116 protein-coding genes and 1 other annotated feature (2 of these 117 running past the window's edge) are annotated in these 115343 nt (G+C 45.1%); of the genes, 93 read left to right on the forward strand and 23 right to left on the reverse strand.

Annotated elements, in window-relative coordinates; all coding sequences use genetic code 11:
- The 9 genes from frlD to J2Z34_RS00895 all read left to right on the forward strand — a co-directional run.
- Window positions 1–649: the 3' portion of a fructoselysine 6-kinase gene (gene frlD, locus J2Z34_RS00855; protein ID WP_209457946.1), read on the forward strand. 146 nt of this gene lie to the left of the window's left edge; only the last 649 of its 795 coding nucleotides appear in the window; its start codon lies beyond the left edge, outside the window; its stop codon occupies window positions 647–649.
- 13 nt (window positions 650–662) lie between these two features.
- A complete protein-coding gene (gene frlC / locus J2Z34_RS00860; protein ID WP_209457947.1) occupies window positions 663–1487 on the forward strand; it encodes a fructoselysine 3-epimerase in 825 nt (274 codons plus the stop codon).
- A gap of 2 nt (window positions 1488–1489) precedes the next feature.
- On the forward strand, window positions 1490–2353 hold the full coding sequence (locus tag J2Z34_RS00865; protein WP_209457948.1) for an amidohydrolase family protein: 864 nt from the start codon (window positions 1490–1492) through the stop codon (window positions 2351–2353).
- On the forward strand, window positions 2347–2775 hold the full coding sequence (locus J2Z34_RS00870) for a secondary thiamine-phosphate synthase enzyme YjbQ (protein WP_209457949.1): 429 nt from the start codon (window positions 2347–2349) through the stop codon (window positions 2773–2775). Before J2Z34_RS00865 ends, J2Z34_RS00870 begins: the two co-directional genes overlap by 7 nt.
- 159 nt (window positions 2776–2934) lie before the next feature.
- On the forward strand, window positions 2935–3762 hold the full coding sequence (locus J2Z34_RS00875; RefSeq protein ID WP_209457950.1) for a sugar phosphate isomerase/epimerase family protein: 828 nt from the start codon (window positions 2935–2937) through the stop codon (window positions 3760–3762).
- An 800-nt stretch (window positions 3763–4562) separates the two neighbouring features.
- Window positions 4563–5606 (forward strand): Wadjet anti-phage system protein JetD domain-containing protein, encoded by a 1044-nt coding sequence (locus J2Z34_RS00880; protein ID WP_209457951.1) that lies wholly within the window; start codon window positions 4563–4565, stop codon window positions 5604–5606.
- Window positions 5599–7218 carry a hypothetical protein gene (locus J2Z34_RS00885; protein ID WP_209457952.1) on the forward strand — a complete coding sequence of 540 codons (1620 nt, stop codon included), beginning with the start codon at window positions 5599–5601 and terminating at the stop codon, window positions 7216–7218. Before J2Z34_RS00880 ends, J2Z34_RS00885 begins: the two co-directional genes overlap by 8 nt.
- Entirely contained in the window at window positions 7205–7915 is a 711-nt protein-coding gene (locus tag J2Z34_RS00890; RefSeq protein WP_209457953.1) for a DUF6063 family protein, read from the forward strand. The genes J2Z34_RS00885 and J2Z34_RS00890 overlap by 14 nt, the downstream gene beginning before the upstream one ends.
- Complete coding sequence (locus J2Z34_RS00895) at window positions 7902–12317, forward strand: coiled-coil domain-containing protein (RefSeq protein WP_209457954.1); 4416 nt, start codon at window positions 7902–7904, stop codon at window positions 12315–12317. Before J2Z34_RS00890 ends, J2Z34_RS00895 begins: the two co-directional genes overlap by 14 nt.
- Window positions 12318–12446: 129 nt before the next feature.
- On the opposite strand, the gene J2Z34_RS00900 is transcribed toward J2Z34_RS00895, so the two are convergent.
- Entirely contained in the window at window positions 12447–12848 is a 402-nt protein-coding gene (locus J2Z34_RS00900) for a 23S rRNA (pseudouridine(1915)-N(3))-methyltransferase RlmH (protein ID WP_209457955.1), read from the reverse strand.
- Window positions 12849–13000: 152 nt separating this feature from the next.
- Between J2Z34_RS00900 and J2Z34_RS00905 the strand changes: the two genes are divergently transcribed.
- Window positions 13001–13465 carry a MarR family winged helix-turn-helix transcriptional regulator gene (locus J2Z34_RS00905; RefSeq protein ID WP_209457956.1) on the forward strand — a complete coding sequence of 155 codons (465 nt, stop codon included), beginning with the start codon at window positions 13001–13003 and terminating at the stop codon, window positions 13463–13465.
- Window positions 13452–14465, forward strand: a complete 1014-nt coding sequence (locus J2Z34_RS00910; protein ID WP_209457957.1) for an aromatic acid exporter family protein — start codon at window positions 13452–13454, stop codon at window positions 14463–14465. The genes J2Z34_RS00905 and J2Z34_RS00910 overlap by 14 nt, the downstream gene beginning before the upstream one ends.
- A 55-nt stretch (window positions 14466–14520) precedes the next feature.
- Here J2Z34_RS00910 and J2Z34_RS00915 read toward each other — a convergent pair whose 3' ends face one another.
- Window positions 14521–14871: a helix-turn-helix domain-containing protein gene (locus tag J2Z34_RS00915; protein ID WP_209457958.1), complete on the reverse strand. Its 351-nt coding sequence runs from the start codon at window positions 14869–14871 to the stop codon at window positions 14521–14523.
- A 154-nt stretch (window positions 14872–15025) separates the two neighbouring features.
- Here J2Z34_RS00915 and J2Z34_RS00920 point away from each other — a divergent pair, with 154 nt between their 5' ends.
- From J2Z34_RS00920 to J2Z34_RS00930, 3 genes are all read left to right on the forward strand, one after another.
- On the forward strand, window positions 15026–15229 hold the full coding sequence (locus J2Z34_RS00920) for a helix-turn-helix domain-containing protein (RefSeq protein WP_209457959.1): 204 nt from the start codon (window positions 15026–15028) through the stop codon (window positions 15227–15229).
- Between the two features lie 117 nt (window positions 15230–15346).
- On the forward strand, window positions 15347–16645 hold the full coding sequence (locus J2Z34_RS00925; protein ID WP_209457960.1) for a metallophosphoesterase family protein: 1299 nt from the start codon (window positions 15347–15349) through the stop codon (window positions 16643–16645).
- Between the two features lie 307 nt (window positions 16646–16952).
- The gene (locus tag J2Z34_RS00930) at window positions 16953–18350 is read left to right on the forward strand and encodes an NCS2 family permease (RefSeq protein WP_209457961.1); all 1398 of its coding nucleotides are present in this window, start codon (window positions 16953–16955) and stop codon (window positions 18348–18350) included.
- A gap of 132 nt (window positions 18351–18482) precedes the next feature.
- On the opposite strand, the gene J2Z34_RS00935 is transcribed toward J2Z34_RS00930, so the two are convergent.
- Window positions 18483–19490: a lactonase family protein gene (locus J2Z34_RS00935; RefSeq protein ID WP_209457962.1), complete on the reverse strand. Its 1008-nt coding sequence runs from the start codon at window positions 19488–19490 to the stop codon at window positions 18483–18485.
- Between the two features lie 95 nt (window positions 19491–19585).
- On the opposite strand from J2Z34_RS00935, the gene J2Z34_RS00940 reads away from it, so the two are divergent.
- From J2Z34_RS00940 to J2Z34_RS00965, 6 genes are all read left to right on the forward strand, one after another.
- Window positions 19586–21019 carry a DEAD/DEAH box helicase gene (locus tag J2Z34_RS00940; RefSeq protein ID WP_209457963.1) on the forward strand — a complete coding sequence of 478 codons (1434 nt, stop codon included), beginning with the start codon at window positions 19586–19588 and terminating at the stop codon, window positions 21017–21019.
- Between the two features lie 267 nt (window positions 21020–21286).
- Window positions 21287–22855 carry a DEAD/DEAH box helicase gene (locus J2Z34_RS00945; RefSeq protein WP_209457964.1) on the forward strand — a complete coding sequence of 523 codons (1569 nt, stop codon included), beginning with the start codon at window positions 21287–21289 and terminating at the stop codon, window positions 22853–22855.
- A 175-nt stretch (window positions 22856–23030) separates the two neighbouring features.
- Window positions 23031–23978 carry a D-2-hydroxyacid dehydrogenase gene (locus tag J2Z34_RS00950; protein ID WP_209457965.1) on the forward strand — a complete coding sequence of 316 codons (948 nt, stop codon included), beginning with the start codon at window positions 23031–23033 and terminating at the stop codon, window positions 23976–23978.
- 13 nt (window positions 23979–23991) lie between these two features.
- Window positions 23992–24708 carry a hypothetical protein gene (locus tag J2Z34_RS00955; protein WP_209457966.1) on the forward strand — a complete coding sequence of 239 codons (717 nt, stop codon included), beginning with the start codon at window positions 23992–23994 and terminating at the stop codon, window positions 24706–24708.
- A 30-nt stretch (window positions 24709–24738) separates the two neighbouring features.
- Window positions 24739–25209 (forward strand): acyl-CoA thioesterase, encoded by a 471-nt coding sequence (locus tag J2Z34_RS00960; RefSeq protein WP_209457967.1) that lies wholly within the window; start codon window positions 24739–24741, stop codon window positions 25207–25209.
- 1 nt (window position 25210) lies between these two features.
- Window positions 25211–25630, forward strand: a complete 420-nt coding sequence (locus J2Z34_RS00965) for a PH domain-containing protein (protein WP_209457968.1) — start codon at window positions 25211–25213, stop codon at window positions 25628–25630.
- Between the two features lie 95 nt (window positions 25631–25725).
- Here J2Z34_RS00965 and J2Z34_RS00970 read toward each other — a convergent pair whose 3' ends face one another.
- Complete coding sequence (locus J2Z34_RS00970) at window positions 25726–26046, reverse strand: heavy metal-binding domain-containing protein (RefSeq protein WP_209458084.1); 321 nt, start codon at window positions 26044–26046, stop codon at window positions 25726–25728.
- 226 nt (window positions 26047–26272) lie between these two features.
- On the opposite strand from J2Z34_RS00970, the gene J2Z34_RS00975 reads away from it, so the two are divergent.
- The 5 genes from J2Z34_RS00975 (at window position 26273) to J2Z34_RS00995 (ending at window position 31450) form a co-directional block, all read left to right on the forward strand.
- Window positions 26273–27115, forward strand: coding sequence for a tRNA 2-thiocytidine biosynthesis TtcA family protein (locus tag J2Z34_RS00975; RefSeq protein ID WP_209458085.1), 843 nt, complete (start codon window positions 26273–26275; stop codon window positions 27113–27115).
- A gap of 121 nt (window positions 27116–27236) precedes the next feature.
- Complete coding sequence (locus J2Z34_RS00980) at window positions 27237–27623, forward strand: arsenate-mycothiol transferase ArsC (protein WP_209457969.1); 387 nt, start codon at window positions 27237–27239, stop codon at window positions 27621–27623.
- Between the two features lie 121 nt (window positions 27624–27744).
- Complete coding sequence (locus J2Z34_RS00985; RefSeq protein ID WP_209457970.1) at window positions 27745–29250, forward strand: DUF1846 domain-containing protein; 1506 nt, start codon at window positions 27745–27747, stop codon at window positions 29248–29250.
- Window positions 29251–29269: 19 nt separating this feature from the next.
- Window positions 29270–29644, forward strand: coding sequence for a methylglyoxal synthase (gene mgsA, locus J2Z34_RS00990; protein ID WP_209457971.1), 375 nt, complete (start codon window positions 29270–29272; stop codon window positions 29642–29644).
- A gap of 150 nt (window positions 29645–29794) precedes the next feature.
- Window positions 29795–31450, forward strand: a complete 1656-nt coding sequence (locus J2Z34_RS00995) for a cobalamin B12-binding domain-containing protein (protein ID WP_209457972.1) — start codon at window positions 29795–29797, stop codon at window positions 31448–31450.
- A 42-nt stretch (window positions 31451–31492) separates the two neighbouring features.
- Here the strand turns inward: J2Z34_RS00995 and J2Z34_RS01000 are convergent, their stop codons facing one another.
- Window positions 31493–31696 (reverse strand): PspC domain-containing protein, encoded by a 204-nt coding sequence (locus J2Z34_RS01000; RefSeq protein ID WP_209457973.1) that lies wholly within the window; start codon window positions 31694–31696, stop codon window positions 31493–31495.
- 316 nt (window positions 31697–32012) lie between these two features.
- On the opposite strand from J2Z34_RS01000, the gene J2Z34_RS01005 reads away from it, so the two are divergent.
- On the forward strand, window positions 32013–33758 hold the full coding sequence (locus J2Z34_RS01005; RefSeq protein ID WP_209457974.1) for a phosphoenolpyruvate carboxykinase (ATP): 1746 nt from the start codon (window positions 32013–32015) through the stop codon (window positions 33756–33758).
- A gap of 97 nt (window positions 33759–33855) precedes the next feature.
- Here J2Z34_RS01005 and J2Z34_RS01010 read toward each other — a convergent pair whose 3' ends face one another.
- Window positions 33856–34374: a hypothetical protein gene (locus J2Z34_RS01010; RefSeq protein ID WP_209457975.1), complete on the reverse strand. Its 519-nt coding sequence runs from the start codon at window positions 34372–34374 to the stop codon at window positions 33856–33858.
- Between the two features lie 372 nt (window positions 34375–34746).
- On the opposite strand from J2Z34_RS01010, the gene J2Z34_RS01015 reads away from it, so the two are divergent.
- Window positions 34747–35649, forward strand: coding sequence for an aldo/keto reductase (locus J2Z34_RS01015; protein ID WP_209457976.1), 903 nt, complete (start codon window positions 34747–34749; stop codon window positions 35647–35649).
- A 33-nt stretch (window positions 35650–35682) separates the two neighbouring features.
- Window positions 35683–36516 carry a hypothetical protein gene (locus J2Z34_RS01020; protein ID WP_209457977.1) on the forward strand — a complete coding sequence of 278 codons (834 nt, stop codon included), beginning with the start codon at window positions 35683–35685 and terminating at the stop codon, window positions 36514–36516.
- Window positions 36517–36601: 85 nt separating this feature from the next.
- Here J2Z34_RS01020 and murI read toward each other — a convergent pair whose 3' ends face one another.
- The gene (murI, locus tag J2Z34_RS01025) at window positions 36602–37375 is read right to left on the reverse strand and encodes a glutamate racemase (RefSeq protein WP_209457978.1); all 774 of its coding nucleotides are present in this window, start codon (window positions 37373–37375) and stop codon (window positions 36602–36604) included.
- Between the two features lie 178 nt (window positions 37376–37553).
- Between murI and J2Z34_RS01030 the strand changes: the two genes are divergently transcribed.
- Window positions 37554–39449: a type I glutamate--ammonia ligase gene (locus tag J2Z34_RS01030; RefSeq protein ID WP_209457979.1), complete on the forward strand. Its 1896-nt coding sequence runs from the start codon at window positions 37554–37556 to the stop codon at window positions 39447–39449.
- Window positions 39450–39613: 164 nt separating this feature from the next.
- Window positions 39614–40078 carry a DUF1801 domain-containing protein gene (locus J2Z34_RS01035; RefSeq protein WP_209457980.1) on the forward strand — a complete coding sequence of 155 codons (465 nt, stop codon included), beginning with the start codon at window positions 39614–39616 and terminating at the stop codon, window positions 40076–40078.
- Between the two features lie 82 nt (window positions 40079–40160).
- Here the strand turns inward: J2Z34_RS01035 and J2Z34_RS01040 are convergent, their stop codons facing one another.
- Together J2Z34_RS01040 and J2Z34_RS01045 are read right to left on the reverse strand one after the other, a co-directional pair.
- On the reverse strand, window positions 40161–40586 hold the full coding sequence (locus J2Z34_RS01040; protein ID WP_209457981.1) for a hypothetical protein: 426 nt from the start codon (window positions 40584–40586) through the stop codon (window positions 40161–40163).
- A gap of 157 nt (window positions 40587–40743) precedes the next feature.
- The gene (locus J2Z34_RS01045) at window positions 40744–41019 is read right to left on the reverse strand and encodes a hypothetical protein (protein ID WP_209457982.1); all 276 of its coding nucleotides are present in this window, start codon (window positions 41017–41019) and stop codon (window positions 40744–40746) included.
- Window positions 41020–41233: 214 nt separating this feature from the next.
- On the opposite strand from J2Z34_RS01045, the gene J2Z34_RS01050 reads away from it, so the two are divergent.
- The 7 genes from J2Z34_RS01050 to J2Z34_RS01080 all read left to right on the forward strand — a co-directional run bounded on the left by J2Z34_RS01050 (window position 41234) and on the right by J2Z34_RS01080 (window position 46937).
- Window positions 41234–41746, forward strand: coding sequence for a peptidylprolyl isomerase (locus J2Z34_RS01050; RefSeq protein ID WP_209457983.1), 513 nt, complete (start codon window positions 41234–41236; stop codon window positions 41744–41746).
- A 12-nt stretch (window positions 41747–41758) separates the two neighbouring features.
- Complete coding sequence (locus J2Z34_RS01055) at window positions 41759–42154, forward strand: DUF3783 domain-containing protein (RefSeq protein WP_209457984.1); 396 nt, start codon at window positions 41759–41761, stop codon at window positions 42152–42154.
- A gap of 15 nt (window positions 42155–42169) precedes the next feature.
- The gene (locus J2Z34_RS01060; protein ID WP_209457985.1) at window positions 42170–42862 is read left to right on the forward strand and encodes a helix-turn-helix domain-containing protein; all 693 of its coding nucleotides are present in this window, start codon (window positions 42170–42172) and stop codon (window positions 42860–42862) included.
- A 321-nt stretch (window positions 42863–43183) separates the two neighbouring features.
- Window positions 43184–44131, forward strand: coding sequence for a glycine betaine ABC transporter substrate-binding protein (locus J2Z34_RS01065; protein WP_209457986.1), 948 nt, complete (start codon window positions 43184–43186; stop codon window positions 44129–44131).
- 12 nt (window positions 44132–44143) lie between these two features.
- Window positions 44144–45298, forward strand: a complete 1155-nt coding sequence (locus J2Z34_RS01070; RefSeq protein WP_209457987.1) for an ABC transporter permease — start codon at window positions 44144–44146, stop codon at window positions 45296–45298.
- Window positions 45295–46215 (forward strand): ABC transporter ATP-binding protein, encoded by a 921-nt coding sequence (locus J2Z34_RS01075; protein WP_209457988.1) that lies wholly within the window; start codon window positions 45295–45297, stop codon window positions 46213–46215. The genes J2Z34_RS01070 and J2Z34_RS01075 overlap by 4 nt, the downstream gene beginning before the upstream one ends.
- On the forward strand, window positions 46212–46937 hold the full coding sequence (locus tag J2Z34_RS01080) for an ABC transporter permease (protein WP_209457989.1): 726 nt from the start codon (window positions 46212–46214) through the stop codon (window positions 46935–46937). Before J2Z34_RS01075 ends, J2Z34_RS01080 begins: the two co-directional genes overlap by 4 nt.
- Before the next feature lie 90 nt (window positions 46938–47027).
- Here J2Z34_RS01080 and J2Z34_RS01085 read toward each other — a convergent pair whose 3' ends face one another.
- Entirely contained in the window at window positions 47028–47900 is an 873-nt protein-coding gene (locus tag J2Z34_RS01085; protein WP_209457990.1) for an HAD family hydrolase, read from the reverse strand.
- Between the two features lie 207 nt (window positions 47901–48107).
- Here J2Z34_RS01085 and J2Z34_RS01090 point away from each other — a divergent pair, with 207 nt between their 5' ends.
- The 10 genes from J2Z34_RS01090 to J2Z34_RS01135 all read left to right on the forward strand — a co-directional run bounded on the left by J2Z34_RS01090 (window position 48108) and on the right by J2Z34_RS01135 (window position 56275).
- The gene (locus J2Z34_RS01090) at window positions 48108–49490 is read left to right on the forward strand and encodes a tryptophanase (protein WP_209457991.1); all 1383 of its coding nucleotides are present in this window, start codon (window positions 48108–48110) and stop codon (window positions 49488–49490) included.
- A 119-nt stretch (window positions 49491–49609) separates the two neighbouring features.
- A complete protein-coding gene (locus J2Z34_RS01095; RefSeq protein ID WP_209457992.1) occupies window positions 49610–50173 on the forward strand; it encodes a chromate transporter in 564 nt (187 codons plus the stop codon).
- Window positions 50160–50687 (forward strand): chromate transporter, encoded by a 528-nt coding sequence (locus J2Z34_RS01100; RefSeq protein WP_209457993.1) that lies wholly within the window; start codon window positions 50160–50162, stop codon window positions 50685–50687. Before J2Z34_RS01095 ends, J2Z34_RS01100 begins: the two co-directional genes overlap by 14 nt.
- Before the next feature lie 163 nt (window positions 50688–50850).
- Window positions 50851–51807 (forward strand): TAXI family TRAP transporter solute-binding subunit, encoded by a 957-nt coding sequence (locus J2Z34_RS01105; protein WP_209457994.1) that lies wholly within the window; start codon window positions 50851–50853, stop codon window positions 51805–51807.
- A 1-nt stretch (window position 51808) separates the two neighbouring features.
- On the forward strand, window positions 51809–52282 hold the full coding sequence (locus tag J2Z34_RS01110) for a DUF1850 domain-containing protein (RefSeq protein ID WP_209457995.1): 474 nt from the start codon (window positions 51809–51811) through the stop codon (window positions 52280–52282).
- A gap of 36 nt (window positions 52283–52318) precedes the next feature.
- A complete protein-coding gene (locus tag J2Z34_RS01115) occupies window positions 52319–54259 on the forward strand; it encodes a TRAP transporter permease (RefSeq protein WP_342453064.1) in 1941 nt (646 codons plus the stop codon).
- Window positions 54260–54420: 161 nt separating this feature from the next.
- The gene (locus J2Z34_RS01120) at window positions 54421–54696 is read left to right on the forward strand and encodes an ATP cone domain-containing protein (RefSeq protein ID WP_209457996.1); all 276 of its coding nucleotides are present in this window, start codon (window positions 54421–54423) and stop codon (window positions 54694–54696) included.
- A 36-nt stretch (window positions 54697–54732) separates the two neighbouring features.
- Window positions 54733–55608, forward strand: coding sequence for an RNase adapter RapZ (gene rapZ / locus J2Z34_RS01125; RefSeq protein ID WP_209457997.1), 876 nt, complete (start codon window positions 54733–54735; stop codon window positions 55606–55608).
- Window positions 55609–55617: 9 nt separating this feature from the next.
- Complete coding sequence (locus J2Z34_RS01130) at window positions 55618–55923, forward strand: hypothetical protein (protein WP_209457998.1); 306 nt, start codon at window positions 55618–55620, stop codon at window positions 55921–55923.
- Between the two features lie 13 nt (window positions 55924–55936).
- Window positions 55937–56275 carry a hypothetical protein gene (locus J2Z34_RS01135; RefSeq protein ID WP_209457999.1) on the forward strand — a complete coding sequence of 113 codons (339 nt, stop codon included), beginning with the start codon at window positions 55937–55939 and terminating at the stop codon, window positions 56273–56275.
- A gap of 30 nt (window positions 56276–56305) precedes the next feature.
- Here the strand turns inward: J2Z34_RS01135 and J2Z34_RS01140 are convergent, their stop codons facing one another.
- A complete protein-coding gene (locus J2Z34_RS01140; protein WP_209458000.1) occupies window positions 56306–57190 on the reverse strand; it encodes a radical SAM protein in 885 nt (294 codons plus the stop codon).
- Between the two features lie 126 nt (window positions 57191–57316).
- Between J2Z34_RS01140 and mnmL the strand changes: the two genes are divergently transcribed.
- Both mnmL and J2Z34_RS01150 read left to right on the forward strand, forming a co-directional pair.
- Window positions 57317–58249 carry a tRNA modification radical SAM protein MnmL/YtqA gene (gene mnmL, locus J2Z34_RS01145; protein WP_209458001.1) on the forward strand — a complete coding sequence of 311 codons (933 nt, stop codon included), beginning with the start codon at window positions 57317–57319 and terminating at the stop codon, window positions 58247–58249.
- A gap of 25 nt (window positions 58250–58274) precedes the next feature.
- Window positions 58275–59003 carry a 2-phosphosulfolactate phosphatase gene (locus J2Z34_RS01150; RefSeq protein WP_209458002.1) on the forward strand — a complete coding sequence of 243 codons (729 nt, stop codon included), beginning with the start codon at window positions 58275–58277 and terminating at the stop codon, window positions 59001–59003.
- A gap of 156 nt (window positions 59004–59159) precedes the next feature.
- Here the strand turns inward: J2Z34_RS01150 and J2Z34_RS01155 are convergent, their stop codons facing one another.
- The gene (locus tag J2Z34_RS01155; protein ID WP_209458003.1) at window positions 59160–59789 is read right to left on the reverse strand and encodes a bifunctional 2-keto-4-hydroxyglutarate aldolase/2-keto-3-deoxy-6-phosphogluconate aldolase; all 630 of its coding nucleotides are present in this window, start codon (window positions 59787–59789) and stop codon (window positions 59160–59162) included.
- A 273-nt stretch (window positions 59790–60062) separates the two neighbouring features.
- Between J2Z34_RS01155 and J2Z34_RS01160 the strand changes: the two genes are divergently transcribed.
- The 10 genes from J2Z34_RS01160 to J2Z34_RS01205 all read left to right on the forward strand — a co-directional run bounded on the left by J2Z34_RS01160 (window position 60063) and on the right by J2Z34_RS01205 (window position 71390).
- Complete coding sequence (locus tag J2Z34_RS01160; protein ID WP_209458004.1) at window positions 60063–61052, forward strand: D-isomer specific 2-hydroxyacid dehydrogenase family protein; 990 nt, start codon at window positions 60063–60065, stop codon at window positions 61050–61052.
- 18 nt (window positions 61053–61070) lie between these two features.
- Window positions 61071–62471 (forward strand): NADP-dependent phosphogluconate dehydrogenase, encoded by a 1401-nt coding sequence (gene gndA, locus J2Z34_RS01165; protein ID WP_209458005.1) that lies wholly within the window; start codon window positions 61071–61073, stop codon window positions 62469–62471.
- 615 nt (window positions 62472–63086) lie between these two features.
- Window positions 63087–63854: a PTS mannose/fructose/sorbose/N-acetylgalactosamine transporter subunit IIC gene (locus tag J2Z34_RS01170; protein ID WP_209458006.1), complete on the forward strand. Its 768-nt coding sequence runs from the start codon at window positions 63087–63089 to the stop codon at window positions 63852–63854.
- 17 nt (window positions 63855–63871) lie between these two features.
- Window positions 63872–64738 carry a PTS system mannose/fructose/sorbose family transporter subunit IID gene (locus J2Z34_RS01175; RefSeq protein WP_209458007.1) on the forward strand — a complete coding sequence of 289 codons (867 nt, stop codon included), beginning with the start codon at window positions 63872–63874 and terminating at the stop codon, window positions 64736–64738.
- A 175-nt stretch (window positions 64739–64913) separates the two neighbouring features.
- Window positions 64914–65306 carry a PTS sugar transporter subunit IIA gene (locus J2Z34_RS01180; protein WP_209458008.1) on the forward strand — a complete coding sequence of 131 codons (393 nt, stop codon included), beginning with the start codon at window positions 64914–64916 and terminating at the stop codon, window positions 65304–65306.
- Window positions 65307–65357: 51 nt separating this feature from the next.
- Entirely contained in the window at window positions 65358–65846 is a 489-nt protein-coding gene (locus J2Z34_RS01185; RefSeq protein WP_209458009.1) for a PTS sugar transporter subunit IIB, read from the forward strand.
- A gap of 94 nt (window positions 65847–65940) precedes the next feature.
- Window positions 65941–66894 (forward strand): phosphoglycerate dehydrogenase, encoded by a 954-nt coding sequence (locus tag J2Z34_RS01190; RefSeq protein ID WP_209458010.1) that lies wholly within the window; start codon window positions 65941–65943, stop codon window positions 66892–66894.
- Between the two features lie 26 nt (window positions 66895–66920).
- The gene (locus tag J2Z34_RS01195) at window positions 66921–67724 is read left to right on the forward strand and encodes an HAD family hydrolase (protein ID WP_209458011.1); all 804 of its coding nucleotides are present in this window, start codon (window positions 66921–66923) and stop codon (window positions 67722–67724) included.
- Window positions 67725–67828: 104 nt separating this feature from the next.
- Entirely contained in the window at window positions 67829–69559 is a 1731-nt protein-coding gene (locus tag J2Z34_RS01200; protein WP_209458012.1) for an ABC transporter ATP-binding protein, read from the forward strand.
- Entirely contained in the window at window positions 69546–71390 is a 1845-nt protein-coding gene (locus J2Z34_RS01205) for an ABC transporter ATP-binding protein (protein WP_245250449.1), read from the forward strand. Before J2Z34_RS01200 ends, J2Z34_RS01205 begins: the two co-directional genes overlap by 14 nt.
- A gap of 32 nt (window positions 71391–71422) precedes the next feature.
- Here the strand turns inward: J2Z34_RS01205 and J2Z34_RS01210 are convergent, their stop codons facing one another.
- The 3 genes from J2Z34_RS01210 to J2Z34_RS01220 all read right to left on the reverse strand — a co-directional run bounded on the left by J2Z34_RS01210 (window position 71423) and on the right by J2Z34_RS01220 (window position 72794).
- Window positions 71423–71776: an SH3 domain-containing protein gene (locus J2Z34_RS01210; RefSeq protein WP_209458013.1), complete on the reverse strand. Its 354-nt coding sequence runs from the start codon at window positions 71774–71776 to the stop codon at window positions 71423–71425.
- A 1-nt stretch (window position 71777) separates the two neighbouring features.
- Entirely contained in the window at window positions 71778–72254 is a 477-nt protein-coding gene (locus J2Z34_RS01215; protein ID WP_209458014.1) for a hypothetical protein, read from the reverse strand.
- 135 nt (window positions 72255–72389) lie between these two features.
- A complete protein-coding gene (locus J2Z34_RS01220) occupies window positions 72390–72794 on the reverse strand; it encodes a VOC family protein (RefSeq protein WP_209458015.1) in 405 nt (134 codons plus the stop codon).
- 162 nt (window positions 72795–72956) lie between these two features.
- Here J2Z34_RS01220 and J2Z34_RS01225 point away from each other — a divergent pair, with 162 nt between their 5' ends.
- The 10 genes from J2Z34_RS01225 (at window position 72957) to J2Z34_RS01270 (ending at window position 81220) form a co-directional block, all read left to right on the forward strand.
- Window positions 72957–73181: a (2Fe-2S)-binding protein gene (locus J2Z34_RS01225; RefSeq protein WP_209458016.1), complete on the forward strand. Its 225-nt coding sequence runs from the start codon at window positions 72957–72959 to the stop codon at window positions 73179–73181.
- A gap of 1 nt (window position 73182) precedes the next feature.
- Complete coding sequence (locus J2Z34_RS01230) at window positions 73183–73701, forward strand: nitroreductase family protein (protein ID WP_209458017.1); 519 nt, start codon at window positions 73183–73185, stop codon at window positions 73699–73701.
- Window positions 73702–73711: 10 nt separating this feature from the next.
- Window positions 73712–74218, forward strand: coding sequence for a ribonuclease domain-containing protein (locus J2Z34_RS01235; protein WP_245250450.1), 507 nt, complete (start codon window positions 73712–73714; stop codon window positions 74216–74218).
- Window positions 74219–74232: 14 nt separating this feature from the next.
- The gene (locus tag J2Z34_RS01240) at window positions 74233–74505 is read left to right on the forward strand and encodes a barstar family protein (RefSeq protein WP_209458018.1); all 273 of its coding nucleotides are present in this window, start codon (window positions 74233–74235) and stop codon (window positions 74503–74505) included.
- Window positions 74506–74539: 34 nt separating this feature from the next.
- Window positions 74540–74745: a binding site (T-box leader), on the forward strand.
- A gap of 38 nt (window positions 74746–74783) precedes the next feature.
- On the forward strand, window positions 74784–77900 hold the full coding sequence (gene ileS, locus J2Z34_RS01245; RefSeq protein WP_209458019.1) for an isoleucine--tRNA ligase: 3117 nt from the start codon (window positions 74784–74786) through the stop codon (window positions 77898–77900).
- A gap of 319 nt (window positions 77901–78219) precedes the next feature.
- A complete protein-coding gene (locus tag J2Z34_RS01250; RefSeq protein ID WP_209458020.1) occupies window positions 78220–79215 on the forward strand; it encodes a LacI family DNA-binding transcriptional regulator in 996 nt (331 codons plus the stop codon).
- 124 nt (window positions 79216–79339) lie between these two features.
- Window positions 79340–79723 carry an ACT domain-containing protein gene (locus J2Z34_RS01255; protein WP_342453065.1) on the forward strand — a complete coding sequence of 128 codons (384 nt, stop codon included), beginning with the start codon at window positions 79340–79342 and terminating at the stop codon, window positions 79721–79723.
- 65 nt (window positions 79724–79788) lie between these two features.
- Window positions 79789–80280, forward strand: coding sequence for a GNAT family N-acetyltransferase (locus tag J2Z34_RS01260; protein WP_209458021.1), 492 nt, complete (start codon window positions 79789–79791; stop codon window positions 80278–80280).
- Between the two features lie 11 nt (window positions 80281–80291).
- Window positions 80292–80789 carry a phosphatidylglycerophosphatase A family protein gene (locus tag J2Z34_RS01265; protein ID WP_245250451.1) on the forward strand — a complete coding sequence of 166 codons (498 nt, stop codon included), beginning with the start codon at window positions 80292–80294 and terminating at the stop codon, window positions 80787–80789.
- Between the two features lie 11 nt (window positions 80790–80800).
- Window positions 80801–81220 (forward strand): hypothetical protein, encoded by a 420-nt coding sequence (locus J2Z34_RS01270; RefSeq protein ID WP_209458022.1) that lies wholly within the window; start codon window positions 80801–80803, stop codon window positions 81218–81220.
- Window positions 81221–81379: 159 nt separating this feature from the next.
- Here J2Z34_RS01270 and J2Z34_RS01275 read toward each other — a convergent pair whose 3' ends face one another.
- Window positions 81380–82960 (reverse strand): PucR family transcriptional regulator, encoded by a 1581-nt coding sequence (locus tag J2Z34_RS01275; protein WP_209458023.1) that lies wholly within the window; start codon window positions 82958–82960, stop codon window positions 81380–81382.
- A 648-nt stretch (window positions 82961–83608) separates the two neighbouring features.
- Between J2Z34_RS01275 and J2Z34_RS01280 the strand changes: the two genes are divergently transcribed.
- From J2Z34_RS01280 to J2Z34_RS01305, 6 genes are all read left to right on the forward strand, one after another.
- The gene (locus J2Z34_RS01280; RefSeq protein ID WP_209458024.1) at window positions 83609–84964 is read left to right on the forward strand and encodes an MFS transporter; all 1356 of its coding nucleotides are present in this window, start codon (window positions 83609–83611) and stop codon (window positions 84962–84964) included.
- A 130-nt stretch (window positions 84965–85094) separates the two neighbouring features.
- The gene (locus J2Z34_RS01285; RefSeq protein WP_209458025.1) at window positions 85095–86945 is read left to right on the forward strand and encodes an aldehyde ferredoxin oxidoreductase family protein; all 1851 of its coding nucleotides are present in this window, start codon (window positions 85095–85097) and stop codon (window positions 86943–86945) included.
- A gap of 19 nt (window positions 86946–86964) precedes the next feature.
- Window positions 86965–87213, forward strand: coding sequence for a hypothetical protein (locus tag J2Z34_RS01290; RefSeq protein WP_209458026.1), 249 nt, complete (start codon window positions 86965–86967; stop codon window positions 87211–87213).
- Window positions 87214–87297: 84 nt separating this feature from the next.
- Window positions 87298–88407: a zinc-binding dehydrogenase gene (locus tag J2Z34_RS01295; RefSeq protein ID WP_209458027.1), complete on the forward strand. Its 1110-nt coding sequence runs from the start codon at window positions 87298–87300 to the stop codon at window positions 88405–88407.
- A gap of 60 nt (window positions 88408–88467) precedes the next feature.
- On the forward strand, window positions 88468–89931 hold the full coding sequence (locus J2Z34_RS01300) for an MFS transporter (protein WP_209458028.1): 1464 nt from the start codon (window positions 88468–88470) through the stop codon (window positions 89929–89931).
- 348 nt (window positions 89932–90279) lie between these two features.
- On the forward strand, window positions 90280–91716 hold the full coding sequence (locus J2Z34_RS01305; protein ID WP_209458029.1) for an MATE family efflux transporter: 1437 nt from the start codon (window positions 90280–90282) through the stop codon (window positions 91714–91716).
- Window positions 91717–91775: 59 nt separating this feature from the next.
- On the opposite strand, the gene J2Z34_RS01310 is transcribed toward J2Z34_RS01305, so the two are convergent.
- The gene (locus tag J2Z34_RS01310) at window positions 91776–91973 is read right to left on the reverse strand and encodes a hypothetical protein (protein ID WP_209458030.1); all 198 of its coding nucleotides are present in this window, start codon (window positions 91971–91973) and stop codon (window positions 91776–91778) included.
- Between the two features lie 136 nt (window positions 91974–92109).
- On the opposite strand from J2Z34_RS01310, the gene J2Z34_RS01315 reads away from it, so the two are divergent.
- Both J2Z34_RS01315 and J2Z34_RS01320 read left to right on the forward strand, forming a co-directional pair.
- Entirely contained in the window at window positions 92110–92805 is a 696-nt protein-coding gene (locus tag J2Z34_RS01315; protein WP_209458031.1) for a response regulator transcription factor, read from the forward strand.
- A complete protein-coding gene (locus J2Z34_RS01320) occupies window positions 92786–94039 on the forward strand; it encodes a sensor histidine kinase (protein ID WP_209458032.1) in 1254 nt (417 codons plus the stop codon). Before J2Z34_RS01315 ends, J2Z34_RS01320 begins: the two co-directional genes overlap by 20 nt.
- Window positions 94040–94090: 51 nt before the next feature.
- Here J2Z34_RS01320 and J2Z34_RS01325 read toward each other — a convergent pair whose 3' ends face one another.
- From J2Z34_RS01325 to J2Z34_RS01335, 3 genes are read right to left on the reverse strand one after another with little or no spacing between them, the layout of a single operon-like run.
- The gene (locus J2Z34_RS01325) at window positions 94091–94795 is read right to left on the reverse strand and encodes a Crp/Fnr family transcriptional regulator (protein WP_209458033.1); all 705 of its coding nucleotides are present in this window, start codon (window positions 94793–94795) and stop codon (window positions 94091–94093) included.
- Window positions 94796–94850: 55 nt separating this feature from the next.
- Window positions 94851–95033, reverse strand: coding sequence for a hypothetical protein (locus J2Z34_RS01330; protein WP_209458034.1), 183 nt, complete (start codon window positions 95031–95033; stop codon window positions 94851–94853).
- 9 nt (window positions 95034–95042) lie between these two features.
- Window positions 95043–95291, reverse strand: coding sequence for a metal-binding protein (locus J2Z34_RS01335; protein ID WP_209458035.1), 249 nt, complete (start codon window positions 95289–95291; stop codon window positions 95043–95045).
- 190 nt (window positions 95292–95481) lie between these two features.
- Between J2Z34_RS01335 and J2Z34_RS01340 the strand changes: the two genes are divergently transcribed.
- The 13 genes from J2Z34_RS01340 (at window position 95482) to J2Z34_RS01400 (ending at window position 106884) form a co-directional block, all read left to right on the forward strand.
- A complete protein-coding gene (locus tag J2Z34_RS01340) occupies window positions 95482–96216 on the forward strand; it encodes an HNH endonuclease (RefSeq protein ID WP_209458036.1) in 735 nt (244 codons plus the stop codon).
- Between the two features lie 314 nt (window positions 96217–96530).
- A complete protein-coding gene (locus tag J2Z34_RS01345) occupies window positions 96531–97322 on the forward strand; it encodes a caspase family protein (protein WP_209458037.1) in 792 nt (263 codons plus the stop codon).
- Window positions 97319–98467 (forward strand): CHAT domain-containing protein, encoded by a 1149-nt coding sequence (locus J2Z34_RS01350; protein ID WP_209458038.1) that lies wholly within the window; start codon window positions 97319–97321, stop codon window positions 98465–98467. Before J2Z34_RS01345 ends, J2Z34_RS01350 begins: the two co-directional genes overlap by 4 nt.
- Window positions 98464–99822: an amidohydrolase family protein gene (locus J2Z34_RS01355; protein ID WP_209458039.1), complete on the forward strand. Its 1359-nt coding sequence runs from the start codon at window positions 98464–98466 to the stop codon at window positions 99820–99822. The genes J2Z34_RS01350 and J2Z34_RS01355 overlap by 4 nt, the downstream gene beginning before the upstream one ends.
- A gap of 27 nt (window positions 99823–99849) precedes the next feature.
- Window positions 99850–101421, forward strand: coding sequence for a hypothetical protein (locus J2Z34_RS01360; RefSeq protein WP_209458040.1), 1572 nt, complete (start codon window positions 99850–99852; stop codon window positions 101419–101421).
- On the forward strand, window positions 101418–101690 hold the full coding sequence (locus J2Z34_RS01365; RefSeq protein WP_209458041.1) for a hypothetical protein: 273 nt from the start codon (window positions 101418–101420) through the stop codon (window positions 101688–101690). The genes J2Z34_RS01360 and J2Z34_RS01365 overlap by 4 nt, the downstream gene beginning before the upstream one ends.
- A gap of 29 nt (window positions 101691–101719) precedes the next feature.
- Window positions 101720–102793: a DUF4332 domain-containing protein gene (locus J2Z34_RS01370; protein ID WP_209458042.1), complete on the forward strand. Its 1074-nt coding sequence runs from the start codon at window positions 101720–101722 to the stop codon at window positions 102791–102793.
- Window positions 102794–102810: 17 nt separating this feature from the next.
- Window positions 102811–103764: a coiled-coil domain-containing protein gene (locus J2Z34_RS01375; RefSeq protein ID WP_209458043.1), complete on the forward strand. Its 954-nt coding sequence runs from the start codon at window positions 102811–102813 to the stop codon at window positions 103762–103764.
- 26 nt (window positions 103765–103790) lie between these two features.
- A complete protein-coding gene (locus J2Z34_RS01380; RefSeq protein WP_209458044.1) occupies window positions 103791–104396 on the forward strand; it encodes a hypothetical protein in 606 nt (201 codons plus the stop codon).
- A 23-nt stretch (window positions 104397–104419) separates the two neighbouring features.
- Window positions 104420–105031 carry a hypothetical protein gene (locus J2Z34_RS01385; protein ID WP_209458045.1) on the forward strand — a complete coding sequence of 204 codons (612 nt, stop codon included), beginning with the start codon at window positions 104420–104422 and terminating at the stop codon, window positions 105029–105031.
- A 42-nt stretch (window positions 105032–105073) separates the two neighbouring features.
- Complete coding sequence (locus J2Z34_RS01390) at window positions 105074–105826, forward strand: hypothetical protein (protein WP_209458046.1); 753 nt, start codon at window positions 105074–105076, stop codon at window positions 105824–105826.
- 4 nt (window positions 105827–105830) lie between these two features.
- A complete protein-coding gene (locus tag J2Z34_RS01395; protein ID WP_209458047.1) occupies window positions 105831–106286 on the forward strand; it encodes a hypothetical protein in 456 nt (151 codons plus the stop codon).
- Window positions 106279–106884, forward strand: a complete 606-nt coding sequence (locus tag J2Z34_RS01400; RefSeq protein ID WP_209458048.1) for a hypothetical protein — start codon at window positions 106279–106281, stop codon at window positions 106882–106884. The genes J2Z34_RS01395 and J2Z34_RS01400 overlap by 8 nt, the downstream gene beginning before the upstream one ends.
- A 34-nt stretch (window positions 106885–106918) precedes the next feature.
- Here J2Z34_RS01400 and J2Z34_RS01405 read toward each other — a convergent pair whose 3' ends face one another.
- Genes J2Z34_RS01405 through J2Z34_RS01415 form a run of 3 tightly spaced genes read right to left on the reverse strand, consistent with a single transcriptional unit; the run spans window position 106919 to window position 112749 of the window.
- Window positions 106919–108268 carry an MATE family efflux transporter gene (locus J2Z34_RS01405; RefSeq protein ID WP_209458049.1) on the reverse strand — a complete coding sequence of 450 codons (1350 nt, stop codon included), beginning with the start codon at window positions 108266–108268 and terminating at the stop codon, window positions 106919–106921.
- 1 nt (window position 108269) lies between these two features.
- The gene (locus tag J2Z34_RS01410) at window positions 108270–109445 is read right to left on the reverse strand and encodes a class I SAM-dependent rRNA methyltransferase (RefSeq protein ID WP_209458050.1); all 1176 of its coding nucleotides are present in this window, start codon (window positions 109443–109445) and stop codon (window positions 108270–108272) included.
- Window positions 109446–109491: 46 nt separating this feature from the next.
- Window positions 109492–112749 (reverse strand): SNF2 helicase associated domain-containing protein, encoded by a 3258-nt coding sequence (locus J2Z34_RS01415; RefSeq protein ID WP_209458051.1) that lies wholly within the window; start codon window positions 112747–112749, stop codon window positions 109492–109494.
- Between the two features lie 327 nt (window positions 112750–113076).
- On the opposite strand from J2Z34_RS01415, the gene J2Z34_RS01420 reads away from it, so the two are divergent.
- The 3 genes in view from J2Z34_RS01420 to J2Z34_RS01430 are tightly spaced (at most 35 nt apart) and all read left to right on the forward strand, a layout consistent with a single transcriptional unit that may run on beyond the window.
- Entirely contained in the window at window positions 113077–114267 is a 1191-nt protein-coding gene (locus J2Z34_RS01420) for a glycine C-acetyltransferase (protein WP_209458052.1), read from the forward strand.
- 15 nt (window positions 114268–114282) lie between these two features.
- The gene (locus tag J2Z34_RS01425; protein WP_209458053.1) at window positions 114283–115239 is read left to right on the forward strand and encodes an L-threonine 3-dehydrogenase; all 957 of its coding nucleotides are present in this window, start codon (window positions 114283–114285) and stop codon (window positions 115237–115239) included.
- A 35-nt stretch (window positions 115240–115274) separates the two neighbouring features.
- Window positions 115275–115343, forward strand: the 5' portion of a protein-coding gene (locus J2Z34_RS01430; RefSeq protein ID WP_209458054.1) for an ACT domain-containing protein. It continues 369 nt past the right edge of the window; the window shows 69 of its 438 coding nt (coding positions 1–69); it begins with the start codon at window positions 115275–115277; its stop codon lies beyond the right edge, outside the window.

Consider the following 115343-nt stretch of genomic DNA (forward strand, 5'->3'; position numbering starts at 1 on the left):
CGAGCATGGGAAGCTGGTGGTTCGTACATTGAACGAACTGGGTCTTGACCTGTCACACCTTACCATAAAAGAAGGGAAGACAGCAGTAACCTATATGGATTTGGTAGATGGTGAGAGAATTCATGGGGAGTATATGGAAGGTGTACTGGAGAATATGGAGTTCAGTGAGGAGGACATCCGTTTTGCAGCTAAGCACGAGCTGATCCATAGTGCCTTATGGGGGAAGGCTGAAAATATTCTTGGGGAAATTCGAAAGAAAAGCCAGGGAATCTTTAGCTTTGACTATGCTGACAGAATGGAAGATCCCATTATCCGTATAACAGAACCCTACGTAGATTATGGATTCTTCTCCTATCATTCCGGGCGGGATCCGTTCATAGAGGGTTTTCTGAGAGAAAGAGTTTCAAATGGTATGAAACAGGCCATTGCCACTCTAGGAGAGAAAGGAAGCCTTGTATATGATGGAAAAGAATTTTACGAGTATGGGGTATTTCCCTGTGAAGTAGTCAATACCATAGGCGCAGGCGACAGTTTTATTGCTGGATACTTATATGGTGTTCTGAATGGAATGTCTATAGAAAAGTGTCAGGAAACTGGAACACGACTAGCTTCTGAAGTAATTGGTGTTTTTGGTCCATGGACAGAGTAGAGGAGTGGATGATATGAAAATCGGATTATTTACAAGTGGTTATCAGAGAAATCCATTGGAGCATGCATTTATTGATGCGAAGAGATTTGGTTATGACTATATTGAGCTTTGGGGTGGAAGACCTCATGCATTTGCGCCGGACCTTAAGAATGGAGACATCAACCTCATCAAATCTTTGATTGAGAAATATGATGTTCGAATTCTTGGCTATACTCCGGAACACAATGCGTATCCCTACAACTTTATGAGTGGCACTGAAGCCATGAGAAGAGACTGTGTTGAATACCTGAAGCTGTGTATGGATATGGGAAAGGAAATGGGGGCTGAGTTCACTATGATCAGTCCAGCCCATGCAGGCTATGGTACAAGATATGATGAAATGTGGCATAGGCTTACGACTACGGTAAGGGAATTGGCGGACTATGCGGAGAAAATTCAGCATACGATCGTTGTGGAGGCATTAACTCCTTATGAGACGAATGTGGTGAAAAGTGCTAATGATCTGGCTCGATTGTTCGATCAGGTGGATTCACCCTATGTTGTGGGAATGTGTGATATCGTACCTCCTTTTGTCCAGGGAGAAAGCATCATGGCCTATTTTGATCTGTTAAAGGACAAGATGAGACATATGCATATCATTGATGGGAAAAATGGAGAGGATACACATTACCTGCCTGGAGAAGGGGATATACCACTTGCTGAGCTTCTGTCTGAGATAGAAGCCTATGGGTATGAGGGGGCTGCAACGATTGAGCTTGTGACTAGCTATATCAATGAACCAAGACTATATGCGAAAAGAGCCATTGATCAATTAAGAGCATTGATGGAGAGGAGGTAATCATGTTTATTGACATGCACGTCCATCCGGATTTTTATCAGCCGATTAGTGAGGATGAGACAACCCTTGAATTCAGACATGAGTCGTTAAATATCCATCTTAATGGAATAGCACCTTTAGAACATATCTACAACCAGATGAACTGTGCCGGACTTGACCAGTTGTGCCTCCTTGGCAGTGACTACAGCTCATCACAGGGACGTCCTGTGGTGAGCAATGAGGAAGTTGCCTTACTTGTGGAGCAGTCCCAAGGAAAGTTCATTGGATTTGCAGGCGTGGATCCTTATAGAGAAGACGCAAGTGAGGCGCTTATTAATGCATTCGAAACGCTTAAATTACGTGGCCTTAAGCTTAATTTGAGCAAGCTTAAGCTTTTTCCGATGGATGAAAGGCTTGTTCCGCTATATGAGATCTGTCTGAAATATAATAAACCGATTATCTTCCACAGCGGAATATCTCTGGAGCATGATACGGAAATGAAGTTTTCCAAACCACTGGAATTTGAACCGGTAGCTCAGAAGTATCCGGATTTAAGGATCTGCCTCGCTCACTTTGGATGGCCATGGGTCCAGGATACTGCAGCTATGATGCTGAAGTACAGGAATGTCTATACAGATACTGCGCTGCTTTATTTTGATAGTGCCATGGAGTTTTATAGGCGAGTCTTTACTCATGATTTGGCTCTTACTTGGATTGATCGGAGCTTAAGGCACCAGATCATGTTTGGCAGCAACAATCCAAGATTTGAACAGATCAGAATGGCAAAAGCCATAGGAGAACTGGGATTGCGAGCGTCCACACTTGAACTTATCATGTCTCAGAATGCACTTGTTTTCCTGGGCGAGAAGGAGGCGTTAGCATGGTAGAGCACCACTTCATTAAACTTCTAACAAAACAATACAACGAATGGATTCTTATCACGGACGAGCTTAAGAAGATTTGCAAAGAATCCAAGGTTCGAAATGGTATCATGTATGTGATTTCAAGACATACAACAACAGGTGTGACTGTGAATGAATCTCTGGAGTGTCTTGAGAGCGACTTAAGTGATATGTTGGACAGACTTATTCCTGAGGATTTTCCCTATGCTCATGCAAGAATATTGTCTTCTTATGGGTCCACTGCAGGAAACCCTACCGGTCATCTGAAAAGCCATCTGACAGGAAATCATTGTGTGTTACCGATAATAGATGGAACTATCTCTAAGGGAGATGCCCAGGACATCTACTTTTGCGAGTTCGACGGACCAGCGTCCAGGACCATCACAGTGACCATAATTGGAGAATAGGAAATTTTGTTTATAGGATTCCTTTTATTGGATTTTCTGCTCTTAAAGAAAGGATAAGAAATTCTGTTGATTCCGATATTTCTGGGATAAGGCAATTAACTTCTGCTTTACCTGGAAAGTCTGCGGTAATTTTGAGTCATTCATACAAGGAGATTTTATATGGAGAATATTGCAGTCTTAAGTGTTCAGTATGTTCAATACAGTTTTGAGTATTTTCTGGAGTCCATGGAAAAGTGTGGTGTGAAGAATATTGAGTTCTGGGGAGCGATACCCCATTACTGCAGCTTAGACTACAGCAGGGAGGAAGCTAACAGGGTTCTTAAGAAGATTAGAGAGAAGATTGAAGATAAAGGGATGAAGGTGATTTTATATACACCTGAAACCCTGGCCTATCCTTACAGTTTTTCACATCCAGGTGAAAGTGTTCGAAATCGTACGATCAAGTATTTTGAAGATGCGTTTCAGGATGCTACTTCATTGGGCACGAAAAGGGTATTCATAAACTCCGGTTGTGGGTTAAGAGATTTGGATAGAGAAGTATCCTGGAAGTACGCGGTAGATACAATAAGAAAAATCTGTATTGCTGCCCAGCAATATGATGTGGAACTTGTGCTGGAGCAGCTGCAGCCTTACGAAAGCAATCTGGTATGTTCACTTGCGGATATTGAACGGATGATTGAAGATGTGGGTTGTGAGAATTTGAAAGTCTGCTTGGATGTGGTTGCCATGGAAGTGTCTGGTGATACCGTAGATGAATTCTTCCATGCTTTAGGTGATCGTATTGTGCATATACATCTGGCTGACAGCAATCATCAGATTTTGGGAGAAGGAGAGTATCCTGTAAAAGATTATCTTAGCGATATTGAAAAGAATAAATTTCGAGGATATATGTCACTGGAAATCAATGATTCAATCTACTGGATGGATCCTCATGACTCAATCAGGAAGTCCATTAAGTATTTAGAAGAATATGAACGGAATATATAGTGGATGACACCGGGAAGAATATTGTGCTCCCCCCTGCATGAGTTTAACTCTTACAGAAAATCAGGTGTTTATATCATATGTATAATGAGAATCGGAAGGTTCTCTTTTTTTGAAGGTATGCATATCTATCTTATTAACTCATATTTTTGATGTAGCGGTTAAGTATAGAACTTTACTAGTGCTTTTTCATTGAGAGAATTGGTACCATCATAAACTTAGGGAACGGTTCATCCTGCTTTTTTATATAAGCCCTTATTTTCAACTTTATCTATACCTTGTGCTAGCATACTCATAGGTTAATTCCATGCGCTCAAAGTTGTTGGTTGGATGGATGCCTCCTAATATAATTTAAGATTTCAGTTTAGATAAGCAAATGAAAGAGTTATAAATTATACAAGGCTAATGATGTTACCATATACAGAACCAAGAAAATGGTAAGAACAGATTTGAGACTACTGCAATCTGAAGAAGCATCCTTGATATGTGACTTGTTAATTATAAGCCATTTCTGGTTAAGCAGCAGGGTAAGGGGTCGGCTACATGCATGGAACCAACATGCTGAGAATCTATGCAATTACAGACATCAAAGCATTTAGCCGAATAACTGAAAGAAGAGGCATCCAAGTAACAAATAACACTAAACAAGAATGCAGGATCAAACTATCGCCACATTAGCTTTTATAAACGGGAGTTGAGGTGGCGGTTGTTCTTTCAGTCATTTATTAATAACAGCTGATATTAATGTTACGCATCAATATTCTGGTACAATAAGGGTATAGAAAAGATTGCGGAGTGGTTGTATGAAAAGCAGGACATATATCGAAAAGTATCAGAAGAAGACAATAGAGCTCTCTGACATTATCCTTAATTCCTCAGAGAGTTATGAAGAGGTAGCAGACACATTGAGAATACTGGTTGCAGAGAATTCTTTGGCTCCGGTAAAGGCCTCTGGCCTCAACGGTAGAAGACCAGCGCTCTTTAATCGCTATAAGATGATTGTAAAGAAGAAGGACTATGCAGAAGCTCTTGTAAGTATCAAGATGCTTCACCCAAAATTTGACCACCAGTATTATCTTGACCATCCAGACCTGTATCTCGCTCTTGAAGAGGAGATCGAAGCTCTCAGCAGTTTTCTTTGGAAGAGACCTGAAGAGCTTCTACATCCCATGTCAGTCAATGAACGCTCCTTCTCCATATTCGGTAAGGAGAAACTTTTGAGGTCCATAGAGCGTCAGTTTGCAACTTATTTCAAGCTGCAGAATTTCAGTTTTATGGACCTCAACACCTATCCTACTCCTGAACCATTCTTTGAGTACATACATCCAAAGACCGAAAACGGAGAAATACTCATCATAGAGAACAAGGACACCTGGTATACTTTGCGGAAAATCATGAAAGAGGATAACTTGTCAGTTCTTTTTGGCATTCCCTTCAAAGTGCTCCTCTACGGGGAAGGGAAGAAAATTACCAGACAGTCTGGAAGACTTATGGAGTACCAGGAAGAAGTCCTGAAAGAGAAGAGACACACCTTCTACTACTTCGGAGACCTGGACTATGAAGGGATATTCATATACCAGGATGCAAAGGATAAGAATCCGGAAGTGGATATAAGGCTCTTCACAGATGCATATGAGACCATGATGACAGAAGTCCTTCATCGGGAGTATCCAGAAACCAGAGACCATAGAAATCCAAGAGCAGATTTGGAGACATTCTTAAGTAACTTTAGTGAGGCCAGTCAGGAGAAAATAATAGGTATTTTGGAGAAGGGGCTGTATATCCCACAGGAAGTATTAAATTACAAGATCCTGAAGTCCAAAATGAAAGGAATTGAGCATGTTTGAGTTCTTAGAAGGTTTCCACCAGAGAATGCAGCTCATTGGCGTGGTGGATGCCTTAATCAATAGAAGAAACAAGAAAGCGGAACTTGAGAACCCCATTGGGGACAAGGAATTTGAAAACCTCATCTTCTCCGTTTTGGTCTTTATCATGGAGAAAACCCTCACAGAGGAAGAGGAATGCACCATAAAGACCATATCAGGTTTTGTGGAGAAGATTATTACAGAGAACTACATTTACCCAGGGGCAAGAGACCAGGCTCTTCCTATCACAGAATACATCATCAAGACCATCCTGCAGTTTGATGGAAAGAACACATATTACCCGGTGATGAACTATGAGACTGCTGAATGGTCTCAACTACGCATTAAGCTTCTAAATGAGAAAGTGGAGGACCGTCCTCAAGGCTATGTGAGTATATATTCCCTGACAGACCAGGGGTATGATTTTCTTTTCCGTACCAAGGAAGTGGATAGTGAGCTCAGCTTCTCTGTGGAAGAGTTCAAGCTCCGTGAACTTATTAAGAGAAAGAACTACAAGAAAGCACTTCAGCAGAGCAGCAGCCTGGTCCAGATGGTACGCCAGAAGAAAAGAGATCTGGAGCAGTTTATTCAATCTGCAAGAGGCAACATACAGGATCTGGATCTAACAAAGTTTGATGAACTCATATCAAGCACATATAAGCTCCTTCTGGAGGAGTACAAAGCATTAGGAGATATTGAGAACCTTGTCCGCAAATCAGAAGAGAGGATCCGGACGGACTATGGCCTCCATGGCGAACTGACACCAGATCTTAAGAAAGCACAAATGGAACTTAAAAAAATCCAACAGAACCTCTCCTCTGCAAGAAAAGAACAGATGAACCTTATTAATGAGCGGGAAGGATCCTATAAGATACTAAAATCCACATTGGAGGAAAGCTTCCAGTTCACCACGCAAAAAAGGTTCGACTTTGAACAGGAGATTTTGATGCCAATGGAAAAGCTAAGCGAGGACGGTGCCAAAGGACTATGGCGACTGTTTACCCCGCTATTTCATGTGGAACCCTGCAGACATCTCCCCATAAGCCTGTTATATAAACCACAGGGGAAACTAACTGATGAGGAATCCACAGAAGAAGTGGGAATCCTTGTGGAGGAAATTAAAGATGATGTGGAAAAAGAACACAATGAGAAAATCAATAGGATCTATCTCAAAATCCTTCTAAACATTGTGGAAGAAGCAGGGAAAAGGGATGGCTCCATTGAATTTAAGATCCTATGCGAAGAGCTGAAGAAAGATGAGGAGACCTTCAGAGCCTTGACCCATGAGAATCTCCTATTTATTACCATCCTGAAACTCTATGAGATGGAGACCTTGGATGTATGTGCATGGCGTGAATCAGAAAAGGCATTTCTCGGAAACATCACAGGGGAATTCAATGTGGACACACTTCTTTATCAGCTTCTTAATACGGGAACAATCTTTGACCAGGTGGACAAGATCATCTTCACTAAAATTGCAAATGACAGTTTTGAAGTGGTTCTGGAGGAGAAGAAGGAATCAATTCTCTACAGGACCAAGGTTGAGCTCGACAATATCAGCATAAAGGTGGTGAACCGCAATGGAAAATATTAGAACAGCCTCGGCAATATTAAAGATACTAATGGAAGATGGAAAACTCACGAGAGCAGCACATAAGGATCTCTTCCTCACCTATATCAGTGAGGTGGAGATAGAAGAGATATTAAATACCATGACAGAAGAACTGGACGCTGAGGTGTTAAGGGTAAACAACAACCTCTACCTAGTACCCTCTCAGGAGAATGAGCTTCTTGGATTTCGCCACAGGGATGCAAGGGAATGGTTCGGTGGAGGGGCAAGGCAAGCTGACGCCTTTCTTGCCTACTATATCTCGGCGGTTATCCTGCATCTCTTTTACGGCGGAAAGAACCGGGATCCTAAGCAAAGAGAGTTCCTCTCACTTGTGCATGTGGTGGAGGAAATCGATCGAAGAGTCTCTGATGTGTTGAATAACAAGGAAAGGGCAGCAGAAGTTGACAAGGAGTACAGCACTAACTTTGAGAACTGCGCACAGGTATGGGACATCAAGAAAGGCCATGAGGAAAACAGCAGGCTCACAACGAAAATGGGCTTTCTGTTAAGAGTGATGAGGCTTCTCAATAATGAGGGGCTAATCCTTATATCAGAAAATGAGAAGGAAATCAGGACTACAGAAAAGCTTGATGACCTGATGCTCCACTATTATCTTAATGAAGACCGGGTCCAGGAAATTGAGAGGATATTCAGGGAGGTAGACAATGCCGAAAATTAACAGAATCCGCATCATCAACTTTTCATATAATGGGGACAAACGTCTGATTTTAGACGAGCTCTTCAATCTTCATCAGGGGGAAGATGCCCTCATAAGCCTGAAGAACGGCGGAGGAAAAAGTGTTCTGGTTCAGGCACTGATGCAGCCTATACTACCTAATGTCAGGCTTCAGAACAGGAAGATGAGTGATTTCTTTGCAAGGAAAAAGCAACCTGCCTATATACTTATTGAGTGGAAGCTGGATGACAATGGCGGTAATTTGCTCACCGGCATTGCCATGATGAACAAAGAAAGCGGCTTCCAGGAGCAAGAGGATGGCACCAACGCTGTAAAATACTTCACGTTCACCAGCCACTACAAACTTACCGATGCAATGGACATCAGACATATTGAACTCACTGTAAAAGATAAGAATAGAATCGTTGTTAAAAATTATGGTGAGTCTCAGAAGTATATCCAGGAAGCCAGGAAAAGACATAGCGCAAGTATCGCTCATTTCTCTGAGAATGATAAGACCGCATATAAGAAACACCTGGAGAGCTTCAATATACATCCGGATGAATGGAAGACTGTGCTTCTTCCTGTAAATTCTGAAGAGGGGGGGCTTATCAAGATATTTGAGAAGTGCAGAACCCCTAGGATGCTTCTTCGGGACTGGATCCTAAATACCGTGAACAAGGTTATTTTTGATGACCAGAATGAAGCCCAGAGCCTTACTGAGATGATGGGAACCCTTGCCCAGTCCATGATCGAAAATGAATCCTATATCCTTGAGAGAGACCTTCTAAAAGGCTTCTCAGACAGACTGAAAATATTGAGCAAAGATGTATGCAATGCTGCCTCAACTCATTCAGAGATGATTGAGAAAGAGCAGGAGCTAAGATCTCTTGAGCAGTTTCTCCTTACAGAGCTGGCTCGACTTGAAAAAGAGAAGGTAGAAGCGGAAGAGGATCTTGAGGAGAAGAAAAAAGAGCTTACCCGAATAGAACAGGAGAAGCTATCCGAAGACTATCATAAGGCAGAAGAGGAACTGGAGCAGCACAAAGCTCTGGCACAGGAGAAGAAGAACGAGTATGACCTTGTGGATGAAGAACATAGCAGAGTTCTCCACAATATAGAGGTCATGGATGCAAGAATGACCTATGATGAAATGGCCGTTCTTCTGGAAAGAAAAGCTGAGATTGAAACGGAACTTAATAGACTTAAGGAGCCTTCTGAAGATCAGGAGAAGATGGAAAGGTTGGCCTATTCTATTAAGGTTGCCTATGAAGATAAGCACAGGGAGCTTGCAGCGAAGCTTAACAACTTGAGAACCCAGCTCATGGAGCACAATGAAAGGAAAGAAGCGAATAGTAGAGAAGAAGAGGAAATCCGAGAATCTGAAAAGAAGGCCATCATGGGAAAAGCCACGCTATGCAGTAGCCTCGAAGCCTTTGAAAAAGAGGAAAAAGGTCTCTTTGATAGTTACAATATAACAGTCCAGAGAAATCTCATGAAGGGCCTCGATGAGAAAGCAATGGAGATACTGACAAGAAACCTTGTGGAGCAGGTAGCTCTTAATCAGAAATCCATGCAGAAGACAGATGAACAGAAAATAAAAGCACAATATGAAGAGGAAACTGTTCTAAAAGAAATTCCCAAGACCGAAAACGAGAAAAATCAGAAAGAGGATCTGCTTAAAAAGCTACAGGAGGATATCAAAGACTTTGAGATAAAAAAAGAAAAACTTCTGGGTATTCTTCACCGATATGGACTCAGTCAGTCGAAGAGATTCCAGAAGGACTATCTACTGCTCATGATGAAGGAGCTTCTTGAGACAGGCCATGAAAGACTCGATGATGTCAAAGAGGAAATAAGGAGCATTGAAAAGAGAATGGCTGCTCTGGAAAGCGGTATTCTGCATGTCTCCAAAGAATTCCACGACCACCTGGTAAATAATGGGATTGAGTTTGATACAGGAGAACATTATCTTCAGAACCACACGGTAGAAATAAGAAGCAGGCTTCTGAAAGAGAACTCACTTCTCCCATACTCTTTCATTATGACAGAAGAGGAGCTTGAAAAGCTCAAAGAAGTGAAACTGGAACATCCTCTTCTGCAGCCAGTGCCCATTTTAACCTATGGAAGTCTGGGGGAACATGACAAGGAAGGATCGGTTCTAACCCTTGGTAATGGCAGGGTAATTATAGTAGAGCCAGATCTCAAGCTTTTTGAGAGTGGAGGGATTGAAAACTACAGAAGCGAGCTTGAGAAGATACTTCAGGTGGAGAAGGAGAGCCGAAAACACTATGAAGAGTATCTGGAGGAGCTAAGGGTAAGTGAAAGATTAGTAGAGGATTTTAGCTACACTGAAACTTTCTACAAGGAGTCAAAGGAAGAGGAAGGCAGGATCCTTAATTCGATAACCTCGCTCCTTGAGAAGGGAAAATCTCTTGAAAAAAGAAGAACGGAGCTTCGCCAGTTATTTATTGACCTGGAAAAGCTTAAGGAAGAGCAGAGGAAGAACCTGGAGGAATCGGAAAAGAAGATCAGGAAATTGGAAGTTCACCTTGCGAAAAACAGGGACTATGAAAGGAACTACCAAAGAGAACAGGAACTTAAAAAAGAACTGGAGCAGTATGGAAAGAAGCTTCAGCAATTGAAAATAGAGCGGGATAAATTTTTTGAGGAGGAGAAGGAGGCTGACAAAGACCTCTCACGCCTTGAAGAGGAGGATCGCATCATTCAGATAGATAAGATGGAGTTTCAAAACGCTTCTGAAAAGATACTGGAGGAAGGAAGCATAGAAGTGCTTCTGGCGATGTACAGGAAATATCAGGAAGAGATCAATGGGAACATTGGAAACCTTGAGAAGGATCTTTCCTTGAGATCATCAGAGCTGAACGGGAAAAAGAAGAAACTCGAAAGACTGGGTATTCCGGCGGAGGAGTATCTAAGGATAAGGTATCTGGAGTCTGAATATGACAGTCTAAGAGCTAATGGGAAAAGACTTAGTTTAGAAAAAGAGGAGAAAGCAAAACGGCAAAATAACGCAGATTTAAAAGTGGCTAAACTCTCGGGTAACTGTGAAACAAAGAGAGAAGACATGAGGAATAAGGGCGTTATGCTTCTTGATCGGGAAGATATTCATGGAAACTACAAGGAGAGGGAAGATAAGTGCAGAACCTCCATGAGAAAGCTGGCAGAGCTGGGAAAAATTCTGGAAAATACCACGAGAAACTATAGGGAAGTCCGGGATAAGATTGAGGATAAGCTCCGTGAGAGTAAAATCAAGGACAACATTAAAATCTGGGATAAGGACAGAGATGTGGAGAAAGGATTCAGGGAAGTTTCAGTGAATCTGCTGTCGCTTCAGAAGAGGCTTACAGATGAGAAGATTGAGATCCAGCAGAATTTAAGAAACTTAAAAGATGACTATAAAGAGAAACATCAGCATCTGACCAGCATACTTTATCACACAGAGAAGACGCATGACAGCGCAGAGAAAAATTCGGAGAAATACTACTATCTGTATGAATACCTGGAAAATCAGCTCGACAATCTTTCGAAGCTAATCAAGATTCAGGAGACGCAGCTTGAGAATATGGAAAGAAGCTTCCACGATGCGGTAATGCAGAGCTATAACCTTGCCAAGGAAATCTATGACCATGTGAATAGGGTGGCTGATGACTCAAGTATTCAGCTGGAAGGCAGAAACCGGAAAGTAAAGATGATTGAGATTCTCCTTAGGGAGCTGGAACCGGAAGAAAAAGGGTTTGAAGCCATGAGGCTCTATATAAGAGAACGGGCAAATGACGTCAAGGAGCAGCTGAAGAGTGGCAAGACCAGGAAAGATGTGAAGGATATGATTTCCAGATTCATGTCCAGCGAAGAGCTGCTAAATGTCATTTCAGATCTTTCGGATCTTCGGATTAAAGCCTATAAGGTAGACATCAATGCCCAGAACAGCAAAGCTAAGGACTGGGAGAAGGTCATGCGGGAAAACTCTGGCGGTGAGCGTTTTGTATCCTTCTTTGCGGTAATGGTTGCCCTAATGTCGTATGCAAGAAATGCAAAAAGAACCACCGAGGATTATAACAAGAAGAATATGGACAGCAAGGTACTCCTCATGGACAATCCGTTTGGTCCCATATCCTCAGACCATCTTCTAAAGCCGTTGTTTGATATTGCCAAGAAATACAATACGCAGCTCATCTGCCTGACAGACCTCAAGCAGAACTCTATTATGAATCAGTTCAAGGTGATATTCATGATGAAGATTGTGCCAAATGTAGCTGGTACCATGGAGTATCTGAAGGTTGAGGAGAGCGCTTATAATGGAGAAGAGGATTTCACCGAAGAGAACTTAGAGATGCTGAACTACTACCAGGAGATTGAGCAAATCAGCATGCTGGATAGCTAAATGGAACACTCTTAAAGATATCCAAGATTGACTTATCAATTGAAGGAGCAAGGAGAGGTACAAGATTTAATTTGTACCCTCCTCTCAACCAAAAGAAAGGTTGGTCATACCTATAGGCATAATTCGATTTTACTTATGGTACGGTTCACCGTGCATTATCCTATAAGCCCTGTAAATCTGCTCATAAAGGCAGACGGTGTTTAAACTTGGAGACAGCTCCATTGAAGTAAGTGAGATCGCATCATCAGCTTTTCCGTACTTCATTCCTATTATGAACGCGATACTGGAGATGCCGGAGGTTGCAAGGTTTGAGAGCTCTCTTGAGAATTCTTCCGAAGACACGCTCCTGCCTTTAGGTCTAATCTGAATAACATGGGTCTTGTCATTAAGGGCAGCTTCTAAAGTGGAGCTGTCCTTTAACTTTGTAAGCTTAATCTTGCAGTATCTTCCAAGACGCTTTGCGTATTCATTTATGGCATCGATATAGTATTCCTCAAAAAAGGTATCCATCACAAAAATCTCAAAATTCAAGTTCTTCATCCTCCTGAAATGGTTTAGTTAGAGTATACATCATCAGATTTATGATATACAGGGAGCAGGGAGGTTGAAAATAAGTTTGAGTAATGAATTGTTTGCAATTGAATTGTCTTTAATATTTATACTAATTAGTGTATATTAGTGCCATGGAAAATAAAAAAAGCTATGGAACACAAAACGATTTGAATCTGAAGCTTGTCATTGCGCTGAGCAGAGCGACAACTGGGCTGCACAGGGGAGCTTCAAGGAACATGAAGGAAAATGGTCTCACACCGTCCCAATTCGAAGTACTGGAGGTGCTTTATCACAAGGGGGCAATGAAGGTGAATGAGATCAAGGAAAAGATCCTTGCATCCAGCGGAAACATGACAGTAATTCTGGCAAATCTGGAAAAAGACGGATATATTGGAAGGATCATGTGCAAGACAGATCGCAGGGCATTTATCCTGGAGATAACAGAAAAAGGGAAAGAAGTCATGGACAGGACATTCCCGCTTCACATAGACTATCTTGATGATGCACTTAAGAACCTGGATGAGTCGGAAAAAAGGGACATTATAAGGCTTCTTAAGAAAATGCAGGGGCTTGGTGGCATAGATGAGGATAAGTAGGTTCTTCGGGTGGAGGACTGTAAAAACTTCAATAGGTGCAGCTGTATCAATGATTGTCGCATCAGCAATCGGACTAGATTACAGTGTAGCTGCCGGTGTCATCACAATCCTAAGCGTTCAGAATACAAAGAAGAAGTCCCTTGACCTTGCGGTCATGAGAATTGGATCAATGCTGCTTGCACTCTTAATTGGAGCCGCTGCATTCACTCTTTTAGGTTATTCCGCAGTCGCATATGGAGTATATCTGCTGTTCTTCATCCCAAGCGCAGCAGCCTTAGGCTTCAATGACGGAATCGTTCCAAGCTCGGTGCTTGTGACGCACCTTCTGCTTGAGAGGTCGGTATCATTGCCTCTTCTGGGAAATGAAGTCATGCTCATGGTAATCGGGGCAGGAGTCGGGATAATCCTCAACATATACATGCCTAAACTGGAAAAGCAGCTGAACAATGATGTGGTGGAAATAGAGAGACTAATGAAGAGGGTGCTTTCCAGCATGTCAGTAAGCCTGTCTACCCAGACAGTGCCGCTTGATGAGGAGAAGCTCTACAAGGAGCTTGATGGAAAGCTGAAAGCAGGATATGAGAGAGCCTTGAAGGATGCCGGAAATCATCTTGTCAAAGATGTCAGGTATTACCTGAAATATATGGAGATGAGAAGTGTCCAGTTCGGGATAATGAGGAACATGAGGAAGCTTTTCGAGAGACTCGGCGAGTCCTATGAGCAGACTAAGCTTGTGGCAGCACTTACAGACCTGGTAGCTGACCAGTTCCACGAATCAAATACTGCCAGAGAGCTTCTTGAAGACCTGCACGGCTACAAGGAGATATTCAGGAACATGGAGCTTCCAAAGTCCAGGGATGAATTCGAGGTCAGAGCAGCACTATTCCAGTATATCAATGAGCTGGAGCAGCTGCTTGACGTGAAGAGAGAATTTGTGGCAAGTCTTGACGATGAAGATACAGAGAGATTCAGGACTACTCTATCTGAGAGCAGAAACTAAGATCAGAAAATATGAATGGATGCAGTCGCTTAAGGGTATGAGCTTCTGCATCCATTTATGGTTTATTCTTGCTTTTATTCAGAGAGGACCTCTTGTACTCCAGGAATTTTATGACATCCTGCTTGTCCTCATCAGGCCAGAGGTTGAAGTCATTCAGGTAGGGATCTAAAATTTCGTAGGTGGATTTCTTCTCGAATATCTTGTCTGCTTCATTCGGATCCATAACTTCACCTATAGGTAAGTTCAGGGCTTTACCGAGCTTCAGGGTATTCTCAAGTGAAGGATTGCTCCTTCCACGCTCTATGTCGCTAAGGAAGCTGACAGAGATCCCTGCAAGATTTGCAACCTGACGCTGTGTCATATTAAGTTCGATTCTTCTGTGGCGAATCCTATCCCCGATGTTCATCCAAATCTCCTTAATTCCGTATATTACGGATTATTGACATATAAAGTATACAACAAAGGAAGTATATTTTGAAGCTGTAATCTATACGTTGTAAACGTAATATAACCTTGAAATTATACGTCAGTAACGTATAATTTCATTAGGGGGTGTTGTTTTGGCAAGCATCGGAGACAACATTAGGATGGCAAGGAAGCAAAAGGGTATAACACAGAAAGTGCTTGGGGAGATGATAGGAGTATCCAACACGTACCTTTCGGACATCGAAATCGGAAGGACAAATCCATCTATAAAGACACTCAAGAAGATAGCCAGCGGATTGGAAATAAGCTATATCGAGCTTCTTAAGGATACTGAATGATTTAGTTGCGGGCATCCCTCATGGGATGCTCTTTTCCTTGTTGCAGTTGTCGTTAGCCTATCCTCCATGTATTATGTAGATAACTGCAATACTGGAGGAATCAGAATGCCCTTTATAATGGACAAAAGAAAGTTATCATTACTAGTTTCAGCAATCATGACATTAATCATATTTACCGGCTGTACAATGGAAGCAAAGGGTCAGGAGCCTTTACCTAAGGGAGAGGACCTCAGGATAGTCGTAGCCACAGACATACACTACCTTTCACCAAAGCTCAGGGATGGGGGAGAAATTGAAAAATATGTGTATGAAAATGGGGATGGCAAGGAAATAGGGAATATGGACCTGATACTTGATGCATTCACGGAGGACCTGAGAAAAGATCCGCCTGATGTGCTTGTAGTCACAGGTGACCTTACACTGAATGGTGAAAAGAAGAGCCATGAAGACCTTGCAAAGATATTCAGGAAAATTGAATCGTATGGAGTACAGGTCATAGTAACACCCGGGAACCACGATATCAGCAACTCATATGCGAGAGGATTCAAGAGTGGCAAGGTTGAATATGCTGATACGGTAAGCCCTGAAGAATTCGAGAGCATATACTCAGATTTCGGATTCAAGGATGCAGTCAGGAGGGCAGAAGGGAACCTCAGCTACCTTTACAAGGTAAGCGAAGACCTTTATATCGCCATGGTAGACTCGGCAGTCTACAAGAACAATATCGAGAATGGGTATCCTGCAACAGAAGGGATAGTATCTCAAAGCTCCAAGGTCTTCCTCGAAGAGTCGGGAGCTTTGGCAAGAGAGAATGAAGCAGATGTCATAGTGGCCATGCACCACAACATGATGAACCATACCACATTCATGAATTCAGGATTTACACTCGAGAATGCCGATGAGATGAGACTCCTATTCAGGACTCAGGGCTTCAAGGTGAACCTTTCAGGACATATACACATACAGGATATACATTTTATTGAAGAGGTTACAGATATTGTAACAGGAGCTATGTCTGTCTATCCCAACAAATATGGAATCATAGATTACACTGAAGGTAAGATCGAATATTCAACCAAATGGGTGGATGTCGAAGGATATGCCAGGGACAAAGGTATTAGAGAGCATTTAAACTTCGTGACAGATGCCAGGGAGAGATTCAAGGCCTTTTCAACAGTAAGGCTGAAGGCAAGGCTTCAAGGGCTTGTTGATGAAGCTTCAGCATCAAAGCTGACTGAGCTGCTAGGTGAGATTAACGCATACTATTTCGCAGGCGAGAAGGTTCCTGACTCCGTATTCGACGATTCATTAATTGAAATTCTTCCTGAGGATGACAGGACCAGATTCTATATCGAGGACAGAAAATCAGGCGACCTGTACGAAAACAATAGCCTTATGCTTGACCTCAGAAATTGAGAAAATAAGGGTCAATTGAAGATGGAAGGCAGAGATTAAGTAAAGAATATACGAACGATATGATAGACGGGATATTCAAAAAGGGGTCCGAGGGACCCTTTTTTGTTTTGCACATAAAACAGCAGGATTATCCAAGTGAAAATGATTATCAGTTTGGCAGTAAAACATGAGCAATAATAGAACAATTCTCAGCTTAATATGTTAATAATCATGATATTTGTAAAAATCAAATGAGCGAATGAAAGTCCTTGAATGTAATCCAACATACGCATAAAATTACAATGTAATAATTTCAAAGAGGTGGAAAATGGAGAAACTATTCAAGCTGAAAGAGAACAACACCACTGTAAGAACGGAGGTTCTCGCGGGAACTACCACTTTCTTGACTATGGCATACATCATACTTGTCAATCCGCAGATACTCGGACTTGCAGGAATGGATACAGGAGCTGTTTTCGTTGCTACCATACTCGCTGCTGCAATCGGTACCTTCATAATGGGATTTGTTGCAAATGTTCCGTTTGCACAGGCACCTGGAATGGGCCTGAACGCATTCTTCACGTTCACTGTCGTTTTCGGGCTTGGCTATACATGGCAGCAGGCTCTTGGAATGGTATTTGTCTGCGGACTCATCAACATACTTATTACTGTAACTAAAGTAAGAAAGATGATCATACATGCTATACCCCATTCACTTCAGTACGCTATAAGCGGAGGTATTGGACTTTTCATCGCATACATAGGGGTTAAGCAGGCACATTTCCTTACCTTCACTGGTGAAGCCTTCAACCTTCTTGTAGACACAGGAGATGGCGGCGGCATATATGCAGATGTCATACCTGCACTGTCGAACTTCAAGGATCCTGTTGCACAGGTTGCCCTCATTGGACTTATCATAACAGTAGTCCTTATGCTTCTCAGGGTCAAAAGTGCAATACTCTTCGGAATCGTAGCTTCCACTGTTCTGGGTGTTTTCTTCAAGATAACAACGGTACCGGACCTTTCAACAATAAGCTTTGCAATACCGAGCCTCAAGCCAACATTCCTTGCGCTTGACATAGCGGGACTCTTCAACTCCCCTCAAAGGATATTCATATCGCTAACAACGATTTTCGCATTCTCACTGACAGATACCTTCGACACAATCGGAACCTTCCTTGGAACTGGAAGAAAGTCAGGAATATTCGATGAAGCTGACGAAAAGTCAGTTGAGACTGGTTCAGGAATGTCATCAAAGCTTGAAAAGGCACTTTTTGCAGATGCAACTGCAACTTCGATAGGAGCGCTTCTTGGAACCTCCAACACCACTACCTACGTAGAGAGTGCTGCAGGAATATCCCAGGGTGCAAGGACCGGACTTGCTTCAGTCACCACAGGAATTCTGTTCCTCCTGGCACTGTTCCTTTCACCGCTTGCGCTTATGGTACCGGGAGCTGCAACAGCACCAGCACTTATAGTAGTCGGAGTGCTGATGGCAGACGGACTTAAGAACATCGAATGGGATGACCTTGCAATAGCGATACCGGCATTCCTTATAATAGCGCTGATGCCTTTCACCTATTCTATTTCAACAGGCATTGCATTCGGATTCCTCTTCTACTGCCTCTCAATGTTCGTAGTCAAGAGAAGCAAGGAAGTCCATCCCGTGCTTTATGTTGTTACACTTCTGTTCTTTGCATCGTATGTGCTGAACGCGCTGATATAGAAACAAAAGTTAATGCTCTTACCAGGAGAAGGTCCCGAAGTAGACCGGTCCTGGTAAGAGCATATTTTTTCCCTGAATTCAGGTTCCATAATATTTATTGATCATCATTCTTTGTATAGTCAAATATTCCGGTTATTCCTCAAAGATGACAGAAACACACTCTGGGCTGTAGATGTCAGACCTGACTATCTCCAGGCCACCTGTCTCTGGATCAATGCTGTAAAGGGCAAGATTATCTGTCTCCATATTTGCAAGCAGCAGGTATTTGCCGTCCGGAGAGATGTTGAAATCCCTTGGATGATTGCCGTGTGAAGGAACTATATCCACAACTGAAGTTGTGAATGATTCGGTAACCTTGAATATGGTTATGCTGTCATGACCGCGGTTTGAAGTGTAGATGAATTTGTTGTCCTTGGAGATCCTTATTGCAGCTGCAATGCTCTCACCAGAAAAATCTCCCGGAAGTGCTCTGGAGCTGTGGATTATCCTATAGCTCCCATCCCTGAAATCAATAGTGAAGACTTCAGAAGTAAGCTCAGACAGAACGTAGGCTATTTTTTCGGACTTATGGAATACCAGGTGCCTCGGGCCGCTGCCGGCAGGGAAGTTTATTGAATCCTTTTTCCTTAGCTCGCCATTGAAAGAGTAAATCCAGATTCTGTCAGTACCAAGGTCGCAGACAAGGATATCCTCGTTATAAGGATTCTTGAGCGCAAAATGGATATGGGAGCTGTCCTGTCTTCCTGTCACAGGGCCTGATCCGTCGTGAGATATCGACTGAAGTCGTCCTGCAACATGACCATACTCAATCGCATACAAATCCAGATTGCCTGCATGGTAGTTGCATGCCAGGAGCCCTTCGGGAATAAGGCTCAGGTAGCAGGGCGGCGCTTCTCCTTCAGCAGTTGATATTGCTGTTATCTTCTTCTCATTAATATCTATGGAGGCAGCTCCTGAATCGTCGCCATTCTTGACTACCGAGAAAAGTGTCTTTCCGTCACTGCTCAGTGCAAGATATGCAGGATTGCCGATTTGAATGAAATCTTCAGTTCTGAACTCTCTGCCGTCAAAAGCAAACCTTCTTATGCCGGTGCTCTTTCTTCTGGTATACGAGCCTAGGAATCCAGTATATATTGTCATATCATCACCATCTTTCGAAATTCCGGGTTCAAAGCCATGGCCTTGTTAACCCTATGAGGTTATGATAACATTAGTGGACTTTAAAGGAGAGAAATATGGGAAAAGATTTTAAAAATATTAACATCAGCAGCGACCTCCTGAGGTCTGTTGAGAACCAGGGATTCACAGAGATGACTGCAATCCAGGAGAAGGTCATAATTCCAGCTATGGAGGGCAGAAACATATTAGGGTCGTCATCGACAGGAAGCGGAAAGACACTTGCCTTCCTTATGCCGATACTTGAAAGGACATCCTGGGAGGACATGAAGGCTTCCTTCATGGTACTTGCGCCCTCAAGGGAGCTTGCACTTCAGATAAGGGATGATTACGATACCTTAGGGCGATACAAGAAGCTGAAGGCTGTGGCATTGTATGGCAAGCATCCGTTCAAGGAAGAGGAGGCATCGCTCAAAAACAGGCACCATGCGATATGCGGTACTCCTGGCAGAGTTCTGGACCATATCAAGAGAGGCACGCTGGATACTTCAGCAATAAGGTTCCTCGTCATAGATGAGGTTGATGAGCTTATAAGCAGAGGCTTCAGGGACGATGTGCTCGCAATCGCCAAAAGCCTTAAATCTGTACAGCAGACCATGATGTTTTCAGCGACAATAGGATCTGAAGTCCAGGGAATAGCATCAGAGCTGCTCGATGACTACATTGTCATAGAGTCCGAGGATGAGGGAAAGCTCAACATTGAAGTTGAGCATTTCAAGGTTGATAACAAGGACAAGTTCAAGGCCCTCCTTTCATTGATATATGGAAGAAAGCCAAGGAGCATGATCATATTCGTAAATACCAAGGATGAGTGCGGAAGGCTAAAGGATGACCTTGAGAAAAAGAACATAGACTGCCTCAAGATACATGGAGGAATGCTCCAGGAGGACAGGCTCAAGGCAATGGAAGCATTCAAGGAAAGACAGGTTCCATACCTTGTCGCGACAGATGTTGCAGCAAGAGGAATCGATGTGCGTGACCTTGACATATCCCTCAGCTATGATTTCCCGGTTGAGAAGGAAAGCTATGTCCACAGGATGGGAAGGACAGGCAGAAACTACAGGGAAGGCAGCGCCATATACTTCATAGCAGAACATGACGGAAAGAACGTCAGGGATGTGGAGAACTTTATCGGCAGGAGCCTCGGTGAGATAGGTGAAATGAACTATGGACCGCTGAGAACCGGTAAGGACGGATTCAGGGAATTCCAGAAGGAGCTCAGAAAGAACAGGCCCCAAAAGACATCAGTCCATAAGGACATCACAAAGATCTATATCAATGGCGGCAAGAAAAAGAAGATAAGGCCGCTTGATATTGCAGGTACTCTTCACTCAATACCTGGTATAGAGCCTGAAGATATTGGGATCATCGATGTCCAGGAAAATGGATCCTATATAGACATCCTGAACGGCAAAGGAGACATCGCTATACAGGGGCTGTCAGAGAGAACGATCAAGGGTAAGGAGCTCAGGGTGGAGAAGGCCAGGAAATAGCTGGTTTCTTCATCTCACCCAATTGAAACCTATAGCGGCAATTCCTGTTAATCTGTGACTATTTGTCAAATTAGATTTATTTCATAAATAAATTTGCATATCGTTAATTTGTGTGATACAATCATTCAGTGATTTAGAATTATCATAATATTATTAGCTTAGGATTAATAGTTTTTGTACGATCACCTTGCAGCTATCTGCGAGGTTTTTTTATGGAGTCGCGCTTGTGCGTACACTGAAACTTGTCTTAAGCGGAAGAGGTAAAGAATGGAAAAGAAATTTGCGGAACTCGGCTTAAGAGAAGACGTCCTCAGAGGAATCAGCGATATGGGATACGAGGAGCCATCAGCCATACAGGCTGAGGTAATACCTGTACTCCTTAGCGGCAAGGATGCGATCGGACAGGCACAGACAGGAACAGGAAAGACACTTGCATTCGCAGCGCCTATACTCAGCAGGCTCACACCGAAGGGAAAGGTCTCAGCGATAGTCCTTACACCTACAAGAGAGCTCGCCATACAGGTTAACGAAGAGATCAACACAATTGCGAAGCATGTCAGGGTCAAGCTTCTGCCAGTATACGGCGGACAGCCGATAGACAGGCAGATAAGGGCTTTAAGGAGCGGAATCGACATAGTAGTCGGAACTCCTGGAAGAGTAATTGACCTCATGGACAGAGGAATACTTCATCTTGAAGAGGTTGACTTCCTCGTACTTGATGAGGCAGACGAGATGCTCAACATGGGATTCATCGAGGATATCGAGAGAATCATGAGAGACATGAACGAGGATAAGCAGACAATGCTGTTCTCGGCAACGATGCCCAAGGAGATAAAGACCCTTTCAAAGAGATACATGAAGGAAGACAGAGAGCATATAACAGTCGTGAACAACACCATGACCGTATCCACTGTTGACCAGTTCTACTTTGAAGTAAAGCACTCGGACAGGTTCGAGTCACTCTGCAGGATCATGGATGCTGAGGAAATGGATTCAGTAATCATATTCTGCAAGACAAAGAGAGGCGTTGACGAGCTTGTTGATTCTCTTACAGCAAGAGGCTACAATGCAGCCGGAATGCATGGCGACATGAACCAGAACCAGAGAATATCAACACTTGCCAAGTTCAAGGAAAAGAACCTTGAGTTCCTTGTTGCAACAGATGTAGCGGCAAGAGGAATAGATGTTGAGAACATCTCCCATGTCATAAACTATGACCTTCCGCAGGACACAGAATCCTATGTCCACAGGATAGGAAGGACAGGAAGAGCCAGGAAGGAAGGCATAGCCTACACACTGGTAACTCCAAGGGAATATCTCCAGCTCAAGGACATCGAGAGGATGACAAAGAGCAAGATAAAGAGGAAGGACATTCCTACAATAGACGATATATTCAGCTCAAAGTACAAGAATATCCTCAGCAGGATAACTAAAGAGCTTGAGGATGAGAAGTACAAGAGGTTCGTTCCGCTTGTTGCAGAGCTCGATGAGAACTACAATATGATCGATGTTTCAGCAGCCCTCATGAACCTGATCTACAAGGATGAGCTAAGCTTTGAGTACACTCAGAACAGCCTGACAAAGCCTAAGACACAGGTAAGGCTCTTCATAAACGTGGGATCAATGGACAAGCTTTCCCCGAAGAAGCTGCTTGAGTTCCTGACAGAGCATGCCGGAACAAACAGCGATGACATCGGTACGATCGACATACTTCCTAAGTTCACATTCGTGAATGTTAAGGACGGAGTCGAGGAGAGGGTAGTCAAGTACTGCAGCGGAAAGAAGCTTTCAGGAAGAAGAGCGAACATAGAAGTAGCAGCAAACAGAAAGAATTAGTGACCAATATGAGACGGAACCACAGGACCTTCGGGACCTAAGGTTCCGCCTTTTTTTTGCATTATATTGGTAAACACCAGGTTGAATGATACACTGTATGTATGGAAAAGAAACACGTATTCTCCAGGGAAACGGGCAATACGTGTACAACGATGTATTTCAAGGGAGGACAACAATGATTGCAAATATCGTAGAAAGACATTTCCTCAGCGAGGAGGCTGCTGACTTCATAAGGAAGGAAACTGGTGAAGAGATCATTGATATCATGGATATCGAAGTAGATAAAGAGAAGCTTGTGAAGGCTGAGATAATAATCTCGCAGCGAAGGCTTACAGAAGAACTGGTCAGGGAATGTAAGGACCTTAAATGGATCCAGTCATTCAGCGCCGGAGTGAACCTCCTGCCGCTTCAGACCTTAAAGGAACTTGGCGTAGTAGTCACAAATACTTCAGGAATCCACGCTCCGCAGATGACAGACCTTGCAATGGGAATGATACTTGCATTCTCAAGGTCACTTGTCGAGCATATAAGGTATCAGAAGACCCTTAGATGGACTCAGGGGTTCAGCTATGGTGAGCTTCTGGACTCTGAGCTGCTTATCATAGGTTCGGGGAAAATCGGAGAGATGCTAGCTTTGAAGGCGAAGGCATTTGGCATGAGGACCGTCGGAATAAAGAGGACAGTTAAACCCCTCGATAATTTTGATGAAGTAAGACCAGTATCCGAGCTTAAGGATGCCATGAAGACTGCTGACTATATAGTCATACTTCTGCCATTAACTCCTGAAACCAGGAATCTCGTAGATGCAGAGGCTCTAAGCTGCATGAAGGAAAGCGCTGTCTTTGTGAACCTTGGAAGAGGGCCTATAGTAGATGAGAATGCCCTCATTGAGATACTCAAGAACAAGAAGATCAGAGGCGCTGCGCTTGATGTATACAAGAGAGAACCACTGCCTGACGACAGCCCGCTCTGGGAGCTCGACAATGTTATAATGACGCCGCATGTAGGCGGATGGGGACCGGGCAACGAGATGCGCGGGGCAAGGCTTGTGGTTGATAACATAAGAAGGTTCAGAAAGGGAGAAAAGCTGATAAACGTTGTAGATCCTGATATGGGCTACTAAGGAGGGTATCAAGATGAAGAATTTTCTAAGAGCGATTGCAGTGCTGCTGGTAGTGGTTCTCGTTGCGTTCGGAATCTTCTGGTTCACTGATACAAGGTACTCGCTTGCTGCGAAAAGCTATCTGAAGATAAACTCAGCAGATGCCGCCTCTGTAGAATTCGATGCATCAGGTGGAAGGCTCATGGGTGTTTCGGGAACCATGCAGGTGGACAACAAGGGCGACAAGTCCATGACTGACGTCACTTTGTCCACATCGCTGTTTGCCCTGGCAGTATCCATATACACTGAAGGTGAGGACGCCTGGGTAAAGACAAGCTTCTCACAGGACTGGATCAAGGCAGAAAAGGGTGAGTCAACCGGTGGAATCGAGATACCTGCCGAAAAGCTGAAGGAAATAAAGGTAACGGATATCCTTAAGGTGCTGTCACAGTTTGACAGGACTGAATCCGGTGACGACATTATCCTAAGCACAACAGATGCCTTTACCACCGACCAGCTTAAGGAAGCACTTTCGACAGTGATACCCAACCAGTATTTCGCGACTGAAAGCTGGAACATAAAGTCATATGAGATGAAGATAGTATTCTCTAAAGGAACCAAACTAATAAAGAGTGTGGGACTTGCGACGGTACAGGAGATGATGGGCATGGACATCGAGCTGAAGGCATCGGCTGCTCTTAAGGCTCTGGGTGCCGACGTTGTTGTCACAAGGCCATCAGATTTACCATAATCGGTATAAACATCAAGGAAAGGTGAAAAAATGCAGAACAAGATAATGGACAACATAAACTTTCCCATGGCAGAGACCAGCCTGTTCATGGAGCCTATTCATTCAAACTATATGGGTAATGTACATGGCGGAGAACTGATGAAGCTCATGGACAGCACCGCCGGTATTGCAGCATCCAAACATGCAAAAGGGCAGGTTGTGACAGCAAGAGTAGATGAGATAGTGTTCCACAAGGCTATACATATAGGAGACCTTGTAAGATGCATAGCTCAGGTGGCATACGTAGGAAACACCTCGATGCAGGTGCTTGTGAATGTCATGGTGTACAGGCTTGGAGACTATTCAGATTCAACTACAGCCCTTACGGCTTTCTTCACAATGGTCCATATGGATTACGACGGAAAACCAAAGGAAGTAGCCAAGCTGAATCCTGTAACAAAAGAGGAAAAGTTCCTTTACTCCCTTGGAGAGTATAAATACACTGCCATAAGAGGGAAATAGAATGGAGTACGAGAGGTTCAAAACAAAAAGGGACTTCTGGTATGGGCTGCTCATACTGTTTGCGCTTTCTTCAGCGTCAGCAGCGGCCTTCATGGTCCCGGATGATGAAAGGCTTGTTGTCATCCTTTTGCTTCTCCCCGTCTGGGCATTCCTGGTTTCCTTATGGTTCTTCACCTGGTATGAGCTGAGGGAGGACCATCTTTATGCAAGAAGCGGTCCCTTCGTCGAGAGGATATCCTATGACAGGATTAAGAGCATAAAGGAATCAAGGAACCTATGGTCATCCATGGCAATGTCCCGTGACAGGATCGAGATAAGGCAGCATGACAAGGGTTTTGTGACCGGAACCACATATATCTCGCCAAATGACAAGCAGCGTTTCATGGATATGCTTAAAGCAAGGTGCAATAACCTTCAGTAATAGATAATGGGGCAGGTAAATACCTGCCCCATTATCTATTGAAATTAATCAAAAAGCTGACAAACTGATTAACGGTTAAAGCTTGAAATCAGCGATTACTCTACGTAGACTGCTGTTCCGGATGCTGTAACCATAAGCATGTTTCCGCCCTGTCCCAGTGTCTCGTAATCGATCTTTACTCCGACTACGGCATTGGCGCCAAGTGCTGCAGCTCTGTCTTCAAGCTCCCTGAGCGAGGTGATCCTTGCTTCGATTAGCTCGTTCTCATATGAGCCCGACCTTCCTCCAAATATGTTGGATAGTCCTGCTGCAAAGTCCTTTACGAAGTTGACTCCCGCGACAACCTCCCCGAATACAATGCCCTTGTAGCTTATGATTCTTCTTCCTTCAACGCCTGATGTTGTAGTTACTATCATCTCATTCACTCCGCCTTTCTTCTTATTGGTCATTGGCAACATTATAAACCTATGGCTGATATTGGTGAGTCTTTTAATTGAAATTTAACCAGGTTTGAGGCGAGGATTTTTTGCTTATCTGCAAAGAGCATATTTGTTTTTCATAATAAGGCTTTTATGGTATAATTGTTCCTCGTAAAAGGAAGTGATTGAATTGAACATAGCCGGAGACGGGTGCGAGATCCTGATGCCAATAAGCGATAGAAAGACGCTTGAGGAAATCGAGAGAAGCATCACCACGACCTACAAGAGGAACCTCTTTGGGAAGTTCGTGAAGGGCATTAAGACATATAACCTTATTGAGCCGGGAGACAGGATAGCCGTCGCGATTTCTGGTGGAAAAGACAGTCTGCTGCTGGCAAAGCTTTTTCAGGAGCTCAAGAAGCATGGAATAGACAACTTTGAACTTGAATTCATAGCAATGGACCCCGGGTACCATCCTGATGTCAGGAAGCTTCTCGAGGAAAACTGCGAATACCTAGGAATACCTGTAACAATATATGAGTCGGGAATATTCGGGGTAATTGACAAGATTGCGCAGGATTACCCTTGCTACATGTGTGCAAGGATGAGAAGGGGTTCGCTCTATGAGAAGGCAAAGGCACTTGGCTGCAACAAGCTTGCCCTCGGACACCACTTCAATGATGTCATTGAGACTGCCCTTCTGAATGTCATCTACGGGGGAACCTTCAAGGCCATGCTTCCGAAGCTCAAGGCACAGAACTTTGAGGGTATGGAGCTTATAAGGCCCCTGTACTTCGTAGAAGAGGATAACATAAGGAAATGGATACAGTATGCAGGCATCTGGCCTCTTAACTGCGCATGCATGGTAGCTGCCAAAAAAATCGGAAGCAAGAGGTATGAAATCAGGGAGCTCATAAAGAACCTCAAGAAGGACTACAAGGATGTCGACAAGTCCATCTTCAGAGCTACAGAAAACATACAGATGGATTCTGTTCTTGGATGGATGGATGAGAGCGGCAGGCACTCATATCTTGACGACTATGATGAACACTCCTACACGGAGTAGATTGATCGTAAGCCCTGGAATTCATGTGTAACACACATGATTCATGTGTAACACACATGATTCATGTGTTACAATCGAAGTAACCGATATGGAATGAAATTGTGAAATGGAGGAATAATATATGAATATGGCTTTTGTGTGCAATGGAAGCAGCGTGCGAGCACAGCTTGCTGCCGGAATAGCTGCAGATTTCTTCAAGGATGTGGAGATAATCGCGGCGGGAACCCTTGATGAGGCTGTGGACCCCAATGTACTTAAGGTGCTCGAGGATAACGGCATGAACGGTTCAGGCATAAAGCCCGTGACCCTTTGGGACCTTCCTGAACAGCTTGATTATGCAGTGGTCGTCGGTTGCGATGAAGGAGGATGTCCTCTGGTATTTGCTGACAAGGTCATCGAATGGGATATAACAAACCCTAAGGAGCTTGGTGAAGCCGGCTACAGTACGGCTGCATCTGAACTCAAGGAAGAGCTCAAGAAGCTCTGGACAGAGTTCAATCCTAAATAACATAGAAAAAATAGAGCGGCCTTGGGATAACCTTAGGCCGCAAGTTTTGTTTGAAGAGCCAAATGGAGAAAAAACAAATGTGCCGCCCGTTTTGGTATGGGATATGCACCAGGAGGAAATAATGAAAAAAGGGTTCGATCCGCAGAAATACATTGAAGAACAGTCAAAGTTCATACTTGAGAGGGTGCACAACTATGACAAGCTGTACCTTGAATTCGGAGGAAAGCTCATAGGCGACAAGCATGCCAAGAGAGTGCTTCCCGGATTCGATGAGGATGCCAAGATAAAGCTGCTTGCAAAGCTCAAGGATGATGCTGAGATCATAATATGCGTGCATGCAGGCGACATAGAGAGAAACAAGATACGTGGAGACTACGGCATAACGTATGACATGGATGTCCTGAGGCAGATAGATGAGCTCAGAGGTTACGGACTCATAGTCAACAGTGTGGTAATAACAAGGTACAATGGCCAGCCGTCAACGAAGCTTTTCATAAACAAGCTTGAGAGAAGGGACATCAGGGTATACAAGCATTCTGCGATAGAGGGTTACCCTTCGAACATAGATAAGATCGTAAGTGAAGAAGGATATGGTAAGAACGAGTACATCACGACCACTAAGCCTATTGTGGTAGTGACAGCTCCGGGACCGGGAAGCGGAAAGCTTGCCACCTGCCTGAACCAGCTGTACCATGAGTACCGCCATGGAAGAGCAGCCGGATACTCCAAGTTTGAGACATTCCCGGTTTGGAACGTTCCGCTCAAGCATCCGCTCAACATAGCATACGAGGCAGCCACTGTGGACCTGAAGGATGTCAACATGATGGATTATTTCCATTTTGAAAAATACGGCCAGGTAGCAGTCAACTACAACAGGGACCTTGAGATGTTCCCGGTAATAAGAAGGATAATCGAGAAGATTACAGGAAAAGAGTCTGTTTACCAGTCACCTACTGACATGGGAGTAAACCGCGTAGGCTACGGCATAACAGATGATGAGGTGATCAGGGAAGCATCAAAGCAGGAGATAATCAGGAGATGCTTTGCGACAGAATGTGATTTCAAGAAGGGCATCATAGATGAGGAGATACTCAGCAGGATGATGCTGATAATGGAAGAGCTTGAGCTGAAGAAGGAAGACAGGAAAACTGTCGGACCTGCAAGAAAATATTCGGATAGGCTCAGAGAGCATGCCGGCAGCAATGATGTTCCCGCAGTCATAGCATTCGAGCTTCCGGATGGCAAGATAATAACAGGCAGGTCATCATGCCTCATGGATTCATGTTCGGCTGCAATACTCAACTCGATTAAGAAGCTTGCAAATATCGGAGACGAGATATATCTACTGTCACCGGTCATAATCGAGACTATCCAGAACCTGAAGAAAAGGGACCTTCACAGCAGGATAACAGCCCTTAACGCCAATGAGATACTTATAGCACTCAGCATAGGGGCTGTTACCAATCCGACGGCACAGCTTGCCGTTGAGAAGCTTTCTGAGCTCAAGGGAGTACAGGCCCATTCTACAGTGATGCTTAACAAGGACGACGAGCAGATACTGAGGAAGCTCGGCATCGATGTTACCTCTGACCCGGTATATCCATCTGAAAATCTCTACTATGTCTGATTTTTAAGGAGGTTTTTTCATGATTCATGAAGGTGCGCTGATAGCACACGACCAGCTGAAGGATGAAATGGTCGAGTTCACACTTAAGCATAAGGAGCTTCTGAAAAGGTTCAGGCTCCATGCCACAGGCACAACTGGAAAGAGGATAATCGAAGCTACTGGACTGGAAGTTAACAGGCTTCTGTCGGGACCTTTAGGAGGAGACCAGCAGATTGGAGCCCTGATAGCTGAAGACAGGATCAAATTCGTGGTATTTTTGAGGGACCCGCTTACCGCTCAGCCTCATGAGCCGGATGTGCAGGCGCTGCTTCGGCTCTGTGATGTGCATAAGGTGCCGATTGCCACCAACATAACCACTGCTGAGATACTCGTAAGATACATAGAAGAACTGTAGGACCGTGCCGGAAGTAATTCCGGCCGGTCCATTTTGTTAACATTGTATATATTATTGTAATGTTCTGTGAAAAAAGGGCCCATCCCGACTAATCTTAAGTCAGTATAGGTATAATAAGGAATAAAAGCAGTAAAGATTAGGAGGTACGGGATGAAGGACAGGAGAATACTTATAGCTGCCATAGGGAACTGTGTTCATGCAGCAGGGATATACAATTTCAGCGAGATTGCAAGGAAGGAAGGCTGGACCATGGAATACATGGGTTCTGCTATTCCGGTTGAGAAGCTTGTCGGAGGAATAATGGAATTCAAGCCTGACCTTGTGGCAGTCGGATACAGGCTATCAGGTGAGGGCTGCAGATACCTACTTCAGGAGCTGCAGGGACTGATTGCTGAAAACGGACTTGAGGGAATCAGGTACGTATTCGGAGGGACCATAGAAACTGCTGAGGTTGCAAGGGAATTCGGGTACATAGAGAAGGTGTTCGACGGTACCGAGGATGCAAGCGAAGCTGCAATGTATCTTAGAGACGTAGAACAGGGCGTTAAAGAGAGGAAGATGCCTCCACAGACCCTCAGGGAGAGGATAGAGTACAAGAAGCCATTCCCTGTCATAAGGCACCACATAGGCCTTCAGACGATCGAGGATACCTATGAGCATATCAGGATACTTGCTGAAAGCGGACTTCTTGATGTTATATCACTGGCCCCTGACCAGAACTGCCAGGAATTCTACTTCCATCCTGAAAGGATGAAGAAGGGCGAAGACGGAGCCGGCGGAGTGCCTATAAGGAATGAAGAACACTTAAGGATGATGTACGAGGCGACAAGGCGGGGAAACTATCCTCTGATGAGATGCTATTCAGGTACTGAAGACCTGTCAGAGTTTTCCCCAATACTGAAGGAGACCATCAACAACGCCTGGGCTGCGATTCCTCTTACCTGGTATTCCCAGCTGGACAGAAGGTCCAACAGGGAGCTTCTGAGAGCTATTACCGAAAACATAGCAGCTGTTAAGCTCAATGCAGAAATGGGAGTGCCGGTTGAGATGAACGAATCCCATCAGTGGGCATTGAGGTACTGCTCAGATGTCACAGAGGTCGCTGTCAGCTACATAACTGCAGAGGTTGCCAAGAGTGCTGGAGTAAGGGATATGGTCATGCAGCTGATGCTGGCGAATCCTCCATCCATATCTCCCAAGATGGACCTGGCTAAAATGACAGCGAAGCTTGAACTCATGGGGGAGCTGGAGGATGATAGCTTCAGGATCTTCAGGATGGTAAGGACCGGCCTCCTTGCATACCCTGCAGACATGGATGCTGCAAAGGGGCTCATAGCAGCCACCATGTTCTACGGATCCTTTTTAAAGCCTGACATAGTGCATGCGGTATCATACTCTGAAGCAGTCATGAGGGCGACCAGCAAGGAGATAATAGAGAGTGTCAAGATAGTGAAGAAGGCCATGGAGATTGCCGGCAAAGGAATGTTCGAGGGTCTGGAGAATGACAGGGAGTTCAGGGACAGAGTTGATTACCTGAAGGATGAAACCAGATACCTGCTTGATGAGATCAGGAAGCTTAAGGATGTAGAAAATCCGCTGACTGACCCGGAGGTCATATATCTTGCCATTAAGGAAGGGCTCCTTGATGCGCCGGGACTAAAAGGGTTCTCTGTAGCTAATGGCAACTTCCACACTGAAATCCACAACGGATACCATGTTACTGTAGATGATTCCGGAAACATTCTGGATGAAAGAAGCAGGATAGACCTGCTGCATAAGATGGCGGACAGTCTTAAGACAGGCTGATTGAATTTGAAAAGCTCCGGAAAGTCATTCCGGAGCTTTTTGCTATGCCCTGTATGCCCTGTCTGAAGGCATAAGTACTGCGAATATGATATAGAATATGATCGATGGACCAGGAAGCAGCGAGAAGAGCACAAACAGTATCCTGAGAAGAGACGAGCTCACGTTCAAATATTCAGCAAGTCCGCCAAGTACACCGAACAGCATCTTGTCTGTGGACGACCTTCTAAGTTCTTTCTTTTCATACATTTTAAATCACCTCATGACACAATTATGCCAATGCCGGATTAACAAATGGTGAAAGCGGAATTAAAACCAAATTAAAAAAAGAAGTGTTTATAAGTTTGGCAATCAAAGCAATTTGCAGGAAATGCGATTTTGGAATTTCATGAGCGTTTCTTCATGTAAACCTTTTAAGTGGTGATTTTCAATGCTTTTCATGAAATTAGCCTGAAATGGACAATGAGTTTCGATAAAAAAATAGCAGAAATCTGCAAGATTTCTCTTTATTAGTTGCAGGATTTAGGATAATATAATCATTAGACATTTATGTGAGGTGTGTGTTATGAGAAAAGAGTTCTCCCTAAGCGGAGGAAAAGTAATGATAAACTTCTCCGCGAAGTACTGCGACAATATAGATAAGGTTCTGGAAGCTGAATCATTCAGAAGGGTAGTCGTGTCCTATCTTGAGATGATCAAGAGAAGAAATACCAAGCACTACAAATATCTGAACGAGTCATTCATCCATGATGACATAGATGACATAAGCGACCAGATTGTGAACCTGTTCAAGTTGCTCATGGTATTCAAGGCGCATGAGGTAATAAGGATACAGAACGACTGCAGGATTGCCCTTGAGAACAAGGATGAATTCATTGGATTCATCGAGGACTTCTACAGCTACTGGAGAAGGCTTGAGAGGTATACCATAGTCCATGGAAAGAGAAATACCGAAGGACTTGCTTCGACAAGCTTCATTGAAGCGAACAACAAGTTTACAGGACTCGTCCTTGAGATATACAGAAAGATCGAGAGGAACGTACTTCTTATTGAGCCAAACGTGTACAGGCAGGTGCCTGCTGGTGCCAATGCCGGTCTGATTCTTACAGACAGCATGTGGCCTATTCCATATGAATATGAGCTGCTGCATGACATACCGTTCGTAAGCTCTATAGTCATGGACTCTCCATTCATAACCTATCCCAAGAGCAATACGAGGGATGGTCTCTTTGCCGAGACCATGAAGAACCCTCTCAATACAGCCTATATCAACAGAGACCATTTCTTCTGCTATCCTGCGAAGGTAGGCAAGCTTCTGGCATACGTATACTTCCACAGGGACCTGATGGCCCATGGAGTATCCCTTTCCAACCTCTTCGAGCTTGCAAGAGAAGACGAGTATACAGGCAAGAAGCCTGACATAGTTTATGTATTCGGGGCAAAGGACTGGGACAACAGCAGCAGGCAGGTATTCTACGATGACGTGAAGAACGGCATAATGCTGGGATATGTATCCTACAGCGAAGACGTCGATTATTTCGGCTACATGAAGAAGATGATACTTACCCTCCACAACCTGATCATGATCAAGAGGGGAATGCTTCCGATCCATGGTGCGATGGTCAACATAATCATGAAGAACGGCAAGTCAGCTAATGTTGTCATTGTCGGGGACTCCGGAGCCGGCAAGTCTGAATCGCTTGAGGCGTTCAGAGGATTGTCCGAAGACCATATCAGCGACATGACCATAGTATTCGATGACATGGGATCAATTGACATTGAGAACGGGAAGGCCATAGGCTACGGAACAGAAATTGGTGCTTTCGTAAGGCTTGATGACCTTGACCAGGGATATGCATTCAAGGAAATTGACAGGTCCATATTCATGAATCCTGACAAGACGAATGCCAGGCTGGTAATGCCGGTATCGACGTACAAGGATATAGTAAGGGGCTATCCTGTAGACATCCTCCTTTATGCCAATAACTATACGGTAATGGAGGAAGGCGGAAAGTCCATCAGCTATTTCAGCACACCTGAGGATGCTGTCAAGGTATTCAGGTCAGGTGCGAGGATGGCTAAGGGTACCACATCAGAGTCAGGGCTTGTCGAATCCTATTTCGCCAATCCTTTCGGACCTGCGCAGAAGATCGAGGAAACGGATGTGCTTCTCAAGAGGTACTTCGATGCGTTCTTTGCTTCAGGAGTGAAGGTGGGAGAAATAAACACTCAGCTGGGCGTCAAGGGCATGGAGAAATCAGGACCAAGAAACGCTGCTATAGAACTGTTCAACATAATCAGCTCACTATAAAAATAAAGGCTGCCGGATTCGGCAGCCTTTTCATATTACGTTAAAATCAATTTGTTGCTTTAAGTTCAATACTTCGTCTTAACTTCAGTATTGTATTCTAGAATCTGTAGTTCCTTATATCCATAACGGCACCTGTTTCCGGATCCACATACTCAGTCTCATGATAGGTTATCATGTTGTTCTTCTGCCTGAGGTTCAGACTGTCGTACTTCATGAGATTGTCAGCTTCAAAGCCTGATGCTGCGTTGTCGTGGTACATGCTGAATGAATCAACTGGCTGAATAACCTTATCTGTGAATATTTTGCGGAAATGCTCGCTTACAGGGGCGACTTCTGACTTTGCAGTCTGCCTGCTGTTCATGGCATCCAGGAATTTCTCATATGTTACGATGAAGCCCTCGACTGAATCATTGGACTTGCTATTTCCGCGGATGTCCTTGATCTTGTTTCCGTCGAAGGGGTCCACGTATTCATATTCTCTTCCCGTTGTCTCCAGGTTCTTCCTCATCAGGTCAAGCTTAATATACTTTGAGAGATTATCGGCCTCAAAGTCTGCAGAGGTATGCATCCCGGGATAGCAGTATGATTCGAACAGGTTTTCCTTCTTCATTTCCATGATCAATTTCTCCTTTGTAACCTAAAATGGTATTAACCCTATTTTATCCGTTTAGCAAAAATAATCAAGAAAAATATCAATATAATCATATAAATTCAAGAATATTTATAAAATAGTTGAATAAACTTGAATATTGTTGATAATAAGATAAAATGCTGTGGGATATGCGGTGGTTTGGTGAGAATTTTACATCAGCAAAAAATCGATTACATGATAATCGGGATTGCAAGGCCTGTGATTAGCTGTAGATTTGGCGTTCAAATCTTGAATATTGCGTTAACAAAGGAATAGCAGGAGGAAACCTCCGTTAAAGATGATATTATTGATAGTAGGGACATTCCGCACTGTTAAATGTGCGAAGGAGGAAGGAATTTGAAAAAGCTTGAGATTACAGACACTTTGAAGATGGACAGGGTGGTACATGGACACTGGAGGCTGCTTGACTGGAAGCTTGGAAAGGAAGGACTGTACAAGTTCACCAGGCAGATACTTGAGCTTGGCCTGTCAACAATCGATACTGCAGACATATACGGAGGCTTTGCCTGCGAGGAAGCCTTTGGTGAAGTGCTGAAGGCTAACAAGGGACTCAGGGAAGAACTCACGATAGTCACTAAGTGCGGTATAGTGTTTCCGTGCGAAAAGAGACCGCAGTACAAGTCCCATCACTATGACAATACCAGGGCCCACATAATAGCGTCTGCAGAGAAATCACTCGAGAATTTCGGTACGGACTACCTGGACCTGCTCCTGATACACAGACCTTCGCCATTCATGGATCCTGCTGAGGTTGCCGAGGCATTCCGTGTCCTTCATGATTCAGGCAAGGTAAGGAATTTCGGAGTATCGAATTTTCCAGTATCAAAGTTTGAGATGCTCAGCACATTCTGCGAGCTTCCTCTAGTGACAAACCAGGTTGAAATATCCGCCACGCATCTCGATGCGTTCAAGGATGGTACCTTGGACAACATGATGATGCGGTCGGTGTATCCGATGGCCTGGTCACCTCTTGGAGGAGGGGACCTTCTTACCGGAGACAATGACAAGGATAGGGCTGTAAGGGCTGCCCTTCTTGCTGTAGGTGAAAAGCATGGTGAAACAAGACTCGACACCCTTGCCTACGCGTTCCTGATGAGTCATCCATCCGGAATCATGCCAATCGTAGGTTCGGGTAAGATTGAAAGGATAAAGAATGCCGTAGACGCCATAGACCTGAAGTTTGATTCTGAAGAATGGCTTACAGTACTTAAGGCATCAATAGGAAGGAATTTGCCATAGAGCGAGCACATAATTTTGACGGGAGGTGCAAATGTGACTGAGAAAGATGTAAAAAATGGGAGAAATGAGCCTGCCAAGGGTGAACGGGTAGTCCTTGGAGAGGATGTCTTCGAGAAATCTGAGGATAAAAAGATGCTTGAAGGTGAGCCTGAAATAAATGACGAAAGCGAAGCCAGCAGGGATTATGTCGAGGTAGACAAGGTCATAACGGAGCCTAAAGGAAAGGTAAAGCCTAAACGCAGCCTTATGGACAATCTGAAGACTTATTTGATATTCTTTGTAGCTGTTGCGGCTGCGGCACTGCTTGCGAACTTAATCCAGGCATTGGTGTTCAAATCACCGGACTCGCTTATATTCCTTGGAAACACAGGGTTTCTTACTCCACCTATTGGAGCGGTGCTCGCAGGCTTCGGTGTCCTCACTCTCATATTTGGAGTGATTTCTGCGGTACACAAGAACTCGAGACTTACCGGCAACATGAAGGCCTTTGCGGTTGCGGGAGGACTTTTCCTGATATTCATTGGCTACACCACATTCGTGAAGTATGTGGATTTCAGGGAGAATACGATTCTTGACAGCAGCCTTTTCAGCTCTAAGGGCTTCGCCTATCTTGACGTGACTGAGGTAAGGGCTTCATACGACTCTGCGAAAACTGAAGGCAGGAGGCTCCTGTATACCTTCACTCTTCCGGGAGGAAGGTCCTATGAGGTGGACGTTACGAAGTCAACTATGGACAATCTGAAGCTGATAGACACGAAGGTGGGTGTGACTGCGAAAAGGGTAATTGACAACTATGCCCTGCAGGAAATCGTCAGACTCGGAATGTATACCGAGGAGGAAGCGCTAAAGATATTCATGATGAAATAAATTGAATAAATATGCAATAAAAATGGAAAAACATGCAGAATCCCGAAACAGATGAATTCGGGCCCTGCATGTTCCTTGTTCGTATTCAGTTATCCTTTGCGAGGAGATATCTTGAGAGCTCCAGTATCTCCGGAGTCCCCAGGGAATTGATGATTTCGATCGACCCGTTTCCAGGACCGGGATTAAGAAGCTCCCTGTCCGCGAGGATCCTTGCAAGCCTTCTCGCTGTACCGTCGCTTCCATCATAAACACTGACTTCATCGCCGAGGATCTTAAGAATTGACTGCTTCACAAAGGGGTAATGGGTGCAGCCCAGGACTACGGCCCGGACGTTTTTGTCGACATCGGCAAGGGCTTCCTGTAGATACTCGAAGGACTTCTCTTCGTCGAAATCACCCTTCTCGATTATCTCAACAAGTCCCGGAAGCGGCATCCTGATTATCTCACGGGTTCGGGCCACGCTTTCCATGAGGGCGTGGAACTTTCGTTCCGTCAGTGTCCTGGGTGTCGCGAGCACCAATATCTTTCCGTCCTCGGTGCTTTCAACTGCAGGCTTCAGAGCCGGTTCGATGCCTATTACCGGAATGGTGCTGTACCTGTCCCTGATATAGTCGATGGCAGCGCTGGTAGCCGTGTTGCAGGCGACAACGACAGCCTTGCAGCCTCTGGCAACGAGCAAGTCGATTCCTTCAGATGTGAGCCGCTTGATTGTCTCAACGTCCTTTGTGCCATATGGAGCATTCTTTGAATCTCCATAATATATGTAATTTTCCATTGGCAGTATCTCAACGGATCTCTTGAGTACGCTTATTCCGCCTACTCCTGAATCGAAGAAGCCTATGGGTCTGGTATTGTCCATATTTGCGCCTCCAACAGCTTTATATAAGCAGTTTATCAAATTGGCACATTTTTTACAAATAGACGAATGATTCACAAATATTTGGATGTAATCGTATTTCTCTTAACATAGTCGTTGACGTGTATTTATGTACGGTGTATCATTTACATTATTCTTTTATGGAAAGGACAGAGATATCATGAGGAAAGACCTGATTTATACCATACCAAAGGAACTTCATTCTGTACCTGAAATTACAAAGCTTCTTGACGACCACGAGGAGATAAAGTTCGTTTCCATCGCAGGCGTCGACCTTGCCGGACATGAGACAGACACCAAGATACCTGTAAGGCTCTTCAGAAAGGACATGGAGACGTTTCTCACAGGAATGGCTGCCCAGACTGACGGATCATCCGTTGTACTGCCAAGGATAGCATCACTTAACGACGCGAAGGTGGACATGAAGGGCGATATCAACGCGAACTGGCATGTTGACTATAACTTCAGCTTCACTGCATCTGATGAAGAGAAACCGGTAGGAACCATCAAGATTCCATGCTTCCTTTTCCATAAGGGCATCGAAGTTGATTCGAGGTCGATCCTTAAGAATGCCGCAAAGGATTTTGAGGATAATCTCATGGAGAAATTCAGGACAAATGAGAGACTGCAGAAGGAATTTGGATTCACTGCGGATGATATTGAGAAGATTGACATAACCACGGCAACAGAGCTTGAGTTCTGGGTAAAGACACCAAGCATTTCTGGCAACGTGGATGAGCTCTCTGCATCTCAGGAGCTTAAGGAGCAGTATTGGGGCAGGACCAGGGGCAATGTAAGAAGCGCCCTTGAGGAATCTCTCATGCTTATGGAGCTTTATGGATTCAGTCCTGAAATGGGCCACAAGGAAGTTGGCGGTGTAAAGGCGAAGCTTGCTGATACTGGAAGATTCGCATCCGTAATGGAGCAGCTTGAAATTGACTGGAGATTCAGCGACCCAATGGGAACAGGAGACTCCGAGATATTCATAAAGGAGCTTGTGAGGGATGTTTTCGCAAGGCATGGCCTTGAGGTCACTTACCTTGCAAAGCCGATTGACGGCGTAGCAGGAAGCGGCGAGCATACCCATGTAGGTGCTGCTGTAAAGCTCAAGAGCGGTAAAAGGGTCAATCTTTTCGCGCCGACTGAGGACAACTTCCTCTCATCATTAGGCTTCGGTTCACTTATGGGAATACTCAAGAACTATGAGGTCATTAATCCTATAGTCACCGCTTCTAATGCTGCTTTCAGAAGACTCAAGAAGGGCTATGAAGCACCGATATGCATAGTTACGTCGCTTGGTGTATCCACAAAGGTACCATCGAGAAACAGGACGATTCTTATCGGCCTGATAAGGGATGATAATAATCCGATGGCGACAAGGTTCGAGCTCAGGGCTCCGAATCCGCATACGAACACTTTCCTTGCAACAGCTGCAATGCTTATGACAATGACAGACGGAATAAACTATGCAGTTGAAAAGACTCCAACAGAGCTTCTCGAAGAGATATCGAAGGCTCCTGAGGACAAGGCAGAGTATCTTGAGGAAGGCAGAGCCTACAGGACTGAGAAGGATGTATTTGAGGACTTTACAGACGAGGAAAGGGAGAAGTTCTTCGGGAATGCTCCTTCAACCGTATACGAGAACATAATTGCATTCAGCAAGTATCCTGAGAAGCTTGAGGCATTGAAGAGAAATGGCGTATTCTCAGCTAAGATACTTGAAAGCTTTGAGGTATTCTCCATAGACAAGTGGCTCAAGGAGCTTGAACACAGGATAATACCAGGCTTCGTAAACGAGCTTCGCAATTGCAGGAAGCTTCATGACTCGGAATATGGCAACTCCTATGATGACAAGAAATTCAGGAAGGTATCCGATGCTAGGGACGCCCTCATGAAAGACAAGGAAGGCGAGCTTTGCTTGTTCTCCACAATCAGCAAGGCGATACATGACGAGGATTATGAACTGGTATCCAATCTCCAGAAGGAAGTCTACGAGATGATGAATGGAGTAAGGAAAGACTATTCGGCATATAAGGCAAACCTTATACACATCTGATAAATAAGCTGACAAATAGTGGCCCGGTGTTTGCAAAATGTGAACACCGGGCCATTAGAGTTAAGAATCGGTGAATTTCCTGTTTCGGGCAAATTTTCTGCATTTCCATATGTTATATTGGTCGTATACAATATGATTTAATCGAGCAATATAGGAGGAAAATCATGACCAGCGATGCGAGAACACCGGAAGAATATATGAATGAGTTGCCTGAGGACAGGAAAGAGCCAATGGAGCGACTAAGGAAAATCATCAAGGAAAACCTGCCTGAAGGATTTGTAGAAACCATGTGGTACGGGATGATCTGCTACGTAGTTCCTCTGTCAAGATATCCGTTGGGGTATCTTGAAGACAAAAAGACACCGCTGCCATTCATGGCTCTGGCATCACAGAAGCAGCACATCTCACTCTACCATATGGGTGCGTATGGAGAAGATTCACTTGCAAAGTGGTTCAAGGAACAGTATGAAGAAAAAGTAGGCAATAAGCTCGACATGGGCAAAAGCTGCTTCAGGTTCAGGAACATGAAGAAGGTACCCTACGAACTTATAGGGGAATTCAGCTCCAAGATGACAGTAGATGAATGGATAGAGCTCGTTGATAAATCAGGTAGGAACAGGAGCAGATGAGCAAAAAGAGCTTTGAGAAATTTGGTGTATATTAAAAGACAGGCGCTGCCTGTCTTTTAATATACCAATAGTAATATACCGATCAGAACATCCTGTCTGACTTCTTGAATGATGATGATATGAAGTATCCGGAGAGGGTCAAAAACAGTGCGGGGAAGCCCTTTCCCTTGAGTACGAACTGGAATACTCCGTTTGGAGAGAAGTTGTTACCAGGTTCGAACAGTCCCATGAATCCAATGGTAGCGAACACTATCAGTGTAGCTATGCCTAGTGACAGCCTGGGTACGTCTATTTCCAGCTTGCTCCTGGTCCTGAGACTGGCTGCAATCACGTCGGATCCAAGTACAAGTCCGAACATAAGATATGCTGCGGCAGTGCCAAGGAAAAGCGGAATATTGTAGAATTCATCAGGGCTGCCTGCTGAGAGGCTGCGAATCAGGAACTCTCCCAGGATGGCAATTATTATCAGAACTAAATATTTCAAGAACGATGGAACTATAGATTTCAAGAAGCTATCCCTCCCAGATGTTGTTATTTCAATTATAACCCATCATATCGGAAAAGGAACAAGATAAAGATTACAGATATAAAAAAAGGCCCCTTTCGGGGCAACGGTATATATATAGGGTGCCGGAGCAGCCTGCACTGGAAGCTCCGGTAGTATTTCAGGCATTTGCGGCTATACTGTCAGCACTGTAGATTGAAAACCTGTAGTTGGTGTTCTTGATGAAGGGATTGTTATTGACGATATATTCTGCGTCATTGAACGTTTTTGCGTTAAATATCATAGTAGCTTCATTTTTCATGTAGGATCCTCCGCAGAGCATGAATCTGCCTTCGCTGCTCTGCTGGTCCCTGAGCATTGACTTACTATGTGACGACGGGCTGTTCCTATCCATATCGTACTGTATCTTAACGAATAAACCATTCTTTTTCTGCATCCTGATCACTCCTTACTTGAACTTATGTTCTGGTTTCAGTATATAAGAACAGACGTTCTAAGTCAATAGCATTTAGAAAAAATATAGACCATACGTTCACTTTTTTCAAATAGAGCTTTAAACTGATTTCTGCGTGCTCAAAGCATGATGTATTTGTTATTGGGCGACTGTAGGGTATAATGGTATGAGAATAACATGCAAGGAGATTGATTAAATGAATCCAATAGTAACAATAGAACTAAACAGCGGCAAGGTAATCAAGGCAGAGCTTTATCCTGAGATAGCTCCAAATACTGTGAAGAGCTTCGTATCCCTGATAAAGAAGGGATACTACGACGGACTGAAGTTTCACAGGGTGATTCCGGGCTTCATGATCCAGGGAGGATGCCCGACCGGTACAGGTACAGGCGGACCTGGATACAGGATCAAGGGTGAATTCACAGCCAACGGGTTCAAGAACGACCTGAAGCATTCGACTGGAGTCCTTTCAATGGCAAGAGCACAGATGATGGATTCAGCAGGAAGCCAGTTCTTCATAATGGTTGCTGATTCACCGCATCTTGACGGCCAGTATGCTTCCTTCGGAAAGGTAATTGAAGGTGTGGAGCATGCGATTGCAATGTCAAATTTAAAGACTGATTTCAGGGACAAGCCGATGGAAGACCAGATTATGGTAAAAGTAACTGTAGAGAACGCTGATGAGATCGGTGAACCTGCGATACTGTAAAAGGAGATAGACATGAGAGAAGGAAGAGTGCTGCTTGTCCACGGACTGAGCGAGCTTGAAAGGAATGAGCTTCTTGGTGCAGGCTTCAGCCTGGATATCGTAGATGACAGCAACGCAGGAGGCACGCTTGAGGACATACTGGAAGGCAGAAGTGTAAGGTATGAAGGAAAGCCGCATCAGGCAGTCAAGATAATCATATTCTATGGGTATGAGACTAACGACGAACTGAAGGAAGCTGTGGTCATGATCAGAAAAAACCACGTATATGGAGCCATAATGGCTGTAGTCACCGAAAACTCCTACAGGTGGAAGTTTTCCTATCTCATCGAGCACCTCATAGAGGAACGTGAGGAGAACAGGAAAATCGAACAGGAGAGACGGGCCAGAGAAGAATCAGCAAGGCAATAGATTGGAGTGTATTGATTGAGCAGAGTAGGAGAACAGCTTAAGAAAGCCAGGGAAGAGTCCGGGATGAGCATGAAGCAGCTCGGAAAGAAGCTTGGAGTTTCAGATAGCTTTGTCAACGAGGTTGAACAGGGCAGAAGGGTTGTCAATGAAGCCCTTCTCGAAAGGTTCACAAAGGTCTTCGGTAAGGATGTAACCAAAATGGGACTCGGATCCCTTGAAGCTTCAGTGACTAATGAAGAACCAGAAGCAAGAAGGGTTCAGGTAAAGCCCAAAGAGGAATACAAGGCTCCTGCAACACCTGTGAGCGAACTCTGGAACCAGGCGTTTGGTGATAACATCAAGAACATACCTGTATATGACTATATGATGAAGGATCCTATCGAGAACAGGACCTATGCCGTTACAGGCAAGAAGATAGAAGGACACCATGCCGACAAGGTAGTAGCCATCAAAGTGATGGATGACGACCTTATAGGCTTCAGGATAGCAAAGGGAGACCTGGTGCTTTGCACAGAAGTGAAGGAAATTCAGGGTACCTCGGTGCTGCTTGTGGAGTACAAGGGTAAAAGGATGCTGAGGAAAGCGATTAATCTAAATAACGGCAACATCATGCTGCTCTCAAACAAGAATGGAGAGAAGTCTGAAACCATGTCGGTTAAAGATGTAAAGCCGCTTATGAAGGTTTTCAAGGTTGAGTTTTTCATATGAATTCAAAGGGGACGGCAATGCCGTCTCTTTTTCATATCAGGATTTGCCGTCCGGAACTTCTGACAATCTGCAAATCTATGTCAGTATTCTGAACAATCCACAAGTGGATTGTGGGCAATGTGGATAAGTGTGAAAAACCTGTGGATTGTTGATAAGTGCTGATATTGAAGGTATATTGGGATGTTTGTCAAAATGTTATCCACAGGCCTGTGATTGTTTACTGTTTATTCTTTGTTTTGACATGGAATGGTTTCATTTTGAATTGCCTGACAGAATATAATAAATGAAAGATGCCTTTTTGGGCTTTGAGGAGGACAAATGATGAGATTGAATAAGCTTATAATAAGCGGAATTGCGGGAGTCTCGATATTGGCATTATCTGCGTGCGGAAGCAAGGCTGAGGAGCCTGTAGTGAAGAACCAGGGTGATCCGATAACTGTCGGGTCTTTCGTTGACACTGAAGGCGGGATCCTTGGGAATATCATACTTCTGGCACTTGAGGATAAGGGATATGTCATAGAAGACAAGGTTCAGTTCGGAACACCGGATGTGCACAGGAACGCACTTCTCCAGGGAGAGCTCGATATCGGAGTGGACTACACGGGAAACGGACAGTATTATGTGGAAGGCTTTGCTGAGTCAGTCTGGGTAAAAGCGGATTCTGCATATGAGTCAATAAGGACTGCAGATGAAAAGAACGGACTGCTCTGGATGACACCGGCAAAAGCCAACAACACCGAGGCTATTGCTGTAACCAAGGACTTTTCTGAGAAAAACAGCGTGAAAAGCCTTGCTGACCTTGCAGCATACATAAACAAGGGCGGAGAGATAAAATTCATAACAAGTCAGCTGTTCGCTGAAAAGGAAGCAGGACTTCTGGGGATTGAAAAAGCATATGGCTTCAAGTTCCAGCCTTCCCAGCTGGTGCTTCTGCCACATGGAAATACGGCAGAGACGCTGAAGGCGCTGTCCGAAGGACGCGACGGGATAAATGCTGCTCTTGCATATGCTACAGACGGATCTCTTGTGGACCTTGGACTTGTAGTTCTTGAAGACCCAATGTCGATTCCGCCGGTATATGAGCCGGCACCGATAATAAGGAAGGAGACTGCAGACAAGTATCCTGAGGTCAAGGAGATACTGGGAACGCTTTTCGCAGGATTAAGCAAGGAAAAGCTGCAGGAGATGAACAAGAAGGTAATTGTCGACGGCGCATCACCAAAGGATATTGCTGAAGCATACCTTAAGGAAGCAGGCATTCTCGATTAGGCGGTGGTACATTTGAACAGGAAACCTGAAGGCACGCTGCTGCTTTTTGCAGCAGCAGGCATCATATCAACCTTTTTTCTTGACTTTGCAGAGGCGAAGCCAAACAGGATACTAAGCGGATTGAAACTTGGATCCTTCAAGTTCCTTGGCATCTATGCCGGAATACTTGTTCTGGTCTTCGCGGTCGTAATTGTCTCATCAGTTCTCAGGGATGGAAAAATAAGACACATGATATCCGGAATGGCAGCTTCCGCAGGAATTGCGGTGCTGCTTCTTTCTGTTGGTCCGATGGCAGGTCTTGCCATACCTGCAGGGACATCCCCGAGGATAACCATATCCAGCGGCATATACATTACACTTCTCTGCCTGTATATTATTCTTGGTACATCCATGAGAAGGCTTAAGGGACACAGAACACTTAAGCTTGTCCTGGCAGCTGTTGCAGCACTACCAGCACTTTTCGCAGTTGCATCAGGCAGCTACTCTGACCTCTCAATCATGAAGGAGTACCAGGTAAAGAAATCCCAGTTTGCCGGAAATCTCGAGACACACCTCTTCCTCTCCTTTGGATCCACCCTGGCTGCTGCAGTAATTGCCATGCCATTTGGATACCTTGCCTACAAGAAGCCGACGCTTGAGGGAAAGATAATGACTCCCATGGCGTTCTTCGAGACTATACCAACACTGTCTCTGTTCGGAATACTGATGGTCCCCCTGGGTTATCTGGGAACCATAGGCATTTTCAAGGCGATTGGTGTGAGCGGCATAGGTTGGGCACCTGCATTCATAGCGCTTACCCTTTATGGACTTTTGCCGATCGCCAGGAACACTCTTGCAGGTTTCAAGAATGTTGACGCGGGAGTGGTTGAGGCTGCTGAGGGCATGGGCATGGGAAAAGGTAGGGTGCTTTGGAGAATTGAACTACCTCTGGCATTTCCTGTCATCTTTGCAGGAATAAGGGTTGCACTGGTTCAGGCAATAGGTGGAGCGGTTCTTGCGGGTCTTGTCGGAGGCGGAGGCCTTGGCAGCTTTGTTTTCCTGGGCCTTGCTGAAGCTTCAAGTGACCTTGTGCTGCTGGGAGTAATACCAATAGTCCTGATGACACTTACAGGAGACTCTCTTATGAAGGCGGCAGTCAAAAGGCTTGAGATTGGAGGTGCGGTATGATAAGGCTGGAGCATGTTACGAAGGAATATGATGGATTCAGGGCCTGCGATGACGTTACCTTCACCGTTCAAAAAGGTGAGATACTGGTAATACTCGGACCCTCGGGATGCGGTAAGTCAACGACATTAAGGCTCATAAACAGGATGGTTGAAAGGACTTCAGGTACCATTGAGGTAAAGGGCAGGAATGTAGACACGGTAAAGGGTGAAGAGCTCAGAAGGGGAATAGGCTACGTCATACAGAATACCGGACTTTTTCCTCATATGAGGGTGGACAGGAATATTGCCACAGTACCATCAATACTTGGCTGGGAACAGAAAAGGATAGATGACCGTGTAAGGGAGATGCTTGACCTTGTAGGACTTGACCATGACAGGTATTCGAAAAAGTACCCAAGGGAGCTTTCCGGAGGCGAGGCCCAAAGGGTTGGAGTCGCAAGGGCACTTGCCTCTGATCCTGACATAGTGCTTATGGATGAACCCTTTGGGGCGGTAGATCCAATAAACCGTCTGAGACTTCAGAAGGAATTTTCCCAGATACAAAGGAAGTTACACAAGACAGTGGTTTTTGTGACCCACGATGTTGAGGAGGCCATGCTTCTTGGAGACAGGATATGCATCATGAGGCAGGGAAAGGTAGTGCAGATAGGAACGCCGGAGAAAATAGTCCTGAAGCCATGCGATGACTTCGTTGAGAGCTTCTTCGGTGCAGAAGGTGCGCTTAAACTTTTGTCAAGGTACAGGGCAGCTGATTATGCTGATGACGTGCATTCGGAAGGGTCACCGCTTGAGGCTGATTCAAGCCTTAAGGAAGCCCTTGCTTCGATGATTCTTGAAGGAAGGGAAAGGGTTCCTGTCGGAGCTGGAAGCATTGCGCTTTCATCCATACTGGATGCCCTGAGGAGACAGGAATCATGAAGCTTAAGAGCATAATCCCGGTTGCAGCCCTTACGGCAGTCCTTGTACTAATGCTTATATTTTCACGGGAATTTGAGATATTCATGTACGGGATATTTAACACAAAGACCCAGACCGGCTCGAGGACACCACTAATAGTGCTTTTTATTGAACACCTTAACATGGTGGTTGTCTCAGGAATCATAGCAGTCATCCTGGGACTTGCCCTCGGAATATTCATAAGCTCAAAGCCAGGCAGGGAATACAGGGATGCATTCGAGGAAATCATCAGCCTCGGACAGGCCTTTCCATCTGCGGCACTATTAGCTCTCGTTGTCCCCATAGTAGGGTATGGTTCTGAAGGTGCCTTGATTGCACTCGTAATATATGCACTTATGCCTATCGTCTACAATACCTATGCCGGCCTCACAGGGGTGGATCCTGATTGTATCGAGGCTGCTAAAGGAATGGGCATGGAAGACAAGAGGATATTCACAAGGATAAAGCTTCCTCTGGCAGCGAATGTGATCCTGGCCGGTATACGCACTTCGCTGGTCATAAACATAAGCGCAGCGACCCTTGCTGCAGCAGTTGGAGCCGGAGGACTAGGAGTCCTTGTGGTAAACGGGGTCAAGGCCTTCGACCCTGTTCTGATACTGGAGGGTGCGATACCTGTATCACTCATGGCAGTCATCGCGGACCTTGTGATGAAGGAAGTCGAAAAGAAGCTGAGCTATAGCTAAAAGGACCCGGAAATCCGGGTCCTTCAATATTATGTTAAATTTTTCGGGAAATAGGTTTCCAGTATAGGTTTTACAGTCATGAATATTCCATCAGACTTTTCTGGTGACTATTCCTTCCATCACAGCAATGAGGAATTTCGCAGCACCCTCATGGTCATTGTCATCACTTATATAATCTGCAATCTTCAGAAGCTGGTCCACTGAATTGGACATGGCTCCCTTGATTCCTGCAATCCTGATCATGGATGTGTCATTGTAATTGTCTCCGATTGCGGCCACATCATCAAGGCTTATATCCTTAAGCTCGCAAAGGCGCCTGAGTGCCGCTCCCTTGGAAGCTTTGCTGGAGGTAACTTCGAAATTGTACTTCCAGGATGAGAAGGTGAGAAGGTTCTTGTTCATGGAGAAGTAGTCCATGCCGCTTCTTATCTTGTGCTTATATGCGCTGATGCTTGATATTGTATTTGCGTGGTCTATGCTTGAAAGTATGTCATCGAGAGTTGGTACAATCTTCAGGTTGCCCTGCGAAAGCACAAGACCGAGAACATCCTTGTAGAGCTGCTCCCTCTTTTCTGAATCCTTACCAAGGTCTTCGAGCTCCTGTTTGAGCAAATCTATGCTTCCCTGGGTTACATAAGTGTATTCATCAGTGGACGCTTCAAATTCAAGGCTGTGGTCCTCCAGGTATTTCATGGCTGCAGCTGCCTCATCAATCGGAATGGATGTGGTCATAAGCTTTTTTCCATCCTTGTCGTGAAGGCTGGCTCCGTTGCTGGATATGATATACGGGGAGATCCCATATCCGCTGATTTTTCCAATGATGTCAGCATATGACCTTCCTGATGCGATACAGATTTCAATACCTGCATCAATGGCCTTCCTGAGTGTCTCCATCCCGAATTCTGTTGATCTGTGTTCCGAGTCCAGTAATGTTCCGTCAAGATCTGTAACAAATAATCTCATAAACTTCCTCCTGAACTTTGTTGTCATCAGTATAACACTTGAATAGGTTTTCAAAGAAGGAAATTTCTGAAAATCATTACGGGAGCTGGAGTATAGCGGATTTATGAGCCTAAGTCACGTGTAAACGTTTTGACAGAAGCTGTGAGTTGGTGATAACCTGAATATTGGATAGATAAACCGCATTTTTGGCGGTCAAGGAGGAATCAGATGGGCGCTGGATACTTTGCAGAACCATTCAGGATCAAGATGGTGGAACCGATAAGGGTCCTTTCCGATGAAGAAAGGCTTGCCAGAATTGAGGAGGCAGGCTTCAATGTTTTCAATCTCAGGGCAGAGGATGTATATATTGACCTCCTCACGGACAGCGGTACCGGAGCCATGAGTTCAAGGCAATGGGCAGGGATAATGATGGGTGATGAATCCTATTCGGGAGCGAGGAGCTACTATAACCTTTTAGATTCCTGCTCTGAAATATTCGGCTACAGGTATTTCCAGCCGGTACACCAGGGAAGGGCTGCGGAGAAGGTGGTCATGCCCATACTGCTTGGCAAAGGCAAGGTTTCAATAGCCAACATGCACTTTGATACGACAAGGGCACATGTGGAGATAGCCGGAGCAAGGGCAATCGACTGCGTTGTTCCTGAAGCTGAGGATACTGCAAGTGAAGCGCCGTTCAAGGGCAATATGGACATAGAAGGCCTCAGGCTTCTTGTGGAAGAGCACGGCTGTGAAAAGGTGGGGGTGGTCATAATGACCATAACCAACAATAGCGCCGGAGGTCAGCCTGTCTCAATGGAGAACATCAGGGAAACGTCGAAAATCTGCAAGGAATATGGGATACCCTTCATGATCGATGCGGCGAGATTTGCGGAAAATGCCTTCTTTATAAAGGAAAGGGAGCCGAAGTACAAGGATGTCACAATTGAAGAGATAGTCATGGAGTGCTTTTCCTATGCCGACCTTTTCACCATGTCGGCCAAGAAGGATGCAATTGTAAACATAGGAGGCCTTATAGGAGTCAGGGAGGATGCAGGCCTTTTCGAGAAGGTCAAGGCGGCAACGATACCCTTAGAAGGATTCATTTCCTATGGCGGACTTGCGGGAAGGGACCTGGAGGCTATGGCAATAGGCCTTAAGGAAGGGATAGACCTTGAATACCTCAGGTACAGGATAGGACAATCAAGGTACCTTGGCGAAAGGCTAAAGGAATCCGGTATACCATTCCAGTCACCAGCAGGAGGCCATGCCATATTCGTGGATGCTGGGAAGCTTTTGCCGCATATTCCCTACAATGAATTTCCGGCACAGGCGCTGGCAATCGAGCTTTACAAAGAAGCTGGAATCAGGGCCTGCGATATAGGTTCCTTCATGATGGGAAGGGATCCTGATACAAGGGAGCAGCTGAAATCGCAATTCGAGTTCACAAGGCTTGCAATTCCCAGAAGGGTATATACTCAGTCACATCTTGATGTTGTAGCTGATGCTCTGGCGGAAATAAAGAAAAGGGCAGAGAACCTCAGGGGCTACAGGATAACCTGGGAGCCTGAGGTGCTGAGGCACTTTACTGCAAGGCTTGAACCCATAAAGTAGCAAATCATGCCGGCAGAAAATATTCTGCCGGCATTTCCATGTTTATTTTCGTCCTATGTTCACAAAAAATACATGGCTTTTGCTACAATGATATAAACAAGAGTGAAGGAAGGTTAGTAATGGAAGAAAAAAGCAATTTGAGAAAGGCAGTGATGATATTCCTGTTCTTTGTTAGGATCGGAGCCTTCACCTTCGGTGGAGGATGGTCGATACTTGCCCAGATGCAGAAGGAATTCGTGGAAAAAAGGCAGTGGCTGACAAACGAGGAGCTTATGGACATAGCCTCGGTGGGCAGGTCACTTCCTGGAATAATGATAACCAATATAAGCGTCATATTCGGATACAGGATGGGGGGTGCGGTGTGCGGAGCCGCAGCGGCAATCGGAGTCAGTCTTCCTTCAATAGTGATTCTGTCTGTTGTGACTCTTTTCTATGATAAGCTGAGGGATACTCCCTACATGGCAAAGGCTTTCGTAGGGATCAGAGCTGCCGTTGTTCCGATTATAGGTTCAGCTGCACTGGCACTCCGGAAGGCATCCCTGAAGGATACCGCCGGATGGATCATTGCGGGCTTTGCCCTGATTCTAGGCCTTTTCACTGGAATCAGCAGCATCTGGGTGGTTGTGGCAGGAGCAGCTGCGGGACTGGCTATCAAGGGAGGTGGCGCAAATGGTGCTTCTTGACCTTTTCACAGCTTTCGTAAAGATAGGGTTCACAAGCTTCGGCGGTTTGTCCATGATACCTCTCATAAGCTCTGAAATGACACTGAACGGATGGATGACCTCCACTGAGGTCCTTGATATAGTGGCTATAGCTGAAATGACGCCGGGACCTCTCGGCATCAATGCAGCCACCTTTGCCGGAATGCGTGTGGCGGGTATTCCAGGAGCACTCAGTGCAACGCTCGGAGTGCTTGTTCCAAGCCTTACCCTTACCATGGCTGCAGCAATATTCCTATCAGCCTTCAGGGACAACATTATCCTTAAAAGGATAATGAACGGAGTACGTCCGGTATGTATGGGTCTGATACTTGCCACGATGGTTTCATTGGGCCGTGAAAGCTATTTTGCAGGAAGTGAGCCTTTATGGACCGGAATAGCCATCGGACTTGCGGAATCATTCATCATTTTCAGATGGAAACCAGGGGTGCCTGTTATAATAGCATCTGCAGCCGTTATGGGACTGATTCTCGCATAATATGAAATAAATGTCACATTATAAAATGATGCAGGATTACATTTTAAATCTTTCATTTTTACCACCCTGAATGCCTGTCAGTATTGACATGCGAGTGTGCATAATATACAATTCACTTAATATTTATCCAAAATCATCATCTATCTTAGGGAGGCTATGTATAATGAAAAGAAAGTCAATTATGACTCTTGCAATCGCCATGTCAGCGGTAATGCTGCTGTCGGCCTGCGGAAAGAAAGAGACCTCGATCAGACTTGCAACAGGCGGAAATACTGGAACCTACTATGCATTCGGTACTGCGGCAGGGCAGATACTCGGTGACAAGGCAGGCGTATCCTTCAATATTCAGTCCACTGGTGCCTCAAAGGCCAACATACAGCTTATAGCTGCAAAGGAAGTTGAAATGGCCATAGTCCAGAATGACGTCATGGATTATGCATATAACGGAACTGACCTTTTCGAAAAGGACGGAGCTGTAAAGGGATTCTCGGCAATGGCTGCAATATATGCTGAGGTCGTGCAGATAGTTGCAGACCCTTCAGCTGGAATAACAAGCATAGCTGACCTCAAGGGAAAGAGTGTATCTGTAGGCGATGCAGGAAGCGGAGTCGAGTTCAATGCGAAGCAGATACTTGAAGCATATGGCATAACCTTCGACGATATCAGCAAGCAGAACCTGAGCTTCTCGGCATCAGCTGATGCGTTCAAGGATGACAAGATAGATGCGTTCTTCTGCACTGCAGGAGCACCTACCACAGCCATAATGGACCTTGTTACCACCAAGGAGATCACCATTCTGAACGTTGAGGCTGACAAGGCTGCAGCGCTTATGGCAGCACATCCGTTCTATACCGTATTTGAGATACCAGCAGGAACCTACAAGGGTGTTGATGTTGCGACAAAAACACTTGCTGTAAAGGCTACATTGATTGTAAGCGACAGCCTGGATGAAACGACTGTCTACAACCTGACAAAGGCTCTCTTCGAGAACAAGGATGCAATAGCAGCCGCTCATGCGAAGGGAAAGGAACTTAACACTACATATGCTGTTGAAGGCATATCGATACCTTTCCATAAGGGTGCTGAAAAGTACTTCCGTGAAATCGGGATAATGAAGTAATATGAGAAGGCGGAGACTCCTTGCCGTATCTGTTGCGGCCGTCTTAGTGGCAGTCTCCGCCTTTTGCTTTTTGGCGTTTCGGCAGAAGAAGCTGGTGGTGTACGATGCTGACACTAAAGAGGTGTACGGATCATGGCCTGTAGCAGACGGGACAAGATTCACAGTGGAATTCATCCACTCGGTCAACAAAAGTCCTGTTAAGGATGAGTTTGAAACAAGAGGCAGAGATATCCTTGCAGTAAGCACCACCTATAGCTCCTTCGGTGCCGGGGTGCAGACAGAGCTCAAGGATGGAGAAAAGCTGGAGTATGATGAGAACGGGAACATGGTGGTGTCTGGATTCGACCTGAAGTTTGAAAGGCTTAACTTCATAGTCGGTACAGTATACGACCATGTGCTTGCGATTGGCGATGATGTGGTAAGCCTTACTGAGCTATGCGGGAAGAATTCTGCAGTGGTTTTTGAAGTCAGATGAAATTTTGTATAATATTTTAGAAAGAAGTGATTGGTTTTGAAAGACAATGAAATCAGGCCGAAGAGCCTAATGGAGGAAGCTGAGATAGACGCCAAAGAAATAGGCGACCTCATGGCCGAATTCGACAGGGAGTCGAATACGAGGCATTTTACTGGAACACCTCAGCTTATAGTCAAGGGCATGCTGATTGCCTTTACGCTTTATGTATTCTGGATGACGCTCATAGCGACACCACCGGAGCAGGTCAGAAGGTCATCATTCATAGGACTTTTGATATTCCTTGGATTCATCAACTATCCAATAAAGAGGAGCCACGCCAAGAGGGTAAATCAGGTGCCATGGTATGACTGGATTTTTGCTTTTGCGGGAGGCGGAGCGTTCTTCTACTATGTAGTGAATTTTGAATCCATAGTTGGCAAGGCGGTAAACATCGGAACCGTTGAAATAGCGGTAGGAGTAATCGGGATATTGCTTCTTGTGGAACTCTGCAGACGAGTGGTCGGACTTCCGATACTTGTAGTTGCAGGCATTTTCGTAGGATATGCGTTCTATTCGGGATATTCGCTTAAAAGAGTCATTCACCAGCTCTTCTACACTACTGATGGCATAATAGGAACTCCGCTTGGAGTCTGCGCTACGTTCATAGTGCTTTTCATAATACTCGGGGCATTCCTTGAGAAGACTGGTATCGGAACGTTCTTCATAGACATTGCGAATTCCCTTGCAGGTTACGCATCAGGCGGACCAGCCAAGGTAGCTGTCATATCAAGTGCGCTTGAGGGAATGTATTCGGGAAGCTCAGTAGCCAATACCGTCGGAAGCGGAAGCGTAACAATTCCGGTCATGAAGAAGACAGGGTATACTCCTGAATTCGCGGCTGCTGTTGAAGCGGCAGCATCAACAGGAGGACAGATAATGCCTCCAATAATGGGAGCAGCGGCTTTCCTCATGGCTGAAATGACCGAGACACCATATGCTACGATAGCACTTTCAGCGGTGCTTCCTGCACTTCTGTACTTCTCAGGCATCTTCATGATGATTCATTTTGAAGCCAAGAAGCTTGGCCTTAAGGGACTTCCGAAGGAAAGCATTCCGAAGTTCGGAAAGCTGATGCTTAAGAAGGGATATCTCTTCCTACCCATAGTTGTTCTCTCAACACTCATGAGCATGGGAAGGACGCCTGCTTATTCAGCGGTATACGCCATAGTAACCGCAGTTGTCGTCAGCATGTTCAGCAAAGAGACAAGGCTTACTCCGAAGACCTTCGGTGAGGCTCTGGAAAACGGTACAAGAAATACTGTAGGCGTTGCCATAGCATGCGCCATAGCAGGAATAATAGTTGGTATAGTTACACTTACAGGACTTGGACAGGACCTTCTGAATGTCCTTATGTCTGTTGCAGGAACAAGCAAGTTCCTGGCACTCTTCCTTACAATGATAAGCTGCATAATCCTTGGAATGGGTGTTCCGACGACTGCAAACTATGTAATCATGGCAACCATAACCGCTCCCATAGTAATGCAGATGGGTGTTCCAATGCTTGCAGCGCACATGTTCGTTTTCTATTTCGGAATAGTCGCGGATATTACCCCACCTGTTGCCCTGGCTGCCTATGCAGGCTCGGCGATTGCGAAGTCGGATCCGTTCAAGACAGGAGTGACTGCAACAAGGCTTGCCATAACAGCCTTTATAGTACCTTATATATTTGCCTTTAATCCGGCAATGCTGCTTATAGACACGAATGCATTTGAAGTTATTAGAATAGCCATAACATCATTCATAGGCATATTCGGAGTAGCGGCAGGTATGGAGGGCTATATGTTCACAAACCTCAAGGTCTGGGAGAGGGCTGTGGTTATTATCGGAGGACTCATGCTTATAGACCCGAACATAATAACAGATGTTGCGGGAGTCGCGATAATAGGCCTGATGGTACTGTCACAGATAGCAAAATCGAAGAAGCTTAAGCTTGCCTAAAGAGCAGGTATCAGGGCCCGGTGGATTCACCGGGCTCTAGTAATTTACATATATAATGAATATGAAGTAAATTTGAACTCAAGGTTAATTCTATCCCATCTCATAGCATTCGGGGGAACATGTTGTATAATTAAGTAAAGAAGAACTTGGGAGGGCTGAAAATGCTTAAAGTAGTGAAGAGACGAGGCAATATTGTCGAATTCAATCCGGACAAGATACAGACGAGCGTAGCTAACAGCGCTGAGGATGCCAATGTTTATCTTAATGAGCATGAGCTTGAGCTTATAGCCAAGGAAGTCGAAAATATCATAACAGATGTAAGGGGGCCTGACGGCACTACATCATCCTATGAGATAAGGGGAGTTGTGGTAAGGGTTCTGAAGAACATGGGCTACAAGGACATAGCAAGACTTTTTTACGAAGGAAAACAAGCCTGACGGAATTATTTGCAGCAGGCAGAAGGAGGCTGGAATATGGATCTTATAATCGTAACGGGAATGTCGGGATCAGGAAAGTCAGTAGCAGTAAATGCACTTGAGGACATAGGCTTCTATTGTGTAGACAATCTGCCACCTGAATTCATTCTTCCATTCGCCAAATTCCAGTCAAAATCTGAAGTTGCTGACAACAAGCTGGCACTTGTCGTAGACTCCAGGAGCAAGGACCTTTTTCCGAAGTTTTCAGACGAGCTGAAAAAGCTCGACGGCGAACACATTGAGTACAACATACTGTTCCTGGATTGCTCAGACCAGACACTCCTAAAAAGGTACAAGGAGACAAGGAGAAAGCATCCGCTTATGGACAGCGAGATGTCTTCCCTTGAGATGGCTATAAGCAAGGAGAGGCAGAATTTCGAGGTGATAAGGGGCAGGGCGGATTTTGTCATCGACACTACCTTCCTTTCCGCAGCAAAGCTGAAGAAGCTTGTGACTGAGAGCTTTACGCATAGGAAGGGCGAATACATGCAGGTCAAGACAGTATCCTTCGGATACAAGTTCGGTATACCTTCAGATGCAGACCTCGTGTTTGACCTCAGATATCTGCCGAATCCGTTCTATATCTCAGAGCTCAGGGACCATACTGGACTCAATGATGATGTTTATGAATATGTCATGTCGAACCCCCTTGCTGAAGAACTGTTCAAGAAGCTTCAGGACCTGGTCGAATACCTTATCCCGCTTTATGTTGAAGAAGGAAAAAGCCAGCTGGTAATCGCTTATGGATGTACGGGTGGTAAGCACAGGTCAGTTTCATTCGCGCGAAAGACCGCGGAGTATTTCCGGAACAAGGGCCTTAACGTAGTTGAATACCACAGGGACATAGACAGGAAAAATGACGGGACCCATTAGGAGGACATTATGGAAATTCTATTGCTGATTCCTCTTTTCATTATCGGATCGATATTCACGATAATTCTCATCGCCGTACTGTTCTCAAAATCGGTCTTGAAGGCTTCAAAACCCAATCAGCGTATGAGTAGTCAGACCCGAGGCTGGGATTCAGGCAGCGCAAGAAAGACCGGAGAACTCATGTACAAGGAGAATGCGACGGATGAGATCCGAAATTCTGCTGGAAACAAGGGATATTTGGCAGATCTTGAGGATAAGTTCAGGGAAGCCAACATCGAATATTCCGATAGGAGTACGAAGACCAGGCGAAAATGATTAGGAGAGAATGATGGATTTTGAAGAAAGGTATTATGATTTGAAAAGAAGGCATGCCGATGTCTTCGGAGTTCAGCCAGGTGCTGAAGAAACCGAGGATGAATTCCTTAAAAGGCTTCCACTCAGGGAAAAGCTGGCTGACGATGTGTTCGAGCTTGCTTCTGAATATGTGAAGTCAGAACTGGAAAATTCAGGCAAACCACTGGATATCGTGCTATATCCAGCTTACATACTGGATACTTTCGAGGAATCGGAAACATCGGAATACCTGTTCACTTATCTGAGGGATATAATAAAATATGAGGACATCATTGAAGGAAGCTTAGTTGAAAGGGTAAACAGGATGAGATAATCACCTGTCTACCCTTTTTTTTAGTTCCTTTTACTTGACTCCATACAGGTCGAAATCAGGCGTGTAAGACTCGCTCTGTGATTCACTGCCCTGGATCAGGCAATTCTTTATTCCGAGTGCAGCAGCATATGAGACTACTGACTTGTACTGTGATGCCGGAAGCCGTACGCCAAGCTTTTCATGCCCGATTGCCCTGTGCATCGGCACATACTGGTTCATTATGCTTATGAATATGTTGTCCCTGTAGGTATCATACAGATGCTTCAGTATCATCTTCGAGTCCAGTGCAAGGCTCGGCAGACACAGGTGCCTTACTATCATACCCTTCACCATCATGCCTCTTTCATCAAGGATGAAAGGACCTGTCTGCCTGTACATTTCAGCTATTGCAGCCTTTGCGGTATTGAAATAATTGGTTACTCCCGAATACTCAAGTGCATTCTCATCCCTGAAGTATTTCAGGTCCGGCAGATAAATATCGATAAGCCCTTCGAGTCCCTTTAGTGCCTCCACGCTCTCGTAGCCTGATGAGTTGTAGACTATCGGGATTCCGAGTCCTCTGGCCTTTGCTTCCCTAAGTACATCCGGAAGGAATGATGCATAGTGGGTAGGTGTAACCAGGTTTATATTTTCTGCTCCCTTTTCCTTCAGTTCGAAAAAGATCTCAAGGAGTCTCTCGTCAGAAACATAGGAGCCTTCAAGGCCTTCTGATATCTCATGGTTCTGGCAGAATATGCATCTCAGGCTGCAGCCTGAGAAGAAAACAGTACCTGAGCCTCTGCTTCCGGATATCATAGGCTCTTCAAACGGATGAAGATACGCCTTTGCAAGCTTGAATTCCCTGGTTGTTCCGCAAAAGCCTCGCACCAGGCTCCTGTCTATCCCGCAGTTCCTCGGACAGCTGCTGCATCCCATATACTCAAATCCTTTCACTTATCATGGTGTATAGTATACCAGAAGCATTAGCTATGGAAAAGCGAGGTCTATCGCAGGTGTTTGCAACGTGGTATTATGAGAATAATAAAATGAAGTGGTGAAAAAATGGCAGGAACAGAAGGAAAAGCATACAGGAGCCTTAACAGCTTCCTGAGGGAGAAATTTGGCGAGAAAGTATACAAGATAAGCCTTGACGGTGGATTTTCGTGTCCGAACAGGGATGGAACTCTAAGCAGGACAGGATGCCTATTTTGCAGTGAGAGGGGTTCCGGTGATTTTGCCGGTGACAGGGATTTTTCAATTAGCAGGCAGTTTGACGACATCAGGGAGATGATGGAGAAGAAGTGGAAGAACGGAAAGTACATCGCGTACTTTCAGGCTTATACCAACACCTACGCTGAACCTGATGTTCTCCGCAGGAAGTACAGGGAGGCTGTCGGGAAGGAAGGAGTTGTCGCTCTTTCAATTGCTACAAGGCCGGATTGCCTGGGAGATGATGTCCTTGATGTCATTGATGAATTCAGCGGTGAGGTCTATACATTCGTTGAGCTTGGACTCCAGACCGTGAGTGATGAGTCAGCTGCAAGGATAAACAGGGGCTACAGCCTTGATGTGTTTGAGAAGGCCCTTAGCGACCTTCGCTCAAGGGGGATTGATGTGGTAGTCCACGTGATTTTTGGGCTTCCCGGGGAAACAAGGGAAGATATGCTAAGGACCGTGGAATATCTTTCAAATAAGGATATACAGGGAGTGAAATTTCATCTTCTTCATGTTATGAAAAACACTCCAATGGAGAAGCTTCTGCAGAACGGAAACCTGAGACTCATGGAAATGGACGAATATGTTGCGACAGTATGTACTGCCGTTTCAATGCTCCCTCCTGATGTGGTCATTCACAGGCTGACAGGTGATGCACCGAGAGAACTTCTTCTGGGACCCATGTGGTCACTCAGGAAGTGGGAAGTGCTGAATGCGATCGACAAATATTTCAAGGACAACGGACTGTATCAGGGAAAGAGCTGCGGGATAATACGATGACCGCATTGAACTTAGGAGGAACAGCATGAGAATAGACATAGCAATATCGGGGGACCATGTCAGTCCGGATCTTGTAAGAGGCAAGACTGTAATCGTGATTGACACCCTGAGAGCAACTACAGTGATAATAACTTCCTTGGTAAACGGGGCCAAGAGCGTAGTGCCTGTTACTACTGTTGAGGAAGGCCTTGGTATAATGAAGCGCATGGAAAACGTGGTGCTGGGAGGGGAACGAAAGTCGATGAAGATAGATGGCTTCGATTTTTCTAATTCGCCCAGAGAGTATACAAGAGAGGTTATATCCGGGAAAAATCTTATACTAACAACAACCAATGGCACCAAAGCCATTTCGAAATCGAAGGATGGCACAAGGATACTGATAGGTGCTCTTGTAAATGCAAAGGCGGTTGCAAGGAAGGCTTGCGGCTACACTGAGGATATCATCATTGTTAATGCAGGAACAGATGGAAGATTCTCTATGGATGATTTCATAACCGGAGGTGCTCTGATAGAGGAAATTCTTGCAATGAGGAACGCGGATCTGACTGACATTTCCAAGACAGCACTCATGACATACCGGAATCACAAGGACATAAGGAGCTATGTGAAGGAGGCTGCTCACTTCAGGATCCTTGAAGACCTAGGACTTCAGGATGACATTGACTTCTGTCTCCAGAAGGACATCTTTGCAATAGTCCCCGAATTCGACCATGGTGTCATAAAGCTGCCTGAGGGACAGATAAGTCTCTTATAACTGAAAGGTTGAAGAAGCCGGAATTCCTGGAGCGGTGACAATACAATCAATGAATAGTTAAGGCAATGATATTTAATTAATATAAAAATGACAAGGACCCGTCCGGTTTTTCCGGACGGGTCCTCTGCAAATGTACTTTCTTAAATGTGGTTGGTGTTACAGGCCTCTTGCTTCCTTAACTTTGGCAACGAATGCCTTTGCTGCCGCTGTCATCTCTTCGCTGGTTCCCTTTGTAAGGTTGCCTCCGACTCCTACTGACATGCAGCCGTTCTTTATCCACTGGCCTACATTGTCCAGGTCAACGCCGCCTGTAGGCATGAGTACTGCCTGAGGAAGCGGCCCCTTGATTGCTGATATGAAAGAGGGTCCGAATGCGCTTCCAGGGAATACCTTTATGACGTCAGTTCCTGACTCCATTGCCTTCACCATCTCGGTAAGGGTCATGCAGCCGGCCATGTATGGTATCTGATACCTGTTGCAGAGCTTGGCTGTCTCAGCGTCGAAGCTTGGTCCGACTACGAACTTGGCACCGGCGAGTATGGCAATCCTTGCAGTCTCGCTGTCAAGAACGGTACCTGCACCTACTATGAGCTTGTCTCCGAATTCCTCGGTAAGCAGCTCGATAACTTTGGTTGCGCCTGGAACCGTATAGGTTATCTCTATTCCGGTAACTCCGCCTTCCATGCATGCAAGGGAGATCTTCTTAGCCTCTTCGGCATTCTTTGCCCTTACAACAGCAATTACTCCAGTAGCCTCGAGCTTTGACAGAACTTCATATTTTCTCATTTGCTTCCTCCTTGTGCTGAGCACAGCTTGTTAAGAATCTGACAAGTTTTTGTTCCATACCTATTATATAAATACCGATGTGTAAATTCAATGGATTTTCATGAAAATAAACAATTATTATTTTCATTAGCAAAAAATAAAAAGAAAATATTTTTCAATGTAAACGATTTACAAACATCAGGGGTATGGAATTGACATTTTTGTTGATGTACAATGTATTTGTCGATTGCAGAAAAAATGGCAATCAAACAAGAATCAAAAGGAGAGAAACGGATGAGCGTTAAGATAGCGGTTGTAAATTCAAGCAGTTTCGGCAAGGTGTTTCCGGAGCACATGGACAGACTTAAGGCATTAGGACAGGTAGACAGGTTCGATGTGCCAAAGGATATGGGCGGCAAGGAACTTGCAGACAAACTGATGGGATATTCGTGCATCATAGCCAGCGTTACAGCTCTCTACAACAGGGAATTTTTCGCCCACAAGGACGAGACTCTCATAATAACCAGGCATGGCATAGGATATAATAACATCGATGTGCCTGCAGCAACTGAAAAGGGCTGCTTCATAACGAAGGTTGAAGCTCTCGTGGAGAGAGAGGCTGTAGCCGAGAATGCGATAGCGCTTCTCATGGCCGCAATAAGGCAGGTAGTACCGGCATCGCTTAAGGCAAAAGAAGGCAAGTGGGCTGAAAGAGCCAAGTTCATGGGTATAGAGATAAAGGATAAGACTGCAGCTGTAGTAGGCTTCGGCAACATCGGTTCAAGGGTAGGAGAGATACTTAAGAACGGATTCAATGCCAATCTCATAGCCTACGATCCTTACCTGACTCCTGAGGAGATAAGAGCAAGAGGAGCGGAGCCTGCAACTCTTGACGAGGTCCTCGAAAAGGCTGACATAATATCCTTCAATGCGTTTGTGGATGACAAGAGCTACCATCTTATAAAGGATGCTGAGTTTGCAAAGATGAAGAAGGGTGTATTCATAGTAAATACCGCAAGAGGCGAGCTAATTGACCAGGACAGCCTCATGAGAGCGCTTGACGCAGGCATCGTTGCAGGAGTTGGAATGGATGTTGTCGAAGGCGAGCCTATCGATGAGAACCATCCTCTTCTCAAGTACGGCAATGTGGTCATAACACCTCACACATCGGCATACACATACGAGTGTCTGTATGGAATGGGCGAGAAGGTTGTTGGCGACGTTGAGAAGGTGCTGAGAGGCGAGAATCCTGATACTGTAATAAATAAAGAACTTCTCAAGTAGAAGCTGGTGGAGGTAACCATGAAAGATATTGGGATCCTTGGACTTGGAGTAATGGGCAGAAACCTTGCGCTTAACATAGCACACAGGGGTTTCGGAGTATCAGTGTACAACTACACTCCGAATGAGACAGAGGAATTTGTTGCAAAGCACATGCAGGGTGAAGACATATCGGCATTCTATGATGTGGAATCCTTCGTAAAGTCACTTAAGTCCCCAAGAAAGATATTCCTCATGATTATGGCGGGGAAGCCTGTCGACAATATGATCGAGGTACTGATTCCCCTTCTTGACAAGGGCGACCTTATCATAGACGGAGGAAACACATACTACTTCGACACAGACAGAAGGATGACTTATCTCGAAGATAAGGGATTGCTATACCTTGGTGTGGGAGTGTCCGGAGGAGAGTCAGGAGCTCTCAACGGTCCTTCTCTGATGCCCGGAGGCTCAAGGGAAGCATACGCATTAGTTGAAGACATACTGACTTCTATGGCGGCAAAGACTGAAGCAGGACCTTGCTGTACCTATGTAGGTAACGGCTCTGCAGGTCATTTCGTGAAGATGCTGCATAACGGCATCGAGTACGGTATGATGCAGTCCATGTCAGAGGTGTATGACATAATGAGGAATGTACTCAAGCTGTCAGCAGATGAAATCGGAGATGTTTTTGAGAAATGGAACGAGGGAGACCTTAACTCCTACCTTATGGAGATCTCATACAAGATCATGAGAAAGAAGGACGATGAGACCGGAAAGCCTCTTGTTGACTTGATCCTTGATAAAGCAGGGCAGAAGGGAACTGGAAAATGGACAGCTGAAGCGTCGCTTGACCTTGGGGTACCGGCACCATCGCTTAGCGTGGCAGTATATGGAAGAGTAATGTCCTTCTTCAAGGATGAGAGGCAGCGCCTGTCAGAGCTTGTTAAGAAGGAACCGACTGATGCGGCAATAGACAAGGATATTTTGATAAATGACCTTGAAAATTCGCTTCTGTTCTCCAACTTCGTAATGTATTCTCAGGGAATTTGGCTTATGAACGAGGCTTCGAAGGTGTACGGATTTGATATAGACACTGCTGAGGTACTTAAGATATGGAAGGGCGGATGCATCATCCGTGCCAGGATGCTTGACCTTTTGATCGACATCGTCAAGGAAGACAGAAGCAACATCAATCTTCTGGGAAGCGAAAAGGCACTTTCATTCCTGAGGGACAGGCTGCCTTCGATGAGAAGGGTGACCATGGCTGCAAGGGATCATTATGTACCGGCTCTTGTGCACAACACCGCACTTGATTATATTTTCAGTATGATCGAAGCGGACCTTCCTGCAAATCTGACACAGGCGCAGAGAGATTTCTTTGGAGCACATACATATTCGAGGGTAGACAAGGAAGGAATATTCCATACAAAGTGGGAATAAACAGAAGTGTTATTTGACTGTTAAATTTTAATCTAATTAAAACAATTGTGAGTGGTAAGATGATACCTGGAAATGATTCCCGGATGGTAAAAATAGCACGGAAAATTACTTCAGATACGAAAAGTTTGCCAAAATTTGTTAATCAGAAAGTGGTCTGAAGATTAAAAGCATTGAGCGGCAATGGTTATGGAGTTATACGTACAACGTCTGCAAGTATTGACAAACAGGAAAAATCACATTAAAATAGGTAACGACTGAAGTCGATGTCATACCAGGTTGCCCTAGGTGATACTATCATTCACAAGGTTATTCCAGGACGGCTGATTATATGCATGTTGAAATCGTTGTTAAATGTTATTCAAATACTGGAAGGCTTTTTCAATAAAGCTATCGGGAAAGAGGGTAAAATTCCTCGTAACTTTCAGGCTTTGGATGAAGGACAACAGGATTCATAATGATGATATTAGCATTTAAGGCGATGCACGCATTGATCCGTCCGGACAATTTTTGGGGCGTTTGCGCTCCTCTGTGAAGGAAATTATTTTCAAAGGCATAAGGGTACGGCAGCGAACAATCAGAGTTTCTATCATAAATAATAAAAGGGGGAAAAGAAGAATGGCACAAAGTCTAACCGCTGGACAAGCACTGATCATTTCTTTGTGGGTTGCCCTGGTCGAATCCAGAGCACTCGGGTATGCAACGCTCAACCTCAGATTCTCGCCTATGATGACAGGTCTCATCGTAGGAATAGTAATGGGAGATGTTGCTACAGCAATGGCCATCACCGCTTCAATACAGCTCATATACATGGGTATGATCGCACCAGGAGGTGCAATGCCTGCTGAGCCTGCTGTCGCTACAGCAATAGCCGTACCTGTCGCAATCATGTCAAACCTTCAGCCGACTGAGGCTATAGCGATTGCGGTACCTGTAGGTCTGCTCGGAAGCTACCTGTATTCATTCAGGTTCTTCATAAACACATTCATAATAAGGCTTACTGACAAATATGCAGAGGCTACAAACGACAAGGGACTTTTCGCATCAGTAATACTGCTGCCAACTCTTGTAAGCTTTGCACTCTTCGTACCTGCACTGTTTATAGCTCTTTACTATGGAGCGCCGGTAATAGCTGACTTTACTGAGACTCTCTCAGGAGGAAAGATATTCCACATACTTAACGTCGTAGGTGGCGGACTCGCAGCTCTTGGTATAGCACTCATCATAAAGGTAATCGGAAAGACAGAATACCTTGTATTCTTCCTTCTTGCATACTTTATGACAGTAATGCTCAAGCCGCTTGGAATCAACACAGTAACCTATGCAATAATTGGAGCCATAGTAGCAGTAATATACGCTCAGCTTGCACACAGAGCTGAAGCTTAACAAGGAGGTAGGAATAAATGAGTGAAAATGCAATAAAGAATTCAAGCAATGCTCCTGAGTCACTGACCACTGCCGACCTTGGTAAGGCATGGTTCAGATGGTGGTACGCAAATGAAATACCACATAGCTATGACCGTATGATAGCTCCTTCGCTTCTTTGGGCGCTTACGCCATCCCTGAGAAAGCTTTACAAAGATCAGGACCAGCTTAGCGAAGCATACATGAGACATACTCAGTTCTACAACACCCAGGCAGTCTGGGGAGGCGGAACGATACTCGGAATCACTTTGTCCCTTGAAGAGGCAAGAGCTAAGGCTCTAGCAGCAGGAGACGAGGAGAATGCAGTAAGTGAGGAAGTAATCGAAAATACAAAGATTGGTCTTATGGGACCACTTGCAGGAATAGGCGACGCGATAGACTCAGGTACAGTACAGTACATTCTTATCGCCATAGCTCTTCCATGGGCACAGGAAGGAAGCGCTTTGGGAGCATTGTTCCCATGGATAGGCTTCGTAGCCCTCACATACATCTACGGATTCTATTTCACAAAGCTTGGACACAGCCTCGGACGTGCCGCAGCTACTGAAATAGTTGGAGGAAAGTCCATAAGGAAGATCCTCGACACGCTTTCAATACTTGGTCTGTTCATGATGGGAGTTCTTGCAGCTTCGTACGTAAAGGTTTCTACAGGCTTCAAGTGGACTATTTCCGGCAAGGAGTTCATACTCCAGGAGATTCTCGACAAAATACTTCCAGGCCTTCTTCCTTTCATAACAGTACTTGGAGTATATCTGTACTTCACAAAGAAGGGACTCAAGGTTACTCAGGCGATGGTAGGACTCTCAGTTATACTGGGTGTGCTTGCAGCCATAGGACTTCTGTAATAAAATGGAGCTGCGGAGGATTTTTCCTTCGGAACTCTGAAATGACCTGATTGTCTCTCATCTTTGGTTTGACTCAAACGAATGGATTGGATCAAAGGTGGGAGACTTCAATTTAATCACTTGTATTTTGTAACTGAACCAATGCCTACGGGCGCAATAACATATGAGGTGAAAAATGAGCAACAAAGCATTATTGGTTATAACTCACGGCAATTTTGGTATTGAACTTGTAAAGAGCGTCGAGATGATCATGGGAGAGCAGGAAGATGTCAACGCACTTGGACTTAATCCTGGAGAAAGCGTGGAGGACCTCAGGGAATCAGCTGACAGGATCGTGGAAGCAAACAAGGAAGCCGGCAAAGAAACCATAATCCTTGTTGACATACTGGGTGGAAGCCCTTCGAACGTTGCCCTGTATCTCTTCAAGAAACACGGCATAAAGCTCATAACCGGAGTGAACATGTACATGCTTATCGAGATGTTCTCACAGAAGGACTCTGTTGAATCAGCAGATGAACTTTGTGATATAATGATTGAAACAGCTACAGAGAACATCAAGAAGTTTTAGCTTTGAAACCAATTGAATTGATATAAAATATTTGAAAGGAAAGTGATCTCAATGGGAGAAATAGTACTTGTAAGAGTAGACGACAGGCTCATACACGGTCAGGTAATGACAAAGTGGTCAAGAGGAATGAACACGAATGCGCTTTTCGTAGTTGACAATGCGACAGCTAAAGATCCGTTCATGAAGGACATCTATACAATGTCATCCTCAAGCTCAGGAATGACCATAAAGGTATTTTCTGAAGATGAGGTATTGGATTACTGGACAAATACAGGCTTTGAGAAATTCAATGCGATATTGCTTTTCAAGACAATAGCAGCAGTTGAGTCTGTAATCGAGAAGGGACTGCCAGTAAAGAGGCTCAACCTTGGCGGAATAGCAAAGAAGGCGGATTCGAAGTTCGTTATCCCTACAGTGGCTGTAAAGCCTGCTGATGTGGAACTTCTCAAGAAGCTCGATGAAAAGGGAGTGGACATATTCTTCCAGACGGTACCGGATACCAAGTCCGTTACATTTAAGGATGCTTTAAAGTCCCTGTAATATCAGATAGTTGTGCATAGGGAGACGAAGGTCTCCCTTGTTTTTTGCAAAAAACATGGTTATACATTGATACAAAAGAAAGTGAAGGTGCAAAATGAGTAAGAAAGTTCTGGTTACTCCAAGGTCGTTCGGAAAGACAAGCAGACTACCCTTTGAAATGCTTGAAAAGCTTGGCTATGAAGTCATAGTGAACAAGACCGGAAAGCAGCTTAATGAGGACGAGCTGATAGAAGCAGTAAAGGATATAGACGGACTTATTGTCGGACTTGATCCTGTTACTGACAAGGTGCTTAAGGCTGCCAGGAATCTCAAGGTAGTTTCCAAGTATGGTGTCGGAACAGACAACATCGACAAGGCAGCTGCAAAAGAACTTGGGATTGCAGTCACATATACTCCTGGCGCCAACAACGAATCAGTTGCTGACTTCGCTTTTTCACTGATGCTCGGTTCTGCCAGAAGCGTAGGAAAGCTTGATGCAGTAGTCAGGAGCGGCAGATGGGAAAAGATCATAGGAACTGAAGTCTATGGCAAGACCATCGGAATAATAGGCACAGGAGCAATTGGAAAAGGCGTTGCGAAAAGGGCCACAGGCTTCGACATGAACGTGCTTGCCTTCGACATATATCCTGACCAGGCCTTTGCTGACAAGATCGGGATGAAATATGTTGACAAGGAGACCCTTCTTAAGGAAGCTGATTTCATATCCCTCCATGTTCCTTTGACAAAAGAGATGCATCATTTCATCGGCAAGGATGAGTTTGCTCTTATGAAGAAGACGGCATTCATCATAAATACCTCCAGAGGCGGGATAGTGAATGAATCAGAGCTCTATGATGCATTGAAGGACAATGTCATAGCAGGAGCTGCCCTCGACGTCTTCGAGGTTGAGCCACCTGTAGGAAACAGGCTCCTTGAGCTTGACAACATCCTACTTGCTCCTCATTGCGGCGCATCGACAACAGATGCTACCGACAGGATGGGAGTGATGGCGGTAGAAGGACTTGCAAGCATACTTGAAGGCGGAGAGCCGAAGTACCTTGCAAGGTAAAGAACCAAAAAAGTCAGGAGGATCATATGGTATTAGACAGGGAAGCGCTGGACAGGATAAGGCTCGTCGCACTGGATATCGACGGAACTCTCATTGATGATGACCTTGAGGTCTCGGGAAATGCGGTATCAGCCATAAAGGACCTTATCAGCAGAGGCATACATGTGGCTCTTGTATCCGGACGTACGTGGAAGGCCGCAGATTTTATCAGGCAAAAGCTTGGAGTTGAGATTCCGGTTGTCTGCTACAACGGCGCAAAAGTAGTCATACCTTCAATCGACCATGACTTCACAACGAAGATTCCGCTTGCTGAAGCAAGGAAGATCATGGCCTACGGAGAAGATAGGGGACTATACACCAAGGTGTATATAGACGATGTTCTTCATATCAAGGAACCCGATGAGAAGTCCCTTGAGTTCTGCAGGAATTCCCATATAGACTATAAGGTAGTTGGCAAGCTGAGTGACAATGTGCATGAAGATGTCAACATGATCGTCGTCTATTATAAGGAAGACCACTATGGGATAATAGATGAGAAGCTCAGGGAAATCGATGTGACGGTCACAACATCCATATCCAACTCAATTGACGTGATTCCGAAGGGGATTTCCAAGGAACGCGGACTAAGGCTTGTTGCTGCTCATTTAGGAGTCGAGAGCAGTGAGATACTTGCCATGGGCAACAGCCTGAACGATATCGAGATGCTAAGATATGCCGGTGTAGGCATTGCCATGAAGAACGGGGATGTAAGCCTTCTTTCCAAGTGGAGCAATGTAACTGAACATACCAACAACGAGGATGGAGTTTATCACGTGTTGAAACTTCTTTAACGAGGAGCAGGGGAAACCCTGCTCCTTGATGCTTTTAGTGCCATGGAAGTGTTATTTGGTATATAATCGAGTTGTTTGGAATATTTTGCTGCAGGCGGTGTGTAATGGGATATTTGGGAAAGTACTTCAGGAGACATTACAGGATGTTCTTCCTTGCGATAATCATATTGATGCTTGAGACGGCGGCGGACCTTACGCAGCCTTATCTCATGTCGTCCCTTGTGGATGATGGAGTGCTTAAGAGCGACCTTATGCATATCTACAGGCAGGGTGGCCTCATGCTCATGCTTACCGCCATTGGGGCTGTTTTCGCTTTTTCAAGGAACATAATATCAAATACGGTAGCTGCTGAATTCGCAAAGGACCTGCGAAGGGACATGTTCTCGAAGATCCAGGGCTTTTCAATGGAGGAGATGGACAGCTTCAGCAGAGGGTCACTTGTGACAAGGCTTACAAGCGATGTGACACAGATGCAGAACTTTGCTGGCGGTATGATGAGGATATTCGTGAAGGCTCCAATGATATTCCTTGGCAGCCTGTTCATGACATGGAGACTTGACCCAAGGCTTGCGATGGTAGTCACGGCAGTCATACCTATAGTCGTCTTTCTGATGTACCTGAATGTGAGGATAGGATATCCACTGTTCAGAAGGATGCAGACGTCGCTGGACACAGTGAACGATCGCGTGCGCGAATACCTTTCAGGCGTGAGGGTGGTTAAGTCCTATGGAAGCGAAGCGGCTGAAAGCAGAGCCTTTGACGGGGCAAGCGGGAAGCTGGCCTATGACAGCGAGGCAGCGATGCGAACCATGTCCTTCTTCAGTCCCATGATCGCCCTGGTACTTAACCTTACCCTTGCAGTGATCCTGTATCTCGGAGGAATGTTCCACTCCAAAGGAGAGGTAATGCCGGGACAGCTGATGGCAATGGTAAACTACATGACTCAGCTGCTGTTCAGTATCCATATGATCGGGAATATTTTCAACGTATTTGTAAGGGCAAAGGCATCCCATGAAAGGATAGATGAGGTATTCAGCTCGACCGGAGGTGAAAAGGACGGGGAAAGTGAGCTCAAAGGTCAGGTAAGCTCCCTTTCGTTCGATAAAGTATCCTTCTCCTATCCGGAAGGCTCTGGAATATGCGCGATACAGGACATCAGCTTTACCGTAAGGTCAGGCGAGACGCTAGGAATAATAGGCTCGACGGGGTCAGGAAAGACTACTGTTGCGAACCTTTTGCTGAGGCTCTATGACTCGGAAGATGGAACCATAAGCCTGTCCGGGATGGACATCAAATCGATAAGGCTTTCGTCACTGCGCAGAAAAATAGCGGCAGTACCTCAAAGGCCTGTACTTTTTAGCGGTACTGTCAGGGATAACATGCTCTGGGGAAAAAGTGATGCTACCGACGAAGAGATCAGGAAGGCGCTTAGCCTGGCGGATGCCATAGGATTCGTTGATTCGTCAAGTGAGGGGCTGGACACAAGGGTTGGTAGGGGTGGCATGACACTCTCCGGGGGCCAGAAGCAAAGGATATCCCTTGCAAGAGCTCTGATCAGGAGACCGGACATATTGATTCTCGATGACTCGTTCAGCAAGGTTGATGCTGTCACAGAGTCGAGAATAAGAGAATCACTCAAGTCAGAAGCTGAAGACATGATCACCGTTCTGATAGCGCAGAAGATAACCTCAGTCATGAACTGCGACAAGATCCTCGTCCTTGACAAGGGCAGACTCTGCGGACTTGGGACCCATAAGGAACTTCTGGCTGAATCAATGGAGTACAGGGAGATATACAGGTCTCAGATAGGCGAGGTGGAAGATGGCGCAAGATAAGGGAAAAAATCAGGACTACGGACTTCAGGGAATGAAGGGAGCAGGACCTGGCCACAGAAGGTTTGGCGGACCGGTACAGAAGCCTAAGGACATGAAGGGGACTCTCGTGAGGCTGTGGGGATACCTGAAGCTTCAGAAGGGGCTTTTCATTGCTGCATTCGTTCTTGTTGCCCTTGGAAATCTTGCAAGCCTTTCAGCTCCATACCTGATTTACAGGAGCATCGATACTGTCGCTGAAGGGAATGGCCTGGAGAGGTTAAGGCTCATACTGATAGCACTCTCTTCGGTATACCTGGTTGATTCGATACTGTCTGTTCTGCAGGGTGTCCTTATAGCCAGAGCATCGCAGAAGGTTGTCCTCGGGCTCAGAAGAGCGGTCTTTTCCAAGCTTCTGAAGCTCCCCATGTTCTTCTATGACACGAGAAGCCATGGAGACCTCATGTCGAGGCTGACAAATGATGTTGACAGCATTTCTACGTCTCTGTCTGGTTCAGCAGTGCAGTTCATGCATGCAGTCATGACTGTCACAGGCTCCTTCATACTTATGCTAATGTTAAGCCCTGTTCTTACGCTCGGAGCTCTTATAACGCTTCCTCTGTCAGCGCTTGCAACCAGGGAGGTAGTCAGGAGGACATCGAAGCTTTTCAAGCTGCAGCAGGCGGACCTCGGCTCTCTCAACGGATATATGGAGGAAAGCATTTCCGGATTTGAAGTACTTAAGTCATTCGGAAGGGAAGAGGAATCCCTGAATCAATTCACAGTGGTGAACGAGAGGCTGAAGGAGGTTGGGCTTAAGGCTCAGATAATTTCAGGAGCCCTGATGCCTGCAATGAATGTGATCAGCAACCTGGGCTACGCTGTCATTGCAATACTTGGAGGAATCCTCAGCTACAGGGGTAATATTTCAATTGGAATCATAGCAGGTTTTCTCGGGTACTCCAGGCAGTTCACAAGGCCGATCACTGATATCGCAAGCATATTCAATACTCTTCAGTCTGCAGTGGCAGGAGCTGAAAGGGTATTTGAAACCATAGATGAGGAAGAGGAGTCTTCTGACGATGATGATGCCCTAAGGCTGGATGACGCATTTGGGGATGTTGAATTCAGGAATGTAAGCTTCTCATACAAAAAGGGAGAACCAGTCATAAGGGACATAAGCTTCAGGTGTGAAAGAGGTATGACCGTAGCGCTGGTAGGTCCTACAGGTGCAGGCAAGACGACCATTGTGAACCTTATGAACAGGTCCTACGAAGCGGATTCCGGAACCATTCTTATTGATAGTCACAGCGTCACGAAAATCAGAAGGAGCGACCTCAGAAGGCTCTTCGGGATCGTACTTCAGGATACGTATCTTTTTTCAGGAACCATCAGGGAAAACATAGCATATTCAAGGCCGGATGCATCGATGGATGACATAATCGCTTCGGCTAAGACGGCTGACTGCCACGAATTCATCATGAGGCTTCCAAAGGGCTACGACACTGACCTTAAGGAGTCCGGGTCAGCTCTTTCAGAGGGTGAAAGGCAGCTTATAGCCATTGCCAGGGCTGTGCTTTCGGATCCTTCCATAATGATACTTGATGAAGCTACAAGCTCGGTGGATACCAGGACTGAGCTAAGGATACAGGAAGCCATGAAGAGGATCAAGTCAGGCAGGACCAGCTTCATGATAGCTCACAGGCTGTCTACGATAAGGGAAGCTGACCTCATACTTTTCATCGAGGAAGGCACCATAGCGGAACAGGGTACGCACGAGGAGCTCATGGACAAGAAGGGACGCTATTACAGGATGCACAGCATACAATACGCGAATATCGGGGAAGATGTTTGACCAATGAAAAAAGCTCCATATCGGAGCTTTTTTCATATCATCATCTCAAGCTTTGCAAGAGGTACCCAGCCCCTGGCCTTTTTCTCCGGATTCACGCAGAATGCCCAACCGTTCATCTCATTCATCGGAATGATTATGTCACCCTTATTGCAGTCAAGTTCCCTTGAAGTGTAGTCTTCTGTCAGGTAATACTCTTCACCCAGGTCGGCGAGGAGCTGTTTAGGTATCCAGCCTTCTCTTAAAGTGCCTTCAGAGATGCAGTATACCCAGTTTTTCCATATTGGATTCCCGATGAATTCCTCACCCTTGACAACCCTGTCACCTTTCTTGAGGTCAAGAAAGTTTATCTCGTTTGCGATATGTGGAAAGACAACTCTATATTTCATATCAGATCCCTAAGGTCTCGACGATGTCAGAGATCAAGAGATCCATCTCTTCAGGTTCGAGGTTCTCTCCAATCTCATAGTAGGGTGTCGCCATGCAGTTCCTGTCAAAAAGCCTGAAAAGCTCAAGCATGACAGGGCTTGTTTCCGGTTCCATCCTCTGGGTTTCGTCTCCTCGGTATGTCAGAACTCCAACGAATTCATCACCGGACTTGACCTTTTCCATGACCTGTTCCACATATGGCACCAAAGTTCTCTTTACGTAGCTTTCAAAGCTCTCGGGAGCGGTCTCCTTGTCTTCAGAAGACCTCTTTGCGTAAAGTGAATAGAATTTTTCAACATCAGGTATCTGGACTATGTTAAGGCCCAATGAGACCAGGTCAGAAACCAAAGGGAGAGCTCCAGCTGAAAGCCTCTTGTCCTCCGGAAGTGATGACTGGTTCATAATGCTGTGGGCTGTTACAATGATCTTATTTGTCATAATTGCACCTCTTTTGTCGTATAGGTACATTATTGCACGTTGAGCAGCAAAACTCAACAAAGCAGGACTTTGGCAATATGCTTCAGTGCCAAAGTCCCGCATGAACATGTATCCTGAAATTCAAGGTGATAAAATCTATCTGAAAATGAGCTGCCAGGTTATTTTAAACCTGTCGGTCACCCAGGTGGCTTTCCTGATGTCAAGGACCGGTTCCGGACCCATAAGAACATTTCCGTCCCTGGAAAGCTCAGCGAAGACTCTGTCGAATTCGCTCTCATCCTGGAATTCGGTGTAAAGGGACATAGCCCAATTGAAGGTGGGGGCATATTTTTCGTCCATATCCATTGCAAGAAGCATAGTACCGTTTATCCTGAAGGCAGCTGTCAGGACCTTTCCGGGGGTACCCTGCATTCCTTCCTCGAACCTGTCTAGTGAGACAAGCTCCGAATCCCTGAAGACGTCGAGATAAAACTTTACAGCCTCTTCGGCATTTCCGGGGAATGTAAGGAAGGTGGTGATTCCATCTGTTAACTTATTCATAGTGATTCTCCTTAAGGATTTTTGTGTACCTTAATTCTAAAGCTTAATTCACGGGGGGTTGTATACAAATTGTTAGGACATTGTGAATAATGGTTTCTTGCAAAGGTATGCATTTTTTCGATGTGGTAGAATGGTATCAAGAAAACAAATGTGGGGTGGCTTATGGAGAACGGACTTAATGAGGAAATTCTGGACAAGCTTACTAAGGTTTGTCTGTGCAAGGCGATTCCGAGGAAAAGGATGAAGGACGCAATAAGGGCAGGAGCCGACACTGTGGACAAGGTTAACAGGGAAGTCGGGTCTGGTACCGGAGGCTGCGGCGGAAAAAGATGCGGACCTAAGATTGCGGCACTCCTTGAAGGCTATAGGAACGGAGAGTGGGTATGATATGGATGTACATGCTGCTATAAACAGCAGGAGAAGCACCAGGAGGTTCAAGCCTGACAAGGTAAGCAAAAGCCTCATACTGAAGGTGTTCGATGCTGGAAGACTGGCTCCGACAGCAAGAAACATGCAGAGCCTGAAGTTTGTAGCGATTACCGAACAAGCAATGAAGGAACGGCTGAGACCTCATCTCAACGGGCAGAACTATGCTCTTGAGGCGCCGGCTCTCATGGTGATTTGTTCAGTTGATAATTGCAGGGTGATGAAATGCGGTGAACCTGCAGGGACCATAGATGCAGCAATTGCTCTTTCATTCATGATGCTGAGGGCTGAGGAACTTGGACTTTCCACCTGCTGGATGGGCAATTTTGATGCAGACGGCGTAAGGATTGCACTTGGTGCTCCAGAAACTGTGAAGGTAGTTGCTATATCGCCACTGGGTTATTCCGATGAAAGACACTCTTTAAGGATGAGGAAAAACCTTTCTGAATTTGTGTCCTTCAACGGCTACTATACTGAATGAAGGGTGTTGTATGAAGAGACTATATAGGATGCTGACAGGACTCCTTGTCCTGATGCTTATGACTATGACAATTTCTGGCTGTGCGAGCCAGACAGAGCCATCAAATGGCACAACTCCGACAAAAGTGACGGTGCCATCCAAAGAGACTGTTCCCTCGAAGACAGAGGAAGCGAAAATAAAAGAAGAAGGCCATTACTATACCAAAAATGATGTTGCAGAATACATACATCTTTATGGAAAGCTTCCGGAGAACTTCATAACCAAGAACGAGGCAGAGGACCTTGGCTGGGTTGCAAGCAAAGGCAACCTATGGGAAGTCAGCGACAAGCTGGTTATTGGCGGAGATAAGTTCGGAAACCGTGAAGGACTGCTTCCGAAAGCAAGCGGAAGGGTCTGGTATGAATGTGATGTCAACTATGAAGGCGGCTTCAGAGGCGACGACAGGATCGTATTCTCAAATGACGGCCTCATCTATTTTACAAGCGACCACTATGCAAGCTTCAAGAAGCTTTACTGACGGGGGTACTAAAAATGAGAAAAGCGATCCTTAATGGAAAAAGGATGATCAGCAGGGAAGTGGCTCATGCTTATCTTAAGAGGAAGCTTAGCTTCCCGGATTACTACGGCAGGAACCTTGATGCCCTATGGGACCTTCTTACGACTATCCATGAGCCGATTGAAATCAGGATATTCAACAGGGAATCCATAATTGAAAAAATGGGTGAGTATGGGGAGAGGCTTCTTTCGACGATTGATGAGGCATCTGAGGAAAATCCCAGGATTACTGTAAGATACTGCAATTGACAGTTTTATGCGCATGTAATATAATATTATCGATTAAAATGCGTTGAGCAGGAAGAGTAGTTTTCCATAACCGTACAGAGAGTGGCCGTCTGGTGCAAGGCCTCCGGAAAGGAAAATGAAAATCACCTGGGAGCATGCAGGCTGAAAATAAAGTAAGCCAGCACGGGAATCCTCCGTTATAGGACAGGGCATGATGGTGCCTTTTGAATTTAGGTGGTATAGCGAGACCTCGCCCTATTTTGGGCGGGGTTTTTTATTAGATTAAGGAGTTGTGATCAATGTACAAGAAGGTTGACGGATCAAAGACCTTTACAAGCATGGAAAAAAATGTGAGGGATCTCTGGAAGGAAAAGGACATCATAAATAAGAGCTATGCACTCAATCCTGATGGCGAGACCTTCACGTTCTATGACGGTCCTCCGACGGCAAATGGAAAGCCTCATGTAGGTCATGTCTTGACCAGAGTGGTCAAGGACCTGATACCGAGGTATAAATCGATGAAGGGCTACCAGGTATTAAGGAAGGCGGGCTGGGACACTCATGGTCTTCCAGTCGAGCTTGAAGTTGAAAAGAAGCTTGGAATCTCAGGCAAGCAGGATATCGAGGCATTCGGAGTGGAGAACTTCATAAAGGAATGCAAGGAGAGCGTATTCAAGTATGTTGGGATGTGGAAGGAAATGTCCGACATGGTCGGCTTCTGGGTCGACATGGACAACCCATATGTAACCTTCGACAACAACTATATCGAATCTGAATGGTGGGCTCTAAAGACAATGTGGGAAAGCGACCTGCTCTACAAGGGCTTCAAGGTCATGCCATATTGCCCAAGGTGCGGAACCGGGCTTTCATCCCATGAGGTTGCCCAGGGGTACAAGGATGTAAGGGACACCACTGCAATAGCCAAGTTCAAGCTTAAGGGCGAGGACAACAAGTACATACTTGCATGGACAACCACTCCATGGACTCTGCCTTCAAATGCAGCACTTGCCCTAAACAAGAACTTCACATATGCAGAGGTAAAGGTAGGGGATGAGATACTCATACTTGCTAAGGAGCTTATAGGAACGGTACTCAAGGACCTTGAGCATGAAGTTGTCAGGGAGTTCCTGGGAGAGGAGCTTCTTGGAAAGGACTACGAGCAGCTCATACCTTTCCACACACCTGAAAAGAGGGCTTTCTTCGTCATACACGGAGATTTCGTAACCCTTTCTGATGGTACCGGAATAGTACATATAGCACCTGCATACGGCGAGGATGACTACAATGTCGGAATGAGGAACAATGTCCCATTCATCCATCTTGTGGATGCAGAAGGAAAGTTCGTTCAGGAAGTAACTCCATTTGCAGGAATGAACGTGAAGAAGGCTGATCCGGAGATCCTCCACTGGCTGGAGCATGAGAACAAGCTGTTCTCGACGGACAAATACCTGCACTCATATCCTCATTGCTGGAGATGCGATACGCCGCTCCTATACTATCCGAAGGACAGCTGGTTCATAAGGATGAGTTCTCTCCGGAATGAGCTCATGGAAAACTCGGACAGCGTCAACTGGTATCCTGACAACATCAGGACAGGCAGAATGGGTAAATTCCTTGAGAATGTAATAGACTGGAGCCTTTCAAGGGATAGGTACTGGGGAACTCCGCTTCCGATATGGGAATGCTCATGCGGACACAGGGAATGCATAGGTGGAATACAGGAGCTTAAGGAAAAGGGCATCGATGTTCCTGAGAATATTGAGCTTCACAAGCCTTATATAGATGAGGTGTTCCTCAAGTGCGAAAAGTGCGGCGGAACCATGAAGAGAACCCATGAGGTAATAGACGCATGGTTTGACAGCGGTTCAATGCCGTTCGCGCAGTGGCACTATCCGTTTGAGAACAAGGAGATATTCGAGAAGAACTTCCCCGCTCAGTTCATATCTGAAGCAGTTGACCAGACCAGAGGATGGTTCTATACTCTTCTCGCCATAAGCACAGCACTCTTCGGAAAGAGCTCATTCCAGAACTGCATTGTCCTCGGACACGTGCTGGACAAGAAGGGCATCAAGATGTCGAAGCATAAGGGCAATGTCGTGGAGCCGATGAAGATACTTGAAGAGATCGGAGCGGATGCTACCAGATGGCACTTCCTTACAGCATCAGCACCATGGCTGCCGGTAAGATTCTCGGAAGAGGATGTTGCTGAGAGCCAGAGGAAGTTCATATCGACCTACTTCAACGTATATTCCTTCTATGTTCTGTATGCGGAGCTTGATAACTTTAATCCGCTTGAATACAGGGAGTTCCAGTCCGAGAATATAATGGACAAATGGATACTTTCAAAGCTCAACAGCCTTGTGAAGGGTGTCGAGGAACATATGGATTCCTATGACATCACTGGAGCGGCGCTCATGATAGAGGATTTCACTGATGAGCTTTCAAACTGGTATGTGAGAAGGAACAGGGCAAGGTTCTGGTCCGACAGGCTTACTGAAGACAAGATCGGCGCATATACCACGCTCTATGAGGTACTTGTAACCCTGACTAAGGTAGCTGCACCGTTCATACCATTCCTGACTGAGGAAGTCTATCAGAACCTGGTCAGGGGCTTGGACCAGGATTCACCTGAATCAGTGCATCTTACTAACTTCCCTTCATGCATCGAAGCATGCGTGGACAAGGAACTCGAGAAGCAGATGGACCTTGCGTACAGCCTTGTGAAGCTTGGCAGAAGCGCAAGAAACGCTGCAAACATAAAGAACAGGCAGCCGCTAAGCTCAATGCTCATATCAGAGAAGGAGCTTCCTGAATATTATGGTGACATAATAAAGGATGAGCTTAACGTCAAGGAGGTCGTGCTTGGAGCCGACCTGTCAAAATACGTCAACTATGAGATAAAGCCAAACCTTCCGGTGCTCGGAAAGGCCTTCGGCAAGCTCATACCTGGTATCAAGGCAGAGATTGCAAAGATGGACCAGATGAAACTGGCAAGAAGGGTAGACAAGGGAGAGACTGTTGAAATAACAGTATCTGGAACTGAAATCGGACTATCCAGTGAAAATCTGCTTGTAACCATGCAGGGACTGGGAGGCTTCGCATTCTCCGGTGAAGGCGAGCTGGGAGTAGTCCTCGACACCAACATCACCGATGAACTGAGAGAAGAAGGCAACGTAAGGGAAGTCATATCCAAGATCCAGACCATGAGGAAGGAAAAGGGATTTGAGGTTGCTGACAAGATAGTGCTCTATGTAAGCGGGAATGAACTGATTGAGGACATAATACGAAAGAACAGCGAACATATCATGAGGGAGACACTCACTCTGGACATAAGGTTCGGTGAGGAAGAGGAGTCACAGGAAGCAAACATCAATGGCGAGAAGCTTATGATGGGAGCAAAGGTTGCTGCAAAATAAGTGAATTTGGGCCGCAGGGATAACCTGCGGCCTGATTTTTTGCAGCAAACGCTCAAACCAATGTAAGTATTTCAGAAAATCATTGGATTTTCATACTTTTTTATTGAAACAGGGAACATTTTTGCAGATAATGTATTATAATAAAAATGATAAGGTTTACTCTAAAACATTGAAAAGAAATGATTGGCTATTGTTCGTGATTTTATGAAAATGAATGAAAATGATAGCCTAAAATAATAGGAACATATGACAATCTGTAGTATAATATCAGGATATGGTTTAGAAGACTTATTAATCGAATATAGGGGAGTGAATTATAATGGCAGCTTCAATCAAAGATGTTGCTAAGTTGGCTGGGGTTTCAATAGCAACCGTATCAAGGGTTTTGAACAATGTTGACGTGGTTAATGATGATACCAAGAAGAAGGTACAGGATGCAATCCAAGCCCTCAGCTACAGGCCAAACATAGTAGCAAGGAGTCTTAAGACTCAAAGGACAAAGACAATAGGAATACTGATTCCCGACATCTCGAATCAGTTCTATCCTGAGGTAGTAAGAGGAGCGGAGGACGTAGCCAACATATATGACTACAACATAATACTCTGCAATTCAGATACTGACCTGGACAAGGAGAAGGAATATATCAAGGTTCTTAAGGAAAAGATGGTGGACGGAATGCTCTACATGAGTTCACAGCTTGATCCTGAAATCCTTGACCTCATAGACGAGCTTGAACTGAAGACCGTCCTTGTGGAGACTAAGGCACCAGGCAAGAAGCATCCCAGTGTCACCATCGACAACAGGAAAGCAGCCTATGATGCCACAAAGTACCTTATAGACAAGGGAAACAAGAGAATCGCTTACATAGGCATGAAGAAGGACAGGAAGAACGCTGTAGCCAAGAGATACGAAGGCTACGAGAAAGCGCTCAAGGACAACGACATAGAGCTTGATCCGGACCTTCTGTATTATGGAGACCTCAAGGCTCCGGCAGGATATAAGGGAATCAACGTCATACTTGAAAACGGAAGCATAGATGCGGTTTTCTGCGCATCCGATGAAATTGCAATGGGCGCAATAAATGCACTCAGGGACAAGGGCATCAAGTGTCCTGAAGAAGTAGACGTAATAGGCTTCAACGACATTTATGAGGCTTCAATCTTCTATCCGAAGATAACGACTATTGCACAGCCTATGTATGACATGGGATCAGTGGGAATGAGAATGCTCATAAAGATCATAAACAACAAGCCGCTTGATGAAGAGCAGTATGAACTCCAGTACCATCTGGTTGAGAGGGATTCTGTAAAGTAGGACCCCATAAAAGGACGAAGCTTAATGCCTATCGTCCTTTTTTATCTTCATTTATCATATCTTAATGATATGAAGATGTTGGGGCTTTACTTAACTGAACCAGCACGAAAGGGGATTGTTAGCATTGGAAGCATTGAGGATAGAGCTTCTTTGTGGAAGATACGGAGTGGCAAGGCTTGCAGCGGGAAGCGAGATTCCCAATTGGGCAAAAGGAGAATTCATATCTATTACATCTACGCCTGATGAGCTGTCAGTTACTTGCCCCGAAGACAGCATTCCGGATGGAATAAAATGCGAAAAGGGATGGAGGGTGCTGAAGCTCTTAGGACCACTGGATTTCGCTCTGGTAGGTATTCTGTCAAGAATCAGCAGCATTCTTGCTGATAAGCAAATCAGCATTTTCGCGATTTCAACCTTCGATACTGACTATATACTTGTAAAGAATGACAAGGTACAGAATGCTGTATTAGCATTGAATGATGAAGGATTTGTGGTCGTGGGAATATGACTGCATGAAGCTTATCAAGAGACTGTTTTATTTACAACAGATAAATGAAATTTTAGGAGATTAGCATGGAAAACAACAATAGATTCAGGTTTGCGTCAGCTTCTGATTCCGACCTGATACTTGAATTCATAAAGGAACTGGCAGAATACGAAAATCTGTCCTCAGAAGTTGTCGCAACTCCAGAGATTTTGAAAGAGTGGCTATTCGTTAAGGAAAAGGCAGAGGTCATAATCTGTGAAGTGGATGGCAGCCCTGCGGGGTTTGCGCTCTTCTTCCATAACTTCTCGACCTTTCTCGGAAGGGCGGGCATTTACCTTGAAGACCTCTATATCCGTCCAGAGTATAGGGGTAGCGGATTCGGGAAAGCTTTCATGAGGAAGCTTGCAGGGATAGCTGTTGAAAGAGGCTGCGGTCGCTTCGAATGGTCATGTCTTGACTGGAACAGGAGAAGCATAGATTTCTATATGTCCCTTGGGGCACGACCCTTGTCAGACTGGACTGGATACAGGCTTGACGGAGATTCACTAGCTGCACTTGTTGGTATGCAATCAATTTAGGAGGTTTAATTATGGCTTACAAGTATGATATGGAGGAACTCTACAGTATGACTGTTGAAATACTGGAGAAACGAGGCGTGAAGCTTGAGGACATAGCTGAAATAGTCATGGTGCTTCAAAAGAAGTATTATGAGGACCTTACAATCGAGATCTGTTTGGAGAGCATTAAGCAAGTTCTGAGAAAAAGGGAGATTGTGCATGCTATACTTACCGGTGTGGCTCTGGATGAGATAGCTGAAAGAAAGGGGCTTCCTGAGCCTTTGCAGAGCATAGTGGAAAGCGATGAGCCTCTTTATGGCATTGATGAGATTATTCCTCTCTCTATAGTCAATGTATATGGATCCATCGGTCTTACAAACTACGGATATCTCGATAAGGAAAAGATTGGAATAATAAGGGACCTTGACATGATGAAGCATCAGAATAAGGTGCACACATTCCTGGATGACCTCGTTGCTGCCATAGCTGCAGCAGCTGCCAGCAGGATAGCCCACTCTGAAAGAAAGTGACGGGTAAAGGCATGTATTTCTGGTCGATAATCATAATTGTAGTATCAAATATCCTCTACAATGTTTCGCTTAAGCTGACGCCAGAGAATGCAAGTCCTTTTCCGGCGCTTCTTGCGACTTATGCTGCAGCTGCAACAGCTGTTGTCATAGCATCGCTTTTCGACAAGTCAGGTAAAGGACTTATTAGTGGAATGAAGGACCTGAACTGGACAAGCATTGTACTAGGGCTCTCTATTGCAGGTCTTGAATTCGGATATCTCATGGCATTCAGGTCGGGATGGAACATAAGCACGGGATCCCTTGTAGCAAACATACTTCTTGCAGTGACAATAATCCCTATAGGGGTAATATTCTTCAGGGAGGACTTCAGCCTTATAAAGGCTGCTGGAGCGTCTCTATGCATATTCGGGCTGATACTTATAAACTGGTAGAAAGCATTGCTGGAATATACTGAAGGAAAGTAATACTTACTTAATAGGATGAAAGCAAAAAATCGACGAAACCTACTAAAGTTTCGTCGATTTTTTTCATTTATCGCTATGCTTGAGGGTACAGTAAAAACCTGGAAGATAAATAAGTACCTGAATCTGCTATGTCATGACACTGCTCATATAGCTGATGAAGTCCATCTTATTTACATGTTCAAGTATTAAAAATGAAAGACGTAGATTTAGTTGAATGAGTTCATTGCTTAAATCTAAGCTATGGAATTCCTCTATTCTTTGTAATCTATATTTTAAAGTATTGTAATGAATATGCAAAATATCAGAGGTCTTTTGCATATTCAAATTGTTTATGATGAAGTAGTAGAGGCTCATGGTGTATTCTGTCTTTTTTGTTTTATCATATTCAATCAGATCAAGCAATTCAGGGGTGCAAACTTCAAGTAGGTTAGCGGTTTCTGATGTCAAAGACAATAAGTGATATGGCATATAGTCATCATATATGTACAATAACTTATTCATATCCATATTCCGGCCGATTTCAATGATTGCCTCCGCCTTGTTGTATTCAGAATATAGCTTATTTAGATTCTGAAAACCTCTGCTAATTCCTGCAATTAAGCTATTCTCAGCTAATAAATGCTGAATCTGTTCAAGCTCTGGCTGAAGCAAATGACTATCTTTTCTAACTAATAATAATATGATTTGCTCATTATACATAACTGTGTAGTTACGTGGGACAATGCGCTCAAACTTGTTCTTAAGGTATAGTATTTTTGAATTTGCATCAACCAGGCTTTTTAGATCTATGCAGAGAACAAACAAATGGTCGGTTGATTCAATGGAAAGGTATTTATTCAAATCACTTAATTGTTCCCTGTTTGCGGGCTTACCCATCAATAAGTTAATATAGCTTGCATCAATTGTTGATTCTGGGAAATTTGAGTTGTAGCTGCTTCTTTGGAGAACAATCCCAATGGCATTTCCAATAAGTTTGATTACTTCAAAATCGCTTCTATGGAAGCTTTTATTATACTCAAGGACCTCAATGAACCCTAAAATCGAGTGCTGATATATTGCCTTATGCAATATTATCCTGTGTTTCCATATTTTGCTCTCCAACAAGATAGGAGAATTCTTATCGCTATTGGTATAGGCTAATCTGGCTTCCTTCTCATAAAGCTTATAGTACTCCTGCGTAATGTATCCGTTCTTGATATGGGAATTCCATGCTGGCTCATCAATAGAATCACTGATACCAGAATAAGCCAGAAGTGATGTGCTCATATCGACTAATAGTATTGGATTACCAATGAGTTCTGAACCCAAATCCAGTAATTCCTGAACTTTGCACCCTTGGCTAAGCGATGACAAGAGTTTGGATGAAGCGAGCAACAGCTTTTTTTCAGAGTGAAGGATGGTATACAAATCATTCAGGATTTCAGCTGTATCATGTTTTCCTTCAATGATAATCAGGTTTACACGAACATCATTTAAAATTGGAGGAACTATATTATCCTGAGTAATCAGAATAACATTCAAATGAGATTCAATACTTAGTTCTTCAGGCACATCATCTGGCTTTGCAACATATATGCAATTTGATTGGAATTCAATCATATATTTTTGCATGATCAGATAATCTTGCACAATCATATCTGAATATATGCGCAATTTGGGATTATATTTTTCTAGTTTATTCTTAAGCTCGCTGAAGTTGATTTCCATAAGATTCTCCTTTGAATTATTCCCGCGAGTGAAAACATGGCAATGCGAAGTATGCAATTTTTGAAATTACCCCATCGACTCTCCTGATAGGTTAATCAACCTTTCAATTCTATGGCTGATTATTTGTAACCGCCTATTTAATAGCACCTTTTCTATGTAGGTAAAGGGAACTATTAACAAATTCACTCTCACATATTGAGATAGTGAACAGACGGCTATTCAACTCCTAATTCAGAATTAGGTTGATTATAATACACCTCAAAGTAAAATTGAATACTCAAAACATAAGTCGTGAAGTCGATGATTTTAGAGGTCTCTATTCAACTAATAATATGAATAAAAACCTATGGGAATTGACTAAATCAACAGGTATTTTTTGCTGAGTAGATTCCGTATATTTAGCTATCATGATTATACCATTGGAAAAATACACAATAAAACCCCAATCTTTTCTCAAATTCTTACATAGTTATTTTTTGTCAAAGAGTATAAACTTTGTACAAAGGAGGGTTGAAAACGTTATCTTATTAACAAAGTTTAGTTTTCAGCTGTTTATGTTAAGGAATATAGCATAAACAACAGATCAAAGCAAATTTAGAAACTTTGGAGGATGAAAAAGCTAGGAGTTAAAGTATCAAACTGATTTGCATGCATGAGAAGAATTTGAAAGCTCGGGTCAATGATCAGTCACCAATTTATAAATCAAAAGGAGTTATGATTATGCAGAATGTAACTGAAAAAAAATCTAACTATGGTTGGATAATGATGCTTTTGGCATCCTTGCTTGGTTTTGCTGTAATGACATTTACAGTTACTCCAATTAGTTTGTTTGTAGTTCCGATAACAAAAGAGCTTGGCTATGCCCGTTCAAGCTATACGTTGACACAGACATTCCAATTTGCCGGCGTTATTATAAGTAGTCTTATGTTTGGTTCTACAATCAGTAAGTATGGTGTACGGAAAGTAATTACTTTTGGAGCAATACTTCAGGCAATAGGATTTTTCATTCTATCAAAGAGCACATCGCTACCAATGTTCTACACCGGAGGCTTCTTGATGGGCTTTGCATCAGGCTTCTGTGCGGTCTCAGCAGCATCAACGATAATCAACACCTGGTTCGCTAAGCGTTCAGGCTTCATAGTCGGATTGGTATTCACATTCACCAGTTTCGGAGGTATAATCTGGAATCCTGTAATTGGAGGATGGATTGCCAAGTTTGGTTGGAGACAAGCATTTCTTTACATTGCAATGTTAGTTTTCGGTATCAGTATTCTCCTTGCCCTGTTATTGCGTGATAAGCCACAGGATATCGGACAAGTCCCGGTATATTTCGATTCTACCAGCAAAAATGATGAAAAGAAGAATGAAGTAAAGGGTATGATGTTCCAGGAAGCAATAAAGACACCCAAGCTAAAGATGCTTCTGTTATTGATCTTTCTTTGTGGAATAGCAATTCCGCCGACTGTAGCTACAATACCCGCTTATCTGAACGACCTTGGATTACAGGTTGCAGTCCTTTGGGGAGTTGCAAACAGTGTAGTATTGTTTGTTAACACAATATCCAAAATTCCTCTTTCAGCTGCTACGGATAAATATGGTGTAAAGTCACTTATTTCAATTGCGCTTTTCGGATATGTGCTTGCAATTGTATGCATGATACTCGCTGGACCTGAAACTGTATTCTTTGTGTTTATTGCAGCAGGATGCATGGGATTTGCAGTTCTAATGACATCAGTGCCAATGCCTATAATAGTGCGACAATTCTTTGGAAATAAGGATTTCGCGAAGATAATGGGTGTGATTTTCGCTACATTCTCCGTAGGACAGGCACTTGCAACACCTACCATGAATTTGGTATACGATACTCTGGGTTCATATAAGTATGTGTACTATGCACTGCTTCCTATAGCAGTAATTATATTTGCATTAGGCTGGGTTGCCACAAGTGATAAGCCTGAGCATCTGTTAATAAAATCAAAGGATAGCCTGGAAAAATCTTATTAGTCGGATTCACTCTTCTCAATTGTTTGATCTAATGATTGAGAAGAGTGACAAATAAAATATCGACTTAGTAGTAAGAAGAAAACGATTTGATTATTCAAGTATGGAAGGAGGAAATGAGATGTATGGTTATATGAATAAAATGCTGTTTGTTAACCTGAGCACTAAAGAGATTGAAGTCAAAAAGATCCCAGAAGAATGGATAAGGGATTTTATTGGCGGACCTGGACTGGGGGCCAGGATTCTATATGAATACATGCCGGCTAACGCGGATGTTTTTGGACCGGAAAGCATGGTAGGATTCATTGCAGCACCTTTCAACAACACTCCTATATTAATGGGAGGCCGATACACTGTAGTTTCAAAGTCGCCTGTTTATGACGGGTGGAATGATGCAAATTCAGGAGGGTACTTTGGCCCAATGTTGAAAAAAGCTGGGTATGATGCTGTTTTTGTAAACGGCATTTCAGAAACCCCGGTTTATATATGGATCGATAATGGAAAAGTTGAAATAAGAGATGCTTCAAAGTACTGGGGAATGATATCAACTGAGTTTGAAGAAGCGTTATTCAAGGATTTGGATGACGATAAGATTAAAGCAGCATTTATCGGACCTGCCGGTGAAAAGATGTCAAATATGGCCGCCGTTATGAATGATGGTCATAGAGCTGCAGGAAGAGGCGGCACAGGTGCTGTAATCGGGTCTAAGAAGCTTAAGGGAATTGTATGCAGGGGAAACCAATCCGTTGAAGTGTATAACAAAGATGAGCTAATCAACAAGAATAAAGAGATAGCCACTGCTTTGAATGCTCATCCTATGAAACCGCTAATGACCGCTTTTGGAACCACGGGAGGCTTCATGCCATCACTCATGAGCGGTGATGCAGCAGTCAAGAATTTTTCAATATCACTTGCAGAGTCGGGAAAAACAGCTCAGGATTTTGAACCCGTAGCAGCGAAAATGTTAAATGAAAAATACAAGGTTAAGGATTATGGATGCGCTAATTGTCCAGTAAAATGCGGAGCAATCTACCATGTTGAGGATGAAAAATATCCTATGGATCATCCGGGCATGCCGGAGTATGAAACCCAAGGATGGTTTAGTTCAGCAATCATGAACACTGACCCTGTTACGATGATTAAGTGTGGAGACCTATGCAACGAATATGGAGTTGACACAATTGGAGCAGGCGGAACTGTAGCATGGGTGTTTGAGTGCTTCAATGAGGGACTGCTTACCAAGGAGCAGCTGGATGGAATCGAGCCATTCTGGGGAGATGGGCACGCTGCAGTCAAACTAACTGAAAAGATTTGTAAACTGGAAGGCTGTGGGGAAATACTGGCAGCTGGATCCCAAAGTGCAGCTGATCACTTTGGCGTTGGACATCAGTTCCTGTTTGTTGCGAGTGGAATGGAGATTGCACAGCATGATCCCAGAAGAGCGCCCGGATATATTCGTACTTATCAGCTTGATCCAACTCCTGGACGTCATGTTAAGGGTGGCTTAGCGAAGGCTAACGATCGAATGACCTGGGAGCAGAAATACAATTATAGAGTCACAGGTTTCCAGGATGTATCTGAGGTTGCAATGACGGAGTTCGTTAACAACTCTGGAATGTGCATATTCTCTGTAAGGATGTTCCCTGAAGGCTCTTTGTTCAAGCTTGTGGAGCTGTTGACAGGAATGCCATTCAGCAAAAAGGCTGCTCGAGAAATGGGGATACGTTCCTTCACTATGAGACATGCATTCAATATAAGAGAAGGTATGAGAAGAGAAAATTTCACTGTCACAGACAGAATGATTGGTAATCCCCCTCTGAAAGATGGCCCAACAAAGGGTATAACGCTAGATGAGGTAAGATTGGGAGACAACTTCTACAATGCATTAGGATATGGAATTGATGGCGTCCCAAGCCTCGACATGCTTGAACTTCTTGGAGGAATGGAACCGGTAATAGAGACGCTTTATCCAAAGCAGAAATAAGTAGTAATAGGAGAAAGAATTGCAAGTAAACATTAAGATTTATGCTGTTGATGTACCTGCAGATCTATCGGATTTTACAATTGACATGCCTGAAGGGTCAGATATTGAAGCTGTGCTTGACTATAGTCTGAAGGTGCAAAAGCTTAATATTGAACCTGATTATTTCAAGGCATCCATGGTATTGCTGAATAACCATCGCTCTGAAATAGATACTGTGGTGAGTAATGGTGATATCATAACGATTCTGCGAACCCTCGAAGGTGGTTGATCAAGTTTTTGAATCATTAATTTCAGTCAATTATGACTGTAAGTGGTTATACAAATTAAAATTAAAGTTCTAAGGAGGACAAAAATGCAAATACCAAAAACTAGTAAAGCGGCTGTTTTAACTGAATACGCAAAGCCATTGGAAATAATTGATGTGCCAATTCCAGAGGTAACTGGAAAGGCTGTATTGGTAAAGGTTCACTTAGCAGGTCTTTGTGGAACAGATATCCATCAGGCTGACGGGACATTGGGATTAAAGTTCCCACTACCGAACATCCAGGGACACGAGACAATAGCAGAAATCGTAAAACTTGGGCCAGATAGAAAGACAGATGTTGCAGGAGAAGAACTGCATGTTGGAGACAGGATCATGTGGGCACATGACTTCTGCGGTGAGTGTTATTTCTGTGCAGTCAAGAGACAGCCTTTCATGTGTTCAAACAATAAAGGATATGGTTTCTCCACACCTGACAAGCTGATGGGTGGATTCTCAGAATATGAGTTTGTTCTGCCAACAACCCAGGTAGTAAAGGTTCCGGAAAATGTCACGGATGAAGAGGCAGTAGGAGTAGGGTGTGCATTCAGAACTGTTGTTAACGCATTCGAAAAACTGCAGAAACAGACTCCGATAGGTCTTGGAGATTCTGTTGTTATTCAGGGAGCTGGCCCGATTGGACTATACTCGGCACTGACAGCTAAAGCAATGGGTGCAGGCCAGGTAATAGTTGTTGGTGCACCTGCAGGAAGACTGGAGTTGGCAAAACAGTGGGGAGCTTCTGCTGTAATAAACATTGATGAAGTGAAGGATTCTGCGGCTAGACAAAAAATGGTTATGGACTTAACTGAGGGAAGAGGCGCTGAATTAGTTGTAGAATGCTCAGGATATCCGCCCGCTTTCAACGAAGGCTTTGGTCTGATGATCAAAGGCGGAACATATCTGATAATTGGTCAGACTATGCCAGCTAAGATTGAATTTAGCCCATATGTTTTGCTTGGTAAGAACGCAACAGTTATTGGAAGTGGGAGTGCAGATATAATCCATTTCTACAAAGCGCTGAAGTTCCTGAAGCACAACAGAACCAAATATCCGATGGATTTGATAGTAAGCAAGCACTATAAGCTTGAAGATATCAACGAGGCACTTGCCAGCATGAAGAAGGGAACAGATATTAAAGCTGTTATAGATATGAGATAATTCCTGTCAGTAAATGGCCTGATTACTAAAGCAGTAGTCAGGCCAAAAAAAAATTGCCATATGGATTGTGTATATGACAATACAAAATTTGTTAGCAGAAAGGACACTGGTGCTATTATGAACGCCCAAATTGAACCGATAGAGAGATCATCAGAAGTAGAAAAGTCTTTGTACATAAAAATCCCATTCATGAGAAAGGTTTTGTACAATCTTGGAGATGTTGGAAATAGTTTCAGTTGGGGATTTGTAGCATCTTTCTTAGTTATTTTCTATACCGATGTTTTTGGGATCAGTGCTGCAGCAGTTTCTCTGATGCTACTGATCTCCAGACTTTGGGATGGCTTGAATGATCCGATAGTCGGGATAATGGCTGATAGAACAGTAACGAAGTGGGGCAGATATCGTCCATGGATCCTATTTGGAATGGTACCACTTGCGATATTCACTGTACTTACATTCTGGGCTCATCCGGAATTCAGTCCCTCAGGGAAATTGATATACGCATACATTACTTATTTTTTCCTTTCGTTTTTTAACACATGTGTCATTGTACCGCATGCGTCATTGATTTCAGCGATGACTCAGGACCCCAATGAGCGCTCCAAGCTGGCTGGAATGAGAATGGCATTTGGGTTCATAGGAAATACCATAGTAGGAATTCTTGTTGTGAATATGGTGCCCTTTTTCGGTCAGGGAGACAATGTGAAGGGTTATCTATATACCGCTTTTGTTATGGCTTTTGTTTTAGCGATACCAATGTTCACAATAGACTTTCTCGGTACAAAAGAGGTGGTTAATCCTCCAAGAAATCAATTAAAGGTGTCTACTAAAAAGTTGATTGCAGGAGCACTTAAAAATAAGTACCTTATTATGTGTTGCGTTGCAATATTCATTGTAGGATTAGGACACTATACCAGAATGACTTCACTGATGTATTATTTTACCTACGTTATTCGAGACAGGAGTTTGATTGCAGGATATATGCTCTTTTTGAACTTGCCATTCGTTGCAGGTGCATTATCAGCTTCATTGATTTCAAAGAAGTTAGGCAACAAGGGCAAAACCTTCGCATATGCATCATTTTCAGCAGGGATTTCAATGATTCTTGGTTTTTGGTTCACACCAATTGGTAATCCCATGACATTCTATATATTGACTATAATGACAGGTTTTTTCACAGGTATCATGGGAGGATCAGCATTTTCGATGGTTCCAGACACTGTTGAATATGGTCAACTTATGACTGGAGAACGATCAGCAGGATTTAACCAGTCACTTACAACATTCTGGAATACTATTGGGATAGCAATAGGATCAGCTGGAGTTGCGCTGATGCTTTCAATTCTCGGTTATGTACCTAACGTAGAACAAACCTCGATTGTTTTAAATGGAATACGAATGACGATGTTCATTTTGCCGGGAATTATAACATTTATAGGGGGAATAATGTTCTTGTTCTATAAACTGGATTTTGCGATGTTCGACAGAATAGTAAGTATGTTGCAAGCAGAATCTGATAGATAGATATTCCAAATACAGATTCGATTGACAATTTTGGTAAAGTGCGAAAATAATAAAGAGTGACTTAGACCATTGATATATTGGTTTAAATCACTCTTTATTTTTCTTATCAAGTTATAATTCAACAAAACATCATATTTAAATAGCGTCATCTACGATAGAATAGCAGTATCTATGGAGAATAACCGCAATTTTTATTGTAGATGCTGCTGAATGCAATTGAATATTGTAATTTTTCTCCCAAAACCAACGCATAGTTCAAGAGTTTGATAAAAATATCAAAATATGATAAAATATTGATTTGACGAAAAGACAGTGAATGAACTTTAGACACATCAAGGAGAGTGAATGATGACTGACAGGCAAACCCTTATGAGGGAGGAAAAGATGTACAAGCTTTTCCTGAGATTTTCCATACCTGCCATAGCCGGGATGCTTGTCCAATCCCTATATAACATAGTGGACAGAATATTCATTGGCAATATTCCTATTGAGGGTGGGCTAGCCATCTCCGGAATTGGAGTAGTGCTTCCAGTAACCTTCATACTTATGGCATTTGCAATGCTATTTGGTATAGGATCTGGTGCAAACATATCAATCAAGCTGGGCCAGAAGAAGCATGATGATGCCGAGAGGATACTTGGTACAGGGCTATTCATGCTTATAATAGCCGGTATAACAATGACGGCAATTGGCCTCATATTCCTTGAGGATATTGTCAATCTTTATGGAGCAAATGAATCTATAAGGAAATACGCCATGGATTATCTCAGGATAATCCTGTACGGGACAACCTTCAACACAATAGCATTCGGCCTTAATAACATTATAAGGTCTGAAGGTGATCCTAAGGTTGCAATGTTTACAATGCTGATTGGAGCTATCTCAAATATCATACTAGATCCCATATTCATATATGGATTGAAAATGGGTGTAAGCGGAGCTGCTTGGGCCACAATAATAGCCCAGTTTATGAGCTTTATATGGACATCCAGCTATTTCCTCAGAAAGAAAGGGATCCTAACGCTAAGAAGAGAATATGTAGGATTTCATGGGAAGATAGTACTTAAGATAATGTCAATTGGCGCATCACCATTTTCAATGCAGGTTGCAGGAAGCCTCATTGGAATAATCATAAACAACAGCCTGATGACTTACGGCTCAGCTAAGGCAATAGGTGCCTACGCCGCCATAAACTCGATAGTGATACTATTCCTTTTATCAATTTTTGGTATGAACCAGGGGCTTCAGCCGATAATCGGCTTCAACTATGGAGCACGGAATTTCCACAGAGTGAAGGAAGCTGTCAAGGTAGGAGTACTCGCAGCAACGTTAGTATCAACTCTCGGATTCGTACTTGTTCAGCTATTCCCAGAGGTATTCATCAACTTCATCACCAGGGATCCTGAAATCCGAGAAATTGGAGTAGTTGGAATAAAGCGATTCTTTATAGCATTCCCGCTCATTGGAACACAAATCATAAGCGCAAACTTCTTCCAGGCTATAGGAAAGGCTCAGAAGTCATTCATTCTTTCCATGCTTAGGCAGGTGTTCCTTCTTGTTCCGCTTTTGCTCCTACTTCCGGGGTATTTCGGAATGGGCCTACTTGGAATTTGGACCGCTAGTCCGATTTCTGATACCTTGGCTACTATTATAACCGTCTTTTTCATCAGGTATGAGTTCAAGCTGCTTTCGCAGAAGGAAACTGAAAAGCTGGACGAGGAGAGGGAAAGGGTCAATCATGTCATTGAGGAGATTGAAGCTGCCAAGGAGCACGTTTCAGTATAGAACTTGGGGTGGGGGCTGCAATATGAAATGAAAAAACCGGAAATCGCCGGTTTTTTATGTTATGCAGTTAAAATCATGTTCCAGACGATACCAAGCTGATTCAGCATTGAATTAAGGTCGATATACCCGTTCTGGTCAAGGTAACGGATGACCAGGAATATTATCACAAGCGTTATGATCAGCTTGATTGCCGATTTGATGAATTTCAGGGCAATGATTACTGCCACCACTGCAAGTATTACTATAAGAAAATCCATGATACACCCCCAATCCTATGGAGATATTATAGCATCGAACTCTTTAGTGTTGCATAAATAATGTTTATAATTTGTTTAAGGGCAAAATGGTAGTATGTATTAAATACGAGACCTAATCTTAGGCGGAGGTGAAATGATGAAGCTTCTTATCATCGAGGACGACATAACCCTAGCAAACAGTATAGGTGATTATCTTAGGGAGGACTTCGACGTCGACTTCGCATATGATGGTGAAGAAGGACTTTATGAGGCTGAAAAGGACATCTATGACATCATCCTTCTTGACATCATGATGCCGGAGATGGATGGATACGAGGTGCTGGACAGTCTCAGAAAAGAAGGAATAAGCACGCCTGTTATATTCATGACTGCGAAGGATAGCCTGGATGACAAGATAAAGGGGCTGAGACTTGGTGCGGATGACTATGTGGTCAAGCCGTTCTTCAGGGAGGAGCTGCTTGCAAGGATAGAGGCTGTACTCAGAAGAAGCGGAAGATGGACCGATATCGCCTCGATCAAGTACAAGGACCTTACACTTGAAAGGAAGACCAAGAGGGTATTTTTGAGAGAAAAAGAAATATTCCTTCAGGGCAAGCAGTATGACCTGCTTGAATACCTGCTTTCGAACAAGGACACAATACTGACAAAAGAACAGATATTTGACAGGATCTGGGGTTTTGATTCGGAGACCATGGTAAGCGTAGTTGAGGTATATATCTCGAATCTCAGGAAGACACTGAAGAACTACGGATATACGCTTCCCATCAAGACCGTGAGAGGTCTTGGATACATGTTCTCTTTGGAGGAAAGCAATGAAGAAGAGAAAGCATAAGCTGCTTCTTGGATATGCGATAGTCTTCCTATTCATAATAGTGGGATTTTCCGGGAGCATTCTTGCATACGTATCGAGGACTCATCTTGAAAAGGTGGACACTGACCTGATGCTTCTAAAGACTTCGATCCAGAAGGCTTCAGGCAGGGTGCTGGAGATAGATACCCCATTCAATCCGAAGATGCAGGTGGTCCTCAGGGACGGGCATGGAAACCTTGATGATAGGATGCCAGTGCCTGATTGGTATCTGCAGAACGTGGATCATCTCTCACCAAAGGCGAAGGATGAACTTGAGACCGTCTCAGCAGGCGATTTCATGTACAGGACAATCAAATTCGATGCAATTTACAGGGGGCAGATGTATTCAGTCCAGCTTCTGTATAACATTGATTCGGACATAGATGCACTTCTTAACCTGAGGAAGATACTGGTAAATGGCAGCGTAGTGATCCTCTTCTTCTCCCTCTTCATAAGCAATTTCCTCGCAGACATTGCGGTAAAGCCTCTGGAGGAAGCTCTTGAGAGGCAAAGGGAATTTCTGGAGAATGCATCGCATGAGCTGAGGACACCAATATCCATTATACAGAGCAGGCTTGAAGGGCTGCTGAGGGATCCTGAGAAGAAGATAATCGACAAGTATGAATATATCGAGCCTGCTATCAGAGAGACCAGAAGAATGGGCAAGATGGTCTCCAACCTGATGGTCCTGACCAGGGCGGATGCCGGAGAGGCATTGGGTGAGGTAGAGAAGTTCAACCTGAGTGTTCTAGGTGAAGAGATCTCTGAAATATACAGGGAATTCGCCTCCATACAGGAGAAGCCATTCCGGTACGTATCCAGCGGAGATGTTTTCATAACCGCCAACAGGGAGAAGCTTCACCAGCTTCTCATAATACTCCTGGACAATGCTCTCAAGTATACAGGAACCGGGGAAGCGCTGGAGCTAGTAATTGAAAGCCAGAAGGACAAAGCCATGATAAAGGTGGCGGATGAAGGCATAGGAATCAAGGAGGAGAACCTTGAGAACGTGTTTCTGAGGTTCTTCAGGGAAGACAAGGCGAGGACCAGGACATCTGGCGGTACAGGTCTTGGATTATCCATAGCCAGGTGGATAACCGAATGTCACGGAGGTACTATCAAGGCCTACAGGAACAAGACAAAGGGAACGGTCATAGAGGTTGTGCTTCCAAAAGAGAATCACTTAAAACCAAGGAAAGATATCATAAGGACATAAAAAGAGCAGCAATGCAGGTTGAATTTCAACTTTGCTTGCTGCTTTTGGATTTTAGAGCATATCTTCAAGGGCTTTCCGGTCAAGGACTGTTATGCCTCTCTGACCTTCAAGCCTTATTATTCCTGAGTCCTGCATGGTAGTTAGTCTTCTCGACAGCGTCTCCTGTGACGTGCCTATGAGGTTTGACAGAATACCCTTGCTGTATCTGAGGGTTATTTCGTTCGAGCCTGTCCTGTCTGCTTCGTCGAGGATATATTTTGCAAGCCTCTGGCCTGCATCGTACAATCCAATGGACTCCACCAGGTCTAAGGCTTCGAGGTTTTTCCTGGCATATTTCTCAAGGAACTTCAGTCCCATTTCAGGATGAAGAAGAATGAGTGCCTTGAGGTCATCTCCACGTATCATGCAAAGTGCCGTGTTTCTCATGGCCTCCGCATAGTTCTTCAGGGTCTCGTTGCCGAAAAGGGAATGCTCTCCAAGAAAGTCACCTTCCTTCAATATATGGAGGATCTGCTCCTTGCCGGCGGATGAGAACTTGGATATCTTCACTTCACCATGGTTGATGATATAGAGATTGCTGCCAGCCTCCCCTGGAGAGAATATGACTTCGCCCTTCCTGTAGAACTTGTGGATGCTCTTTGAAAGGACCATGCTTTTTTCATCAGGTGAAAGGAAATCGAATAAGGATATCCTGTCCACACAGGTTCCGCCTTTATCACCGCATACGCGGCATGTCTTGCTTCCTTCAAGGAACATGGATTCTTACCTCCCTCATTAAGAAAAAAATCAGGATGACTCCTGATTCCATTGACTAGAGTATACCTTCATCCTTAAGGAGCTGCTCAAGGTTCACCACTTTGTCAAAGAGACTCTTGAACTTCTCCCTGATCATGTCTTCCGTTGGATCTTCCTTCAGGCTTTCTTCCATACCTTCCACTTCATTAAGTGCATCTTCAATATCCTTGTTGATAGCATCGATCAATTCCTGCTTCATGATTTCTCCTTAATTAAGTTCTTCTTTTGAAGTCTGTGATTCCGGATCGGTCTGGCTGACGAAAGGCGCTCTGAACAGGAACTCCCTCTCATTGCCGCAGTTCTCGCAGACACAGGTTGTGACATTGCTTGCATGACCATTGTTGAAGGTCAGTCCCAATGATTCAGTTATATATTCCCCGCCGCAGATTTCGCACGGTGTGTTGTTAATTATGACATATTCGCTCTCGACGAATTTCATTACTTCATTAAGTATCAAATTGTTGCCTCCCGGAAATTGAATTTCCTATACATGTTATCACTAAGGTCTTTTATTTGCAATACGGGAACTAAGGTCCGAAAAATAAAGTCACTATAGGCAGATGAATAAATAATTGGGCTGTTAAGTGGAGAAAAATATCCACTTGTCATATAATGAAGATAGTATCTTTATCAAGGCGGAGCAAATGATGGAAGAAAAAACATTCAGTTCTTTCGAGGTCATCAATGAAAATGTAATAATCAAGAGGATAGACAAGTCTCTTTTGTCATACGGGGAGATAAGGATACCCAACTACCTGAGGGATTTCTTCTATTTCCATGAAATGGAGAAGCACGACAGGTGGGATATAAGGATATCCTATAACCAAGATGACTATTATGGAGTCCTTTATCTTGACGATTATAAGAAGCTCAGAGGCAAGCTCAGGTGGGGAAAGGACCTTACACGTGAGCTTGGCAACGCTGCGGCCAAATATATCTTCGATAAATACGATGGCACAGATAGCGAGGAAGCTGTTCCGCTATTGAGGCTGAAGAAGCTTTCAAGGACGGAATTTATAGCTGAAGTGCTGTTTCCCCATGAAATAATGGCCTGCAGGAAACAGGGACCATTCGAAAAACCGGATGAAGGGCTTGAGAACGACCCTGACACAAGGCTTGAAGTGCTCAAGGTTCATGGCCTGGATTGCTGGATCTGCGGATTCAACTATGAAAGCTCCTACGGAGAGCTTGGAAAAGGTCTGATACAGGTGCACTACAAAGGAAAAGACTTGAAATCCGAGGTTAGTCTGATTGAAGACTTCATACCGCTATGCGGCAACTGCCATGCAATGGTGCACATGATGGAGGACTCAGGAGCAGGCATCAAGGAGCTCAAGGATTATGTGAGGTTCAGGCAGGAGATACGAAAAACCAAGAAATGACCTGTGGCGGCAAATTGCCGCCTTTTGAATTTCAATCTTCACCTGAACAAGTCTGAAAATTCACAATTTTCAGGTTGACTAACTTTATCTCAGGTAATATCATTTGAGTAAGAAACCATGAACTGAAGATTATGATACAAGGCGAGTTGTACCGTAACCACATGGAATGCGAGTTTTCCGTAAGTAATCGGGGAACGTACGCAGTATGGCCATGGGGTGCGGAAGGCGCCTTTTTTTAGTGTTTGCGATAAGGCGCTGGGGCTCTTTCTACAAGAGGTCCAAGCGCCTTTTCCATTAGAAAGGAGGATTTTCAAATGGCGAAGATGGCAGTATGCGTAGGTATTAACGACTATCCGGGATCTTCAAACGACCTGAAGGGCTGCATCAACGATGCGAAGGCATGGGCTGAGCTTCTCGAAAGCCACTATGGATTTGAAAAGAGCAGCATAACCATGCTGACTAATGCAAAGGCTACGAAGGCGAACATCCTGGAGGCAGTTGGTAAGATGGTTGAAGGTGCAGTGTCAGGGGATACTATAGTGTTCACGAATTCATCCCATGGAACATATCTGGAGGACACGTCAGGTGACGAGGAGGCATATGATGAAGCGATGTGCCCATATGACTGCAGCGAAACCCTTATCTTAGACGATGAGCTGAGGGAGATGTTCTCAAAGGTGAAGCGGGGAGTCCATTTGACTGTGATCTCAGATTCCTGCCATTCCGGCTCGGTCACAAGACTCATAGAAGGCAAGGAGTACAGGAAGCCCAGGTTCCTCAGTCCTGACAGCATAGGAAGGGCAACCATCGAGAACATATACAAGGCAAAGTCAAACAGGAAGTCAAAGCATCCACAGTCAGGGATGAAGGATGTACTTATTTCTGGCTGCACCAGTGATGAATACTCATACGATGCAAGCATCGGAGGAAAGTATCATGGAGCGATGACCTACTATGCCATAGAAGCGATTGTTGAATCAGGATACAGCCTGACGTATAGCGAGCTCCACAAGCTGCTGCAAGAGAAGATCAAGGAAGCAGGTTATCCGCAGACTCCACAGCTTGAAGGAAAGAAGGCAAACAAGGGAAGGAAGGTCTTCGAATGATGTTTGGAGGATATTCAAAGGGAGGCCTTGAGCTTCCGACAGTTATCCACATATCAATATCGAGGTTCCTCAAGAGTCTTCCGAAAAAAGGCGAGCCCCTTCAGTTCCTTGTGGCAATGCATGTAGAAGGGACAGGAGTCACCTGGCAGAAGAACGTTACAGTTGATCCGCTTGCAGAGAAGAGATTACTTGAGCTTACAGAGGACCTTTATCTGTGGAGCATCAATGCCAGCTTCACCAAGGAGGAGGCAGAGGAGAAGCTAAGTGAGCTTGGAAAAACCCTCCATAAGGAATTCATAGGAAGCGATGGAGAAGCTTTTCTAGGGATGCATGATCCGACGACAATTCTCCTGAATGTTGACGAGACAATAATGAACCTTCCCTGGGAGCTTATCGGGAAGAATAGACCACTTTCATTGAAGCTGCCATTCGGGAGGCTTGTCACCACAAGGATACTCCCTGAAAGAGAAAGAGATGCTCTTGCTGAAGACAGCACGCTTAAGATCCTTGCGATAGGAAATCCTACGGGAGACCTTTATGGAGGGATCAGGGAAATAGAGGCGATTAGGGAACTGGCGGGTGAATACGCAGGATACCGCATCGAGGTGAAGACATTAACAGGTGATTCAGCCAGCAAGCAGGCATTCCTGGAGCTGGCAAGGACAGGGGAATACGACATCATACACTTTGCAGGGCATGGAGACTTCAGTGAATCAAGTCCGAAGATGAGCGGCATAAGGTTCTCCGATGGGATGTTCACTGCAGCTGAGGTTGCTGACATCGGATGGAAGTCACCGCCATACATAGTATTCAACAGCTCCTGCGAATCTGGACGGTCAGCCGGTGGAAAGCGGCTTGTATCCGGAAAAGGCTCAGGCAATGGAATGGCTGCTGCCTTCATAGCTGCAGGAGTCACAGGTTATGCAGGCTATTTCTACCCTGTGACTGACACAGGCGCAGCCCTTATGACAAAAAGCTTCTATACGGCCATGCTTGAGCTCAAGAATATCGGGCTGGCCTTCATGGAGGCAAGGGAAACGGCAGTCTGGGAGCTTGAAGGGACTTTGGACCTTGCAGGCTATTCTGCCATATTCTACGGCGATGCTGCAACAGGAAAGAGGAGAGACGTGTATACAAAGGCATGAAAGGAGATGCAAGGATGGCAAAGGGTACTGTTATCGATGTGCACTGTCATCTGTTTGGCGCTAAGTTTGCTGTAATGGAGCTTGCGGCAGCGACCTGGGCGATAATCAGGAAGGAATACCCTTATGGAGTAAAGCCAAGAGGGGTATTCGAGCCGCTGAAGGTGCTCGCGAGGGTGCAGGGTGTGGCAGACCTGGCTGCTTATGCTGCTAGGCTGATTACTGTGGCAACAGGTGATGAGAAAGACAACTATGAGCTGCAGGTTGAATCATTCAGGAAGAGCCTTCTTGGTAAAAAGGATTTAGTAGTTGCACCGCTAATGATGGATGTGTATTTTGCTCTTCATGACAACAAAAGGTTTGCAGGAGCAAAGGGGAGTGGGGCAAAAGGATTTGAGATTGATCCTGTGGAGATGACGGATTTCAACGCTCATCTTGACAGCATCAAGAGGCTTGTCGAGAGGGAGAAGGCAAAGATCGCAAGTTTAGAAGGAACAGCTGTCAGGAGAGGAAAAGATGAAGCCGTTGATAGGATATTTGGCGATGTCAGAAAAGAATTCATGAAGGGCAGCGCCAGAGGCTCTGGCACGGGATATGAAGGGATCCAGATGACACCGGGATACAAGTATCAGCTTGAGGAGCTCGAAGCTCTTGCAAAGGGCAACGAAGGAAGGATTTATCCCTTCCTGGCAATTGACCCCAGAAGGGAGGGCTTCATGGAGCTTGTAAAAATGAAGGCAGCTGAAGAGAACGGTGCGTTCAAAGGAATCAAGCTGTATCCGCCGCTGGGATACCTGCCGTCACATGAGTCCCTGAAGGAGCTATATGAATACTGTGAGAAGCACAGAATTCCTGTGACCGTGCACTGCTCACTTGGAGGGATGCAGAATTTCAGAAGATTCAACCGGGTAACCGGATGGGACAGGAAGGCTGAGGATGTCGACTTCAAGTCAAAAAGGATTACGAAAAGCGGATTCTATGCAGATCCAGCTGGCTGGGAGCCGGTACTTGATGAGTTTCCTGAATTGAAGCTTAATCTTGGGCACTTCGGAGGACCTGGCACAGGAACCGAAGGTTCAGTAAACAAGGAATGGGTAGATACTATAAGAAGGCTGATGGCGAAATTTCCGAACGTATATGCTGATATTGGCTATGTTTCTGACATGGACAGGGCGGCTGAGACGCTGGAGCTTATCGAGGCAGACACTCTGCTTAAGCAGCGGGTGATGTTCGGGACTGATTATGTGATGGTTATGATGGATCTTAATCTTGGGGGACTCGACAAGTATTTCAACAGCTACTACGGGCTTGATGCAGAACTTATTTCCGGCAATGCGCGGCGATTCCTGGGGATTTAATTACACAGAGGTAAAGGAGGAATTGAAATGCCTGCTGATTTTACTAAGTTTGACATAAGCAAGATAAAACAGATAAGACAATTCAAGATCAATTATGAGAATGTAAAGAATTTCGAGCTGGTAGTAACCAGAGGAACACTGATTCAGACCTACCATGATTTTGTGCAGATTAATCCGCTTCTGCTCATGAAGACAACTGAGCAGCCAAGACCGGAATTTTCAGATGACCTTAAGCAGCTGAGGACGGAGTCAGTATTCGCTTTCCCAAAGGGGAAGGTAATCATCCTTGTCAATGATGGAGTTTACCCTGCGATAAAGGCTTCAGTTGACCAGTACGTCAGGGATCTGGCTTATGAGGGGTATTTTGCTGTAGTTTATACGGTCTTAAGAGGCACCCCTTCCCAGCTGCGGAATTTCCTGAAGGGAAAGAGGCCTTTCGCTGGAGCTGTGATGATAGGAAGCCTTCCGGCAGCATGGTACGAGGATACTGATGGTGCAGAATTCCCTTGTGACCTGTTCTTCATGGACCTGGACGGAGACTGGAAGGATACCGATGCAGACGGTAAATACAATGAGCACACGACTAATGTGCTCCCTGAGGTCTGGGTCGGAAGACTTTGGACTCCTACTGCAGATGGCAATGATGCGGCACTCATCAATGACTACTTCTCAAGGAACCACAGCTTCAGGAAAGGACGATTCGGTTGCTCTTGCGAGGGGCTTGCATACGTTGATGACGACTGGAGCGGTTTCGGTGACTGCGCTCTCGATATGGCGATTCCAGCTGCAGGAATTGAAGTGGTAACTGACCATACCCAGACTGATGGAGACAGGTTCAAGGTCGAGCTTGACCAGCACAGGGGATGGCTGCAGGTCTGCACCCATTCGAATCCTGGGCTTCACTCATTCAAGGTGCCCGGAGCACCGACTGAGTATGTATACAACACTTATCTGAGAGATACCAATGCCCCTAATGCTTATTTCTACAACCTGTTCGCATGCAGCAGCGCACTATTCACTCAGGCTGATTACATGGCTGGCTGGTACATATTCGACAAGGAAGGCGGCCAGGTGAGCAACGGTATGGCAGCTGTTGGAAGTGCCAAATCCGGGTCCATGCTTTATTTCGAGAACTTCTACGCACCTATGGGAGCTGGCAAGGTAGTCGGAGATGCATACGTGGACTGGTGGAAATGCCTTGGACTGACCCATGAAGCAAATGAGATACACTGGCACTACGGTATGGTTCTGCTCGGTGACCCTACAATGAACTGGTTCACAGGAGCGGTGCCAATACCAAGGACTCCAAGGAACGGATCCGTATTCGACCATTTCCCGAGGACCATGAAGCTCAGCTGGAATCCTGTACCGATTGCCGGGGCAAAATACAGGGTTGAAATAGATGCGTTCGGTGCCAAAAACGGAGGAAAGTGGGCTGCAGAGACAGGGCAGACCTGGCTTGTGTCTGGGATACTTAATACCACAAGCTATGACCACGTGTTTGTAGGAGCGCAAAGAGGAAGGTGGAGGGTAAGGTCCATAGTCAACAATATCAGCGCACCATGGAGCGACTGGAGCTACTTCAGGTTCACAATATGATTCGGGAGATAAGGGGGATGCTCACCTTCGGGCCGTCCCCCTGCCTTGAGACTCCCTGCATGCCTGGAACCGCATTCCAGATCAATGAAGGCAATTCCGTATGGTACCTGAAATGGAATGGAAGGCTTCTTGACTGTGGAGATGAGTTTGATGGAACCAGACTCCAGGAAGGCATGCATTTGAGGGTGTCAGGAGTAGAAACCATCTTAAAGGATATATATGGCCTGGAGCATAAGGTGGTGGAATTAGGCAGTTTGGAAAAGCTGTAGCAGAGTATGCTGATGGAAAGGAGGGATTCATGCAATTGGACATCAAGACTGTAAAGGGAATAACTCAGAAAGTAGCTGAAAAGCTTGCAGAAGCAAAGATAGACACTTTAGAAGGCTTTAGAACAGCTACAAGGACTTCTGCAAAGAGAATGGAGCTTTCAAAAAAGACAGGTATCAGCTATAGCCAGCTTTACAATTTTTCAAAGCAGGCTGAACTTCTTGGAATAGGAGGGATGACAGGAGAAAATGCAGAGGCACTCGTAAGGGCTGGTATAAGAAGTGCAGCTGACCTTTCAAGAGCGTTGCCTTCAAGCATAGAGACATTCCTCGGCGCGATGGAGAGATCAGGTGCATTGAAGACATCAGGACCTGGAGCGGCTGAGCTCGAGCTTATCAGGAAAATAGCGAAGAAAGCCAAGTCAAGGTTTGAACCTGACAAGGAAGACCTGAGGAGCCCTTACATCGAATTCGAAAAGGATACTAAGACGTTTATTCCAGAAGGTGCCATGCCAAGGGGTGGAGGTGAGGAGGCAACATCCTTCTTCAGCGGTATCAAGGAGCTGATGGTTGATATAGGCGAAGGAATTGCCGAGGCTCAGCATGCACTTGACCTTAGCTCCATGGATATCCAAAACTCAATACTCGACGACCCTGAGCTTGCTGCATATGGCTTTAATGCAAGCTGGTACACCATACCGGAGGCAACCTTCACACTGAAGATGGAATATGCCGTGACTGAAGAAAAGTCATCGTCCGGCACATCAACCATAAGGAAGTTTCTTGTCAGCCCGTCCAATGCAAGGTACAACAACTATTTCAAGTCCCAGGAATCGGCGTCGAGCACCATATCCATGAGATTTGTGCCGATACCGCCGCCGGACAGGTTCACTGACAGGATAGCAATACCTGACCTTATAGGTATGGACCACGATGAGGCACTTGAAGAGCTGAAGCTTTTGGGAATACCAGTTGGAAACCTGGAATCAACTGAAGGAACCACAATGAACGGGAAAGCCACTGAGGTTACGTGGCAGTCGGTGGATGCTGGGAAAATTCTAAAGATAGGTGAAAAGGTCAGCCTGAAGGTGACTGCCGCACCGTAAGCGAGAGGAGGGAACATATGCCGGATAATATAGAGCTGAACAGACTTCAGACCGTTCTAAGGACCAAGGAGAATCTCATAACAAGGCTTACGGGTGAAAAAGAGGCTCTTCTTGCTGAAAAGGCGGTACTTGCAAACCAGAGCGCACAGCATGTCACGACAATCAGAAGCCTTGAGAGGGAAAAGCTTGCAGTTGAGACAAGGCTTACTGGAATAATCGAGTCAGAAAGAAAGCTTGCAGCTGCAAAGGATACCCAGATAGTGAAGCTTCAGGAGGAAAAGGCGGCACTTGAAGCTGTCAAGACAAGCCTTTCAGGCCAGCTGAGCCAGAGCAATTCACAGATTCAGAGCCTGCAGCAGGAGAAGAAGGTGCTTGAGAACAGCTACAAGGCACAGATGGAGACTGAAAGGAAAGCTGCAGCACTAAAGGATGTTGAGATTTCAAGGCTTAAGGAGACGATCTCCGAGCTTTCAAGGGGTGCAGGAGCGGGAGAAGAAGTTCTGAAGGAGCTCACATCAGCGCAGCTTAATCTTACACAGGTAACGCTTCATGACAATATGATCATGCAGCATCTTGTTGAAGCGCAGTCGATCAACCTGATAAGTGAGGACAGGATAAAGAGGCTGGGAGTACAGGTTGAGGACCTTACGAGGACTATAAGCGAACTGCAGCTGGACAAGAGCGGAATCAAGGCGGAGCTTGATATTCTCAGGAGCAGGTTTGCATCCTCATTTTCAGCCGAGGAGCTTTCCAGTTACCTCAACAGCGCCGTGGATACCTTCAACAAGCAGGAGAATGCATCGGATCCGAACGTCAACTACATCATAAACGGGCTTGACCTTCAGCTGAAGGCGAAACTTTTCAAGGATGACCAGGACAGGATGATGCTGACAGGTGCCGATATATCTTCAAAAAGTGAAAGCACCATCAGCACGCTTAACATTTCTATCAGAGCAGTACCAAAGATCTGAGGATAAATTCGAAAGGAGGAATTTTGATGCCAAACGTAGGACAGGAGCTTCTAAACGTACCTTTCCCGGAAATGGTCCTGAAGCTTGCTTCAGCAATAGCAGAAGGCCAGTTCAAGCTTGATATGGTAAGCTGCAAAATAGCCAAGATGATGGGTGACATAAAGCAGGCTAAGGTATACCTTCCCGACCTCACCAGTGACGATGAAAGTGCATCAATCGAGACGTCTCTTATAGGCGCAGGCTTTCAGCCAACGTTCTATCAGTTCACAGACACGATAATCGAGGTGAAGATGGCGATAACCATGAACCAGTCCTTCGAATCCACCTTCTCAACCAGCGCTTCGGGAGGATTCATGTGCTTCGCGGCGTCTGTCAACGCATCATTCTCGTCAAAGTACTCATACAGCGTTGAAGGCTCGAGCCTCTTAAGGACCAAGATCACACCACTGCCACCAAATACCTTCATGCAGAGGATACTTGACATGAAGGCGCAGAAGATGCAGCAGTTGTTCCAGCTTAAGCTGAAGGAACAGGAGCTTGAGATAAAGAAGGCTGAGGCCAAGCTTAAGGTGGAGACAGATAAGATAGAAGAAGAGATCAAGAAGCTTGATGATACCAAACCTACTCCATAAGATGATAAAAAGGAGGGAATAGCATGGGAATAGGACAGGAACTTTTAAACGTCCCCTTTCCACAAATGGTTTATCAGCTGGCTTCAGCCATAGCGAGGAGCCAGTCGCTGCTGGACAGGGAATCGATAGAGATACTTAAGGTAATGGGAAACAAGGAGCTTGCACCGGTGTTTCTGCCAGCAATCAAGATCGAAGGCGGAGAGGTCGTGGAGGAAGAAATAGAGACATCCATGGTAGGCGCAGGCTTCCAGCCGACCTTCTATCAGTTCGCTGAAACCATAATAGAGGTCAAGATGGCAATAACCATGAGCCGCGAGACAGAGTACACCAGTGAGACCAAGGGGGAAGTAAAGACTACATCGACTACCTCGAAATGGTGGAACCTCTCAAGGAAGACAGTTGTCACCACCACACCGATTGACGCAACCTATTCGAGTAAATACAACTATACACAGGAAGGCTCAAGCCTCATAAGGACTAGGCTCGTACCGGTGCCGCCAAACTCGATAATACAAAGGCAGCTGGATATGAGGAGCCAGGCAATGCAGCTGATGTTCGAGCTGGATATGAAGAAGCTTGAACTGGCGCTTGAAGAGAAGAAGCAGACGCTAATGAAGGAGATTGACGATCTGTAGAAAGGTATTTGCCTTCTGCACAATACAATCGGTGGTGATCCAATGGGAGAAAATGACGTAAAAAAGGTATTGAAAAATGACATAATTGAAGCTTCACTGCTGCTCGGTTCCGGGTTGTTTGACGATGAGCCTGAAGAGGTCTTTGATACAAGAAGCCTGAAGGCGCAGGGAACCGGCATTACGGAAGAAAACCCAAAAAGCAGCAGTGGTGATGCTTCAGACCCGGGCTTTTCTGTTTCAATTGATGATAAAAGGACTGTATCAGATACAAGAAAAGCGCAGCTTGAGGTAATCAGATATTTTTTGAGGACAGAACCCAACCAAAAAAATGGCGCAGATAAAAAGAGAGAGAAGCTGGAAGACCATAGAAAGCCATGTGCCGATGCAGCTAAGTCACTGAATGACAAGGGACAAGAACAGAGAAATACCATTGAAGAAAAGCTGCAAATCCCAACCCGTGAAAAGTCAAAAATACGGCCGAAAAGCATCAGGATCGATGAAAAGGTAAGAAAGAAGCATCATGCTGCTGACATTGAAAAAGCTGTTCCAAAAGTAAAAGCCGAGGCAAGACAGGAAGTAAAGGTCAAAAAGAATGAGACAGTTCAAAAAAAACATCCTGTGGGCAGCTTGACGACAAGTAGGCCTAAGGATAAACGTGCTTCGGATAACAGGTCAGGCCTGATGAGCATGAAGCTGAAGGACAGGGGATCAGGTGAAAATATGAAGTCAATGATGGATTTGAAGATGGACATGACTGATAAATCGGAAGGCATGGCGGAATACTTCAGGAGGTGACAGCTTGGACGAGAGAATATTCGAAGAAGTGGCAAGGCAGATCAAGTCACTTCATAATGCCTCATATGAGCTGATAAGGGAAGGAAGGTTCGATGAAGCAGGCAGGCTGCTCACAAGTGCCGGGGAAATATCCGGCCTGACGGGCTACAGGGAGGGAATGGGCATGAGCTGCATGAGCCTTTCAAACCTTGAGGCAGTAAAGGGTGATTGCATCAGGGCAATCGAGTATGCCAGGGCATCCGTTGACTACCTTGATAAGGAATCTGGCCGTGATAGGGCGGAAGAGCTCCTTGGCAGACTTTCTGTAGCTGCAGTGAAACTAGGCATGGAAAAGGAGCGGAGGGGATGCTTTGATGAAGCCTTGGACCTTTACTCCGCAGCACTTCCCAAGCTTGAAGGAAAGAGAAGGGAAGCAGTGGAGAGAGAGATAAGCCTTCTGAAGGGAGCACAGGATGGGTAATGTGATAGCTGAAGCTCTGGTAAGATTCAACAAGGATGCGATAATGGAAATATCCAGAGGAAATCTTAAGGAAGCGCTCGTCATATTCGAACAGAGTCTGGCGGTTGAGGAAAAGCTGAAGCTCGGGCCTGAGCTGCCCAAGACCCTTGTAAACATCGCAAACATCCATATGCTCATGGGAAGCTTTGAAAGTGCATCAGCGAAGGCAGAAATGGCCATTGAAGCATTCATGAAACTTGGCTGCAGGGAGGAAGAGGAGAAGGTGAGACTCCTTGCAGGAAGAGTATGCATACGGCTTAATGACTTGAAAAAGGCATATGGGCATTTCAACCTGGTAGCAGAAAAATCAAAGGCAAGTGACATCAAGGGAGAAGCATATCTGGAGATGTCAGGCATCCGCTTCACTGACAAGGATTACCTTAAGGCCCAGGATCAGATTGGAAAAGCGATCGCCTATTTCGAGCATGCCGGAAGGAAGGATCTTCTGAAGAAAGCATACCTGAAGCGGGCAGAATATTTTAGAAGCCTGAAAAAAGAAGATCTGGCAAGGCTTGATGACATACGGGCAAAAGGTCTTGACTCAAAGATGGACATATGAAAAGGATGGTCCCTGTTTTTTCAGGGGCCATCCTTCATATATGTCCGAGAGCCTTAAGTTTACTGTCCATGGACTTCAGTAGAAGTATCGAGTCAGCCAGCCAGTAGACTGCAGTTATTACCCAAACCATCCATACTGGTGTCTTGAGGAAGAATATGAGTATTATTGTCAGTGGCATCCTTATGAACCAGGAAGTTAAGAAGGAGACCTTGAATGGGGTCTTCGTGTCACCCATTCCCCTCAGGACTCCCGCAGATATCATGGATGCACCCATGGTGGGCTGCTCGAATGCGCCGATTGCCAGGCACAATGCTCCAAGCATCACCACATCCTCCTCGCCGCCTGTTACGAACATGGAGATGAGCTGCTGCGGAAAAACAAGGAAAAGGAGAGATATCACACCCATTACTGCCGAACCCATGATTACTGAGGTATAGGCATACGCCCTTGCTCCTTCATGATCACCTTCGCCGACCTTCAGTCCGACAAGTGCCGATGCAGCCAGCGCGAATCCCCAGCCTGGCATAAAGGAGATGGACTCGATCATTGTTGCCATGGTATTTGCAGCCAGGGCTTTAGTCCCGAGCCCTATTATCATGAACTGCCCAAGCAGCCTTACAAGGCTTATTGAACCCTCCTGCATCGATGCAGGAACCGATAATCTGAAGAATGACTTCAGCCTCTGGATATCAAGGGTTTGGATATGAGAAAGCCCTGGCTTCACCTTTGACCGCCTGAGCATATAGGTCGTACTGAATGTTAAGCCAAGTGCCTGCGCTATGACAGTCGCAATCGCTGCGCCCTGCACACCAAGCTCAGGCATTCCCAGGTTTCCAAAGATAAGGCCGTAGTCAAGGATGAGGTTTGTCATAGTGGTTATCGCAGAAGCCACAAACGGGACCTTTGTGTTTCCGTAGCCCCTTAGAACTGCGTTGACTGAGCTCAAAACCATGCTGAAGAAAATTGCGACAGCAACAATCCTGAGGTAACCGGATGCAATAAGAGAGACCGCAGCCTCTGCACCTGCAGCCCTGACTGCACTTCCTGCAAAGAGGAATACTAGTACTGCTATCATGGAGGCTGAAGCTGCAGCTGCAAGGATACCAAGAGTTGCATACTCTTCAGCCCTTTTGAGCCTGCCTGCACCGAAAGACCGTGCCACAAGGCTCGTGGTGGCTATTGAAATTCCCATGCCTACGAATATGTTGGAGACTGTAGCCACCATCTCAGCGCTGACACCGATGGCTGCAAGGGCCTGGCTTCCGCCGTATCTTCCGACCATGACTGTGTCTAGCGTAAATACCAGCATTACCAGGACCTGTTCAAATACAGCCGGAAGGGCCAGTCTCAGGACATCGCCTGCAGAACTTCTTGAGAAGTGCATCCTATACCACTTGGAACACGAAGAACTTCAGGTAGTAGGATTCATCGGAGGTCATGAGTATCGGGTGGTCAGCGCTCTGTGTCCTGAACTCGACCTGCCTGAGTGTCCTGCCTGCGTCCCTCGCCGCTTCGATTATTGTTTCCCTTAAAAGCTCCTCGCTCATGAAATGGGAGCATGAGCATGTGACAAGGAAGCCGCCTTCCCTGACCAGCTTTATTCCCCTGAGGTTGATCTCCTTGTAGCCTCTTTTTGCTCCTGCAATGCTGTCCCTTGATTTGGTGAATGCAGGTGGGTCCAGAATGACCACATCGTACTTCCTGCCTTCCCTTGCCCATACGGGCAGTATATCAAATGCGTTGTGTACCTCGAAGCTTACCCTGTCTTCAAGACCGTTCAGCTCAGCATTCTTCTTTGCAAAATCTATGGCATGCTGTGATATGTCGAGTCCGAGGACTGACTTTGCACCAGCGATTCCTGCATTCAATGCGAAGGAGCCTGTATGGGTGAAGCAATCCAGAACCTCAGCGTCCTTCACGAGGCGGTGAATGGCCTTCCTGTTTTCCTTCTGGTCAAGGAAGAAGCCGGTCTTCTGTCCGTTTTCGATGTCGACCATGTACCTTACTCCGTTTTCCTCGATCTGCACCATTGTGTCAAATGGCTCGGTCAGGAATCCCTTCGTCTCTTCCATGCCCTCGAGAGCTCTGACTGCGACATCACTTCTCTCATAGACTCCTCTTGCCCCATGGTCCTTCATGAGGATATCCACGATATCCTTCTTGAACCTGTCTATTCCCAGGGCAAGGCTCTGTATCACATAGATGTCATTGAATTTGTCAATTGTGAGTCCGGGGAGAAAGTCAGCCTCACCGAAGACTACCCTGCAGCTTGATGTGTCTATCACCTTGGACCTGTAGTCAAAGGCATCCTTTAGCCTCTTCCTCAGGAACTCGTAGTCAATCTCATCCTCCTGATTTCTTGTCATGAGGCGGATGGAAATTTTAGAGCTGTCATTTATGAAGCCCTTGCCGATAAATCGACCCCTTGAGTTATAGACCTCGATGATATCGCCGTTAGTATATTCTCCGTCATACCCTTCAATCTCATCCGTGTAGATCCAGGGATGGCCCTTTTCTGCTTTTCTTCCCTTGCCTTGTTTGAGGTAGAACTTTGTAAGCATTGTTTTCTCCTTCGAACGGACATTGTCCGCTTCACAATATTGTCCTTTAGCTGAACAGACCCTCTATCTCCTTTTCAGTAAGCTTTCCGAGAATGGTTTCTCCCGGCTTTATGACCGAGTCCACCATATCCTTCTTCCTTTCCTGGAGCGATACTATCTTCTCTTCAATTGTGCCTGCAGTGATGAACCTGTATACCTGAACCTTGTTCTTCTGTCCTATCCTGTAAGCCCTGTCAGTAGCCTGGTCCTCGACCGCAGGGTTCCACCACGGGTCAAAATGTACTACAACATCCGCTTCCGTGAGGTTAAGTCCTGTTCCTCCTGCCTTAAGCGAGATGAGGAATATGTTCCTTTCTCCGTTCTGGAAGGAATTAACGAGATCTATCCTGTCCCTTGAATCAACTCCGCCATCAAGATAAAGGCAGGGATGACCGTTTGCCTCGAGCTCTTTGCGTATTATCGCGAGCATTGAAGTGAACTGTGAGAAGACCAGCACCTTGTGGCCGCCTTTTATGCTTTCGTCAACGAGCTCCATAAGCGCATCCAGCTTTGCGCTCCTGCCCTTATACCCGTCGATTATAAGAGCCGGATGGTTGCAGGTCTGTCTGAGCCTTGTAAGGAGCGACAGTATCTTGATGTGGCTGTGCTTTGTTTCGCCTGTTATCTCCTTCTTCGCTTCAGAAAGCTTCGCCACGTAGACCTTTTTCTGGGACTCGTCCATGTCGAGGAGAAGCCTTGTCTCGATCTTGTCAGGGAGCTCCTTGAGGACATCCTTCTTCAGCCTTCTTAGAATGAACGGCTTCACATGTGAAACCAGATTCCTGAGCGCATCCTTGTCACCATAAGTGGTTATGGGCTTCTCGTATCGTTCGAGGAACTTCCTGTGCGAACCCAGGTATCCAGGCATAAGGAAGTCGAATATGGACCACAGCTCGGTCAGAGTATTCTCCACCGGAGTTCCTGTCATCGCAAGCCTGTACCTGGATTTGATTGACTTTACGCTCTTTGCCGCTGACGTCACCGGATTCTTTATGTGCTGAGCCTCATCCAGTATGCAGTAGTTGAAGTCTATGTCCGCATAGAGGTCCTGGTCCTTCCTGACAAGAGGGTATGAGGTCAGTACTATATCGTGGTCAGCAGCAAGTGTGACGAGGGTTTCCCTGGTCTTTCTGGAGCCGTCTACCACGAGAACCCTGAGTCCAGGGCCGAATTTCTCTATTTCTGCCTTCCAGTTGTATACCAGGCTTGTAGGTGCGACAACCAGCGACGGGCGAGACTTGTCTCCGCTGTCAATTAGAGTTATTACCTGCAATGTCTTTCCAAGACCCATGTCATCGGCAAGTATTCCGCAAAGCCCGCTTGACTCGAGAGCCTTCAACCACTTTACACCTGTCTTCTGGTAATCCCTAAGTATTGATTTGTAGCTTGCAGGTACCTTGAAGTCGAAGGATTTAGGATCCCTGATCCTCGCAATCATCTCACTTACATGTGCATCCTTGCTGAATAGAATACCGGTGTCCTTGAGTGCCTCCTCAAGATAAAGTGCTCTGCTCACAGGAACCGAAATGCTTCCATCCATAAGGTCCTTTTCTTTCAGACCAAGGTTTGTGACTACCTCGCTAAGCGCTTTCAGGCTGCTGTCGAGGGTATCGATGAAGGTACCATCCTTGAGCCTGTGATATTTCTTTCCATCCTTCGAGGAACCAAGAATTTCAAGCAGTTCATGGGAGGAAAGACCATCAGGAAGATCGAATGAAAACTCAAGGTAGCTTGCTCCGTCCTTTGAGGATAGTGATATTCCTGGTGAAGAAGCGCCTTTTGAGGTAATTTTTCTGAAATCGTCGCTGTAGTAGACCTCAGCCCTTTCCTTCAGGAGCGGAAGCCCCTTTGTCAGGAAAAGCCATATCTCCTCATCTCCGTCCAGGTACATATGGTCCATGAACAGCCTGAACTCACAGTCCTCGAACACGCTCATGATGCCCTCTTCCATTGGGATGTCCCTTACAATCACAATCCCGGTCTCTTTCATTAGTATCTCATTGCCGAGATTGTCCCTGACAAGCGTGTCGTTGTTTTCCCTTACAGTATAATCACCGTACCTGAATTTGAGCTTGGCTGTAATGCTGTCTTCATGTATGTCAAGGTAGACCTCCGGCCTGAGCTCCTCGGTTATTATCTTATCCTGCAGGGCTCCATCAAGGATGACCTGACCTGTCCTTCCAAGCTCAGGCAGGACGCTTGAAAGGAAGGTATCCCTCAGGTCCTGAGGTATCGGCAGGAATCCGCCATCTTCCTTCTGGAGTATTGTCGAGTTGATCGTCCTTATGGTCTTAAGTTCCCTGTCAGGCACGATGCCAAGGATGCCGGGCTCATGGAACACAGCGGCGGTCTCATCAAGAAAATGGCAGCCCTTGTCGAGTTTTACCCGCAAAGACAGACTGCCTGATTTTTCACTGATGCTGTAGCTTATCTTCGGTGACACCTCTGCAATTACCACAGGCTCTTTCCTGACTCCGGTCATACCGCCTGCGAAAGGGCTGGTATAGTGGACGGTTTCACCGTTCAAAAGTCTTAATACCTTCTTCATCATCTGAGGTGTAAGGAGAAATCGGTCTCCTCTGACTACAGTTTTCGACCTGACATATGGTTCAGACGGAACTGATAGTGCAAGGTAGAGGCTGTGAAGATACTCAAAAAGCTCATCATAAGGTTTGTCAGCCTTGATGAGTCCTTCAGACCACTTGTCCAGAAACTCCTCCATGCTTTTTTCGAAATGCATCTTTTCTTTTCCGGACCTTATCCTAAGTGAGGTTGTGGTATCAAAACCATCCTCTTCTTCAAGGAAGACCTCTATATCCAGCTCCTCAGGAGATTCCTCGAAAGACGACATTGAGATACCCTCTATGAGAGCCCTTGCGGATCGTCCTGACTGAACCGGGGGTTTCCCCTGCCGAAATATGTTTACCTGTCTTCCCAGGTCCACCCTTTCAAGTGACATAAGGGTTGCGAGGACATGCTTGCATGCTTCTCCGCTGGATTCATAGGAGGGGCATGAGCAGTAATAGTCCTCCACAGCTCCGTCGCTGCCCATTTCTATATAGGTGCTGTAAAGCTTCTTGCCCTTCACGGTAGACCTTACCTGAGTTCCGCTAACGTTTAGTGCAGTTACTCTTCTGTCCTTGGAATATATTGAGGCTCTGTCATATACGGCGGATGAACCTGCCAGCTCGACGAGATATTGCCTTGAGAACGTCATCTTCTGTACCTTCCTTTGGGTCTTTAGTAGAAATATACCGGCTTTCATACAGGAAGTCTTCTGCGAAGTTTTAAATCTTCTGCGAAGTTTTTTAAAAGCTTACCTAAACTTTCCAAAAGCCACCTATCATTTTACCACAAAATGAAGCAGATACAAAATCAAAGGACATGTTTTTTATCGTTTTGAAATAGCTGGAAGCAGCTTTGAGTTCTGCACGAGCATTTCGGGTGACTCCGGCAATGGGTGAGGATGGTAAAGACAGTAAAGACTCCAAAGATAATTTTTGAAACAGGTAAACAACATGAAAGGTTTTGATATAATAAAGGTGGACAGATTCTTGAATTTGTAAATGAACGAAGAACAAGGAGGAGCGAAATGGGCAGCATAGGGCTGGAAAGATTCTTGAGGGAAAATCTGGCGGAGCTTAAATCGAAGGGACTCTACAATGAGATAAACATCCTTGACGGAGCGAACGGACCCGTAATTGAAATCGGAGGGAAGAAATTCATAAACCTTTCATCCAATAACTATCTCGGGCTTGCGACAGACAAGAGATTAATTGAAAAGGCTGTGGAAGCTACTGTCAGGTACGGTGTTGGTGCTGGTGCTGTAAGGACCATAAACGGTACCCTTAAGGTTCATGATGAGCTTGAAAAGAGAATCGCAACGTTCAAGGGAACCGAGGCAGCCATTGCATTCCAGAGCGGCTTCAACTGCAACATGGGAGCGATTTCTGCGATAATGACCAAGGATGATGCCATTCTTTCTGATGAGCTTAACCATGCATCAATTATAGACGGATGCAGGCTTTCAGGGGCAAAGATAATAAGGGTCAGGCACCAGGACATGGATGACCTGAAGGCTAAGGCGAAAGAGGCCATAGAATCAGGACTTTACGGGAAGCTTATGTATATTTCGGACGGCGTATTCTCCATGGATGGTGATGTGGCTGACATAGACGGTATTGTCGAAGCCTGCAGGGAGTACGACCTTATCAGCTATATTGATGATGCTCATGGCTCAGGTGTCATGGGAAAGGGTGCAGGTACTGTCAAGCACTTCGGGCATTCTAAGGATATCGACCTGCAGATGGGAACCCTGTCAAAGGCGATTGGAGTCGTCGGAGGCTATGTGGCAGGAACAAAGGACCTGATAGACTGGCTGAAGGTAAGGGCAAGGCCGTTCCTGTTTTCAACCTCAATGACACCTGCAAGCGCAGCGGCATGCATAGAAGCTATTGATATCATGGAAGAGAGCACTGAGCTTCATGACAGGCTATGGGAAAACGGGCTGTACCTCAAGAAGAGGCTGAAGGAGATGGGCTTCAACATAGGCAATTCACAGACACCTATCACTCCGGTCATAATTGGCGATGAGGTGAGGGCTCAGAGGTTCTCGAAGAGGCTGTTTGAAGAAGGCGTATATGCCAAGGCCATAACATTCCCGACAGTGCCCATGGGTACCGGGAGAATCAGGAACATGCCGACTGCAGCACATACGACAGAAATGCTGGACATAGCCCTGTCAGCCTATGAGAAGGTAGGCAGGGAACTCGGAGTCATTTAAGGGGAGACTTTATAGATGAAGAACATACTTGTAACCGGAGCATTGGGCCAGCTTGGCTCTGAGCTTGTGACACATCTCAGGGAAATATACGGAACTGACAACGTGCTTGCCACTGACATCAGGAATCCTCAGGAGGGTACAAAGGTGGCCGAAGGTCCCTTTGAACTGCTGGATGTGACTGATGGCAATGGATTCATGCAGGCTGCAAGGAAATGGAAGCCTGACACGATAATACATCTTGCGGCACTTTTGTCTGCAACCGCCGAAAAGAACCCCATGCTTGCATGGAACATAAACATGGGGGGACTTATAGGAGGTCTTGAAGCTGCCAGGGAAGCTCATGCAAGCTTCTTCACCCCAAGCTCAATCGGAGCATTCGGACCTTCCACTCCAAAGGTGATGACTCCCCAGGATACTATCCAGAGGCCGCGGACCATATACGGAGTGACTAAGGTATCAGGTGAGCTTCTCTGTGATTACTACCACCTGAAGTTCGGAGTGGACACCAGAGGAGTAAGGTTTCCGGGGCTGATTGGCTATGTCACAGCACCAGGCGGCGGAACCACTGATTATGCAGTGGACATATTCTATGATGCCATAAGGAAGAAAAGCTACACCTCATACATAGCGGAAGGCACATTCATGGACATGATGTACATGCCTGATGCGCTGAAGGCAGTTGTAGACCTTATGGAGGCTGACCCCGGAAGGCTCCTGCACAGGAACGCTTTCAACATAACGGCCATGTCCTTCGATCCGGAACTGGTCGCTGCAGAAATAAGGAAGCATATTCCGGAATTCAAGATGGGCTATGAGGTTGATCCAGTCAGACAGGCAATTGCGGATTCGTGGCCGAACAGTATCGACTGCACGGCAGCTATAGAAGAATGGGGTTTCAAGCCAACCTACGACCTTGAAGGCATGACTTCCGACATGCTTGTGCAGCTCAGGAAAAAGCTCATTGTCACTTAAGAGGAGATAATGGATGAGAAACTGGAGGAATAACAATGGATGAGAAATTTCTGATAGTCAACAGCAGGATACTGCCTGAAGTCTTTTCCAAGGTACTTGAGGTC

It is taken from the genome of Youngiibacter multivorans, assembly GCF_017873395.1.
Taxonomy (GTDB): domain Bacteria; phylum Bacillota; class Clostridia; order Clostridiales; family Clostridiaceae; genus Youngiibacter; species Youngiibacter multivorans.

Excerpts from the sequence above, each read along its gene's own strand:
- J2Z34_RS01420 (WP_209458052.1), top strand. The coding sequence starts at position 113,077 with ATGGGCAGCATAGGGCTGGAAAGATTCTTGAGGGAAAATCTGGCGGAG.
- J2Z34_RS01035 (WP_209457980.1), top strand. The coding sequence starts at position 39,614 with ATGACCAGCGATGCGAGAACACCGGAAGAATATATGAATGAGTTGCCT.
- J2Z34_RS00930 (WP_209457961.1), top strand. The coding sequence starts at position 16,953 with ATGGAGAAACTATTCAAGCTGAAAGAGAACAACACCACTGTAAGAACG.
- J2Z34_RS01225 (WP_209458016.1), top strand. The coding sequence starts at position 72,957 with ATGGAGAACGGACTTAATGAGGAAATTCTGGACAAGCTTACTAAGGTT.
- J2Z34_RS01275 (WP_209458023.1), bottom strand. The coding sequence starts at position 82,960 with ATGGAAATCAACTTCAGCGAGCTTAAGAATAAACTAGAAAAATATAAT.
- J2Z34_RS01345 (WP_209458037.1), top strand. The coding sequence starts at position 96,531 with ATGGCGAAGATGGCAGTATGCGTAGGTATTAACGACTATCCGGGATCT.
- J2Z34_RS01200 (WP_209458012.1), top strand. The coding sequence starts at position 67,829 with ATGGGATATTTGGGAAAGTACTTCAGGAGACATTACAGGATGTTCTTC.
- J2Z34_RS01310 (WP_209458030.1), bottom strand. The coding sequence starts at position 91,973 with ATGGATTTTCTTATAGTAATACTTGCAGTGGTGGCAGTAATCATTGCC.
- J2Z34_RS01425 (WP_209458053.1), top strand. The coding sequence starts at position 114,283 with ATGAAGAACATACTTGTAACCGGAGCATTGGGCCAGCTTGGCTCTGAG.
- J2Z34_RS01410 (WP_209458050.1), bottom strand. The coding sequence starts at position 109,445 with ATGCTTACAAAGTTCTACCTCAAACAAGGCAAGGGAAGAAAAGCAGAA.
- J2Z34_RS00970 (WP_209458084.1), bottom strand. The coding sequence starts at position 26,046 with ATGATAGTAACTACAACATCAGGCGTTGAAGGAAGAAGAATCATAAGC.
- J2Z34_RS01405 (WP_209458049.1), bottom strand. The coding sequence starts at position 108,268 with ATGCACTTCTCAAGAAGTTCTGCAGGCGATGTCCTGAGACTGGCCCTT.
- J2Z34_RS01285 (WP_209458025.1), top strand. The coding sequence starts at position 85,095 with ATGAATAAAATGCTGTTTGTTAACCTGAGCACTAAAGAGATTGAAGTC.
- J2Z34_RS01195 (WP_209458011.1), top strand. The coding sequence starts at position 66,921 with ATGGTATTAGACAGGGAAGCGCTGGACAGGATAAGGCTCGTCGCACTG.
- J2Z34_RS01205 (WP_245250449.1), top strand. The coding sequence starts at position 69,546 with ATGGCGCAAGATAAGGGAAAAAATCAGGACTACGGACTTCAGGGAATG.
- J2Z34_RS01220 (WP_209458015.1), bottom strand. The coding sequence starts at position 72,794 with ATGAATAAGTTAACAGATGGAATCACCACCTTCCTTACATTCCCCGGA.
- J2Z34_RS00910 (WP_209457957.1), top strand. The coding sequence starts at position 13,452 with ATGAGGATAAGTAGGTTCTTCGGGTGGAGGACTGTAAAAACTTCAATA.
- J2Z34_RS01155 (WP_209458003.1), bottom strand. The coding sequence starts at position 59,789 with ATGAGAAAATATGAAGTTCTGTCAAAGCTCGAGGCTACTGGAGTAATT.
- ileS (WP_209458019.1), top strand. The coding sequence starts at position 74,784 with ATGTACAAGAAGGTTGACGGATCAAAGACCTTTACAAGCATGGAAAAA.
- J2Z34_RS01130 (WP_209457998.1), top strand. The coding sequence starts at position 55,618 with ATGGAAATTCTATTGCTGATTCCTCTTTTCATTATCGGATCGATATTC.
- J2Z34_RS01280 (WP_209458024.1), top strand. The coding sequence starts at position 83,609 with ATGCATGAGAAGAATTTGAAAGCTCGGGTCAATGATCAGTCACCAATT.
- J2Z34_RS01340 (WP_209458036.1), top strand. The coding sequence starts at position 95,482 with ATGGAAGAAAAAACATTCAGTTCTTTCGAGGTCATCAATGAAAATGTA.
- J2Z34_RS01085 (WP_209457990.1), bottom strand. The coding sequence starts at position 47,900 with ATGAGATTATTTGTTACAGATCTTGACGGAACATTACTGGACTCGGAA.
- J2Z34_RS01135 (WP_209457999.1), top strand. The coding sequence starts at position 55,937 with ATGGATTTTGAAGAAAGGTATTATGATTTGAAAAGAAGGCATGCCGAT.
- gndA (WP_209458005.1), top strand. The coding sequence starts at position 61,071 with ATGAAAGATATTGGGATCCTTGGACTTGGAGTAATGGGCAGAAACCTT.
- J2Z34_RS01325 (WP_209458033.1), bottom strand. The coding sequence starts at position 94,795 with ATGTTCCTTGAAGGAAGCAAGACATGCCGCGTATGCGGTGATAAAGGC.
- J2Z34_RS00935 (WP_209457962.1), bottom strand. The coding sequence starts at position 19,490 with ATGACAATATATACTGGATTCCTAGGCTCGTATACCAGAAGAAAGAGC.
- J2Z34_RS01190 (WP_209458010.1), top strand. The coding sequence starts at position 65,941 with ATGAGTAAGAAAGTTCTGGTTACTCCAAGGTCGTTCGGAAAGACAAGC.
- J2Z34_RS01150 (WP_209458002.1), top strand. The coding sequence starts at position 58,275 with ATGAGAATAGACATAGCAATATCGGGGGACCATGTCAGTCCGGATCTT.
- mgsA (WP_209457971.1), top strand. The coding sequence starts at position 29,270 with ATGATTCATGAAGGTGCGCTGATAGCACACGACCAGCTGAAGGATGAA.
- J2Z34_RS01295 (WP_209458027.1), top strand. The coding sequence starts at position 87,298 with ATGCAAATACCAAAAACTAGTAAAGCGGCTGTTTTAACTGAATACGCA.
- J2Z34_RS00960 (WP_209457967.1), top strand. The coding sequence starts at position 24,739 with ATGCAGAACAAGATAATGGACAACATAAACTTTCCCATGGCAGAGACC.
- J2Z34_RS01120 (WP_209457996.1), top strand. The coding sequence starts at position 54,421 with ATGCTTAAAGTAGTGAAGAGACGAGGCAATATTGTCGAATTCAATCCG.
- J2Z34_RS01045 (WP_209457982.1), bottom strand. The coding sequence starts at position 41,019 with ATGCAGAAAAAGAATGGTTTATTCGTTAAGATACAGTACGATATGGAT.
- frlC (WP_209457947.1), top strand. The coding sequence starts at position 663 with ATGAAAATCGGATTATTTACAAGTGGTTATCAGAGAAATCCATTGGAG.
- J2Z34_RS00980 (WP_209457969.1), top strand. The coding sequence starts at position 27,237 with ATGAATATGGCTTTTGTGTGCAATGGAAGCAGCGTGCGAGCACAGCTT.
- J2Z34_RS00985 (WP_209457970.1), top strand. The coding sequence starts at position 27,745 with ATGAAAAAAGGGTTCGATCCGCAGAAATACATTGAAGAACAGTCAAAG.
- J2Z34_RS00880 (WP_209457951.1), top strand. The coding sequence starts at position 4,563 with ATGAAAAGCAGGACATATATCGAAAAGTATCAGAAGAAGACAATAGAG.
- J2Z34_RS01055 (WP_209457984.1), top strand. The coding sequence starts at position 41,759 with ATGAGAGAAGGAAGAGTGCTGCTTGTCCACGGACTGAGCGAGCTTGAA.
- J2Z34_RS00870 (WP_209457949.1), top strand. The coding sequence starts at position 2,347 with ATGGTAGAGCACCACTTCATTAAACTTCTAACAAAACAATACAACGAA.
- J2Z34_RS01350 (WP_209458038.1), top strand. The coding sequence starts at position 97,319 with ATGATGTTTGGAGGATATTCAAAGGGAGGCCTTGAGCTTCCGACAGTT.
- J2Z34_RS01215 (WP_209458014.1), bottom strand. The coding sequence starts at position 72,254 with ATGACAAATAAGATCATTGTAACAGCCCACAGCATTATGAACCAGTCA.
- J2Z34_RS01210 (WP_209458013.1), bottom strand. The coding sequence starts at position 71,776 with ATGAAATATAGAGTTGTCTTTCCACATATCGCAAACGAGATAAACTTT.
- J2Z34_RS01365 (WP_209458041.1), top strand. The coding sequence starts at position 101,418 with ATGATTCGGGAGATAAGGGGGATGCTCACCTTCGGGCCGTCCCCCTGC.
- J2Z34_RS01315 (WP_209458031.1), top strand. The coding sequence starts at position 92,110 with ATGAAGCTTCTTATCATCGAGGACGACATAACCCTAGCAAACAGTATA.
- J2Z34_RS01375 (WP_209458043.1), top strand. The coding sequence starts at position 102,811 with ATGCCGGATAATATAGAGCTGAACAGACTTCAGACCGTTCTAAGGACC.
- J2Z34_RS00915 (WP_209457958.1), bottom strand. The coding sequence starts at position 14,871 with ATGAACATCGGGGATAGGATTCGCCACAGAAGAATCGAACTTAATATG.
- J2Z34_RS01075 (WP_209457988.1), top strand. The coding sequence starts at position 45,295 with ATGATAAGGCTGGAGCATGTTACGAAGGAATATGATGGATTCAGGGCC.
- J2Z34_RS01400 (WP_209458048.1), top strand. The coding sequence starts at position 106,279 with ATGGGTAATGTGATAGCTGAAGCTCTGGTAAGATTCAACAAGGATGCG.
- J2Z34_RS01250 (WP_209458020.1), top strand. The coding sequence starts at position 78,220 with ATGGCAGCTTCAATCAAAGATGTTGCTAAGTTGGCTGGGGTTTCAATA.
- J2Z34_RS01265 (WP_245250451.1), top strand. The coding sequence starts at position 80,292 with ATGGCTTACAAGTATGATATGGAGGAACTCTACAGTATGACTGTTGAA.
- J2Z34_RS00950 (WP_209457965.1), top strand. The coding sequence starts at position 23,031 with ATGATTGCAAATATCGTAGAAAGACATTTCCTCAGCGAGGAGGCTGCT.
- rapZ (WP_209457997.1), top strand. The coding sequence starts at position 54,733 with ATGGATCTTATAATCGTAACGGGAATGTCGGGATCAGGAAAGTCAGTA.
- J2Z34_RS01065 (WP_209457986.1), top strand. The coding sequence starts at position 43,184 with ATGAGATTGAATAAGCTTATAATAAGCGGAATTGCGGGAGTCTCGATA.
- murI (WP_209457978.1), bottom strand. The coding sequence starts at position 37,375 with ATGGACAATACCAGACCCATAGGCTTCTTCGATTCAGGAGTAGGCGGA.
- J2Z34_RS01235 (WP_245250450.1), top strand. The coding sequence starts at position 73,712 with ATGAAGAGACTATATAGGATGCTGACAGGACTCCTTGTCCTGATGCTT.
- J2Z34_RS01240 (WP_209458018.1), top strand. The coding sequence starts at position 74,233 with ATGAGAAAAGCGATCCTTAATGGAAAAAGGATGATCAGCAGGGAAGTG.
- J2Z34_RS01385 (WP_209458045.1), top strand. The coding sequence starts at position 104,420 with ATGGGAATAGGACAGGAACTTTTAAACGTCCCCTTTCCACAAATGGTT.
- J2Z34_RS00940 (WP_209457963.1), top strand. The coding sequence starts at position 19,586 with ATGGGAAAAGATTTTAAAAATATTAACATCAGCAGCGACCTCCTGAGG.
- J2Z34_RS01005 (WP_209457974.1), top strand. The coding sequence starts at position 32,013 with ATGAGAAAAGAGTTCTCCCTAAGCGGAGGAAAAGTAATGATAAACTTC.
- J2Z34_RS01185 (WP_209458009.1), top strand. The coding sequence starts at position 65,358 with ATGGGAGAAATAGTACTTGTAAGAGTAGACGACAGGCTCATACACGGT.
- J2Z34_RS01170 (WP_209458006.1), top strand. The coding sequence starts at position 63,087 with ATGGCACAAAGTCTAACCGCTGGACAAGCACTGATCATTTCTTTGTGG.
- J2Z34_RS01110 (WP_209457995.1), top strand. The coding sequence starts at position 51,809 with ATGAGAAGGCGGAGACTCCTTGCCGTATCTGTTGCGGCCGTCTTAGTG.
- J2Z34_RS01000 (WP_209457973.1), bottom strand. The coding sequence starts at position 31,696 with ATGTATGAAAAGAAAGAACTTAGAAGGTCGTCCACAGACAAGATGCTG.
- J2Z34_RS00955 (WP_209457966.1), top strand. The coding sequence starts at position 23,992 with ATGAAGAATTTTCTAAGAGCGATTGCAGTGCTGCTGGTAGTGGTTCTC.
- J2Z34_RS01370 (WP_209458042.1), top strand. The coding sequence starts at position 101,720 with ATGCAATTGGACATCAAGACTGTAAAGGGAATAACTCAGAAAGTAGCT.
- J2Z34_RS01105 (WP_209457994.1), top strand. The coding sequence starts at position 50,851 with ATGAAAAGAAAGTCAATTATGACTCTTGCAATCGCCATGTCAGCGGTA.
- J2Z34_RS00965 (WP_209457968.1), top strand. The coding sequence starts at position 25,211 with ATGGAGTACGAGAGGTTCAAAACAAAAAGGGACTTCTGGTATGGGCTG.
- J2Z34_RS00890 (WP_209457953.1), top strand. The coding sequence starts at position 7,205 with ATGGAAAATATTAGAACAGCCTCGGCAATATTAAAGATACTAATGGAA.
- J2Z34_RS01090 (WP_209457991.1), top strand. The coding sequence starts at position 48,108 with ATGGGCGCTGGATACTTTGCAGAACCATTCAGGATCAAGATGGTGGAA.
- J2Z34_RS01180 (WP_209458008.1), top strand. The coding sequence starts at position 64,914 with ATGAGCAACAAAGCATTATTGGTTATAACTCACGGCAATTTTGGTATT.
- J2Z34_RS01160 (WP_209458004.1), top strand. The coding sequence starts at position 60,063 with ATGAGCGTTAAGATAGCGGTTGTAAATTCAAGCAGTTTCGGCAAGGTG.
- J2Z34_RS00995 (WP_209457972.1), top strand. The coding sequence starts at position 29,795 with ATGAAGGACAGGAGAATACTTATAGCTGCCATAGGGAACTGTGTTCAT.
- J2Z34_RS00885 (WP_209457952.1), top strand. The coding sequence starts at position 5,599 with ATGTTTGAGTTCTTAGAAGGTTTCCACCAGAGAATGCAGCTCATTGGC.
- mnmL (WP_209458001.1), top strand. The coding sequence starts at position 57,317 with ATGGCAGGAACAGAAGGAAAAGCATACAGGAGCCTTAACAGCTTCCTG.
- J2Z34_RS01095 (WP_209457992.1), top strand. The coding sequence starts at position 49,610 with ATGGAAGAAAAAAGCAATTTGAGAAAGGCAGTGATGATATTCCTGTTC.
- J2Z34_RS00905 (WP_209457956.1), top strand. The coding sequence starts at position 13,001 with ATGGAAAATAAAAAAAGCTATGGAACACAAAACGATTTGAATCTGAAG.
- J2Z34_RS01360 (WP_209458040.1), top strand. The coding sequence starts at position 99,850 with ATGCCTGCTGATTTTACTAAGTTTGACATAAGCAAGATAAAACAGATA.
- J2Z34_RS00945 (WP_209457964.1), top strand. The coding sequence starts at position 21,287 with ATGGAAAAGAAATTTGCGGAACTCGGCTTAAGAGAAGACGTCCTCAGA.
- J2Z34_RS00925 (WP_209457960.1), top strand. The coding sequence starts at position 15,347 with ATGGACAAAAGAAAGTTATCATTACTAGTTTCAGCAATCATGACATTA.
- J2Z34_RS01270 (WP_209458022.1), top strand. The coding sequence starts at position 80,801 with ATGTATTTCTGGTCGATAATCATAATTGTAGTATCAAATATCCTCTAC.
- J2Z34_RS01050 (WP_209457983.1), top strand. The coding sequence starts at position 41,234 with ATGAATCCAATAGTAACAATAGAACTAAACAGCGGCAAGGTAATCAAG.
- J2Z34_RS00875 (WP_209457950.1), top strand. The coding sequence starts at position 2,935 with ATGGAGAATATTGCAGTCTTAAGTGTTCAGTATGTTCAATACAGTTTT.
- J2Z34_RS01140 (WP_209458000.1), bottom strand. The coding sequence starts at position 57,190 with ATGGGATGCAGCAGCTGTCCGAGGAACTGCGGGATAGACAGGAGCCTG.
- J2Z34_RS01010 (WP_209457975.1), bottom strand. The coding sequence starts at position 34,374 with ATGGAAATGAAGAAGGAAAACCTGTTCGAATCATACTGCTATCCCGGG.
- J2Z34_RS01320 (WP_209458032.1), top strand. The coding sequence starts at position 92,786 with ATGAAGAAGAGAAAGCATAAGCTGCTTCTTGGATATGCGATAGTCTTC.
- J2Z34_RS00865 (WP_209457948.1), top strand. The coding sequence starts at position 1,490 with ATGTTTATTGACATGCACGTCCATCCGGATTTTTATCAGCCGATTAGT.
- J2Z34_RS01080 (WP_209457989.1), top strand. The coding sequence starts at position 46,212 with ATGAAGCTTAAGAGCATAATCCCGGTTGCAGCCCTTACGGCAGTCCTT.
- J2Z34_RS01030 (WP_209457979.1), top strand. The coding sequence starts at position 37,554 with ATGAGGAAAGACCTGATTTATACCATACCAAAGGAACTTCATTCTGTA.
- J2Z34_RS01330 (WP_209458034.1), bottom strand. The coding sequence starts at position 95,033 with ATGAAGCAGGAATTGATCGATGCTATCAACAAGGATATTGAAGATGCA.
- J2Z34_RS01380 (WP_209458044.1), top strand. The coding sequence starts at position 103,791 with ATGCCAAACGTAGGACAGGAGCTTCTAAACGTACCTTTCCCGGAAATG.
- J2Z34_RS01260 (WP_209458021.1), top strand. The coding sequence starts at position 79,789 with ATGGAAAACAACAATAGATTCAGGTTTGCGTCAGCTTCTGATTCCGAC.
- J2Z34_RS01175 (WP_209458007.1), top strand. The coding sequence starts at position 63,872 with ATGAGTGAAAATGCAATAAAGAATTCAAGCAATGCTCCTGAGTCACTG.
- J2Z34_RS01355 (WP_209458039.1), top strand. The coding sequence starts at position 98,464 with ATGAAAGGAGATGCAAGGATGGCAAAGGGTACTGTTATCGATGTGCAC.
- J2Z34_RS01415 (WP_209458051.1), bottom strand. The coding sequence starts at position 112,749 with ATGAAAGCCGGTATATTTCTACTAAAGACCCAAAGGAAGGTACAGAAG.
- J2Z34_RS01305 (WP_209458029.1), top strand. The coding sequence starts at position 90,280 with ATGACTGACAGGCAAACCCTTATGAGGGAGGAAAAGATGTACAAGCTT.
- J2Z34_RS00895 (WP_209457954.1), top strand. The coding sequence starts at position 7,902 with ATGCCGAAAATTAACAGAATCCGCATCATCAACTTTTCATATAATGGG.
- J2Z34_RS01100 (WP_209457993.1), top strand. The coding sequence starts at position 50,160 with ATGGTGCTTCTTGACCTTTTCACAGCTTTCGTAAAGATAGGGTTCACA.
- J2Z34_RS01300 (WP_209458028.1), top strand. The coding sequence starts at position 88,468 with ATGGATTGTGTATATGACAATACAAAATTTGTTAGCAGAAAGGACACT.
- J2Z34_RS00975 (WP_209458085.1), top strand. The coding sequence starts at position 26,273 with ATGCCAATAAGCGATAGAAAGACGCTTGAGGAAATCGAGAGAAGCATC.
- J2Z34_RS01390 (WP_209458046.1), top strand. The coding sequence starts at position 105,074 with ATGGGAGAAAATGACGTAAAAAAGGTATTGAAAAATGACATAATTGAA.
- J2Z34_RS01230 (WP_209458017.1), top strand. The coding sequence starts at position 73,183 with ATGGATGTACATGCTGCTATAAACAGCAGGAGAAGCACCAGGAGGTTC.